82 protein-coding genes and 3 pseudogenes (1 of these 85 running past the window's edge) are annotated in these 115343 nt (G+C 67.4%); 51 read left to right on the top strand and 34 right to left on the bottom strand.

Annotation, left to right across the window (positions count from 1 at the left end; all coding sequences use genetic code 11):
* Positions 1–135: 135 nt before the first annotated feature.
* The 3 genes and pseudogenes from SYV04_RS31365 to SYV04_RS31375 all read left to right on the top strand — a co-directional run.
* A pseudogene (locus SYV04_RS31365) lies at positions 136–2952 on the top strand (CHAT domain-containing tetratricopeptide repeat protein); the annotation flags it as partial.
* Between the two features lie 634 nt (positions 2953–3586).
* Positions 3587–4165, top strand: coding sequence for a DUF6310 domain-containing protein (locus SYV04_RS31370; RefSeq protein WP_321549646.1), 579 nt, complete (start codon positions 3587–3589; stop codon positions 4163–4165).
* A gap of 31 nt (positions 4166–4196) precedes the next feature.
* Positions 4197–4928 carry a DUF5953 family protein gene (locus SYV04_RS31375; protein ID WP_321549647.1) on the top strand — a complete coding sequence of 244 codons (732 nt, stop codon included), beginning with the start codon at positions 4197–4199 and terminating at the stop codon, positions 4926–4928.
* Positions 4929–5009: 81 nt separating this feature from the next.
* Here the strand turns inward: SYV04_RS31375 and SYV04_RS31380 are convergent, their stop codons facing one another.
* From SYV04_RS31380 to SYV04_RS43890, 3 genes and pseudogenes are all read right to left on the bottom strand, one after another.
* Positions 5010–5894 (bottom strand): hypothetical protein, encoded by an 885-nt coding sequence (locus tag SYV04_RS31380; protein ID WP_321549648.1) that lies wholly within the window; start codon positions 5892–5894, stop codon positions 5010–5012.
* 353 nt (positions 5895–6247) lie between these two features.
* Positions 6248–6418: pseudogene (locus tag SYV04_RS31385) on the bottom strand (SMI1/KNR4 family protein); the annotation flags it as partial.
* Between the two features lie 118 nt (positions 6419–6536).
* Positions 6537–7106, bottom strand: coding sequence for a PPC domain-containing protein (locus tag SYV04_RS43890; protein WP_479691451.1), 570 nt, complete (start codon positions 7104–7106; stop codon positions 6537–6539).
* A 140-nt stretch (positions 7107–7246) separates the two neighbouring features.
* Between SYV04_RS43890 and SYV04_RS43810 the strand changes: the two genes are divergently transcribed.
* Together SYV04_RS43810 and SYV04_RS31390 are read left to right on the top strand one after the other, a co-directional pair.
* Complete coding sequence (locus SYV04_RS43810) at positions 7247–7417, top strand: FAD-binding protein (RefSeq protein ID WP_422723991.1); 171 nt, start codon at positions 7247–7249, stop codon at positions 7415–7417.
* Between the two features lie 946 nt (positions 7418–8363).
* A complete protein-coding gene (locus SYV04_RS31390; RefSeq protein ID WP_321549649.1) occupies positions 8364–8780 on the top strand; it encodes a hypothetical protein in 417 nt (138 codons plus the stop codon).
* A gap of 315 nt (positions 8781–9095) precedes the next feature.
* Here the strand turns inward: SYV04_RS31390 and SYV04_RS31395 are convergent, their stop codons facing one another.
* Together SYV04_RS31395 and SYV04_RS31400 are read right to left on the bottom strand one after the other, a co-directional pair.
* Entirely contained in the window at positions 9096–10550 is a 1455-nt protein-coding gene (locus SYV04_RS31395) for a serine/threonine protein kinase (RefSeq protein WP_321549650.1), read from the bottom strand.
* 103 nt (positions 10551–10653) lie between these two features.
* Complete coding sequence (locus SYV04_RS31400) at positions 10654–11043, bottom strand: hypothetical protein (RefSeq protein WP_321549651.1); 390 nt, start codon at positions 11041–11043, stop codon at positions 10654–10656.
* Positions 11044–11296: 253 nt separating this feature from the next.
* Between SYV04_RS31400 and SYV04_RS31405 the strand changes: the two genes are divergently transcribed.
* The 16 genes from SYV04_RS31405 to SYV04_RS31480 all read left to right on the top strand — a co-directional run bounded on the left by SYV04_RS31405 (position 11297) and on the right by SYV04_RS31480 (position 33079).
* Complete coding sequence (locus SYV04_RS31405) at positions 11297–12439, top strand: S8 family serine peptidase (RefSeq protein WP_321549652.1); 1143 nt, start codon at positions 11297–11299, stop codon at positions 12437–12439.
* 206 nt (positions 12440–12645) lie between these two features.
* Entirely contained in the window at positions 12646–13215 is a 570-nt protein-coding gene (gene tssJ, locus SYV04_RS31410) for a type VI secretion system lipoprotein TssJ (protein WP_321549653.1), read from the top strand.
* Positions 13212–14594 carry a type VI secretion system baseplate subunit TssK gene (gene tssK / locus SYV04_RS31415; protein WP_321549654.1) on the top strand — a complete coding sequence of 461 codons (1383 nt, stop codon included), beginning with the start codon at positions 13212–13214 and terminating at the stop codon, positions 14592–14594. Before tssJ ends, tssK begins: the two co-directional genes overlap by 4 nt.
* 21 nt (positions 14595–14615) lie before the next feature.
* The gene (gene icmH / locus SYV04_RS31420; protein WP_321549655.1) at positions 14616–15314 is read left to right on the top strand and encodes a type IVB secretion system protein IcmH/DotU; all 699 of its coding nucleotides are present in this window, start codon (positions 14616–14618) and stop codon (positions 15312–15314) included.
* A gap of 13 nt (positions 15315–15327) precedes the next feature.
* The gene (gene tssM / locus SYV04_RS31425; protein ID WP_321549656.1) at positions 15328–18963 is read left to right on the top strand and encodes a type VI secretion system membrane subunit TssM; all 3636 of its coding nucleotides are present in this window, start codon (positions 15328–15330) and stop codon (positions 18961–18963) included.
* Positions 18960–19892 (top strand): type VI secretion system-associated protein TagF, encoded by a 933-nt coding sequence (tagF, locus tag SYV04_RS31430; protein WP_321549657.1) that lies wholly within the window; start codon positions 18960–18962, stop codon positions 19890–19892. The genes tssM and tagF overlap by 4 nt, the downstream gene beginning before the upstream one ends.
* Positions 19893–19910: 18 nt before the next feature.
* Positions 19911–21530 carry a type VI secretion system protein TssA gene (gene tssA / locus SYV04_RS31435; protein ID WP_321549658.1) on the top strand — a complete coding sequence of 540 codons (1620 nt, stop codon included), beginning with the start codon at positions 19911–19913 and terminating at the stop codon, positions 21528–21530.
* 62 nt (positions 21531–21592) lie between these two features.
* Positions 21593–22096, top strand: coding sequence for a type VI secretion system contractile sheath small subunit (gene tssB / locus SYV04_RS31440; RefSeq protein ID WP_321549659.1), 504 nt, complete (start codon positions 21593–21595; stop codon positions 22094–22096).
* 38 nt (positions 22097–22134) lie between these two features.
* Complete coding sequence (gene tssC, locus SYV04_RS31445) at positions 22135–23616, top strand: type VI secretion system contractile sheath large subunit (RefSeq protein ID WP_321549660.1); 1482 nt, start codon at positions 22135–22137, stop codon at positions 23614–23616.
* A gap of 163 nt (positions 23617–23779) precedes the next feature.
* The gene (tssD, locus tag SYV04_RS31450) at positions 23780–24271 is read left to right on the top strand and encodes a type VI secretion system tube protein TssD (RefSeq protein WP_321549661.1); all 492 of its coding nucleotides are present in this window, start codon (positions 23780–23782) and stop codon (positions 24269–24271) included.
* A gap of 69 nt (positions 24272–24340) precedes the next feature.
* A complete protein-coding gene (tssE, locus tag SYV04_RS31455) occupies positions 24341–24733 on the top strand; it encodes a type VI secretion system baseplate subunit TssE (RefSeq protein WP_321549662.1) in 393 nt (130 codons plus the stop codon).
* A 29-nt stretch (positions 24734–24762) separates the two neighbouring features.
* Entirely contained in the window at positions 24763–26505 is a 1743-nt protein-coding gene (gene tssF, locus SYV04_RS31460; RefSeq protein ID WP_321549663.1) for a type VI secretion system baseplate subunit TssF, read from the top strand.
* A 5-nt stretch (positions 26506–26510) separates the two neighbouring features.
* A complete protein-coding gene (tssG, locus tag SYV04_RS31465) occupies positions 26511–27704 on the top strand; it encodes a type VI secretion system baseplate subunit TssG (protein WP_321549897.1) in 1194 nt (397 codons plus the stop codon).
* A gap of 43 nt (positions 27705–27747) precedes the next feature.
* Positions 27748–30375 carry a type VI secretion system ATPase TssH gene (gene tssH, locus SYV04_RS31470; RefSeq protein WP_321549664.1) on the top strand — a complete coding sequence of 876 codons (2628 nt, stop codon included), beginning with the start codon at positions 27748–27750 and terminating at the stop codon, positions 30373–30375.
* A gap of 134 nt (positions 30376–30509) precedes the next feature.
* Positions 30510–32105, top strand: coding sequence for a type VI secretion system-associated FHA domain protein (locus SYV04_RS31475; RefSeq protein ID WP_321549665.1), 1596 nt, complete (start codon positions 30510–30512; stop codon positions 32103–32105).
* Positions 32102–33079, top strand: coding sequence for a hypothetical protein (locus SYV04_RS31480; RefSeq protein WP_321549666.1), 978 nt, complete (start codon positions 32102–32104; stop codon positions 33077–33079). Before SYV04_RS31475 ends, SYV04_RS31480 begins: the two co-directional genes overlap by 4 nt.
* A gap of 4 nt (positions 33080–33083) precedes the next feature.
* Here the strand turns inward: SYV04_RS31480 and SYV04_RS31485 are convergent, their stop codons facing one another.
* From SYV04_RS31485 to SYV04_RS31500, 4 genes are all read right to left on the bottom strand, one after another.
* Positions 33084–34586 (bottom strand): ATP-binding cassette domain-containing protein, encoded by a 1503-nt coding sequence (locus SYV04_RS31485; RefSeq protein ID WP_321549667.1) that lies wholly within the window; start codon positions 34584–34586, stop codon positions 33084–33086.
* Between the two features lie 168 nt (positions 34587–34754).
* Positions 34755–35933 (bottom strand): PDDEXK nuclease domain-containing protein, encoded by a 1179-nt coding sequence (locus SYV04_RS31490; RefSeq protein WP_321549668.1) that lies wholly within the window; start codon positions 35931–35933, stop codon positions 34755–34757.
* 283 nt (positions 35934–36216) lie between these two features.
* Positions 36217–37302: an SPFH domain-containing protein gene (locus SYV04_RS31495; protein WP_321549898.1), complete on the bottom strand. Its 1086-nt coding sequence runs from the start codon at positions 37300–37302 to the stop codon at positions 36217–36219.
* Complete coding sequence (locus SYV04_RS31500; protein WP_321549669.1) at positions 37302–37784, bottom strand: NfeD family protein; 483 nt, start codon at positions 37782–37784, stop codon at positions 37302–37304. Before SYV04_RS31500 ends, SYV04_RS31495 begins: the two co-directional genes overlap by 1 nt.
* A gap of 132 nt (positions 37785–37916) precedes the next feature.
* Here SYV04_RS31500 and SYV04_RS31505 point away from each other — a divergent pair, with 132 nt between their 5' ends.
* From SYV04_RS31505 to SYV04_RS31520, 4 genes are all read left to right on the top strand, one after another.
* Complete coding sequence (locus SYV04_RS31505; protein WP_321549670.1) at positions 37917–40946, top strand: error-prone DNA polymerase; 3030 nt, start codon at positions 37917–37919, stop codon at positions 40944–40946.
* A gap of 147 nt (positions 40947–41093) precedes the next feature.
* A complete protein-coding gene (locus SYV04_RS31510) occupies positions 41094–42167 on the top strand; it encodes an SGNH/GDSL hydrolase family protein (protein ID WP_321549671.1) in 1074 nt (357 codons plus the stop codon).
* A 143-nt stretch (positions 42168–42310) separates the two neighbouring features.
* Positions 42311–43486, top strand: a complete 1176-nt coding sequence (locus tag SYV04_RS31515; protein WP_321549672.1) for a C39 family peptidase — start codon at positions 42311–42313, stop codon at positions 43484–43486.
* A 32-nt stretch (positions 43487–43518) separates the two neighbouring features.
* Positions 43519–46323, top strand: coding sequence for a serine/threonine-protein kinase (locus tag SYV04_RS31520; RefSeq protein WP_321549673.1), 2805 nt, complete (start codon positions 43519–43521; stop codon positions 46321–46323).
* A 67-nt stretch (positions 46324–46390) separates the two neighbouring features.
* Here the strand turns inward: SYV04_RS31520 and SYV04_RS31525 are convergent, their stop codons facing one another.
* Entirely contained in the window at positions 46391–47275 is an 885-nt protein-coding gene (locus SYV04_RS31525) for a LysR substrate-binding domain-containing protein (protein WP_321549674.1), read from the bottom strand.
* 139 nt (positions 47276–47414) lie between these two features.
* Between SYV04_RS31525 and SYV04_RS31530 the strand changes: the two genes are divergently transcribed.
* Positions 47415–48314: a DMT family transporter gene (locus SYV04_RS31530; RefSeq protein WP_321549675.1), complete on the top strand. Its 900-nt coding sequence runs from the start codon at positions 47415–47417 to the stop codon at positions 48312–48314.
* Positions 48315–48460: 146 nt separating this feature from the next.
* Here SYV04_RS31530 and SYV04_RS31535 read toward each other — a convergent pair whose 3' ends face one another.
* The 3 genes from SYV04_RS31535 to SYV04_RS31545 form a co-directional block, all read right to left on the bottom strand.
* Entirely contained in the window at positions 48461–49393 is a 933-nt protein-coding gene (locus SYV04_RS31535) for an alpha/beta fold hydrolase (RefSeq protein WP_321549676.1), read from the bottom strand.
* Between the two features lie 110 nt (positions 49394–49503).
* The gene (locus tag SYV04_RS31540; RefSeq protein ID WP_321549677.1) at positions 49504–49836 is read right to left on the bottom strand and encodes a cupin domain-containing protein; all 333 of its coding nucleotides are present in this window, start codon (positions 49834–49836) and stop codon (positions 49504–49506) included.
* Positions 49837–49936: 100 nt separating this feature from the next.
* Positions 49937–51493 carry a hypothetical protein gene (locus tag SYV04_RS31545; RefSeq protein ID WP_321549678.1) on the bottom strand — a complete coding sequence of 519 codons (1557 nt, stop codon included), beginning with the start codon at positions 51491–51493 and terminating at the stop codon, positions 49937–49939.
* Positions 51494–52443: 950 nt separating this feature from the next.
* Here SYV04_RS31545 and SYV04_RS31550 point away from each other — a divergent pair.
* A complete protein-coding gene (locus tag SYV04_RS31550; RefSeq protein ID WP_321549679.1) occupies positions 52444–52947 on the top strand; it encodes a hypothetical protein in 504 nt (167 codons plus the stop codon).
* On the opposite strand, the gene SYV04_RS31555 is transcribed toward SYV04_RS31550, so the two are convergent.
* Positions 52902–53804 carry a hypothetical protein gene (locus SYV04_RS31555; RefSeq protein WP_321549680.1) on the bottom strand — a complete coding sequence of 301 codons (903 nt, stop codon included), beginning with the start codon at positions 53802–53804 and terminating at the stop codon, positions 52902–52904. The genes SYV04_RS31550 and SYV04_RS31555 overlap by 46 nt on opposite strands.
* Before the next feature lie 92 nt (positions 53805–53896).
* Here SYV04_RS31555 and SYV04_RS31560 point away from each other — a divergent pair, with 92 nt between their 5' ends.
* The gene (locus SYV04_RS31560) at positions 53897–54562 is read left to right on the top strand and encodes a hypothetical protein (RefSeq protein WP_321549681.1); all 666 of its coding nucleotides are present in this window, start codon (positions 53897–53899) and stop codon (positions 54560–54562) included.
* The gene (lnt, locus tag SYV04_RS31565; protein WP_321549682.1) at positions 54559–56217 is read left to right on the top strand and encodes an apolipoprotein N-acyltransferase; all 1659 of its coding nucleotides are present in this window, start codon (positions 54559–54561) and stop codon (positions 56215–56217) included. The genes SYV04_RS31560 and lnt overlap by 4 nt, the downstream gene beginning before the upstream one ends.
* 410 nt (positions 56218–56627) lie before the next feature.
* Here lnt and SYV04_RS31570 read toward each other — a convergent pair whose 3' ends face one another.
* Positions 56628–58286 carry an acyl-CoA dehydrogenase family protein gene (locus SYV04_RS31570; RefSeq protein WP_321549683.1) on the bottom strand — a complete coding sequence of 553 codons (1659 nt, stop codon included), beginning with the start codon at positions 58284–58286 and terminating at the stop codon, positions 56628–56630.
* Positions 58287–58503: 217 nt separating this feature from the next.
* Here SYV04_RS31570 and SYV04_RS31575 point away from each other — a divergent pair, with 217 nt between their 5' ends.
* From SYV04_RS31575 to SYV04_RS31585, 3 genes are all read left to right on the top strand, one after another.
* Complete coding sequence (locus SYV04_RS31575) at positions 58504–59796, top strand: DUF5011 domain-containing protein (RefSeq protein WP_321549684.1); 1293 nt, start codon at positions 58504–58506, stop codon at positions 59794–59796.
* Positions 59797–60008: 212 nt separating this feature from the next.
* Entirely contained in the window at positions 60009–62669 is a 2661-nt protein-coding gene (locus tag SYV04_RS31580) for a DUF7948 domain-containing protein (protein WP_321549685.1), read from the top strand.
* A gap of 125 nt (positions 62670–62794) precedes the next feature.
* Positions 62795–64534 carry an ATP-binding protein gene (locus SYV04_RS31585; RefSeq protein ID WP_321549686.1) on the top strand — a complete coding sequence of 580 codons (1740 nt, stop codon included), beginning with the start codon at positions 62795–62797 and terminating at the stop codon, positions 64532–64534.
* 15 nt (positions 64535–64549) lie between these two features.
* Here the strand turns inward: SYV04_RS31585 and SYV04_RS31590 are convergent.
* Positions 64550–64666 (bottom strand): annotated as a pseudogene (locus SYV04_RS31590) (WbqC family protein); the annotation flags it as partial.
* 474 nt (positions 64667–65140) lie between these two features.
* On the opposite strand from SYV04_RS31590, the gene SYV04_RS31595 reads away from it, so the two are divergent.
* Positions 65141–71539 (top strand): serine/threonine-protein kinase, encoded by a 6399-nt coding sequence (locus tag SYV04_RS31595; RefSeq protein ID WP_321549687.1) that lies wholly within the window; start codon positions 65141–65143, stop codon positions 71537–71539.
* 465 nt (positions 71540–72004) lie between these two features.
* Here the strand turns inward: SYV04_RS31595 and SYV04_RS31600 are convergent, their stop codons facing one another.
* A complete protein-coding gene (locus SYV04_RS31600) occupies positions 72005–72784 on the bottom strand; it encodes a WbqC family protein (protein ID WP_321549688.1) in 780 nt (259 codons plus the stop codon).
* A gap of 121 nt (positions 72785–72905) precedes the next feature.
* On the opposite strand from SYV04_RS31600, the gene SYV04_RS31605 reads away from it, so the two are divergent.
* Entirely contained in the window at positions 72906–75389 is a 2484-nt protein-coding gene (locus tag SYV04_RS31605; protein ID WP_321549689.1) for an ATP-binding protein, read from the top strand.
* Here SYV04_RS31605 and SYV04_RS31610 read toward each other — a convergent pair.
* On the bottom strand, positions 75340–76149 hold the full coding sequence (locus tag SYV04_RS31610) for a phytanoyl-CoA dioxygenase family protein (protein WP_321549690.1): 810 nt from the start codon (positions 76147–76149) through the stop codon (positions 75340–75342). The two genes, SYV04_RS31605 and SYV04_RS31610, sit on opposite strands and share 50 nt — an antisense overlap.
* Positions 76150–76151: 2 nt before the next feature.
* Positions 76152–77144, bottom strand: coding sequence for an aldo/keto reductase (locus SYV04_RS31615; protein WP_321549691.1), 993 nt, complete (start codon positions 77142–77144; stop codon positions 76152–76154).
* Between the two features lie 109 nt (positions 77145–77253).
* Between SYV04_RS31615 and SYV04_RS31620 the strand changes: the two genes are divergently transcribed.
* The 4 genes from SYV04_RS31620 to SYV04_RS31635 are packed head-to-tail and all read left to right on the top strand — an operon-like array spanning position 77254 to position 80957.
* Positions 77254–78198, top strand: coding sequence for an alpha/beta fold hydrolase (locus SYV04_RS31620; RefSeq protein ID WP_321549692.1), 945 nt, complete (start codon positions 77254–77256; stop codon positions 78196–78198).
* A gap of 43 nt (positions 78199–78241) precedes the next feature.
* Entirely contained in the window at positions 78242–79027 is a 786-nt protein-coding gene (locus SYV04_RS31625; RefSeq protein ID WP_321549693.1) for an exodeoxyribonuclease III, read from the top strand.
* Between the two features lie 19 nt (positions 79028–79046).
* Positions 79047–79820 (top strand): lysophospholipid acyltransferase family protein, encoded by a 774-nt coding sequence (locus SYV04_RS31630; RefSeq protein WP_321549694.1) that lies wholly within the window; start codon positions 79047–79049, stop codon positions 79818–79820.
* 21 nt (positions 79821–79841) lie between these two features.
* Positions 79842–80957 carry a ferredoxin--NADP reductase gene (locus SYV04_RS31635; protein WP_321549695.1) on the top strand — a complete coding sequence of 372 codons (1116 nt, stop codon included), beginning with the start codon at positions 79842–79844 and terminating at the stop codon, positions 80955–80957.
* Between the two features lie 10 nt (positions 80958–80967).
* Here the strand turns inward: SYV04_RS31635 and SYV04_RS31640 are convergent, their stop codons facing one another.
* Entirely contained in the window at positions 80968–81432 is a 465-nt protein-coding gene (locus SYV04_RS31640; protein ID WP_321549696.1) for a universal stress protein, read from the bottom strand.
* A gap of 157 nt (positions 81433–81589) precedes the next feature.
* Here SYV04_RS31640 and SYV04_RS31645 point away from each other — a divergent pair, with 157 nt between their 5' ends.
* Positions 81590–82444, top strand: coding sequence for an SDR family NAD(P)-dependent oxidoreductase (locus tag SYV04_RS31645; protein WP_321549697.1), 855 nt, complete (start codon positions 81590–81592; stop codon positions 82442–82444).
* Positions 82445–82545: 101 nt separating this feature from the next.
* Positions 82546–84195 (top strand): mechanosensitive ion channel family protein, encoded by a 1650-nt coding sequence (locus tag SYV04_RS31650; protein WP_321549698.1) that lies wholly within the window; start codon positions 82546–82548, stop codon positions 84193–84195.
* 3 nt (positions 84196–84198) lie between these two features.
* On the opposite strand, the gene SYV04_RS31655 is transcribed toward SYV04_RS31650, so the two are convergent.
* Positions 84199–85686 (bottom strand): FAD-dependent oxidoreductase, encoded by a 1488-nt coding sequence (locus SYV04_RS31655; protein ID WP_321549699.1) that lies wholly within the window; start codon positions 85684–85686, stop codon positions 84199–84201.
* Positions 85683–87029, bottom strand: coding sequence for a 2Fe-2S iron-sulfur cluster-binding protein (locus tag SYV04_RS31660; RefSeq protein ID WP_321549700.1), 1347 nt, complete (start codon positions 87027–87029; stop codon positions 85683–85685). Before SYV04_RS31660 ends, SYV04_RS31655 begins: the two co-directional genes overlap by 4 nt.
* Between SYV04_RS31660 and SYV04_RS31665 the strand changes: the two genes are divergently transcribed.
* Positions 87028–87201, top strand: a complete 174-nt coding sequence (locus tag SYV04_RS31665; protein ID WP_321549701.1) for a hypothetical protein — start codon at positions 87028–87030, stop codon at positions 87199–87201. The genes SYV04_RS31660 and SYV04_RS31665 overlap by 2 nt on opposite strands.
* 60 nt (positions 87202–87261) lie before the next feature.
* Here the strand turns inward: SYV04_RS31665 and SYV04_RS31670 are convergent, their stop codons facing one another.
* The 4 genes from SYV04_RS31670 to truD all read right to left on the bottom strand — a co-directional run bounded on the left by SYV04_RS31670 (position 87262) and on the right by truD (position 91413).
* On the bottom strand, positions 87262–88737 hold the full coding sequence (locus SYV04_RS31670; protein ID WP_321549702.1) for a DUF8173 domain-containing protein: 1476 nt from the start codon (positions 88735–88737) through the stop codon (positions 87262–87264).
* A 7-nt stretch (positions 88738–88744) separates the two neighbouring features.
* Positions 88745–89248: an anti-sigma factor gene (locus SYV04_RS31675; RefSeq protein WP_321549703.1), complete on the bottom strand. Its 504-nt coding sequence runs from the start codon at positions 89246–89248 to the stop codon at positions 88745–88747.
* Positions 89245–89811, bottom strand: coding sequence for an RNA polymerase sigma factor (locus SYV04_RS31680; RefSeq protein ID WP_321549899.1), 567 nt, complete (start codon positions 89809–89811; stop codon positions 89245–89247). Before SYV04_RS31680 ends, SYV04_RS31675 begins: the two co-directional genes overlap by 4 nt.
* Before the next feature lie 117 nt (positions 89812–89928).
* Positions 89929–91413, bottom strand: a complete 1485-nt coding sequence (gene truD / locus SYV04_RS31685; protein ID WP_422723992.1) for a tRNA pseudouridine(13) synthase TruD — start codon at positions 91411–91413, stop codon at positions 89929–89931.
* Between the two features lie 92 nt (positions 91414–91505).
* Between truD and SYV04_RS31690 the strand changes: the two genes are divergently transcribed.
* The 5 genes from SYV04_RS31690 (at position 91506) to SYV04_RS31710 (ending at position 98692) form a co-directional block, all read left to right on the top strand.
* Positions 91506–92420 carry a hypothetical protein gene (locus tag SYV04_RS31690; RefSeq protein WP_321549704.1) on the top strand — a complete coding sequence of 305 codons (915 nt, stop codon included), beginning with the start codon at positions 91506–91508 and terminating at the stop codon, positions 92418–92420.
* 156 nt (positions 92421–92576) lie between these two features.
* Complete coding sequence (locus SYV04_RS31695; RefSeq protein WP_422723993.1) at positions 92577–94223, top strand: adenylate/guanylate cyclase domain-containing protein; 1647 nt, start codon at positions 92577–92579, stop codon at positions 94221–94223.
* Positions 94220–96400: a serine/threonine-protein kinase gene (locus SYV04_RS31700; protein WP_321549705.1), complete on the top strand. Its 2181-nt coding sequence runs from the start codon at positions 94220–94222 to the stop codon at positions 96398–96400. The genes SYV04_RS31695 and SYV04_RS31700 overlap by 4 nt, the downstream gene beginning before the upstream one ends.
* 147 nt (positions 96401–96547) lie before the next feature.
* On the top strand, positions 96548–97450 hold the full coding sequence (locus tag SYV04_RS31705; RefSeq protein ID WP_321549706.1) for a hypothetical protein: 903 nt from the start codon (positions 96548–96550) through the stop codon (positions 97448–97450).
* An 81-nt stretch (positions 97451–97531) separates the two neighbouring features.
* A complete protein-coding gene (locus SYV04_RS31710; RefSeq protein WP_321549707.1) occupies positions 97532–98692 on the top strand; it encodes an ATP-grasp domain-containing protein in 1161 nt (386 codons plus the stop codon).
* 43 nt (positions 98693–98735) lie between these two features.
* Here the strand turns inward: SYV04_RS31710 and SYV04_RS31715 are convergent, their stop codons facing one another.
* Positions 98736–100373, bottom strand: a complete 1638-nt coding sequence (locus SYV04_RS31715) for a vWA domain-containing protein (RefSeq protein WP_422723994.1) — start codon at positions 100371–100373, stop codon at positions 98736–98738.
* A 300-nt stretch (positions 100374–100673) separates the two neighbouring features.
* Between SYV04_RS31715 and SYV04_RS31720 the strand changes: the two genes are divergently transcribed.
* The gene (locus tag SYV04_RS31720; protein WP_321549709.1) at positions 100674–101882 is read left to right on the top strand and encodes a hypothetical protein; all 1209 of its coding nucleotides are present in this window, start codon (positions 100674–100676) and stop codon (positions 101880–101882) included.
* Between the two features lie 1029 nt (positions 101883–102911).
* On the opposite strand, the gene SYV04_RS31725 is transcribed toward SYV04_RS31720, so the two are convergent.
* Positions 102912–103451: an AAA-type ATPase lid domain-containing protein gene (locus tag SYV04_RS31725; RefSeq protein ID WP_321549710.1), complete on the bottom strand. Its 540-nt coding sequence runs from the start codon at positions 103449–103451 to the stop codon at positions 102912–102914.
* 154 nt (positions 103452–103605) lie between these two features.
* Here SYV04_RS31725 and SYV04_RS31730 point away from each other — a divergent pair, with 154 nt between their 5' ends.
* From SYV04_RS31730 to SYV04_RS31740, 3 genes are all read left to right on the top strand, one after another.
* Positions 103606–104970 (top strand): AHH domain-containing protein, encoded by a 1365-nt coding sequence (locus tag SYV04_RS31730; RefSeq protein ID WP_479691452.1) that lies wholly within the window; start codon positions 103606–103608, stop codon positions 104968–104970.
* A gap of 9 nt (positions 104971–104979) precedes the next feature.
* A complete protein-coding gene (locus tag SYV04_RS31735; protein WP_321549712.1) occupies positions 104980–105543 on the top strand; it encodes an imm11 family protein in 564 nt (187 codons plus the stop codon).
* A 171-nt stretch (positions 105544–105714) separates the two neighbouring features.
* Positions 105715–108108 (top strand): PAS domain-containing protein, encoded by a 2394-nt coding sequence (locus tag SYV04_RS31740; protein WP_321549713.1) that lies wholly within the window; start codon positions 105715–105717, stop codon positions 108106–108108.
* Between the two features lie 19 nt (positions 108109–108127).
* Here the strand turns inward: SYV04_RS31740 and SYV04_RS31745 are convergent, their stop codons facing one another.
* The 3 genes from SYV04_RS31745 to SYV04_RS31755 are packed head-to-tail and all read right to left on the bottom strand — an operon-like array spanning position 108128 to position 110792.
* The gene (locus tag SYV04_RS31745) at positions 108128–108904 is read right to left on the bottom strand and encodes an alpha/beta hydrolase (RefSeq protein WP_321549714.1); all 777 of its coding nucleotides are present in this window, start codon (positions 108902–108904) and stop codon (positions 108128–108130) included.
* 23 nt (positions 108905–108927) lie between these two features.
* Positions 108928–109293: a response regulator gene (locus tag SYV04_RS31750; protein ID WP_321549715.1), complete on the bottom strand. Its 366-nt coding sequence runs from the start codon at positions 109291–109293 to the stop codon at positions 108928–108930.
* Between the two features lie 2 nt (positions 109294–109295).
* Positions 109296–110792, bottom strand: coding sequence for an ATPase domain-containing protein (locus SYV04_RS31755; RefSeq protein WP_321549716.1), 1497 nt, complete (start codon positions 110790–110792; stop codon positions 109296–109298).
* Positions 110793–110887: 95 nt separating this feature from the next.
* Here SYV04_RS31755 and SYV04_RS31760 point away from each other — a divergent pair, with 95 nt between their 5' ends.
* Positions 110888–112234 carry a M28 family metallopeptidase gene (locus SYV04_RS31760; RefSeq protein WP_422723995.1) on the top strand — a complete coding sequence of 449 codons (1347 nt, stop codon included), beginning with the start codon at positions 110888–110890 and terminating at the stop codon, positions 112232–112234.
* On the opposite strand, the gene SYV04_RS31765 is transcribed toward SYV04_RS31760, so the two are convergent.
* The 3 genes in view from SYV04_RS31765 to SYV04_RS31775 are tightly spaced (at most 56 nt apart) and all read right to left on the bottom strand, a layout consistent with a single transcriptional unit that may run on beyond the window.
* Positions 112231–113916 carry an asparagine synthetase B family protein gene (locus tag SYV04_RS31765; RefSeq protein WP_321549718.1) on the bottom strand — a complete coding sequence of 562 codons (1686 nt, stop codon included), beginning with the start codon at positions 113914–113916 and terminating at the stop codon, positions 112231–112233. The two genes, SYV04_RS31760 and SYV04_RS31765, sit on opposite strands and share 4 nt — an antisense overlap.
* A 56-nt stretch (positions 113917–113972) precedes the next feature.
* Positions 113973–115205 carry a toprim domain-containing protein gene (locus tag SYV04_RS31770; RefSeq protein ID WP_321549719.1) on the bottom strand — a complete coding sequence of 411 codons (1233 nt, stop codon included), beginning with the start codon at positions 115203–115205 and terminating at the stop codon, positions 113973–113975.
* Positions 115202–115343, bottom strand: the 3' portion of a protein-coding gene (locus SYV04_RS31775) for an asparagine synthetase B family protein (protein ID WP_321549720.1). Its footprint extends 1613 nt past the window's final position; only the last 142 of its 1755 coding nucleotides appear in the window; its start codon lies off the right edge, out of view; the stop codon is at positions 115202–115204. The genes SYV04_RS31770 and SYV04_RS31775 overlap by 4 nt, the downstream gene beginning before the upstream one ends.

Genomic DNA, 115343 nt, shown 5'->3' on the forward strand with positions numbered 1-115343 from the left:
GCTGCGCTTCCTGACGGAACTGCTCCAATTCCTTCTCCAACTCCATGGACCACCTCCCTGGCGTGTGGCCAAGGGAGGTCTCATGAGAGGCCGGAGCCCGTCACGACGGGGCACGGCGAGGTCTTACACTTTGACCGGGCCGAGCCATTGATCCAACGCGGGCTCGCCATTCGGGAGGCGGCCCTGGGCCCGAACCATCCCGATGTCGCCCAGTCCCTCAACAACTTCGCTCTCCTTTACGCGTACCAGGGGATGTATGAACGGGCTGAGCCGCTCCATCTGCGCGCGCTCGCCATTCGGGAGGCGGCCCTGGGCCCGAACCATCCCGACGTTGCCCAGTCCCTCAACAACCTCGCTCTTCTTTACGAGGACCAGGGATTGGACAGCCAGGTCAAGCCGCTCTACGAGCGCGCGCTCGCCATTCGGGAGGCGGCCTTGGGCAAGCACCATCCCTTGGTCGCCGCCTCGCTCAACAACCTTGCCGCTCTGTACCAGAAGCAGGGGTTGTACGGGCAGGCCGAGCCGCTCTACGAGCGCGCGCTCACCATCAATGAAACGGTTTTCGGCAAGGACCACCCCAGCATCGCCACCTTGGTGAACAACCTGGCCCTCATCTACGTGGAGCAGGGGATGTATGAGCGGGCCCAACCGCTCTACGAGCGCGCGCTCGCCATTCGGGAAGCAGCCCTGGGCCCGAACCATCCCGAAGTCGCCGCCTTGCTCAACAACCTCGCGATCCTCTACTGGACGCAGGGGATGTACGGCCAGGCCGAGCCGCTCTACCAGCGCGCACTCGCCATTCGGGAAGCAGCCTTGGGCAAGAACCATCCCGACGTCGCCCAATCGCTTAACAACCTCGCCATCGTCTACGCGGATCAGGGGATGTACGCGCGGGCCCAGCCGCTCTACGAGCGCGCTCTCGCCATCAAGGAAACAGCCCTGGGCAAGCACCACCCCACCGTTGCTACCTCGCTCAACAGCCTCGCCCTCCTCTACGGGGTGCAGGGGATGTACGAGCGGGCCGCGCCGCTCCATCTGCGCGCGCTCGCCATTCGGGAGGCGACCCTGGGCCCGAACCATCCCGAGGTTGCCAAGGCGCTCAACAACCTCGCCATACACAAGCTGGCCCAGCATCGCCTCGGCGAGGCCATTCCGCTGTTGACGCGTGCCTTCGCCATCTCCGAGCAGCGCCTACGCCAGGAGGCGCTCGACTTCTCAGAGGAGCGCCTGGCCAGCTTTCTCCACCTTGTGCGCACCGACGAGGAGCGCCTCTATGCGCTGGTGCGGGCTCACCCCGACAACACCCGTGTGAGGCGGCTGGCCCTGAGCGCCGCCCTGCTGCTCAAAGGCCGCTCCCTGGAGGAGACGACCGACATCTCCCGTGCTGTCTACCGGAGCCTGGGCCCTGAGGAGCGCGAGACCTTCGAGCGGTTGCGCGGGCTGCGCACCCAACGGGCCAAGCTGTCGCTTCAGGGCCCTGGTGCGCTCTCATCGGCTGCCTACCAACGGCAGCTCAAGGAACTCGCCAAGCAGGGTGACGCCCTCGAAGCGGGCCTGGCCAGACGCTCCGCACCTCTGCGCGCGCTGTCCGCGCTGCCGCCTCCAGCCGAGATTGTCGAGCGTGTCGCCAAGGCCCTGCCCAGGGATGGCGCCCTCATTGAGTTCATCGCCTATGAGGACCGCCCGCTGGAGCCCAAACCCGGCACACCCGAGTCACAGTTCGGGGGACAGCTGCGCTACCTGGCGCTGGTGCTCCTGCCTGACGCGACCATCCGTGTCCGAGATCTGGGCCCTGCCGAGCCGATGGACGTGGCCGCCACTCGGCTGCGAGACGCGCTGGCCAACCAGGACTTCGCCTTCCAACCCCACGCTCAGGCGCTTTACCAGCTGGCGTTCCAACCCCTGCTTCCGTTGTTGGGAACGACTCGCCGCCTCTTTCTCTCGGCGGATGGGCAGCTGGCACTGGTGCCCTTCGCGGCCCTGCACGACGGCCGCCAATTCCTCGTGGAGACCTTTGACTTCAGCTACCTCACCTCCGGCAAGGACCTGCTGCCTCGCCCCCAGGAGACGGTCCCCGCGGCCTCCGTGGTCGTCCTGGCCGACCCGGACTTCAGCGGTCCGCTTCAGGCACCCGCTCCCCCCCAGCAAGAGCCCTCAACGCGTGCCGAGCGCTCCGCCTCGGTCGAGCGCTTCTTCTCCACGCTGAGCGAGGCCCCAGCGCAGCGAGCCTGGGCCACGGCTTCATTGCCCGGCACGCGCCAGGAGGCCGAGGCCATCCAGCGCCTGCTGCCACAGGCCCAGCTCTTCCTGGGCCCAGAGGCCACCAAGGAGCGGCTGTTGAGCCTGCCATCCCCCGGCATCTTGCACCTGGCCACCCATGGCTTCTTCTTGAAGGACGCCTCGGCTGCGCCTCGCAAGCGTGGCGTCGGCCACTTCGGTGCGCTGGGAGAGGACCCTCTGGCCTCGAGCCCGCCGGACCCGCTGCTGCGCTCGGGCTTGCTCTTCGCTGGGGCAGGTGCGCGGCCGCCCGCCGCCTCCAACGCCGCCCAGCTTCCGCCGGAGAGTGCGCTGGCGACGGCGCTGGAGCTGGCGGGCCTGAACCTGTGGGGAACCCAGCTGGTGGTCCTGTCGGCCTGTGACACCGGGCGAGGCGAGGTGAACCTGGGCCAGGGAGTGTACGGGCTGCGCCGAGCCTTCGTGGTGGCCGGAGCGGAGACGGTGGTGATGAGCCTGTGGAAGGTGGACGACAAGACGACGAGCACGTTGATGGAGGCCTACTACCGCAATCTGCTGGAGGGGCAGGGGCGAGCCAGCGCTCTGCGCGAGGCAATGCGCTGGCAGCGTGGCACCAGGCCCCATCCGCACTACTGGGCACCCTTCATCGCACTGGGCCGGGACGCTCCGCTGCGCGCGCTGGGGCCTGGCCCGACGAGCCAACGAAGAGGCAAATGATGCGGAAAAATTCTCTCTCGCTAAGATTGATTCTGGCTTTGGGGCACTCGTTACCCATGGCCAGAACGATTGAGGGGATATGCACCGGTTGATGAAGGCATGGATTGTCACTTCAGCTCTCGCGAGCGCTTTCATTCTGGCTGGATGTGGAGGAGGTGGAGACATGGAGAATGTCCCGGCTGCTCCTCCAGTGGAGGACACGGTGCGAGAGGCCTTCGCCAATTGCGGTACCCAGACCTGTAGCGGCAGTCAGAACCTGTGCTGCGAGAACGCGTCGGGGAATTTCCAATGTACAGGCTCGCCCTATAGCTGCACCACGACCGCGGACTGCGTTGCGCACAGCGCGACGATGTTTTGCACCACGGCGCACTTCTGCGTCCATAGTCCCCAGTGGGTCGACTGTACTACCCCCTTGTAGTTCCCACTGCCCGGGACGTGCGTGGTGAGCGAGGCCTCCAATGAATGGCCTGTCCTGGCGGAGAGGTGCTTTCACGCGCTCGATCGCAACAGAGTCAGGTTTCGCGATGTGACCGGAAGATGCGCAGTTGCCTCTGCGCCTGCGGTTGCCGCGACTCTGGGGGGCGTCGGGCTCTGCCTTTTTGCGTCGCCGGTCGTCGTCACTGGGGCAGTGATTGTGATTGGGACCGTGGTGGTGGCGGTTGTCATCAAGGAGGGCCTGGATGCCTATGAACGGAGCGCATCCCGTGAGCGTGCGAAGCCCGAGACTCAGGCGCGGCCATCCAATGCGGAGGAACCCGTGGCGAACGGCGAGCCCATGCCGAGAGGCTTGGGCCGGGATTGGGTTCCCCCAGATCCGTCAGACCTGGAGCCGCGCGAACGCCGCCCCGAATGCACGCCCAAGCGGGTTCCTCCCAAGGGTGGAAATAACACGCATAACAGGTGCGCTGACAGAATCCCCTTCAATGCCGTCCCTGGCGCTAATGCGCTTGTCAATGGTAAGGCATTCGACGGGTGGCAAGTCGTCGCGGGCGTGCTTTGGAAAGTCAAGACAGACAACTTCGACTCGTACCCACAAGAGCTTCAAGACATCGTGATCAGAAAGAATGTGCGTGACTTCTTGACCGAGCTAGAGCTTGCGAGGGCATGCGGATTCAACTTCCGGGTTGGCGTGCGAAGCGCCACGCATAAAGCCATGCTGGAAACCGCCGAACGGCGACTCCAGGGCCTTATCGTCCTCATGGATTGGTGCTGAAATGCCTGCCACGCAGAGGAACCAAATCGGTATGATCGTCTATGCGCCCGCGCTCGTGGGGGATGATAGCCGCACCTTGGCTGTAGTTCGTGGGATGGAGCGCGCACGGCCTGGCTTGCGCATCGGGTTGATGATTTCCGATGAGGGGCAACTTATCCGGTTGCCGGATCGCGATGCCTTCGTCGCCCGAGAGGGCCGTCGTGGGGAAATGCCGCCGCTGCGCAGTACCGATGATAACTTCCGAGTGAGCGTAACGGGATGGGGAATTCCGGCGGGGCTTTGCCCTGGCGGCCGGGCTCAGTTTGAATTCCATGTGGCGCTGCCGCTGTCCGCTGAAGGCAGCGCTGCCGCGGAGGTTTTGCTGGAAGCCGTAGGGGAGAATGGAAGCGCGTTCTGGGGGCACGCGACGCCGGTCAGCGCGGCTGTGGACATCGCACGCCAGACGAAGAATCTACCGGACGATTTAGAGCCGCCTCCCCGCAGGCTGCCTGTAATCAAGTCCCCGAGTGCCATGCGTTCGCCGGAGATTCCCTATTACCTTGGGTGGCTGAACTACTGGTCTGCCGCTGCCGCACGAGCCATCGGGTTCCCGGATCCTGCTCGCGACGCTGAGCTGCTCTCGCGGGCGCGGCGCACGGAATCGGGCGGGTGGGTGGTGCAGCTCACCGATGCGCCGCTCGACCTCGACAACCCCGCCCACCTGGACGCGCTGAAGCGGACCTACGAGCGCTTCCCGGAGATCGGCGGGCGCGCGGTACGGTAACAGCTCGCCGTGCCCGCGTTCCTCAAGCCAGGGACGCGGGGCTTTTCATGGGGTGCCTGTCGAGCGCGCTGCGACGGCACGCTAGTACGTGCAGCGCAGGACCTGGCGGTAGGTGCCGCAGTGGCCGAAGTCCGTCGTGCCCGCGGGCTGCGAGTGGTAGCAGCTGTAGACGGTGGGGTCGCAGTCGGGGCTGGGCCAGACGTCGTAGGCGTCGCCATCGGTGACCGCGAACTCCGTCACGCGAGCGACGAGGCGCGCTGTCTTCTGCATGGCCACGCCGTCATCGGCGCCCGCGCTGAAGGTGAGCGGGACGGTGTGCGGGTCGATGGCCTGGTACAGCCCCGAGTACGACCAGTCGAGGCGGTAGCTGGGCCGGCCGTAGACCTGCGGGATGTCGTCGGGCGCCGTGACGGAGAGCCAGTCCACGTACCCGGACACCGAGGCGTGGCCGCGATAGAGCAGGTTCGTGTTGCCCTGAACGACGTAGCGGGGGTTCACCGCCTCGTCGATCCAGATGCCGCTGTCGCCGCGGAAGTCGAAGAACCGCGGGGCAATCACGATGCGCGCGGTGTACGAGCGCGGCGTGCCCGTGAAGGTGTCGACGCGGACGAAGAGCGGCAGGCCGGAGAGCACGGTGTTGAGCTCGTGGCCCTCGTGGAGGACGATCTCGAACCGGCGCTCGCTGATGATGTGCGCGTCCCCGAAGGCGTCGTCGGGGACGAAGCTCAAGACGCCCGAGAGGAAGCGGTTCGCGGTGGCGCGGATGATGAGGGCGCGGCCACCCTCACGTTCCTCGAAAGTACCGAGCGTCTCGAAGCTGAGCTCGTTGTCGCCCACCGAGGCGTAGAGGCGGGTGGCCGTCACCGCAGCGGTGCTGACGCCGGTCTCCTCCTCGGTTTCGGGAATCTCGTTGGTACAGGCCGAAAGCGCGGCGAGGCTCGCGAGGGCGAGGGTACGTAGTTGCATGGGGCGGTCTCCAAGTGAGGCCCCCGAGTACCACACGCCTGTGACATGCCGCGGGGGGACTGTGTGGGGACGCATAGATGGGATGAAGCGGCCGAACGCATAGGAGGGACAGGGGCACTGTGTACCGGGGCAGGCCACGCCCCACTTCGCTAGCCTCCGCCAGCGGCGGGTTCGATTCCCGCCGCCTCCATGCAGCACGAAACCCCGTGGCGCCAGCAAGGTGCCACGGGGTTTTCTTTTCATCCGAGACCGCCTCTCGCCGCGTGTCGGGGCTGAGGTGGGCGTAGCGCTCGGTGGCGTGCCCCAGCGCTCACCGCTTGAGCCAGTAGGAAGGACGACGGGTGAGCAAGGCCGCCATTGCAGTGCAGATAGAAAGCCCGCAGATCGGGATCCAGTCGCCAGCCCACGCGTTGCTCGAACTCAGCGATCTCGGCAGCCGTTGCGGGCGGATACGGGAAGTGCTCGCGTGAAACTTCCTCAAGCAGTTGGGACTCCGGGGCAGAGCTTTCCCAAGGAGAAGGCAGACGTTTATGACACAGTAGTAGTAGTAGAAGCTTGTCGGAGAATCGGCCAGGAGTATCTTCCTTGTACAGGTAGCCCGAGTCCGCGCTCAGCTGCTCGGGCAATACTGTACACAAGAGACTACCGACTGATGGTAGCGCCCACCGTGCCTCCACACTCCGCAGAGGTGTAGCAGCCAGCATGCAGTTTGTACGTCCCGGCCGCGGGGGCCCTGTAGGCAATCTTCGAGCCATAGCCGCCGCAGGCGTCATCGCTGTATGCCACCCGCAGGCCACTTGGGCCATAGAGTCGCAAGAAAGTGTCATCATAAGGGGATCTCCTGGTTGAGGCCCCCGACACGCCGCAAGTGCCCACCGTAAGAAGCTGACCGGCTTGGAGGGAGAAGGACCAATTCTTCGTGTTCTGCAACGCATTGTTGGTGTTAGTGGTAGTGTAGCTGTACACGGCGGAGAGGGGCCTGACGTCACTGGCATGGAGCATATCCCCCAGGTCGATCACCTCCTCGTCCGGAGTGGGCGACACGGACTCAATCGGCAGAGCCTCTCCCGTATCCTGCGGCTTGGCCTCCCTCGCGTCTGGATCGGTGGTCTCAGGCGCCTCGGGCTTCATGTCTTCTGGGGCAGGGCCGCACCCAGCGACAAGGATGACTCCGAGGACGAACAAGCACGCGCGGTTGAGTCCAGTTTTCATGAATGTTTCCTTTGAGAGAGGGGCGTGAACTGGTGTTGGGGTTGTTGTCCAGTTCGTAGCGGAATCTCGTACCCGGTCCGCACACCAGCCAGCCGCCCAGAAAGGCAGTCTTTTGTGTTATACTGGGCTTTCCTGAATGCTTGATCGATGATGGCATCGTTCTCGACATGCGCCCCATGAAGGGCGCCCGGGTCGATCCCGTCTGCCGCGTGGTGCGCGCCCAGGCCGGTCTCACCTGGGGTGAGTTGGCGGAGAGGGTGGAGAAGCCATTGACCGGACTTCCGAGGCGTATAGACAGGATAGGAGTATAGGCAGGATAGAGGCGATGTGGAGGGTGAGGGCAGGAGCGGAGGTGACGTGAAGGGCCGCTGACTGGGGTCGCCCGAGCAGTGAGCCAAGCGGGTTGACAGGCCGCGCAGCCCCTTGGAGTACACGCCGGCCCTGGCTGCCCTCCTATGAGGTGCGCGGCAGGGGCTTGGCTCTCCTGGCCCTGGCAGCTTGAGCCTCAACAGCACGCGGCCTGAGGGGGCCCGCGCGCCGGGGCTCGCCTCGCACCTGCCGTGGGCAAGCCCAAGTGCTCCAGTATCGCTCGCACTCCCCTGCCTGCCTTCACGTACGCCAAGACCCGCCGCCTGCCTCCACACCTCACGCAGGCGAACACGTCGGCGGAATTGGCAGCGCGGCGCCATCGTTGCGGCTCCAGCTCAGCCCCGGGGGCACACCAGGACAGCAGCCATCGCCGCGCTCAGCTCGGGCAGCGCTTTTCAGAACGGCGCTTTCAGAACGGCGGCGGAATTGGCAGCGCGGCGCCTTTCAGAACGGCGCCGCGAATGGCGGCGCGGCGCCATGGTTGGCGCTCCGGCCCGGCCCGGTGGCGCTCCGGGGCAGCGGCCATCGCTGCGCCCAGCTCGCGGGAAGGCCGGAAGGCCGTACGCCGATGATGAACGGGCAGAGGAGGTCGGACAGGCTCGTAGTACCGACGAAGCTGCCGAACAAGGCCAGCGGTACGGCTGCGGAGGTGGTGGAGGGAAGGAGCCTGGCCAAAGAGAAGGTGGGAGAGCAAAACACGCCCCGGACCCAGCACCGGACACAGCGTGCCCAGTGCGCTCGCCTGCCTACGCGACGCAGCAGTGCGCTTTGACGTCAGCATCCGAGGCAAGAGCCCAGTGCGGTAACTCTGCTCGCTGGGATCTGTGCGGGGGGCGGCCCGAGCCTGTACGGCGAAGGGCCGTCCCTACCGCGACCGAGGAAACAGGGATGAACACGCCCGCGCACCAAGACGCCCCCACGATGTTCTACCCGCTGAACCCCTGCGGCCATCTTCGCGGCCCCGAGGGCGGCTGCATCGGCTTTCCAGAGTGCAAGCGCGAGCCTGTGAGCGCCGACAAGATGGGGCCGCTCGTGCAGCGAGCTGGCGAACTCCGCGCGCGGCTCTTGGACCATCCTTCCCTGGCGTTCACGCGAGAGGGCCGCGCCGCCGTTGCGGACAAGCTGGGAGCGGCGGTGACTGTGGCCGAGTGCCTTAACGTGGTGCTGATCAGCCAGCTCGACGACAGGGCCGCCATGACGACGGAGGAACAAGCGACGCTGGCCACCATCGGCGCGAACGTGGAGATGCGGGTGCGGGATCTCCGCGAACTCTTCACGGCATGGACTGCAGCGGGCCAATCCTGAAGCCCGGGGGAGCACCCGCTGTGCGGTCGGGTCCTCCGTCATGTTGCACGTATGTCGCAGGAACGTGCGGAATGGGCTGGAACAGGACGGGACGAGACGGGACGCGGCGGGATATCGACTCCCAAGCATGCTGGGCGGTTACGAGGTAAGGACGCGATTCTGCTAGGAGTTTCGCACCGCCCGGCGCGGGTTCGATTCCCGCCGCCTCCACAGAGCAGCGAGAGTTGTAGCAATGCTCTGGCCGCCATCAGGCGAGCCGGGGTTTTCTTTTTCCCCTGAAGCCGCCAGAGGCAGCCAGGCGGATGAGACCGGGACTCAGCGGAAGTCCGGCGGGCTCGATGTGGGCGGAGGCTTGCTGGGCGGAGTGAGGGCAGGGGCGTAGCACCGGCCTTGGCTGTACACCCAGCCGTTCTCCGCGCACTCCTCGGCAGTCATCGGGAGGGTCTCCCCCCAGCAGGCTCCGTTGATGGCCACCTGCTTGCGGCCTGGGCAGTGGCCCTTCTCGTCGGGTCGGGTCTGCCCGGGAAGAGGCTTGGGAGGCATGTCCCGGGCCATGGCCTCCGTCTTGGAGGGGAGATGGATGGAGGCCAGGGGAGCGGTTGGCGCGGAGTCCCCCACGGCGGCAGTGCCCGCATCGGGCACCTCGGAAGCAGAGGACTGCTGCCCGCGCACGGCCAGCCGCTCGAGTCGTGCATGCACTGCCTGCAAGGCCCCCACGAGGATCCCGAGCATCCCCAGCGTGGCCAGGGCCAGCCAGGGTCTCCACGCCAGGACTCGCGTCGGGGTTGGTGCGGGGGCAAGGGGTTGCTCACGGGGCAAGGGCGAAGGCTGCGGTGCCTGCTCGGTGCGCAGAGGGAGATCGGCCTCCGGGCCCGCTTGCTCCACGGCGGCTTCCAGAGCGTCGGCGAACTCCGCCGCCGTGCCACGGGCCTCGGGAGACTCCGAGAGGAGGCGGAGGATCCCCTCCCGCAGCCGTGGGTGTACTTGGGGAGTGCGCTCCAGGAAGGGCCGCGGATCCGGGCACAGCAGGTGCCAGGACTCCGCCTCATCCTGATAGGGCGCCATGTCCGGGAGGTACTCGCCCGTGACGAGGCGGAAGGCCGTGACGCCCAGGGAGAACAAGTCATCGGCCGGAGTGGCCGGGTAGTAGGAATCGCGGGCACGAACGGAGGCCAGCAGGAACAGGCTGGCCTGGGGAGAGCGGTAGGCGACAGTGCCCGGAGGCAGGGATTGCCACGTGAGGCGGTGGGCTTCCTGGAAGTGGCCCGCGCCGAAGTCGATGAGCACTGCCCGGCCGTCCGAGCGACGCACCAAGACGTTGGCGCCCTTGACGTCGCGGTGGACGGCATTGGCGGCATGGGTGGCGGCAAGCGCGCGAGCCACCTGGGCCAGCAGTCGGAGCACCTGCCTGCAGGAGGCGGAATGCTGCTCGGCCCAGGTGTAGAGCGGAGTGCCCTCCACCCACTCCATGACGAAGAAAGGGTGCTCCGCTCCGGAGGCGTGGCGCCAGAGCCCTTGGCCCAGCAAGCGCGGGACGCTCGGGTGGCGGGTACGAGCGAGCAGTCCCACCTCCCGCGCGAAGCGAGGATCCCCCGGGTACACAGCCAGCTTGAGGGCCACAGGGCCTGAGTCTTCCAGGCCCACCCGGACGGCGCGGTAGACGACGCCGTAAGAGCCCTGGCCCTGTCGAGCCTCCACGCGCCAGTCGCCCACTTGAGTTCCCGGGAGGAGGAGAAGGGAAGGGTCCTCGGAGACGGACTTGGGGCGCATGAAGGGACCTCTCGATGGAGGAGGAAACACCGCTCTCCTCTCCGAGGATCCTATGTTGTACGTAGGCAGCCGTCAGCAGACTTTAGCAGTCGTGCTCTGGCGTTCACACGTCCTTGGGCGCGGTGGCCTTCATGGCCTCCTTCACCTTCTGACGCAGGGCCTGCTTGCGCTGCTTGAACTGCTGCCGCTGCTCCTCGGACAGCTGGCCGCCGCTGGCCTGGCGCTGGGCCTGGACCTCCTGACGCAGCTGCTGGGCCTCGGCCTTGAACTGATCCGCCTGGGCCTGGGTGAGGCGGCCATTCTCCACCGCGCGCGAGAGCTTGTGCTCCATGCGGCCCATGCCGCCGTGGCGCCTCCCGCCTTTCTTGCCCTCATGGCACTCGCCCTGAGTCTGGGGCTGGCCCTCCGTGGGGGCGACGGGCGCGGCGAACGCAACGGTGGACAGCAGCAGCGAGGAGAGGGCAGCGGACAGCACGGCGATCTTGAGGCGCATGGGGAGGGCTCCTGGGGTCGATCCGACAAGAGCCCCGGCGGCTCCAGCGGTGTCTGGTCAGAGAACCCCCCAGCCCCGCCGAGGTTAATTCGCCCTCCGCGCGGTGGCCTCCAACGTGCCGGGGCGAGGGCGATTCACCCGACTTGCTGGGTACTCAAACGATGATGGCTAAATTAGAAAAGTCAATATTGAATGTAAAATCGCCTATTCTTAATATTCGCGAATCCCCCGTAGTCCATCGAGGTGGTACTCAATGAAGAAGCTGATCGTGAACCTGGCGGCCCTCAACCTGATCGCGTGCGGCGGTGCGCAGTTCGAGGGTGAGGAGGAGCAGGTTCAGGAGTTCGACGTCACCCAGCTGGCGCTGAAGGCGGACGCGAACGGCAAGATCCCGGGCTACTACGTGGTCCGGATGAAGGAGGGCGTGGACGCGGCGACGGTCGCCAAGGGCCACGGCGTATCGACCAACTTCATCTACAAGTCCGCGCTCAAGGGCTTCGCGGGTCCGCTGACCGAGGCCCAGGTGCGCAAGCTGCAGCAGGACGAGATGGTGGCCTCCGTGGAGCTGGACGGCCTGGTCGAGGTCAACGCGCAGACCATCCCGTACGGCATCAGCAACATCGGCGCGACCACCAACTCCACGTTGGCGGGTAACGGCTCGGGCGCCGTCACCGGCGCGACGGTGTTCGTCATCGACACCGGTATCGCCAGCCACGCGGACCTGAACCTGGTCGGCCACGTGAACTACGCGGGCGGCAAGAACACCGACTGCCACGGCCACGGCACGCACGTCGCGGGCACCGTGGGCGCCAAGGACGACGCCAACTACGTGGTCGGCGTAGCCCCCGGCATCCCCGTGTTCGGCGTGAAGGTGCTCAACTGCCAGGGCTCCGGCACCAACTCGGGCGTGATCGCCGGCATGGACTACGTGGCCGCCAGCACCGTGGCCCGCAAGGTCGCCAACATGTCGCTGGGTGGCGGCTTCGCCCAGGACGTGAACAACGCCGCGGCGAACATGGTGAACAACAACGTGGCGGTGGCCGTGGCCGCCGGCAACGACGGCGCGAACGCCTCCACCAAGTCGCCCGCCAGCGAGCCCTCGGTGCTCACCGTGGCGGCGCACGACTCCAACAACGTCAACGCCTCGTGGAGCAACTTCGGCACCGTGGTCGACCTGTCGGCCCCGGGCGTGAGCGTGCTGTCGCTGTCGCGCACCGGCGGTACCGCCACCATGAGCGGCACCTCGATGGCCTCGCCGCACGTGGCGGGCGCGCTGGCGCTCTACCGCGCGCAGAACCAGTCGGCCACGGGTGCTCAGGCCATGAGCGCGGTGAAGGCCAACACCTCGGGCACCAGCTCGGGCGGCTTCGGCCGCCTGTACGTCGGCAACTGGTAGTCGCCCCCCCGGCCTTGCCGGGCTGACAGTCCCCGCGACACCTCGGCGCCTCCTCTCACCCTCGGGTGGGAGGGGGCGTCGTGCTTGGCGCGCCTACCCGACGCAGGGCGTCGGGGCGCGCCTCACGAACCTGGGAGCTGCCTTGAACTGAACGATTCGGTGTGGCAGCGTGCAACCCCATTTCTCGTGCTCAAACAGGGGTTTGCATGCTGGCCTGGGGGTGGCAGCAGGTGTCGGACAGCCAGGGTGAGCGCGGACGCCGGTTGGCGATCGCGCTGGGTCTCATGGTGCTGATGGGAGCGTGTGCGCACTCGGCGCCGCCCCCGGAGCCCTGCAAGGAGCCTCCTCCGTTCTCCGTGCTCCTCGAGGCCAGCGAGCGCCTCAACCCGGACGACAAGGGCAACTCCCTGGCGACGATCGTCCAGGTGCTCCAGCTCAAGGACATCCGCCGTCTGGAGGCCTCCGAGTTCCAAGACGTGTGGCAGAAGCCCAAGGAGGTGCTCGAGGAGGATCTGCTCGCCACGGATGAGCTGACCCTGGAGCCGGGCCAGGAGCTGACGCGGCAGCTGTCGCGCGATCCGAAGGCGAACTTCATCGTGGTGTTCGGCGTGTTCCGTCGGCCGGCGGGGCAGGTGTGGCGCTCCATCCAGCGGCTGCCCGAGGTGACGCCCGAGCTGTGCGCGGCGGCGAAGAAGCCGGGGCAGCCGGTGGCGCCGATGCACTTCTACATCGAGGACTACCGAGTCGAGGCCCGGGGCAGGGCGGGGGGGCGATGATGAAGATTCCGCAGCGTGTCGTGTGGTCCGAGGGGATGTTCATGAATCCCCAGCACCTGCAGCAGGCGGACGTGTACCACGAGTCCCTGCTGGCGGCCCGGTTGGGGGCGATGACGCCCTACGACTGGGGCGTGGTGGAGATGGAGGTGGATGAGAAGGCGCTGTCGGCGGGCCAGTTCCAGTTGCTGCGCTTCTTCGGAATCCTCCCGGACGGGCTGCCGGTGCGCTTCGAGCGCGGCCAGCAGGAGGAGCCGCAGGCCCGGCCCATCGAGGAGCACTTCGGCGCGGCGAAGAAGTCGCTGGACGTGTTTCTGGGCGTGGCGCGCGAGCGTGACGGCGTGGCCAGCTACGGCAACCCGGACGAGTCCGCCACCTCGCCGCGCTTCAGCGTGGTGAGCCGCTCGGTGCCGGACCTCATCACCACCGAGTCGGTGGTGCCGGTGGCCTTCGCCCAGCGCAACATCCGCTTCCTGTTCGGCACCGAGCCGCGCGAGGACTACGAGGTCATCAAGATCGCCGAGCTGATGCGGGACAAGACGGGCGCGGTGGCGCTGTCGCCCACGTACATCCCGCCGAGTACGCGCATCTCCGCCTCGCCGTACGTGCTGGCGAGCCTGCGGCAGCTGCTCAAGTCCATGTACGGCAAGCAGCGCGAGCTGTCGGACACGCGGCGCCACCGGGACGAGGCCTCGCTGGAGTTCACCGCCGCGGACGTGACGAAGTTCCTGCAGCTCAGCGCGCTCAACGGGCTCATCCCCCAGGTGGCCCACGGGGTGGAGGCCGCGGACATGTCGCCGCAGCTGCTCTACCTGCTCTTGTGCCAGGCGGCGGGGCAGCTCTCCACGTTCTCGGCGGACGGGGACCCGTCCAACCTGCCGAAGTTCCAGTACACCAACCTGCGCGTCACCTTCGAGGGCCTGTTCCAGCGGCTGGAGACGCTGCTGCGCTCGGTGGCGACGGAGCAGGGCGTGGCGATCGCATTGGAGTCGCGCAAGGACGGCATGCACCTGGGCCGCCTGGAGGACGAGCGGCTGCAGCGCTGCACGCAGTTCATCCTCGCGGTGCGCAGCGAGCTGCCGGAGAAGCAGGTGGCCGACGAGCTGCCGAACCTCTCGAAGATCGCCAGCTGGGATGAGATCCACAACATCATCCAGGCGGCCACGCCGGGCGTGCCGCTGAACGTGACGTTCCGGCCTCCGCCCGAGGTGCCGGTCAAGCCGAAGGTCGTCTACTTCTCGCTCGATATCACCGATCGTTACTGGAAGGACGCGGTCAAGGATCAGACGCTGGCCATCTACCTGCCGCCTCCCTTCGAGCCCGCGCGCACCAAGCTGGAGCTGACAGGTGTGCCGGGTAAGAAAGACACGAAGGGGCGCTGACGCCTCGACTTTGGGGGACGGATGGATCGGCTGAACATCATCACCAAGGACTGCTTCGGCGCGCTGCTGCAGATCCGCCAGGCAGAGCCCAACAGCCTGCCCGCGCCCGAGCAGGTGCAGCAGCGCCTGCGCAAGTTCATCAACGACATGATGCGCAAGGGCTCGAACGAGGGCCTGAGCCGGCAGGACGTGGATGACATCGCCTACGCGCTGGTGGCGCTGGCCGATGAGCTGGCCGTGAACAAGTCCGACGAGTTCCGGGAGTACTGGCTCGCCAACCTGCTGCAGTTCCAGTTCTTCAAGGAGAACCGCGCGGGCGAGGGCTTCTTCAACAAGCTCCAGGAGGTGCGCAAGGATCCGCAGCGCCTGGAGACGCTGCGCGCCTACTACCTGTGCCTCATCTTCGGCTTCCAGGGGCGCTACCGGGTGCGTGGCGGCGAGCTGGAGCTGATGAAGCTGATCGAGGAGCTGCAGCGAGAGCTCGCCCACTCCTACAAGTTCGACACGGAGACGCTGTCGCCCAGCGGCGAGCGGCCCGCGAGCAACCTCAAGGCGACCAAGCGCACGCTGCCGCTGGTGGCCATCTCCGCGGGCGTCGTCGTCTTCTCGCTGCTCGTCTACGGCGGCCTGCGTCTCGGCCTGAGCAGCAGCGTCTCCTCGCTCGTCGAGGAGATCGAGGCGTCCTCGGCCACTTCTCCCACCCCCGCCGCGAAGCCCTGACGGAGCCCCGCGCATGATCAAGTACATCCTCGGCGCGCTGGTGGCAGCGGTCCTCTGGGCGGTCGTCATCGTGTTCCAGTTGCCGATCTGGATCGGCATCGCCGCCACCACGCTCATCATCCTGGTGTTGATCGCGATCGTCGCGGTCCGCCACCTCAAGGCCGCCAAGGCCGCTGGCGACATCGAGAAGGCGCTGGCGGCTCAGGCCAGCGCGGAGGCCCAAGGCGCCCGGCCCGACCTGCAGGAAGAAGTGCAGGCGATGCAGGCCGAGTTCACCAAGGCCATCGCCGCGCTGAAGACCTCGAAGCTGGCGCGGGGCCGGGGCGGCAAGGAGGCTCTCTCGGTCCTGCCCTGGTACATGATCATCGGCCCGCCGGGCTCCGGGAAGAGCACGGCGCTGCGCAACTCGGGCATCAAGTTCCCGTACCTCTCCTCGCGCGGCGGCGGCGTGAAGGGCGTGGGCGGTACGCGCAACTGCGAGTGGTGGCTCACCAACGAGGCCGTCATCCTCGACACCGCCGGTCGCTACACCACCGAGGATGAGGACCGGGACGAGTGGTTCAGCTTCCTGGACATGCTCAAGCGCAACCGCGCGAAGAAGCCGGTCAACGGCCTCATCGTCGCGGTGAGCGTGGGCGACATCATCGGCATCGACGAGGAGGAGACGGTCCAACTGGCGCAGCGGCTGCGCGAGCGCGTGGACGAGGTGATGGAGCGATTGAAGATGATCGTTCCGGTCTACCTCATGTTCACCAAGTGCGACCTGCTGGCCGGCTTCGTGGACATCTTCGGAGACCTCGCCAAGAGCGAGCGCGGGCAGATCTGGGGCTTCACCGTTCCGGTGATGGAGAAGGGTGAGGACCTGGGCGAGGTGTTCCGGGAGAAGTTCGACGAGATGGCGGAGGTGGTGGAGCAGCGCTCCATCCAGCGCGTGGGCGACGAGCGTCACCCGGAGACGCGCGAGCGCATCTACCGCTTCCCGCAGCAGTTCGAGGGGCTCAAGGACAACATCGCGGCGATGGTGCAGGCGCTGTTCGCCGAGAACGTGTACCAGGACACCCCGGTGATGCGCGGGGTGTACTTCACCAGCGGCACGCAGGAGGGCAGCCCGATCGATCGCGTGATGAACGCGATGGCGGACGCCTTCGGCATCCGGCGCTCGCTGCCGTCCAACTCCAAGCCCGCGGTGGAGGCGCGCAGCTACTTCCTGCGCGACGTGTTCGGCAACGTCATCTTCCCGGATCAGGATCTCGCCGTGGTGAGCACGGCCGAGAACCAGCGCCTGAAGCAGATGCAGTACGCGTACGCGGGCGGAGCCCTGCTGGTGGCGGTGCTCATCCTGCTGTTCCCGACGATCGCCTTCTTCAAGAACCGGGCGCTCATCCAGGACACGCGCGACATCTTCCAGGCACAGCTGAACAGCGCGGAGAACACCTCCACGGCCTCTATCGCGGTGGAGGACCTCCGGGTCCTGCGCTCGCGCATCGACGAGCTGCGCAAGAACGAGGAGGACGGGCCTCCCACGGGCATGCGCTTCGGCATGTACCGGGGTGGGGTGCTCTTCGAGCCGCTGAGCAAGTTCTACGGCGCCGCCGTCCGGCGCACCTTCGTCGAGCCGGTGCTGCAGCAGGACTTCAAGGACCTGTCGGCCTTTGGCAGGAAGTACGAGGGCGATGAATCCGAGAAGCCCGACGAGCGCGAGTACGCGCGCTACTTCAGCCTGCTCAAGCTGAACCTGTTCCTGACGGGACCGCGCACGGAGGCAGAGCCGGCGATTGGCGAGGCGGAGCGTGCCTGGATCGTCGCCAACGTCGTGTCCCGCTGGGCCAACCGCTCTGGGTTCGCCGAGAGCGCCGAGCGCCAGCGTCTGCTCGGCGAGCACCTGGATCTGTACGTGAACCTGCTGGCGCAGAACCCCTCGCTGGCCTTCACGCGCAACGACAAGGTCATCAGCGATGCGCGGGTCGCGCTGTCGCGGCTGCCGTTCGACCAGCTGCTGCTCAACCAGATCATCGCGGACGTGGGCGGCGACTTCAATTTGAAGCTCTCCAGCATGCTGGGAGGCACCACCTCCAACATCAAGTCGAAGGGACTGATCCGGGGCGCCTTCACCCGCAAGGGCTGGGACGCGCTGGTTCGCGATCGGCTGGAGTCTCCGCTGCAGAACGCGGACCTGTGGGTGCTCGGCAAGGACACCAAGAACTCGACCGACGCGGAGATCGACAAGCTGCTCAATTCGCTCGAGTCGCGCTACTTCGAGCAGTACATCACCGAGTGGCAGACCTTCCTGGACTCGATCGACGTGGCGCGGCCGGGCTCGAGCGCCGAGGTGCTCGCGGCGCTGGAGGAGCTCACGCGCGGCAAGCCGCCTCCGCTGGCGCGCCTGTTCCAGGCGGTCGGCTACAACAGCAAGTTGCCGACGAAGAAGTCCACGGATGACGTAGGCGAGGACCTGATCAAGACGCTCAAGGACAAGATCCAGAAGAGCTCCAACCGGAACCGCCAGATCGTGGATGTCGGCAGCAAGTTCCTGCCCGCGCCCGAGGAGAGTGGGGAGATCCAGTACACGGCGCTGCACGTGCAGGCCGCGTTCGACACGCTGGTGAAGTTCGGCGTGCCTCCGCCGCCTCCCTCGCCCGAGTCGCCGCCCGAGTCCGTGCAGCTCGACCTGTACCAGGAGCAACTGGTGTTCGTGCGCGACGCGCTCCGCCAGTTCCTGGAGAACCCCTCGGAGGGCAAGGCGTTGAACTCCCGGCTGGCCACGGCTCGCGTCCAGGTCCAGGCGCTCGTCAACGGTCAGGAGGACCCCAACATCCGGCCCGTGCTCGGCAAGCTGCTGATGCCGCCGCTGGAGGCCTCCTCCTCGCTCGCCAACCGCGAGGCGGGAACGGCGATCAACCAGAGCTGGTGCAGCGAGATCGTCGACGCGTTCAAGCGCAACCTGGCCAACCGCTACCCGTTCAACCGCAACGGGCATGACGCGTCGCTGGCCGACGTGGGTGAGTTCTACCGCCCCACCAGCGGCACGGTCTGGGGCTTCTTCGATACCTCGCTCAAGGAGGATGTGCGGCGGGCGGGCGACAAGTTCCAGTTCATCAAGAAGCTGGGCAGCACTCCGCTCCAGCCGAGCCTGCTCACTTTCCTGAAGCGCTCGTACGACATCTCCACCTCCATGTTCGTGCCCAATGGCTCCGAACCGGTGATGAAGTTCTCGATCAGCATCCGGCCCTCGCCGGCGCTGTCCTCCATCACCTTCTCGGTGGATGGCCAGGAGGTCGTCTACAAGAACGAGCCCGAGCGCTGGACGAAGTTCTCCTGGCCGGGCGACGGCAAGAAGTCCGGCGCCCAGATCAAGGTGCGCAACCCGCGCGGCCAGCTCGAGGAGCTCGAGCGCGATGGCGAGTGGGGCCTCTTCCGGCTCATGGAGGAGGGCGCGGCGCAGATGGACAAGGGCGCGCGGGTGTTCTCCATGAAGTGGAAGATGCCCAGCACCAACGCCGAGGTGGTGATCGACTTCAAGCCCGAGCGCACCGCCACTCCGTTCTTCGGCACCTCTCCGTCGCCGGGCACGGGGATGCTGCAGCCGTTCCGCGTGGCGGGCGTGGCGCCTCCGAAGACCATTGGAAAGGGTTCAGGATGCTCGGAGTGAACCGAGGCAACCCGGTGGCCTTGTTGGGCAAGGCTCCCTGCCAGGGAGACTTCATCCGCTGGAACGCGAGCGATCCTGTCTCGCAGCAGTTCCACCGGTGGCTGGAGGAGGGGCACGAGGCCGTCCGCCGAGGCAACGTCCTGCTGCCCGCCGAGCCCATCCACTTCCTCTTCACCATGGCGGGTGGCCGCCAGGGGCTCATGGGGATGATGGCGCCCAGCAGCGACAAGGTGGGCCGCATCTTCCCGCTCGCCGTCTATGTGCCGGCGGACCTCGCCTCGCTGGCGGGCCACACGGCTCCGCTGCTGCCCGGCTCGCACCAGGCCTTCTTCGCGGCGGCCCGGCAGCTGCTCGCTGACGCGGCTACGCTGTCGGCGGACGAGCTGAACAAGCGGGTGGAGGCGCTTGGGGCCCATGCGGAAGGGGACTCGGGTGACGCGGAAGACTACCGGCGCAAGGCGCAGCTGGCGCCCGCCTCCAGCCTGGTGAAGCAGTTCACCTCGGATGGGGCAGCGCCGGGCGCGCAGTACTACGCCTTCCGCACCTTCATGACGGCGTGCTCGGCCGAGAAGGGCAAGGAGCCCTCCAAGCCGGGTGTGACGCTGGACTGTCCCTTCTCGGAGGAGACGGGGCCCTACCCGTGGGTGGAGCTGGCGCGCCGGCTGCTGCAGTGGCGCTCCACGCCGCCGAGCCTCTTCTGGCACTACGGGCCGAGCCCGAGGCTGTTGCTGTCGCTGGGGCCGCCGGCCTCCTCGGCGCTGATGCACCTGGCCAAGCTCGATCACTCCAGCAGGAACCTGTGGCCGCTGCGCACGAAGCAACCCAACGCCATCGAGTCCGCGAAACAGGCGCTGTCCGCTTCACAGCGGCGCGCAATCGAGGATGATGGTGTCACGACGGAGGCCCTGCTCAGCGCATTCGGCGGCTGAGCGGGCTGGGGGGAGCACATGGCAGTCTCGATCGAACAACTCCGGGAGAAGGCGAAGAACTGGATCGAGCCCGTCTCGGCGGCGGCTCCGGCCGGTGCCGCGGCGAAGACGAACCCTCAGTACGAGGCCGTCATCGCGGAGATGGCCAAGCTGGAATCGGTGACCGGCGGCGCGGTGGACTGGAACCTGGTGCTCGACTCGGGCGGCAAGGTGCTCCAGTCCGTCTCCAAGGATCTGCGCATCGCCACGTACCTGGCCTTTGGCCTGTACCAGACGCAGGGCCTCGATGGGCTCGCCACCGGGCTGGTGGTCATCTCCGAGATCATGGACCGGTTCTGGCCCGGTCTCTTCCCGGAGCTGGCGCGCCTGCGTGGCCGCGCCAACGCGCTCGGCTGGCTCATCGAGCGGGCCTCCAGCACGCTGCCCGACATGCAGGTGGACGCCAACGCACGCGACCGGGTCGAGGCCCTGGACGTGGCCGCCGCGCGGCTGGCCGAGGTGGCGCGCCAGAAGTTCGAGGCCAACGGGCCCGCCGTCCGGCCGCTGCTGGAGAGCGTGCAGCGCCTCAAGGCCTCGCTGCCCGCCGATGCTCCGCCGCCCCCGCCTCCGCCTCCGCCCGAGGTGAAGCCCGTCACGCCTCCGCCTCCGGCGATCGCCCCGGTGGCCGCGCCCCCGCCCGTCGCCAGCGCCATGCCCGCGGTGGGCGGGATGGCCAGCGTCGAGGCCGCCACGGACTTCCTGCGCCAGACGGGCTCGGCGCTGATCAACGCGGCGGGCACGCTGCGCCGAGCCTCCGCCCTGGATCCCCAGCCGTACCGGCTGCTGCGCGTGGGCCTGTACCTGCACCTGGTCACCCCGCCGCCCTCGGATGCTAGCGGCAAGACGAGCATCCCCGCGCCGCCGCCCGCGCTGCGCCAGCAGTTGGAGCGCATGGCCGCCAACGGCAAGTGGGCCGAGGTGCTGGAGGAGGCCGAGTCCGCCCTCACGCAGCACCGCTTCTGGGTGGATCTGCACTTCCTCAGCGCCCGCGCGCTGGGAGAGCTGGGGCCCACCTACCAGCCCGCCCGGCAGTCACTGCTCACGGAGCTGGCCGCGTGGCTCAAGCGCATGCCCGCGGTGCCCAAGTTCCTGTTCGGCGATGGCTCGCCGGCGGCCAGCGGAGAGACGCGCGCGTGGCTGGAGTCGGAGCTGGCGCCGCCCGCGGCCTCCGGTGGAAGCCCCGCCGCGGGCAAGGCGGACGGGGAGGGCGGCGATGACGAGGCCGAGGTGCTCACCGAGGCGCGCAAGCTGCTCGGTGGCGGCAAGGCGCCCGAGGCGATCGCCATGCTCCACAAGCGCGTGGAGGAGGCGACTTCCAGCCGCAAGCGCTTCCGTGCCCGTCTGGCGCTCGCGAAAATTTGCGCTGCCAGCAGCCAGCCCAACATGGCGCGAGCCCTCTATGAGGCGCTCGACAAGGAGTCGGTCGAGCGGGGGCTGGATGTGTGGGAACCCGCGCTCGCGGGCGAGTGCCTGGAGGGCCTGCTCGCCGTGTCCCGCCCGCCGCCCAAAGCTCCAGAGGGTCTGGTGTCGGAATTCAACGCCCGATATCATCGCCTCTGCCTGATCGATCCCAGCGCTGCCCTGAGGGTGTCTCTGTGAGAGGGGGGCCTCTTACGGTGAGTCCGCGCGGGATAACGTCGTCCCCAACCAGGAGGTCATAGGTGAGCAAGGAAGGATCTGTCGCGCCGAAAGAGCGCGTCAACATCGTCTACAAGTCCGAGACCGGAGGCGCGCAGGCCGAAGTCGAGCTGCCGCTGAAGATCCTCATGGTGGGCGACTACACCGGCCGCAAGGACGACCGTCCCGTCGAGGAGCGCGCGCCGATCAACATCGACAAGAGCAACTTCAACGAGGTGATGTCCAAGCAGAACCTCGGCCTGGACATCAACGTCGCCGACAAGCTCTCCAACGAGAAGGGCGCGGAGATGTCGGTGGGCCTGAAGTTCTCGACGCTGGCCGACTTCACCCCCGAGGGCATCGTCAACCAGGTGCCCCAGCTCAAGCAGCTGCTCGAGCTGCGCGCGGCGCTCAACGCCCTCAAGGGGCCTCTGGGCAACGTGCCGGCCTTCCGCAAGAAGATCCAGGCGCTGCTCGGGGACACCGAGGGTCGCCAGAAGCTGATGTCCGAACTGGGCCTGGGCGCGGACGGCAAGAAGTCCGAGTAGCCCCCAGCCGCGCAATCCCAAGAGAGGCGTGACGACAGATGAGCACTGAAAAGGCGGCAAGCGCCGCAGCGACAACGGTCGAGGGGCAGGCCTCCCTGCTCGATGAGATCCTCGCCGAGACGAAGATGAAGCCCAGCGACGACGGCTATGACGTCGCGCGCAAGGGCGTGCAGGCCTTCATCGCCGAGATGCTGGCCCCGGGCCGCTCCGCCGAGCGCATCGACAAGGCGCTGGTGGACGCGATGATCGCCGAGGTGGATCAGCGCCTCAGCGCCCAGGTCAACGAGATCCTCCACCACCCCAAGCTCCAGGCGCTCGAGTCGGCCTGGCGCGGGCTGAAGTTCCTGATCGATCGCACGGACTTCCGCGAGAACATCAAGGTGGAGATGATGAATGCCACCAAGGAGGACCTGCTCACCGACTTCGAGGACGCTCCCGAGACGGTGAAGTCGGGCCTCTACCGCCTGGTGTACTCCAACGAGTACGGCGTGTTCGGTGGCAAGCCCTACGGCATGATCTGCGCGAACTATGACTTCGGGCCTGGTCCCGAGGACATCGCGCTGCTGCAGAAGTGCGCCTCCGTGGCGGCCATGGCGCATACGCCGTTCATGGCCAACGCCTCGCCCGAGTTCTTCGGGGAGAGCTCCTTCCTGAAGCTGCCGGCGCTCAAGGACCTCAAGTCCCTGTTCGAGGGCCCGCAGTACGCCCGGTGGCACTCGTTCCGCGAGAGCGAGGACGCGCGCTACGTGGGCCTGTGCATGCCGCGCTTCCTGCTGCGGCTGCCCTACGGCGAGAAGACGATCTCGGTGAAGAGCTTCAACTTCAACGAGGACGTCGTCGGCCACCACGAGCGCTACCTGTGGGGCCATGCCTCCGTGGCGATGGCCAGCCGCGTGGCCGACTCGTTCGCCAAGTACCGCTGGTGCCCGAACATCATCGGCCCGCAGTCGGGTGGCGCGGTGGAGAGCCTGCCGCTGCACCAGTACGAGGCGATGGGCGAGGTGCAGACGAAGATCCCCACCGAGGTGCTGCTCACCGAGCGCCGCGAGTACGAGCTGTCCGAGGAGGGCTTCATCGGCATGGTGTTCCGCAAGGACGCCGACAACGCCGCCTTCTTCTCGGCCAACTCCGTGCAGAAGCCGAAGTTCTTCGGCAACAGCCCCGAGGGCAAGGCGGCCGAGACGAACTACCGCCTCAGCACGCAGCTGCCGTACATGTTCATCATGTCGCGCCTCTCGCACTACCTGAAGGTGCTGCAGCGCGAGCAGATCGGCAGCTGGAAGGAGCGCGCGGATCTCGAGCGTGAGCTCAACCAGTGGATCGGCCAGTACGTGGCCGACATGGATGATCCGGCCCCGTCGGTGCGCTCCAAGCGCCCGCTGCGCTCGGCCCGCATCAAGGTCGAGGACGTGGAGGGCCAGCCGGGCTGGTACCGCTGCAACCTGCAGGTGCGCCCGCACTTCAAGTACATGGGCGCCTCGTTCACGCTCTCCCTGGTCGGCAAGCTCGACAAGGAGTGATGAAGGATTGGGGGTTTACCCCCAGTGCGTCCGTGGCAGCCACCGGTGTCGGGGTTGGCTGCTACACTCGCGGTCTCCGGGCTCTCCAGGGAGGGGGGCCTGAAGTAGCTTCAAAGCAGCTCGCAGTCAGCCACGCAGGAAAAGCCGGAGAAGGAGAAGCGCCATGGCCGAGACAGTACACCTGTACCTCAAGGCGAACGGGAACGAGATCAAGGGAGAGAGCACCCAGGTGAGCCTGGGGCGTGAGGGCTCCATCGAGTGTACCTACTACTCGCAGGAGGTCATCACCGCGCGTGAGGCGGGCTCTGGCATGGCCACGGGCCGTCGCCAGTACCAGCCGCTGCAGATCCGCAAGCGCATCGACAAGTCCTCGCCGCTGCTGATGAAGGCGCTGTGCGAGAACCAGGTCATCGAGGCCACCTTCAAGTTCTTCCGCCCGAACCCCACCGGCGACGGCACCACCGAGCAGTTCTACTCGGTGAGCTTCAAGCAGGGCCGCATCGCCAGCATGCGCCAGTTCCTGCCGGACACCTTCATCCCGGCCACCTCCACCGAGCCGCCGATGGAGGAGCTCACCTTCGTGTTCCACACCATCGGGTGGACGTTCACCCAGGGTGGCGTGACGCACGAGGACTCCTGGAGCCAGCAGCGCTAGTCGTCTTCCGCGCGCCGTGCGCCTGCCTGAAGCGGGCGCACGGCCGTGGAGCCGGCGGAGGAAACGACGGTGGCGGGCCGCGGCCTTCTGTCACGCATCGAGTCGGAGCAGGGCACCTCCTCGCGAGACGCGGATGTGGCCAGCTCCATCGTCGAGCACTTGCGGGTGTTGCTCAACACGCGCCGGGGTGACTCGGTGACGGTGCCGGGCTTCGGAGTGGTGGACTTCACGGACCTCGTCCACTCCTTTCCGTCCTCCATCCAAACGCTGCAGGCGGCCATCCGCGCGACGATCCTCGAGTTCGAGCCGCGGGTGCGCAATGTCAGCGTGCGCCACGTGCCGGACGAGGATCCATTGATGTTGAAGTTCGAGATCACCGCGCAGCCGGCGGATCGCGGCGCCCGGGGTGTGCTGCGTTTCCGGACGCAGATGACACCGGGAGGGAAGATCGAGGTCTGGTGAGCGTGCCGGTGTGACAGGCGGGAGCCACGGTGTTCAGCAAGTACTACCAGAGCGAGCTCACATACCTGAGGGAGATGGGCAAGGCGTTCGGCAGCGCCAACCCCGCGCTGGCCGGCATGCTGGTGGAGCGCGGCGGAGACCCCGACGTCGAGCGTCTGCTGGAGGGCTTCGCGTTCCTCACGGCGCGCATCCGCGAGCGCATCGACGACGCGGTGCCCGAGGTGGTCCACGGCCTGGTGGATCTGCTCCTGCCGCACTACCTGCGCGTGCTGCCCTCGTGCTCGGTGGTGGAGTTCACCCCGCATGCGCGCCTGCTGCGCGGCCGCTCGCGGATCCCCGCGGGGGCGGAGGTGGGCTCCAAGCCGGTGGATGGCACCACGTGCGTGTTCCGCACGACGCGGCCGGTGGATCTGCTGCCGCTCACGTTGCTGGAGACGACGCTGGATCAGTCGTCGCAGAACAACCCCTCGCTGCGGGTGCAGTTCCAGGTGGCCGAGCAGGGGCGCAGTGAGATCTTCCAGGAGGAGGGGCTGAGCCTCTTCCTCAACGGCGAGCTGGCCATCAGCGGCACGTTGCTGGTGTGGCTGCTGCGGCACTGCAAGGGCATCCAGGTGCGCGGCGGGCCGGGCACCGAGCCGGTGCGGCTGCCGGTGAAGAACCTGAGCGCCACGGGCTTCTCGCCCGAGGATCAGCTGCTGCCGTGGCCGGCGCGCGCCCCCGAGGGCTTCCGCATGCTGCAGGAGTACTTCACCCTGCCGCAGAAGTTCCTCTTCCTCGAGATTCGGGGGCTGCAGGCGGCCGCGGCGCTCACGGGGCAGAAGCTGGAGCTGGTGTTCGAGTTCGAGCGCCCGCCGCCGCTGCCCGGGCGCGTGCCCAAGGACATCTTCAAGCTGCACTGCGCGCCGGTGGTGAACCTGTTCACCACGTCCGCGGATCCGGTGCGGGTGGGCACGCTGGGCCACGAGCACCTGCTGCGCGCCTCCGGCCTGGATCCGGAGCACATGGAGGTCTACTCGGTGGACACCGTGACGGGCCTGCAGGCCGGTCGCAACGAGCGGTTGGACTACCGGCCCTTCTTCGACTTCGCGCACACCACCAACGCCGAGTCGCGCTTCTACCGCCTGCGCCGGGGGCATTCGCCCATCAACGACGGCATGGACACGTTCCTGGCGCTGGGCAGCCCGCGGGACGTGGCGCCGTCGACGGTGGAGGAGACGCTCTCCATCGATCTCACGTGTACCAACCGCTCGCTGCCGGCCCGGCTGCAGGTGGGGGACTTGAGCGTGCCGACGCCCGCCTCGCCCACCACGGCGAAGTTCCGCAACATCATCGCGGTGACCAAGCCGGTGCGGCCGCCGCTGGGCTCGGAGCTGCACTGGCGCCTGCTGTCGCACCTGGCGCTCAATCAGCGATCGTTGATGGACCCGGGGGCGATGAAGTCGGTGCTCGAGCTCTACAACTTCCAGACGACGGCGGACCAGCCGGCGGCGCGGGCCAACCAGCTTCGCGTCGAGTCGCTGCGGGGCGTGACGGGCAAGCCGGTGACGCGCTTCCTGCAAGGCGCGCCGGTGCGGGGCGCCCAGGTGATCATCGATGTGGAGGAGTCGGGCTTCAACGGGCTGGGAGATGCCTTCCTCTTTGGCAGCGTGCTGGATGAGCTGCTGGCCTCGTACGTGAGCCTCAACGCTTTCAGCGAGATGGTGCTGCGCGTTCAACCCTCTCAGGTGGAGTACCGGTGGTCCCCTCGCAACGGTCGTCAGCCGATCGCTTGAGCACCGTGGAGGAGCCAGGCGAGGAGGGCGGCGAGCTGGAGACCCTGTCCCTGGCCTCGCGGCTGGAGCGGCTCACCTCGGGCGCCATGCAGGTGCAGGCCCAGGGCGGGGCAGGGGACGCGACCATGCGCTTCCGGCTGGACGCGGCGCTCCAGTTCATCGCCGGGGACGTGCGCTTCGTACCACTGGTGGGCCTGCTGGAGCGGCTCACCGCGGGCTCGGTGCGCGTGGGCGGCGATGGGCCTCCCACCGAGGAGGCCATCCGCTTCCGGCATGATCCGGCGCTCATCTTCAGCGCCGGAGACGTGAGCCAGGTCAAGCTGGTGCCGCGCGTGACGGAGTGGGGCGAGCAGCAGCACGGCCCTCGGCATGTCTTCGAGGTGGTCACCACCTTCCTGGGGCTCACCGGCGCGTCCTCGCCGCTGCCCGGCTATCTCGTGGAGGAGATCGCCCAGGAGGATCCGGATCGACCGCTCAAGCGCGAGTTCCTGGACCTGTTCCACCACCGGCTCGTGTCGCTGCTGTACCGGGCGCTGTCGCGCTACCTGCTCGAGGGCGAGGCGACGCGCGCTGGCGATGACGTGTGGAGCCGGCGCGTGCTGGCGCTGGCGGGCCTGGACACGTACGAGCGTGGCCCGCAGGTGGGCCTGTCGGTGGCCCAGCTGCTGCGGCTGGCGCCGCTGCTGGCGACGCGGGCGCGGACAGGCCGGACGCTGGAGCTGGCGCTCACGGACGTGCTGCGCAACGAGCTGGGTGAGGCCCGCGTCACCGTGCGCCAGTTCGCCGGCAGCTGGGTGGACGTGGAGCCCGAGCAGCGGATGATGCTGGGCAAGCTCAACTCGCACCTGGGACGTTCATCGATGCTGGGCGGTCGGCTGTTCGATCGGGCCGGCAAGTTCATCATCGGCATCTCGCCGCTGGATGGGCCCACCTACCACCGCTTGCTGCCCGAGGGGGACTTGAGTCCCCTGGTGCGCGAGGTGGTGACGCTGGTGGTGCGCGATCCGCTCGAGTGCGCGATGGAGCTGGGCGTGCGCGAGGACGTGCTCGGCGCCTTTCAGATCACCCAGAAGAATACCGCCCGCCTTGGGCGCAACACCTACCTGGGGGGCCGACGTGGGGCCGTTCCCCGATTGAGGACACGGGTCGTGACCCTTCCTCAGCCGGCGGGGAATGGGTCCACCTCCGCCAGCCCCTGAACCGCGGCACCCTGTGTCATTCACTTTTTAGAGGAGTCATTCGATGCGCGTTGAACCGAAAACCCTCGTCCGGCGTTTGACCTCCACTGCCACGCGCAGCCTGGAGGCCGCTGTCGCCCGTGCGAGCAGCGCCCGTAGCTATGAAATCACCCCGGAGCACATGCTCCGCCAGCTCCTGGAGGACGAGGAGGGCGAGGCTTCGCTGCTGCTGCGCCACTTCCAGGTAGATCGCACCAAGGTGCTCGCCCGCGTCGAGGAGACGCTGCGGGGCCTGCGCAACGGCAACGCCGGGCGGCCGGTGTTCTCCGAGAGCCTGTTCCAGTGGTTCGAGGATGCGTGGGTGCTCACCTCGCTGGAGCACGGCGCGCAGCGGCTGCGCTCCGGCGCGTTGATGGCGCAGTGGATCGTCCGCTCCAGTCGCTACTCGGCCGAGTCGTACCCGGAACTGGATGCCGTCTCCTCCGAGGCTCTCAAGAAGGGCTTCGAGGAGGCTGTCAGCTCCTCCAAGGAGGCGGCGGAGATCGCCGCGGCGGGCACGGCGGCGGCACCGGCGGGCGGGGCTCCCGCGCCTCGGGGCGAGGAGGCGCTCTCGCGCTTCACCACCTCGTTCACGGGCAAGGCCCGCGAGGGGAAGATCGATCCGATCTTCGGCCGTGATCGCGAGATCCGTCAGATGATCGACGTGCTCTCTCGGCGCCGGAAGAACAACCCCATCATCGTGGGCGAGCCCGGAGTGGGTAAGACGGCGCTCGTAGAGGGCCTGGCGCGCGCCATCGTCACCGGCGATGTGCCCGACTCCCTGAAGAACTTCGAGCTGCTGGGGCTGGACCTGGGCCTGCTGCAGGCGGGCGCCGGTGTGAAGGGCGAGTTCGAGAACCGGCTCAAGGCGGTCATCTCCGAGGTGAAGGCCTCGCCCAAGCCGATCATCCTCTTCATCGACGAGGCGCACACGATCATCGGCGCCGGTGGTCCGCAGGGCGGCGGCGACGCGGCCAACCTGCTCAAGCCGGAGCTGGCGCGCGGCGAGCTGCGCACCGTTGCCGCCACCACCTGGTCCGAGTACAAGAAGTACTTCGAGAAGGACCCGGCGCTCGAGCGGCGCTTCCAGCCGGTGAAGGTGGACGAGCCCTCGGAGGCGGACGCGGTGCTGATGATCCGCGGCCTGCGGCCCACGTACGAGAAGGCCCACAACGTCACCATCCGCGAGGAGGCGGTGACGGCGGCGGTGGCGCTCTCGCACCGCTACATCTCCGGCCGGCAGCTGCCGGACAAGGCGGTGGACCTGCTGGACACGGCGGCGGCCCGCGTGAAGCTCGAGCAGAGCGCCCGGCCGGACGAGCTGGTGGAGCTGGAGGCGAAGCTGGCCGCGCTGGAGAGCGAGAAGGCGGCGCGCGAGCGCGAGCTGGCCACGGGCCAGACGCCGCCGCACGAGGATGGCACTCCGGTGGAGGAGCGGCTGGCGGCTGTGAAGGATCAGGTCGCCACCCTGCGCGCCCGCTGGGAGGAGCAGCGGGCCGCCGTGGACGGGCTGAAGAAGGCCCAGGCGGAGCTGGACGCGGCCAAGGAGGCCTCCGAGAAGGAGAAGCTCAAGGCCAAGGTGACCGAGCTGCGCGACGCCCTCAAGAAGATGCAGGGCGAGTCGCCCATGGTCCACGTGGACGTGGACGCGGACGTGGTGGCCCGGGTGGTGGCCGGGTGGACCGGCGTGCCGGTGGGCAAGATGCGCAGCAGCACGCTGACCGCGGTGCTCCAGTTGGAGGACACGCTGCGGGCGCGCGTGCGCGGCCAGGACATGGCGCTGCGCACGGTGGCGGAGACGATCCGCGCCTCCACCGCCGGCATCCGCAACCCGACGACGCCGATCGGCGTGCTGCTCTTCGTGGGCACCAGCGGCGTGGGCAAGACGGAGACGGCGCTGGCGCTGGCCGACTCGCTCTACGGCGGTGAGCGCTTCCTGACGACGATCAACATGTCGGAGTTCCAGGAGAAGCACACCGTGTCGCGCCTGATCGGCTCGCCCCCGGGCTACGTGGGCTACGGCGAGGGCGGCATGCTCACCGAGGCGGTGCGCCAGCGCCCGTACTCGGTGGTGCTGCTGGACGAGTGCGAGAAGGCCGACCCCGAGGTGCTCAACCTCTTCTACCAAGTCTTCGACAAGGGCGTGCTCAACGACGGCGAGGGCCGCACGGTGGACTTCAAGAACACCGTCGTCATCCTCACCAGCAACCTGGGCACCGATGTCATCATGCAGCTGTTCCAGCAGCCGGAGCCGCCGAGCATCGATGCGGTGCGCGAGGCCCTCAAGCCGGTGCTCACCAAGCACTTCAAGCCGGCGCTGCTGGCCCGCATGTCCATCGTCCCCTACGTCCCCATCCAGAAGGACATCCTCAAGGACATCGCGGCGATGAAGCTCAACTCCCTGGCCGGGCGGCTGCACACCTCGCACCGGATCAAGACGGAGTTCGCCCCCGAGGTCTTCGAGGAGTTCGCCCGGCGGTGTACGGACATGGACGCGGGCGCTCGTAACGTGGACCACGTGCTGCGCGCCTCGCTCATGCCCCAGCTGTCGCGGGAGCTGCTGGAGCACATGGCCAGCGGGGCCACGCCCACCCACTTGCGGGTGGGTCTCACTCTCGGTGGAGAGTGGGATCTGGCGTTCTCCCAGGCGTAAAGGGGGGGACAGCGCCTTGCGCGCCGCGTAAAAGGGGGGCTCCGGGGCAGCCGGGAGCCCCCCCTGGCGTCCCGGTGTCATCGTTCTGAGGCACCCTCTTGGCTGCCTCGGCTGTTCGGCATAGGAGAAGGCCAATGCTTCCCCTCGTGATCCGCATCAAGGACGCCGACTCCCAGCCGCCGATGGAGAAGCAGTACGTCTTCAAGCAGTCTCCGGTTCGCATCGGACGCAACCAGCTCAACGACATCCCCATCAACCGGCCCTTCGTGTCGTTGTTCCACGCCCTGGTGCGCTTCGATCAGGCCTCCATCTACATGGTGGATCTCGGGTCCACCAACGGCGTCAATGTCGGTGGCCAGCGGATCGAAAAGAACGTCCCGGTGCGCATCAAGCCCGGCATGGACGTGACGATCGGCTCGGTGCAGTTCCACTTCTCGCGCGACTCCAAGGCGGTGCGCGACACCTCGTCCCGGCTGACGCAGTTCCGGGCGCTGTCGGAGATCCAGAGCGAGGCGCTGAGCTTCAAGCCGACGCCCGTCCAGGATCGCAAGGCGGAGGTGCGCACCTCGCTTCTGCCGAGCCTCGACTCGCTGCTGGCGCAGGAGCAGGACGAGGTCACCGGCAAGAGCCCCCGGACCCTCATCGCCCCGGCGCTGCAGGTGACGGACTCGAGCGAGGAGTCCACCTCGCTGGAGATCCGCACGGTGGTCGGACCGCCTCCCGAGCTGGAGGCGCCGCAGCCGAAGCGGCAGCCTCCCGTGCTTACGCCTACGCCTCCGGGCGGGAAGAAGAAGACGGGCAACAGCCAGGTCGGGGTGATTCCGCGAGCGCCGGGCGGGGCCGCGGCGCTGCAGGACACCATCCAACAGCTGGTGCCGCTCTACAACGCCTACCGCACCGCCTGGAAGATGCTGCACCAGGGGTTGTCCCGAGGGGTGGATTCGCTGCCCGAGCAGGACCGGGAGCAGCTCATCACCCAGCTCTTGCGGCGCATGCCCGATATGGCGCAGGAGCCCGCGTTCCAGGAGATCGCCAAGAACGTGGGGCGCCCGGTCGACGTGGAGCCCGCCACCGTCCCCATGCCGGCGGTACACTCGGGCGCGGCCAACCGCATGGAGGTGGTGTCGCGGGAGTTGCTCAACCAGTTCGTCCGCTCGTACCTGCCCGACACCAAGGGGCTGCAATCCGAGCAGGACATCCAAGGCTTCCTGGAGCACCTGGCGGAGCTGCTGGAGACGTTCGGGCGCGCCTTCGTGGAGCTGCGCCAAGGCAACGATCAGTTCGGCCAGCAGATGGCGGTGCCCGTCACCAACGAGGACAACCCGCTCAGCCGCATGAAGAGCCCGCGCGAGGTGCTGCGCTACCTGCTGGACTTCAAGGTGTCGGAAGCCAGCCACCGGGTGCAGGAGCTCATGGGCGGCTTCGGCGACATGATGATCCACCAGATCGCGGTGCTCAGCGGCCTGCGCGAGGGCGTGAAGGACGTGCTCGATCGGCTGAGCCCGGAGCGGCTGGAGGTGGAGGTGAGCGGCGTGTGGCCGTTCGGCCTCTCCAAGCGGTGGGCGAAGTACTCGGAGCGGCACCGGGCCTTCGTGGAGGAGGAGCGGGAGCTGACGGCGGTGCTCTTCGGGCCGGAGTTCGCCAAGGCGTACCTGGCCATCGTCGGTGAGTCGGCGAACAAGGGCGGCGTGGGAGACGAGGACGCGGATCGGGAGATGGAGGAGTCATGATGTGGAAGGGGATTCGTGGGGGTGGGGCGCTGCGGTGGTGGGTGGTAGCGCTGGTGGTGGCGGGCGCGGGGTGCGCGAAGAAGCAGGTACAGGTGCGCGAGTCGGCGGTGCGGGCGCTGTGCTTCTCGGAGCTGCCCTCGGACATGCGAGTGGTGTCGCCGGCGGTCTGGCGCCCCGAGGCGCTCTTCCAGTTGCTCATCAACGGCTATGACAAGTCGACGGGGCGGGTGCCGCTGCCGCCCACCGACTGCATGGGCACGCCCATCCTCTGGCAGGACCCGGCGCCGGGCGAGTGTGGGGAGACGGCCCCGGACGCCACGCCGCTGCCCATTCAGCCGCTCACGGTGGAAGAGATGATCGTGACGGAGATGCGGCTGGACCTGAAGCTGGTGTGGGCCGTCGTGCGTCGGTACTCGAACGGGGAGGCGATCGGGCCGGTGGCGCTGGTGGAGGCCACGCCGCGCGGGTTGGCGGTGCGGGCGCTGGGGACGCTGAAGGCGATGCCCAAGAGCGCGCGGCTGCGCCTGGAGCGGATTGGCGGCATCGAAGTGCTGCTGGTGGATGGGGAGCGCTGCTGGGGGCCGGAGGAGGGCAAGACGTGCCAGCGGATGGTGCGCATCATGCCGCTGCGCGGAAACCGCTTCGTGGCCGAGCCGCTGGTGGGTCAGGACGGCAAGTGCATGCAGCCGGCGAACATCGCCCTGAGCCGCGCGGGCAGCCAGATGCTGCCCAGCAAGTGGCTGCGCAAGTACGAGTACACGGCGGCGCTGAGCGTGGCGCCGGACGGCATCCGTGTGGCGGAGCAGGTGACGGCCAAGGACAGCGATCCGAAGCAGCCCTCCTCGCCGCCGCGCCTGTTCCGCAAGGCGCAGGGCGATCGGCTCATCCAGGTGAACCAGAGCCGGATGGCGGTGGACCGCACCTCGGTGTGGAACCAGCTGCTGGAGCCGGGCGCGACCGAGGCGCTGCCGTAGTCGCTCAGTCGGAGGTGCTGGTGACAGTGCCTCCCGAGACGAGCCACCGCTCCGTGGTGCACCTGCGCGCGAAGTGCGTGTCGTGGGTCACCAAGAGCAGGGCGCCTGGGTACTCGCGCAGGGCTGCCTCCAGTCGCTCGATGGAGGGGAGGTCCAGGTGGTTGGTGGGCTCGTCCAGCACCAGCGCCCAGGCGTGCTGTCCCAGTCCCTGGGCGATCAGCAGCTTGCGCACCTCTCCGGGCGAGGGCTGCTCCGAGGCCAGCAGGCGCTCGGGGTCGACTCCCAGCGCCGCCACCAGTGACAGCACCCGGCCCTTCTGCTCGGGAGGCAACTCCTGCACCGCCTCCAGGGCCGCCGTGGCCTCTTCGGTGCTCAGGTCCTGGGGCAGGTAGAGCACCCGGTCCAGGGGGATCCGGGAGTGCTCCAGGAGCGCTCGGAGCAGCGTCGTCTTCCCGGCGCCATTGGGGCCTTCGATGCGGATGCGGCTCTCTCGGCCGACGGCGAGCGTCACCGGCCCGAGCAGTTCCACGTCCCCGGCACGCAGGGAGTGGTTCTCGAGGGTGAAGAGCCACGGGTTGGGAGAGCGCACGTAGTCCACGAAGACCGAGCGCCCCACCGTCTTGTCCGCCTGGAACTCGCCGATGGCCTCGGCGGCCCGCTCCGTCTCGCGTCGGAGCACGCCGACCTGTCGGCCGATGCGAGCCTCTGCCCAGCCAGCGACGACCTTGGCGCCCATGGAGCGCGCGTCATTGTCGTACTTGTCCTTGATGCGCCGGCCCGCATTGCGCGCGAGGGAGGCGGACTGTTGCTCACGACGGGCTTGATCGAGCTGTCGCGCCACGCGCCGATGGACCTCCTGGGCCTGTTGTCGGGCGGCGATCTGTCCCTCGCGTTCGGCCTCCCAGTACTGCTGGGCGTCGGAGTAGGCGCCGGGCCACAGTCGTGCCTCGCCCGCGTGGACACGCAGGGTGGAGGTGGTCAGCTCCTCGAGCACCGTCCGATCGTGGGAGACGACGACCCCGACGCCACGGAAGCGGCGCAGCGCGGAGAGGAGCCACGTACGTGCCTCGGCGTCGAGGTGGTTGGTGGGCTCATCGAGCAGCAGCACGTCTGGCTCCGCCGCCAGTGCCGCGCCAATCTGCCAGCGCTTGCGCTCCCCGGGGGACAGGGTGGGCCAGCGCTCCAGCGCGCCGGGCTCCAGGCCTAATTGTCCGAGGACCCGCCGCGCCACCGAGTCCCAGGACTCGGCGAAGGCGGAGATCTCCGGCGTGAGGGCCTCGACGCTCTGGGGACAGAGGCGGATGAGGGGGGAGGGGGGCTCGTACTGGAGATGGCCCTCGGTGGGTTCCAGCTCTCCGGCGATCAGCCGCAGGAGGGTGGACTTGCCAGCGCCGTTGGCACCAACGAGGCCCGTCCAGCCAGGCGGGAGGTGGAACTCAACGTCGCTGAGGAGGGGAACAGCATCCAAAAAGGCGAAGGACACGCCATGCGCGCGAAGGGACGACATAAAGGAACTCCTGAATCCGGTCGAGCAGGGCTCGACGTGTGGGAAGGCACTAGGCCGCGGATTTCAGGCGTTCAGCTTCAATGGCGTTTCCGACCTCGCGTGAGGGTGCAGGTGGCAAAGGTATAGGCGCGTCCCGATTTTCGCGCAACCCCCGCGTGGTCTTTGGAGTCAGGGCGCCGGTTCTGGGGCCTCATCGTCAAGGCCGCGCGCCTCGATGAGCCGACGCTCGCGCTCCAACTCACGCTGCAGCTCTTCCTCGGTCGGCAGGTAGGTCAGGTAGCGGGCGGCGAAGAGCTGGCGACTCTCGTGGAGGACCGAGTACCTGGCGACCGCTTCGTTCTTCTTGGAGCACAGGATCAGACCGATGGTTGGGTTGTCGCCGGGCAGCTTCTCATGCGCCTCGAACATGCGGACGTAGCTGTCCATCTGACCGATGTCCTGGTGGGTCAGCTTGCCGACCTTCAGATCGATGAGGACGAAGCATTTCAGCAGGTAGTTGTAGAAGACGAGGTCCACATAGAAGTCTTCGTCTTCGAGGCGCATCCGCTTCTGGCGAGCGACGAAGGAGAAGCCCTTGCCGAGCTCCAAGAGAAAGCTCTGCAGGTTGGCGATGATGGTGGCCTCGAGCTTCGATTCATGCAGCGCGGGCGCGTCCGGCAGGTCGAGGAACTCCAAGACGTACGGGTCCTTCAGCGCATCCATCGGATGTAGGCCGCCCTGGGGCTGACGCTCTTGTTTGAGCATCTTCTTCTTGTCTCGGCTCATCAGCAGTCGCTCGTAGTGGAGCGTCTCGATCTGGCGCTCCAGCTGGGCTTTGCTCCAGCCACAGGCCACTGCCTCTTGCTCGTAGAAGCCCCGTGCCTCGGGCTTCTCGACCCGCATCAGTGCCCGATAGTGAGACCAACTCAACGCAGCGTGGAAGCCATCCGTCGTGGCCTCCAATTGGCTACCCGGCGGGTAGCTTTTTTCGGTCCCCGGCGATTCGCTCCCCGACGGGTAGCCAATCAGTGGTCGGCGAGCCGAGTAGGCGAGGTAGAACTGCCGGAAGTTCTTCAGGTTCGGCAGAGAAAAGCCCTTGCCGTAGCGCTCCGTGAGCTGTCGGGAGAGCCCTTCGAGCACGCGTGCTCCGTACTCCGCGCGTCGATCTCCGCCCTGCAGCGCCTCGACGATCTCTTTGCCAATGAGCCAATACGCCGTCACGGTCTGCGTATTGACCGCGCGAACCACCTGGCCTCGTGCTTCCTCCAGGATGGAGACGATTCGGTCGAAGAGCCCTTTGGGCCCCGCCAGCTTTCTGGGCAGCCGCTTCTTCGATGAGCCGCGTGGGCGTTTGCTCGGCGGCGTCACCGCACGGGCTCCCCATGTTTCCCGAGCATCCGATTCATGGAATGGATGGGCAGGATGCCGGAACCCAATGCGGCCAACAAGCACCAGCGCGGGGCGAACAGAGGCAGGGTGCGCCTACCGGGCGGGAGCCGGCTCGATCTGGCGGGCCAGCCGCCACGCGCCCACCGAGGCGAAGAGGGCGGCGAGCATTCTCAGGAGCAGCGACAGCACGATGAGGTGTTCGGTCGCTCAGACACCGGCCGCCGGGTGGGGTTCCCGGCGGCCTTCATTTCTCCGGGTCTCGCTACTCGTCCTGCTGCGGCAGCGCCGGAGGGCCGCGACGCACCGGCACCGGCTGCGGCTGTGCCACGTTGCGCGCCAGCGCCTGTGCGCTCAGGGCCGCGGCGGACGGCGCCAGCCGGCTGCCGGCCGTGGGCGTCGCGTCGCCTTCTTTGTTGAACAGCTCCTTCAGCATGCCCAGGCTGCCCAGCGCCGCGCTGGCCTCGTACGGCACGAACACCTTGTTGCCGCCCTTGCCCAGCTCCTGCAGCGTCTCCAGGTAGCGCAGCGCCAGCACCTCCGGCGTCGCTCCGCCCGCGTGTACCGCCTCGAACACCAGCCGCGTGGCCTCCGCCTTCGCCTCCGCCTCCAGCACCACCGCGCGCTTGTGGCCCTCGGCCCGAGCTACCTCCGCGTCGCGCTCGGCCTCGGCGCGCAGAATGCGCGAGATCTTCTCGCCCTCCGCCTGGAGGATCGCCGCCGCCTTGTCGCCCTCCGCCTTCGTCACCTCCGCGCGCCGCTCACGCTCGGCCGTCATCTGCTTGGCCATCGCCTCCTTGATGGCTCCCGGCGGCTCGATCTCGCGCAGTTCCACGCGCGTCACCTTCACGCCCCACTTCTCCGTGGCCTCGTCCAGCACCATGCGCAGCTTGGTGTTCACCGTCTCGCGGCTGGTGAGCGTCTGATCCAGCGTCAGCCCGCCCATGATGTTGCGCAGGTTCGTCATCGTCAGCTGCTCGATGGCCAGCGCCAGGTTCTCCACCGCGTAGAGCGCCTTGGCCGGATCGATCACCTGGTAGTAGATGACCGAGCCCACCTCCATGTTCACGTTGTCATGGGTGATGACCTGCACGGTCTCGAAGCCCATGACCTGCTCGCGCAAGTCCACCATGGTGCTGCGCAGGAAGCGGTTGCCCGTGCGCATCTCGAACGCACGCGGGGTGTCCATGACAGGGATCAAGATGTTGAGGCCGCTGTGTGCCACGTGGTGGAACTTCCCCAGCCGCTCCACCACCATCACCTTGGCCTGCGGGACGATGCGGATGCCGGTAATGAGCCCGAAGCCCACCACCAGCATCGCGATGATGATCACCACCGTCATGAAGGTCATCACGCTCTCTCTTTCTTCTGCATAGGAACTTCGAGCGACGCGGAGGGGCGTCGCACCCAAAGCTTCAAGCCATCCACCTGCTCGACGGTCACGCGTTCGCCCTCGGCCACCGGGCCCGACAGGGAACGCGCCATCCACAGCTCGCCGTTGATACGCACGGTACCGCCATGCGGTTCCGCCAGGGACTCGGTCACCACGGCCTCCTGGCCGACCATGGCCTCCACCCCTGTCTTCATGGGGCTGGCCGAGCGCATGAACGCTCGCTTGAAGATCGTCCGAGAAGCGGCGAACAGGGCGGCGGAGACCAGGGTAAACAGCAAGAGCTGCCCGTCGATCCCCACGCCCACCGCCGCCGCGAGCGCGGAGGCCAGCGCACCCACCGCGAACCACAGCGTGACGAACCCCGAGAGCTTGATCTCCAAGGCGCCGAGGACGAGTGCCGCGACGATCCACAGCTGCCAGGCGGTAGGAGTCAGGTCCATGGCCTACCTGTTTGGCAGCGGGCTCGGCATCCTGTCAAACAGCACCGGGTTGCATCCAAGGCCCTGAATCTCCAAGGGATCCGATACTTCCGATCATTCTCGCTTTCGTCTGAACACCCGTCCAGTATCTTCATGTCCGTGTACGCCGAGCTGGTCTGCCGCTCCAACTTCTCGTTCCTTCGGGGCGCCTCGCACCCCGAGGAGCTGATCGCCACGGCCGCGCGGCTCGGACTGCCCGCGCTGGCCCTGACGGATGGGGATGGGCTGTACGGGCTGGTGAAGGCGCACCTGGCCGCCAAGGAGCACCGGCTCAAGCTGCTGATCGCCACCGAGCTGAAGCTGACCGATGGCCCGCCGGTGATCGTCTACGCCATGGACGCGGGTGGCTACGCGAACGTGTGCCGGCTGGTGTCGGCCAGCCGCATGTCGCACCCCAAGGGAGAGTCGGGGTTGCCCTGGCGCGAGGTGGCCGAGCGCTCCGAGGGGTTGATCGCGCTGCTGCCGAACCCCGCTCCCGCCGAGCAGGTGGCGCCCCTGGCCGAGGCCTTCCCCGGGCGCTTCTACGTGGGCCTGTGCCGCAGCCTGTCCGCCGGAGACGCGGCGCGGGAGGCGCGGGCCGATGCCCTGGCCCGCTCGCTCGGGGTACCTCTGTGCGCGCACAACGACGTGCATACCCATCACCGGCGCCGCCAGCCGCTCCAGGACGTGCTGACGGCCATCCGCCACAAGACGACGGTGGACAAGTCGGGCGTCCGGTTGCAGCCCAACGCCGAGCGCACCCTGAAGTCCCCAGCGGAGATGGCGCGGCTGTTCAAGGACCGGCCCGAGGTGCTGGAGCGCACGCTGGAGATCGCCGGCCGCTGCAACGCCACGCTGGACGATCTGCGCTACCACTTCTCCGAGGAGGACCTGCCGCCAGGGCGCACGGCCATGGATCACCTGCGGGTGCTCACCGAGGAAGGGTTGGCGGTGCGCTACCCGACCGGAGTTCCGCCCGCGGTGCGCAAGCAGATCGATCACGAGATGCACCTCATCGAGGCGCTGGACTTCCCCGGCTACTTCCTGGCGCTGTGGGACATCGTCCACTTCGCGCGCTCGCGGGGCATCCTCTGTCAGGGGCGCGGCAGCGCGGCGAACTCGGCGGTCTGCTACGCGCTGCAGATCACCGCCATCGACCCGGTGCGCATGGGGCTGCTCTTCGAGCGCTTCCTGAGCATGGAGCGCCGCGAGCCGCCCGACATCGACGTGGACTTCGAGCACGAGCGGCGCGAGGAGGTGCTTCAGTACGTCTACGAGAAGCACGGCCGGCACCGGGCCGGCATGGTCTGCGAGTTCATCTGCTACCGGGGTCGCCTCGCCCTGCGCGAGGTGGGCAAGGCGCTCGGGCTCTCACTGGACCAGGTGGACCGGCTCTCCAAGGTAGCGGCCGCGTACGGCTTCGACGTCACCCCGGAGGTGCTGGCCGAGGCGGGGCTGTCCGCCTTCGACAGCCGCGTGCGGCAGACGCTCACGCTGGCGCAGGAGATCGAAGGCTTCCCGCGCCACGTCTCCATCCACGTGGGGGGCTTCGTCATCACCCGCGAGCCGCTGGTGGACATCATCCCGGTGGAGAACGCGGCTATGAAGGGCCGCACCGTCATCCAGTGGGAGAAGGACGACACCAACGCGCTGGGCGTGCTCAAGGTGGACCTGCTGGCCCTGGGCATGCTCACGGCGGTGGCCAAGTGTCTGGCGCTCATCCGCCAGCACTTCGGGCGCGAGCTGTCGCTGGCGACGATTCCTCCGGAGGACCCCAAGGTCTACGACATGCTGTGCGAGGCGGACACGGTGGGCGTGTTCCAGATCGAGAGCCGCGCGCAGATGAGCATGCTGCCGCGCCTCAAGCCTCGCACCTTCTATGACCTGGTGATCGAGATCGCCCTCATCCGCCCGGGGCCCATCGTCGGCAACATGGTGCATCCGTACCTGCGCCGGCGCGATGGCAAGGAGATCCCTCAGTACCCCACGCCCGATGTGCGAGCGATCCTCGAGAAGACGCTGGGGGTGCCGCTCTTCCAGGAGCAGGCGATGAAGCTGGCCATGGTGGCGGCGGGCTTCACCGCGGGCGAGGCGGACGGGCTGCGCCGGGCCCTGGGGCACAAGCGGGCCGAGCAGCTCCTGGAGCCCTACCGCATGCGCTTCGTGGAGGGCGGTACGAAGCGGGGCTACACGCGCGAGTACATGGAGGAGCTCTTCGAGCAGTTCCGCGGCTTCGCGCACTACGGGTTCCCCGAGTCGCACTCGGCCTCGTTCGCGCTCATCGCCTACGCCTCCTCGTGGCTCAAGTTCCACTACCCGCAGGCCTTCACCGCGGCGCTGCTCAACTCGCAGCCCATGGGCTTCTACGCGCCTCACACGCTGGTGGCGGATGCCAAGCGCCACGGGGTGGTGGTGCGGCCGGTGGACGTATGTCGCTCGGACTGGGACTGCACGCTGGAGGAGGGTGGGGTGCTGCGGCTGGGGCTGCGCATGGTGCGCGGCCTGAACGAGGCGGCGGGGCGGCGCGTGGCCTCGGCGCGACGCGAGGGCTACGCGAGCGTGGGCGAGCTGGCGCGGCGGGCCCGAATCCCCCGCCACGAGCTGACGCGGCTGGCGCTGGCCGGGGCGCTCGCCTCGCTGAGCGGCGCGCGGCGCCAGGCCCTGTGGGAGATCCAGGCCCTGGGGCCGCTGGACTCCGATGACTTGTTCTTCGGTATGCCCATGGATGGCACGCAGGTGGAGTTGCCCCCCATGAGCGTGGCCGAGCGAGTGTCGGCCGACTACGAGACGGTGGGCGTGTCGCTGGAGAAGCACCCGCTGGAGCTCTTGCGCCCGGCGCTGCGAAAGATGGGCGCGGTGACCGCCGAGGGGCTCAAGAAGGTGTCCTCCGGGCGGCGCGTGGCCGTGGGCGGCATGTTGATCACCCGCCAGCGGCCTCCCACCGCCAAGGGCATGTGCTTCATCTCCCTCGAGGACGAGACGGGCATCGCCAACCTCGTGGTGCCGCCGGATGTGTATGAACGTTGTCGACGTGACATTCACGCCGCCCTCTTCATCGTGGGAGAGGGCGTGCTGGAGCGCTCGGGCAACGTGCTCAACGTGAAGACCCAGCGCGTGGTGGCGCTCGAAGGACTGTTGGGCTGACGCGCTCTCACGCAATGCGTTATCAAAGCTTTCACGCAATGCGTTATTGAGAGATTGGTGAGAGTAGTATGTTTTTCCTGGAATGGCAGTGAAGTTCACCATTACCCTGCGCGCCTCCCAATCCCCCGGGAGCCTAGGAGGCAGTCCATGTCCCTTCGTTTCAATCTGCGCGGCGCGTCCGCCGCCTGCGCGCTGGCGGCCACTGTGGTGAGCGGCTCGGCCGCTGCCAGCACCATCAACCAGAACACTTCCTGGACCATCACCCGCACCGGTGCCACGAGCACCTACCGCGTGGTGGCCTACGGCGACTCGATCTTCGCCGGCTACAACGGCAGCCTCTTCAGCGTGGCGCGTCGCGCGGCCCCCTACGCCAGCGGCGAGTACCTGGGCAACCAGTGGAACGCCAACATCGAGGTGGTGCGCCGCACCAAGTCGGGCGCCAAGGCGGACGACATCTACAACAACAAGATCGTCGCCGAGCGCTCGTACATGCAGGACGCGAAGACGCGCGTCGTGGTGTTCGAGATGTGCGGCAACGACTACCTGCAGGCGCGCACCGCGTTCAAGGACCAGACGGGCACCTGTAACTACGCCCCCCTGGACACGGCGTTGGCCAACTGCACCACGTATATGGAGCGTGGCATGCAGACCATCAACCAGTACGCGACCTCGGCCAAGGCCAAGGTCATCATGAACATCTACTACCCCGGCTACAACGCGGACAACGTACAGACCGCGTGTACGGACTCGTCCACGGGCACCAAGGTGAACCGCCGCGACAAGTTCCTGCCGTACCTGGCCAAGAGCAACTGGCGCGCCTGCAACCTGGCGGCGACGTACGGCTTCAAGTGCGCCGACGCGTTCGCCGAGAGCATGGCGAGCGACTACGACTCCAACGGCGACGGGCAGAACGACGTGGACGCCATCCGCTTCCGCGCGGGTGAGTCCGAGGCGGCCTATGTCGCTCGCATCGTCTCGCTGAAGGCGACCCTGCGCGACTCCAACACCAAGTACGTCAACGCCAGCACCAGCTTCGACTACCTCCAGTCGGACGACACCCACCAGACCTACTACAAGTCCACCATCGGCACGGGCTCGGGCTCGGCGGCGCCGGACTTCACCGCCGCGCAGATCGTCGGCGGCAAGAACCCCGAGTGGAACAAGTGGGGCCACGAGCGCACGGGCTGGTCCATCTCCACGTACAACCCGGCCGCTCCGTAGTTTCGTAGCCCGGGATTGAAGTCATGCTCGGCCGTGCCTTTCAGGGCGCGGCCGAGTTTTTTTGGCGCGGGGAGGAAACTTTTCGGCGCTGGGTTCGATAATGCGGGCGGCCGGTCCGACCCTTTTAGAAGAGCCAGCGCCCTATGAGTGTTCGTCTCCCCCCCGCGAAAGAGTCGTCGAGGAGCGCCGCCGTTGGGACTTCCCAGCCTTCCTCCGGGACGGGGTGGCAGGCGATCCCCCACATCAACCAGCTCCGCCCCAAGGGCGCCAACAAGGACTATGCCAACGGCGCCTACAACTGTGCGCCCGCCGTGGTGGCCATGGTGGCGCGGGGCTGGGGGCGGATGGGCCACCTGAATGACGCCGAGCTCATCCAGAAGCTCGGCAAGGGAATCGTCACCGACAAGGGGACGGATGCCGACGGGTTGACGCGGATGCTGGCGCGCGTGGACGTGCCTCCCGCGGGCGAGGCGCTGGGCGCCAACTACTCGGACAAGGCGCTGCGCGAGCACCTCAGCCAGGGCCACAAGCTCATCGCTCAGGTGCAATCGTTCGATCCGAAGACACGGCAGGGCAGCGCCCACTATGTCCTCGTGCAGCGGGTGAACTCCCAGGGCAACTACGTCATCTCGGATCCGCTGAGCAACAAGACCTCCGTGGTCACCCCCCGTCAGCTCCAGGAGGCGGTTCGCAAGGCCCCTCCGGATGGCGGCATGCTGATCCCCATCGCCAGTCCGAACGAGGGCAAGCAGGCGGCCGCCGCGCCCGCCAAGGCTCAGCCCGTGGCAGCGCCTGCTCCGCGCACTCCTCCCGCTGTCCCCGCCGCGCCGGCCCCGAAGTCGCCTCCGGCGACCCCGGACGCTTTCGAGCCCGCCAAGCCCTCCCTGGCCACGCTGGCGAAGGCCCTGAGTGGCCTGACGGCCGCCCCGCTGGCGCCCGATCCGAACGCCTTCACGGCGACCGATGAGGTCTTCGATGGCGTCGATACCTCCTACCGCGAGCAGGCCCCCGAGGTGGACGACCCGCTCATGCGCACCAACGAGGAGCACAACCAGTTCAAGCTGGATGTCTCCTATCGCGGCGCGGATGGGGCGGAGGCGACGCAGGACCAGCCCGTCACCCCGGAGTCGCTGAGCGCCGAGGAGTTCGCCCAGCAGCTCTTGAGCCTCAAGGAGAGCGGCGACGAGCAGGCGTACCAGACGCTCGCTCAGCTGGAGAAGAGCTCCTTCGACAAGGATGCCGCGGTGCTGGAGCACGTGAAGCGGACCGACAAGAAGCAGCCAGGCATCGGCAAGAAGACGACGGGAGTCGCCTTCTAGGCTGCTCCGGCGTGCCCTAGGATGCGGGGGCCATGGAGGAGTCCAAGACCCGAACCCTCGACGCGCCTGGGGAGTCCGACCGCGACGCGGTCACGCGCCCGGAGCGCGCCGGCGCCACCCGCCCGCACACGGGCTCGGACGCGCCCCTCCAGTCCCAGCTCTCCAGTGAGGGAGACGAGGGGGGCCACGAGCTGGAGCAGGGCACGCGCGTGCAGCGCTACATCCTGCTCAAGCCCCTGGGCAAGGGCGGCATGGGCGTGGTGTACGTCGCCTATGATCCGGATCTGGACCGCAAGGTGGCCCTCAAGCTGCTGCGCCCGGACCGCGAGGCGCCCGAGGGCCACACGGGGCGCGCCTGGATGCTCCGGGAGGCGCAGGCCATGGCCCGCGTCTCTCACCCGAATGTGATCTCCGTCTACGACGTGGGCACCTTCGGCGAGCAGGTCTTCCTGGCCATGGAGCTGCTGCCCGGTCGCAACCTCAGCGATCGGATCCGCCAGGAGAAATACACGTGGCGGGAGATCCTCCGCATCTTCCTGGAGGCGGGGCAGGGGCTCAGGGCCGCGCACCGGGCGGGGCTGGTACACCGGGACTTCAAGCCCGCCAATGTGCTCGTGGGTGAGGACGGGCGGGTGTGCGTGCTGGACTTTGGCCTGGCGCGACTGGCCGAGGTGTCCGAGGCGGAGGAGGAGGCCCGCGCAGGCGAGGCGGGGCGGCGAGAGCCGCGCACGGGCGATCCGCTCGCGCTGGCGCTGCCGGAGAGCAACCTCATGCTGGGCACGCCCCAGTACATGCCTCCGGAGCAGTACCTGGGGACCGGGGTGGACGCGCGCGCCGATCAGTTCAGCTTCTGCGCCTCGCTGTACTGGGCGCTCTACCGCCAGCGTCCCTTCGAGCCTCGCAAGGTGGCGCAGACGGCGGCGGAGAGCTCCCGGGGCGCGCCGAACACCGGAGACTCCTGGCGACGGTTGCCCCATGTCACCGCGGCCCAGGAGCCACCCGCTGACTCGCCCGTGCCGAGCTGGGTTCGCCGCGCGGTGATGCGGGGACTGTCGCTGCACCCGGAGGCCCGCTTCCCCTCCATGGATGCGCTGCTGGAGGCGCTCTCGCAGGAGCAGCGCCGCGTGCAGCGACGTGGAGCTTGGGCGGCGATGGGCACGCTGGCGCTGGCTGCCGCGGGAGGGGGCATGTACCTCTTCCACCAGAGCCGGCTGTGCGCGGGGGCCGAGCCCCTGGTGGCCTCTGTGTGGGGACCGGAGACTCGGCGCCAGGTGGAGGCTGCCTTCACGGCCACGGGCCAGCCCTTCGCGGCGGAGACAGCCCTCAAGGTAGGCCGCATCCTGGATGGGTACGCGGGCGACTGGGCGCGTGTACACACCGAGGCATGCGAGGCCACACGCGTGCGCGGCGAGCAGACGGAGGAGCTGCTGTCGATGCGCATGGTGTGCCTGGAGCGGCGCCGCAAGGATCTGGGGGCGCTCACGGGTGTGCTGTCCGAGGCGGATGCCCAGGTGGTGGAGCGGGCGGTGGAAGCCGTCTCGGCCCTGCCGTCGCTGCAGCCTTGCCAGGACATCGCTTCCTTGGCGGAGCAGCCTCCGCTGCCCGCGGATCCGGCGGTGCGTGCCAGCATCGAGAAGCTCGGGGAGCGCATCGCCCAGGTGAAGGCGCTCCAGGACGCGGGCCGGTACAAGGCGGGGGTGGAGTTGGCGCGGCAGTTGGAGCCCGAGGTGGTCGCCACCGCCTATCTGCCGCTCCAGGCCGAGCTGCGCTTCCACCTGGGCTGGCTGCTGCAGCAGGAGGGCGAGGTGGAGGAGGGCATCCGCCAGCTCGAGCGGGCCTTCGACACGGCGGAGTCGGGCCGCTCGGATCGCACGCGGCTGGAGGTGCTCACCAAGCTCATCTACACGTTCGCCAGCAACGGCCACCCGGAGGAGGCGGAGCGGTGGGGCAGGGTGGCGGTGGCGATCCTGAACCGGATGGGCGGAGAGCCGCCGCTGGCGCTCGATCTGAATGGGAACCTGGGCTACGTGGCGCTGCTGCGAGGGCACTACCAGGACGCGTGGGACTCCTTCGAGAGGGCGCGAGCGCTGGCGGAGACGACGCTGGGGCCCGAGGACCCGAAGCGGGCGAAGGTGAGCCACGGCCTGGGGCTGGCGGCGCTGCGCCTGGGGCAGTACCCGAAGGCCATCGAGTTGCTCGGCGCGTCGTTGCGGCAGACCGAGGCGGCCAAGGGCCCACAGCATCCGGAGGTTGCCACGCGGCACACCATGCTCGCCACGGCCTATCGGGAGAGCGGGGATCTGGAGAATGCGCTGACGCATGTGCGGCAGGCGCTCGAGGTGCGCAAAGCCACGCAGGGGCCGGAGCACCTGGACGTGGCGGACACGATGGATGAGCTGGGCATGAGCCTCATCGCGCTGAAGCGCCATGACGAGGCAGTGCAGACGTTCCGTGAGGCATTGGCGATCAAGCGCAAGGTGCTAGGCGATCAGCACCCGGACCTGTCCTATTCGTATGACGGCATCGGTCAGGCGCTCCTGGCGCAGGGCCGGCCGGTGGAGGCCATCGAGCCGCTGCGGCAAGCGCTCTCCTACGAGGAGACGGAGCCCGAGGGGCTGGCGCAGACGGGCTTCGCCCTGGCCAAGGCGCTCTGGGAGGTAGGCCCGGAGAGGGAGCAGGCGCGCGGGGAAGCGGGGCGGGCCCGTGAGCGGTACGCGAAGCTGGAGAAGCCCGAGCAGGTGGCGGAGATCGACACCTGGCTGGCCTCGCACCCGGAAGAGGCACCTCGCGCCGAGCCCCCGCAGAAGGTGCGCGCCCCGAAGAGACGCACACGTTAGGAAGGAACACACCCGGGGTGCCCCATGGAGTCTGGGATGCCCCTCTACCGGGTGTTCTGTATCCCGCTCAGGCAGAAGGCAGCGCCAGCAGCCAGTCCACGAACACTCGCGCCGAGGCCCGCAGGCGTCGATGCGAGGGATACACCACGTAGTAGCTGAAGCGCGCCTTCAGCGACGGCCCCGGCAGCTGCACCAGCCTCCCCTCGGACAGATACGGCGCCGCGATGTGCTCGCGGGCCAGCGCCGCTCCCATTCCAAAGGCGGCCGCGTTCAATGCATCCGTCGTGTCGCTGAAGGTGTAGCGCTCGTCGAGCCTGGCGCCGTGAACGCCGGCCGCGCGGAACCAGTCGTGCCAGCCCTGCCGCGAGAGATCGGAGATCAACGGCAGCCGCGCGACCTGGGCGGGCTCCGTGAGGGTGGCCAGTCCCGGCAGCTTCGGCGACGCGACAGGGAACAAGGCCTCGTCCATGAGGTGCTGCGCCGTCAGCCCCGGCCAATGCCCGGGGCCATAGCGGATGCCCAGATCCGGTCCGCTCTCGTCGAAGCGCGTCAGCGCCGCCTCTGTGTCCACGGTGAGCCGGATCTGCGGATGCGCGGCCGTGAACGCCGGCAACCGCGGTAGCAGCCAGGTGTAGGTCAGCGAGTGCAGCGTGGTGATGCGCACACGCTCCTGCTCCTCGCGCGCCGAGCGAAGGCCGCGCAGCACGCTGTCCACGTCGGCCAGGGCGGTGCTGGCGGCGTCGGCCAATTGGCGACCCTCGGCGGTCAAGGACACGCCACGCGCATGGCGCTGGAACAGCGCCACGTCCAGATCTGCCTCCAGCTTGCGCACGTGGTGGCTGACCGCGCTCGCGGTGAGGTGCAGCTCGTCGGCGGCATGGGTGAAGTTCTGGTGGCGAGCAGCGGCCTCGAACGCCGCCAGCGCCGACAGCCAGTCGGGACGCAGGGCCATGGTGAGCCTCAAATCTGGTTTGTGTCTGACCTCAATACGATGCGCTTGTGCCAGGGGACCCCGGTAGCTAAGCAAAGGCAGTCTAGCCACAAAGCGGATGGTTGCCGCAGCCTTCCCTCAGCCCACGAGAGTCCTTTCCATGCGCTCGATCGATGCTGTCCCGGTCCCCCTGGACGCCCCCAACACCCAGGCCTGGCGGACGCCGCTGGAGCTGGCCCTGCTCGGCGCCATCTGGGGCGCTTCCTTCATGTTCATGCGCGTGGCCGCCAAGGACTTCGGTGCCGTGCCGCTGGTCGAAATCCGGCTGGGGCTGGGCGCGCTGGTGCTGCTGCCGTTCCTGTGGCGCGCGCGTGCGTCGTTCCCTCTGAAGCGGTGGCCCATGCTCGTGCTGGTGGGCGTGATCAACTCGGCCATCCCCTTCCTGCTGTTCGCCTGGGCCGCTCAGCGCGCGCCGGCCGGCATCGGCGCGATCGCCAACTCGATGGCGGTGCTGTTCACCGCGCTGGTGGGCGCCCTCTTCTTCGGAGAGAAGATCGGCGCGCGCCGCGCAATCGCGCTGGTGGTCGGCTTCGTCGGCGTGGTGGTGCTCGCCAGCGGCAAGACGGCGGGCGCGAGCATCGGCTGGGCGGTGGCCGCGGGCTCGACCGCAGCCTTCTTGTACGGCATCGGCGGGAACCTGGTGCGCAGGCACCTGACCGGTCTTCCGCCCGCCGCGGTTGCCGCCGCCACGCTCGGCACCGCGGCCCTGATGGCGCTGCCATTCGCGATCGCGCAATGGCCGCAGCAGGAGATCCCGGCCCGGTCGTGGTTCTCCGTGGCGATGATCGGCGTGCTCTGCACGGGCATCGCCTACACCATCTTCTACCGCCTGATTCAGCGCATTGGCGCCGGCCGAGCGGCGACCGTGACCTACCTCGTCCCGCTGTTCGGCGTGACGTGGGCGTGGCTGCTGCTCGACGAGGCACTGACGTTGACCATGGGCATCGCCGGCATGCTCATCCTCGGCAGCGTGGCACTGAGCCAGCGCGCCTCGCGCTGACCCGCCCGATCACCAGCGCCTTGGTCGCGGCCACCCAGGCCGGTCCACAAGCCCCACCGCACCCTTCGCCGCTGCCAGTACCCTTTTGGAGTGGAGGCGGCGGGAATCGGACCCGCGGCGAGGGGCGAGGCGGCAACCTGCTCGCGTCAGGTGCTCGCGAGCGCCCCCTCGATTGCCTCGAAGACGAGTGTCGGCGCATCGATCCAGGGCGCGTGCCCGGCATCTGGAATCCGTACCATGCGCACCCGGGGGTTACTGGCCGCGACCGCCTCGCCCTCTTCGGGCGCTCCCCACGCGTCCTTCTCGCCCCACACGAAGGTCGTCGGCACCGACAGGTCCTTCCAGCGCGCAGAGAGCAGCAACTCCTTCTTCATCCCGAACACGTCGAAGGCCCGGTCGATCAGCGTGAACCAGCTCGCGGCATTGCGGAGCTGGCTCGCGGTCAGGGCATCGAGGAACTCGTCCTCCAGCCGTTCCGGATGCGCCACGAGGAGTTGCTTCCAGAAGGCACGGCTGCTGTCGCGCGTGGGCCGCCGCATCATCGAGCGCACGAGCGCCTTGAGCCCCGGCAGCGTGCCCAGCCGCATCTGCAAGGGTAGGGCGCGCGTGATCCCTGCTGGAGCCGCGACGAGCACCAGCCGAATCATCCGTTCCGGATGAGTCAGCGCGAAGTCGACAGCCCAGAGACCTCCCATGGAGCACGCCACGATCGGCACGCTCGGGAGGCCCTCGGCGTCGAGGATGTCGCCGAGGAAGCGCCGCGAGTGCGCCAGCAGATCCACGCCGCGATAGTCGAATGGATCCGCCAGGCCGTGTCCGGGCCTGTCCACCGCCATCACGCGGTACTTCCGCGCGAGCGATGGCAGGAGGGGGCCCCACTGGAGCGCCTCACCCAGGCCGCCGTGGAGCAGTAGCAGCGGGGGGCCATCACCCAGCTCGATCGCCTGCGTCGAGCCTCCTGACCAGCGCACCCGGCGCGTGCGGTGTCCCGGGGCGCAGCGGTTGAGATAGGCAGCCTGGGCGGACTCGAGAGCACGGTCGAGTCCGCCAGCAGAATCGAGGAGGGGCGTGTTCTCCATCCTGGGAGCTTACCGTCTTGAATGGAGGCAGCGGGAATCGAAGCCGCAGCTCGGCGAGAGCAAAACCCCAAGCAGGTCGCGCTGTTACCGGCTAACGCGACGAATTGGGGCTAGCGCACATCACCTGGGGGATGCTCCTTGAACCACTGGGCAATGCCCTCCATCTCGGGCTCGAAGACGCCCGGGGTGAAGTTGAGCATCCCTGCGCGCTGCTGGCTCCGGTTCTGGAAATCGTGGGTCACCCCTCCTGGCACGAGCACGAATGAGCCGGGGGACGCATCGATCCACTTCTTTCCGACCAGGATGCTCATCGTGCCTGCGATGATGAAGAACACATCATCCTCCGGGTGCGAGTGCGCACCAGGGCCCCTGGTGTTCGGCTCAAGCCACCATTCGGAGATGGAGTAGGCCCGCGCCGTCTCGTCGCAGTCAGCCTTGAACACGGCGTTGATCCTTCCCATCGGATACTGACGCCCCCCACCAGGGGTGAGAACGGGCTCAATCCTTCTGACGCCGGCTCCACACCCTCCTGTGAGAGTTGAACTACGCGGCGGCGTCCAGTTCCTCGAAGACGGAGAGGATCTCACGAGAGATGCCCCCGTCATCCATCTGCTGCTCCGCGTCTAGCCCATAGCGCCGCGCGAGGTACTCCGTATAAGCGCAGGCGAAGAACTCATCCTCGTTCTGCTTCTGGTACTCGGAGCCGATATAGCCGGCGAGTGACGCACGTCGGAGCAGCGTCTGGATGCGGGCTCGGAGTGGGGCGGGCCCGGAGAAGTACACCAGATGGGCAAATTCGTGGGCGAGCACCCACCCGTGCGCCCCTGGCGCGAGGCTCAGCAGTCCCTCGATCTTCGCGATGGCCATGCTTCCCACGGCCACACCGTGAAGGGCCTCGAAGGCTCGGTGATCGTCTTCCGCGCGCTCGTCTCGCCACTCCGCGAGCTCGGGCAGGTCCGAGGCGCGTACATCCAGTGGGAGGATCCGGACGTGATAGCCCGCTTGGGCCAGATGCGGGAGGAACTGGCGCAGCGGGAACGCCGATGCATGCACAACGCGGCGCTCGCGATCCGTCAGTGCCGACCAGTCCGGGAATACGCGTTCGAGCCCCTCCAGAGGACTCACTTCCGGTAAGCGCTTCAATGCCCCGAGGACATCCTGCTGCTCGAGCTCTAGCGCCGCCCCTTTTCCCAGCAGTGGCGCGAAGTCCTCCGGAGATAGCTCGTTTGCACGTTCGAAGTGCTTCAAGGCATTCCGAAATCGGCCCTCGCGCAGGGCGATCACGCCTTGCTGGACGTGGCCGATGCTGTCCGAGGTGTCGCTCCGCAGTCGCTCATCCGCGAGCTTCCGCAGTGCCTGCAGGGGGCGCAGCGCGAGGCTTGGAGCACGACACGGTGCCCCCAGCATCTGGTGTGCCGCGAGCAGCGTGAAGTTCACGCCTGCGCGTGTGTCCAGCTTCCGCCGTCGGGCCGCATCTACCACCACCGCTTCATGGCCATGCATGGTGGCAAGGACTTCCGTATGGAGCGCCTCGAGTTCCGCGTACTCATCGCCCGACGGGCCGGAGGCGAAGGGGTCGCTGCGTGAGAGCTGTTCGTAGAGAGCCATGGCGCGTTCCAGTGGCGACAGCGCCTCCTGCATACGTCCCTGGGCGAAGCGGGCTTTTCCGAGTAGACACAGGAGACGCGGCTCTGCTGACTGCTCCGCGGGAGCGAGGAGCGTCTCCGCCTCTGCGGCAGAGTCGACCTCGATGAGCTGATCGGCCAGGGCCGCGATCACATCAATGCGGCGTGGGTAGCGAGCGTACAGCGCTCGCAACCGCTCAATCGAGGAGTGCGGTCGGCCAGCGCGGGTGTCCAGCCAAGCCAGCATCCATGTCGCGTCGTCATGCTGGGGTGAGCGCGCCAGGGCCTGCTCGAGCAGCTCGCGTGCGATGGCTGGCTGGTCCTCGGCACAGGACTGAGCGAGGTCGACCAGGGCGTTGACCCGGAGTTGCTCGCCCGAGTTGGCGACCAGCGCGAGCACCTCGTTCAGCTTCCCTGCGCTCAGCAGCCGCCGCACCTTGCGCGCGAGGCGCCAGGAGTGCAGCGAATCACCCAATCCCATGGGGAGGTATTTCTCATTGAAGGATACGCTCTTTCAAGGAGGGTTCTGATCGACACTTCTCTGAAGGCTCGGGCGGGCGAGAGGGGAACTCGATGCACAGCCGCGCGCCCCCTTCGGGCCGGTTTCCTGCGGTGATCTTCCCGCCGAATGACCCAGGGGAACGCCCGTGGCACCTGCGTCCCTGGCCCCTCTTCGGTCGAGGGCAGCTTCTGCAGGGCGAGAGAAAGCGAAGGAAGAGCCATCTTTCAATCCAGGCGGCCACGAGGCGCACGCTCTTCGAAGCTACCACAAGCGTCGGTATACCCATACCTCAAGTTGAATCGAGAGCGCACCGCGTGAGGAGAGCTGGCACCCGCGAAGCGCTTGGATAGCTCCGCATGACTTTCCTGGTGGGCTAAGTTAGTTTTGGGTAGCACTGTCCAGGAGGAACCTATGCAGCGAACGGGTTCAGCACAGCCACCGTCTGTCCTGAGTGCTCTTTTGTTCGCTACGGGTTTGCTGGGACTTAGTGGTTGCAGCTCGGTACAGGTTGTCCATGGCACAGGTGGTTCGGGAAACTGGACCACTATCGCGCAAGGAGTTCCAGGAGGGGACTGCAACCAGACAGACAGCACCGTCTCGTGCTGTCTCAAGAAGAACCCTGGCCAGTATGAGCGCTGCGGGGTCACGCCTCCCAAGGAAGCGCCTAAGACATCTCCTCGCTTGCCGCCTACAGCGCTCACCAACAAGCAGCGCATACAGAGAAAGGAGTACTGTCAGGAATTCTATGAGCGGTGCATCGCCGCCGGAGGGGAGGACCTGGAGGGGTTCACCTACGGGAAGACTCACTGCAAATCCTGCTATGATGAATGTTTCAAGACAGGAGAATGGCCCGCAGAGTTCGACGGTGAAGTTTGCCCCGGAGGAGCACGGTGAATCGCCCTCGAAGGGAGTGGTGGCGTACCGTGGCTCAGGAGAAGGATTATCTCATTCTGCTGCTGGGCTATTCCAAGGCACCTTTCGAGGTGATTGTGCTCGCGCTCAAGGATTTCGAGCGCCGGTTCTTGCGCGAGGCGCGCACGCCCGCCGAGCGGTTGCACCTTCAGCAACTGACGGCCAGTGACATGCTTGTTGAAGCCTATGGGGAGGCTCGGCCGTGGAAAGACTTTGGTCCACCGCTGCGACGCATCAAACAGCTTGGCTTTCCTGACCTCCGCACTCACATCTTGATCGCCTGTCTCTATGTTCAGTCGCTGTCCTTGTTTCCGGAAAGGGCACGTGATGCCTTCGCGATGCTGGACGAAGCGGAACGGCGTGTGAGGCGGATGCGAGGGAATCCCGATGTCCGGCAGAAACGCCTCGAAGGGATTGAGCAGGCACGGCGCACGGCGGAAGCGCAGGGCATTTCGCCTCCGGCTGTTGCTCAGCCCAGGAAGCGCCAGGCCATGAGGGCAGGGAAGCCGACGTAGTACACGAGCCGGCACAGCCACTCCGCGGCGCGTCGCACACCCCGCGCATAGGAGGGCAGCAGCCAGGTCATGGGGAACGCCAGCACCTCGGCGAGGATCCGCCAGAAGCCAGCGAACAGCAGCAGGCCCAGGGTGAAGGAGAGCCAGTAGCCGGCGAATGTCTTCAGGTACGCCGCGAGCCCGAACGCGTCGTACTCGCCGAAGGGCCCGCCGAAGGTGATGTACTGGTGCGCCCGGAACATGATTCCCGCGGGCAGCAGCGGGAACAGGCCGAACTTGAAGGCCGGCGCGTCCAAGAACCAACGCCGCCGGTCATGCCGGGCCTGCCCGAAGCGGGCGCTGGGGTGCTGGGCCGCCGCGGCGGCCGTGGGCAGCGTGTCGCCCAGCGCGGTCAGCAGCGGAGCGAGGGTGGAAGCCTGGAGGTGGTAGTCGAAGCGCCTCCCCGACTTCATCCGCAGCGCCAGACCGGTCCCCGGGAGCGGGAGTCTCCAGGGCTCGACGCGGGTGATGGACTCCCGAGGGATCTCGAACCGCACGCCGCGAAGCTGCAACACGAGGCGCGTCGGCTCCGCGTGGAGGCTTGCCGCTGTGAAGCGCCTCAGGAGCCACACCAACACCAGCGGCAGGAGGGAGAAGCCCAGCAGCCGGAGCGCCGTCCCCAGTGGGGAGATATCGTCATAGCCCTCGAGGACTCCGAGCAGGGAGAGCGCCACGAGGTAGAGCAGGTTCGCCGCGCTCAGCACCTGGGCCGCGGCGGCAAGCACCCGGAGGGCGGGCGACCAGGCATGGACGGAGAGGCGAGCCGCGGTGTCATCGCCTGCGCTGGGGGGCGGGACGGGCTCGGCGTCGGCGTGCATGGGGGGCGGTAAGGGTAAGGGCCCAGTGTGGGCTTGGTTGGCCTGGGCGGAAGGGGCCGGTACTATACGCAGCCCGGAGGTCCTGAGCGAGCATGCCGGAGTCCCCGCCGGCCCAAGAGCGGCGCGTCGACAGCGATGGTGTCGTGAGGGTCGAGCAACGGCGCGCGAGCGGTATCGCGTGGGTGCTCGGCCTGGGCATCGCCATTACCTGCGTGTGCCTGGCCCTGAGCGCGTGGATGTTCTTCGATACGCCCGAGGTAGAACTGCCGGTGTTCGCCGAGAGCGAGCCACCGCCCGTGGCGACGCCTCCTCCCGCGACGGCCCCGGTGGTGCGTCCAGCGCCCGCGCGTCCGGTCACGAAGCCGGCCTTGCCCCAGCACCTGCAGAAGCAGGTGGCCGCCGTGCCCGAAGAGGTGCTGGAGCAACTGCCCGAGGGACTCTACGAGATGCCCAAGCCTGGGGATGAACCTTCGGGGATGATGTTGTTCCCGGCGCCGGGGACCGATCCCATCAAGAAGGGAATCCTGGTGCCCGAGGACTTCGAGCTGCCGCCGGGCTACGTGCGCCACTACCAGGCCACGGATGACGGTGAGCGTCTGCCCGCCATCCTGATGTTCAACCCGGAGAAGCCTCCGCTGGACGCGAACGGCCAGCCGATGAAGGTGCCCGAGAATGGCATCGTCCCACCGGAGCTGGCGCCGCCGGGGCTGCCCATCCAGATGCTGAAGGATCCGAACGAGGGCGGGGCAGGGCCATGAGCGCGGAGCTGTCCACGGGGCGGCGGTACGGGGAGTTCCTCCTCGGTGCCGTGGCGACCACCTTTCTGGTGTCGCTGTTCGGGAGCATCGAGGCCACCTGGTGCTGGGTGGTCTGGGTGGCGATGGTGCCGTGGCTGGCCGTGCTCGACCGGGTCCGAACGGCGCGACAGGCGCTGATGGCCGGGTTGGTGCAGAGCCTCGTCTTCACCGTCGGCATCTTCGGGTGGTTCGCGGAGGCGTTGCGGGAGTACGCACAGTCCTCGGCCTCGTGGGCCTTCTGGCTCGTGCTGCTGGTGTTCGCGCCGCTGCTCCAGCCTCAGTTCATCACCGCTTCGCTGGCGCGGCACCTGGCCCGGCGGGTGGCTCCGGAGGGCGCGTTCCTGCGCGCGGGGCTGGTGGGAGCGCTGGTGTACGCAGGCACGGAGTGGGCGGTGCCCAAGCTCTTCGCGGACACGGTCGGCCATGGCTTCTACAGCTCCGTCTGGTGGAGACAGGGCGCGGACCTCGCCGGGGCGCATGGGCTCACGGTGGTGATGCTGCTCGTCAATGAATGCGTGCTCGCGGCGGTGCGGGCGTTCGCGGCGCGCGGCTGGAAGTGGCCGGGAGCCAGGGCGTTGCGCATACCCGCGGTGGGAGCGGTGGCACTGGTGGGGGCGCTCACGGTGTATGGGGCTCTGCGGCACCGGCAGGTGAGCGAGCGCACCGCATCGGGACCCGGGCTCACGGTGGGGGTGGTGCAGGCGAACATCACCAACTATGGCCAGCTCCTGCAGCAGATGGGCGCGTACGACGCGCTTCGGATGATCCTGGACACGCACTACCGCCTGTCCGACGAGCTGATGAAGGACACGAAGCCGGATCTGATCGTGTGGCCAGAGACGGTGTACCCCACGACGTTCGGCTCACCGAAGAGCGAGGAAGGAGCGGAGTTCGATCAGGAGCTCAGCGCCTTCGTGGGCGAGCGTCAGATGCCGCTCATCTTCGGCGCGTATGACTTGGAGCAGGATCGCGAGTTCAACGCGGCGATGTTCCTGGGGCCCGTGGGCCAGCCGGAAGAGCGGCGGCTGGAACTGGGGGTCTACCGCAAGACGATGTTGTTCCCGCTGACGGAGTGGGTGCCCGAAGTGATGGACACGCCCTGGGTGCGTGGGGTGCTGCCGTGGCTGGGGACGTGGAAGCGGGGGCCGGGGCCGCAACTGCTGGACTTCCCGCTGCGCGGGGGGCGGGTGCTGAAGGTGGCGCCGCTCATCTGTTACGAGGCCATCTTCCCGGGCTACGTGGCGGAGGCGGTGGGCAAGGGCGCCGAGCTCATCGTGACGATTTCCAACGACTCATGGTTCGGCACGTCGGCGGGGCCGAAGCTGCACCTGACGCTGGCGGCGTTCCGGAGCATCGAGACGCGGCTGCCACAGGTGCGAGCGACGAACTCGGGCATCTCGGCCCTCATCACGCCGACAGGGGAGCTCGTCCGCGAGGTGCAGACCGGTCAGCGCGCGGGCGTGCTGATGACGGTGCCGCCGGCGGTACACATGGGCACGCTGATGGTGGCTTGGGGAGACTGGTTCGGACCCACGGCGCTGGTGACGGGGTTGGTGTTGCTCCTGGCACAAGCGCTGCTGGCGCGGCGGCGGAAGCTGGCGCGGGAGCAGGCGTGAGGAGGTGCCTCCTCTTGGCATGGCTTGCCAGCTTCACCTGTGTCTTCATGGTGATGTGGCTCAGCAGCTACCACTTCTATACCTCCGTGGGGATCGACACGGAGGAGGCGCGAGGCGCCCAGATTCGCTGCAAGTACTATCGATTCCGGTGGCCAGGGGATGGCTCGTTCAGGATCGGCACCGTTGTGTTGCTCGAATCGAATTCCGGCCGCCCCCTGGATACGTTCGATCTAGGGGGACGCTTCTTCCAGCCCGGTCGCCCGTCGGTCCCTCAGTCCCTCTGGAACCGCCTGGGTTTCTGGTGGATTGACGCACAATCCACCGAGGAGTCCTGGGTGGGGATGCCGAGCTGGCTCCCCCCATTACTCAGCGGCACGACCGCTGTCTGGATCGTCAGGACGAACAGGCGCTCACGCCAGCAGCCGTGAGTCATCCAGATCCATATCGGTAATCAGGTTCACGCCGTGACGCGTGAACCGCCGGGCCGCCGCCATCACCTTCGGCCCGTGCCCGTGGTCCAGGCACCACTGCGCGTGCTCCACCAGCAACGCCAACTCCATCGTTCGGCCCAGCGTCAGCGCGAAGCGTCTCGCCCCTGCCTCCAGCCCCACCGGGTTCGCCAGTGTCCCTGTCACCCAGCCCCGCGCCTGCTCCACCGCTTCCTGCGCCGCTTTCACGCACGGTTTCAGCCCCGAGTCCTTCGCCGCCTCCAGCCGCTTCTCCACGTCCGCGTGGAACACGTCCAGCGTCCCTTCCTTCGCCAGCGCCCGCAGCGCGTCCAGCGAGAGCACGTTCGTCGTGCCCTCCCAGATGCTCAGCACCTGCGAGTCCGCCAGCAGCCTCGGCAGCCCCGTGTCCTCCACGTAGCCCGCACCCCCGAAGCCCTCCACCGCCTCCGAGCTCACCGCCACCACCTGCCGCCCCGTCGTCAGCTTCGCCAGCGGCGTCACCAGCCGCTGCAGCAACAGCTCCTCCTCGGTCGCCACCTTCGCCTCCATCCGCCCCAGCAGCTCCGCCGCCCGGAACGCCATCAGGAAGCCCGCCTCCACCTCCGCCTCCATCCCCGCCAGCGTGTCCACGTGCAGCGGCTTCTCCGCCAGCTTCGCCCCGAACTGCACCCGCCGCGCCGCGTAGTCCCTCGCCAGCGCCATCGCCCGCCGCAGCCCCCACGCCGCTCCCATCGCGTTCCACGTCCGCGTCACGTTCAGCATCCACGACATGTTCCGGATGCCGTCCGTCAGCCCCACCACCGGCACCGCCAACGCCCCATCCAGCGTCAGCTCCGCCGTCGGCACCTTGCGCGTCCCCAGCTTGTCCTTCAGCCGGTTGATCTGGATGCCGTTCAGGAACCCGTCCGTCCCTCGCGTCTCCACGTAGAACAACGCCAGCCCCTTACCGCCCGGGCCGTTGCCCTCCGGCCGCGCCAGCGTCAGCGCCATTTGCGACGTCGTCGCCGAGGTGAACCACTTCGTCCCGTACAGCCGCCAGCCCTCCGGCGTCTTCCGCGCCACCGTCTGCGTCAGCCCTACGTCCGAGCCGCCCGTGCGCTCCGTCATCCACTGGCCCGATGTCCAGAACGTCGCCGGATCCCTCGAAGTCAGGTGGGGCAGGGCGCGCGAGATCAGCTCCTGATTCCCCAGCGACACGAGCGTCCGCGCCGCGCCGTCCGTCATCGCCAGCGGGCACGAGTACACGTCCAGCGAAGGCTGCACCACGTAGTTCAGCGCGAACTGGTGCAGCCGGCTGTACTCGCCGCTCTTCTGCTCGTACGCCACCGCCACCAGGCCCCGCTTCGCCGCCAGCACCTCCGCCTCGCGCCACAGCGGTGACACCTCGATGCGGTCCACCCGCCGGCCCCACGCATCCCACTGCGTCAGCTCCGGCTCGTTCAGCCGATCCCTCAGCTGGAACTCATAGAAGTACTTGCCCCCCAGCTCGCCCAGCTCCCGGAGCTCCTCCGTGATGGAGCGCCGCAGCTCCTCCGGGAGCCGGCGGGCGAGGTAGGACTGCAAGAGCGCGTCGTCGTCGTACTGGTTTCCGAGGCGAGGGGGATCCTGGAAGAAGCTCATGCCTTCAGGCTAGCACCCGCCTCCAGAGCGCGCCGCTGCTGTAAGCACTGGCAAACCCAGGCCCCAGGCCCTCCACCCACCGCCTCAAGGCCCTCGATTCTTGGTTTCTTGAAAACAGGAAAACAAGGATAGTGCGATCTAGCCCTTGAAGATCAGGCTGCTTGCCCGGTACAGTAAAAACCACTTTTAACGCTGTCGCTGTATCGGGGAGCCCACGATGATGAACAAGTTCTTCGGCGCAGTCGGAGCCCTCGCGGTGCTGAGCGCACTGCCTGCCGCGGCCCAGAGCCGCACGCCGTGGCAGATGCACAACGGCAACGAGGTGACCGCCTCCAACCCTCGCGGCCTGGTGCAGTTCAACTGTGCCCCGTCGCGCCACGGCGACATCTGTGAGTACAACGTCTCCAGCATCCCGGCCGCCTCGGATCCGGACTGGGCCGCGGCTCCCAACGGCGAGACCATCGCCTTCGACATCCCCTCGCGGGTATGTCAGGCGCCGGTCAGCTGTATGGCCTACGGCGACTTCACCTACTTCCAGAGCTTCGTGAGCGTTCCGTCGAACGTGCAGGTGACCACCTTCACCATCGCCTTCAACGGCATGGACGATGGTTCGCGCGTGACGATCTTCAACTCGCACCACCCCGGCGGGCTCGTCATCCCCGGCAGCTACGTGTACCTGGGCGGCTCCGGCACCGCCAACCTCGCCTCGTACGTGGTCCCCGGTGAGATCAACCGCGTGGTCATCACCCAGGTGGATGACTGCTGCTCCGAGAACCGCCTGCACAGCGCCGCGGTGGTGCTCAACGGCGAGGTGGTGGACTCCGCCTGCCAGACCCCGGCCGACTGCGACGACGGCAACTCCTGCACCACGGATGTCTGCAACACGGACGGCACCTGCACCAGCGCCTTGCTCGCCTGCGTGGGCGGCGAGGAGTGCAACGGCAACCCGAACGTCACCAGCGGCAGCAACGACATGAGCACCAGCGCCTGCACCCCGGGTTCGGGCGGGCCCACGCTGGTGGTCAACGGCGACCTGAACATGACGCTGGAGTGCGGTGAGACGACGTGGACGGATCCGGACGCCCAGGCGTACGACGCCGACTGCTCGTCCATCCCGGTCCACCACTACAACTCGGGCCACGACGCGTACGGCCCCGGGCCGGCCACCTGCGCCGAGGGCCTGTACCACGTGCAGTACATCGCCTGGAACGCGATGGGCCAGACGGTGAGCGCCGTCCGCGCGGTGACGGTGAACGACACCAAGCCCCCGCGCTTCGCGCTCAAGGGCCCCACGCACATGGTTCACCAGTGCGGCAGCCAGTGGGCGGAGCCGGGTTGGACGGCCTTCGACACCTGCTACGGCGACATCACCCCCGAGGTGCAGTGGACGGGCTTCCCGAACGGCTGGGTCGAGGGCGTCTACACGGTGAACTACACGCTCACCGACAGTGGGGGTAACAGCGCCCCGTCGCTGACCCGCACGGTGGAAGTCGTCAACTGCCCCTGGTAGCCACTGGCTCCCAGCAGGACTGAAATGAGGAGCCGGGGAGCCGCCAGTGCTCTCCGGCTCTATTTCGTTGTCGTGGCCCCAACCGGGTGGCCGACGTACCCCAGGCTCCAGTGGCGCGAGGCGCTTGCTTCGCGTATCCAGGGCCGCGTGGCCAGGGGGGAGTCGGTCCGGCCCGGAGGGAGTCGTTCGTGTTTTCTGGCGCACTCGGCGGTATGGCCTCTGGCCTCCTGGTCCTGACGCTCGCCGCTTCGAAGCCACCGCAGCCCCCGGTGCCTCCTGCCCCCCCGGGGCCTCCGCGTCCGGCCAGCGAGCGGGTCGTCATCGCCCCCGCGCCCGCGCGTACACCGGGCCGCTACTTCCAGCACCAGCCCGGCGCCAACGCGTTCTTCTCGGACACGGGCCTGACGGTGCGGCTGTCGCCCGCCGAACGCCCCGCGCGGGAACTGCGCTGGGGCCTGGTGGGTGCCCAAGCCGTGGTGCCTCAGCCGCTCCAGCCGCGCGGGGCCCAGTTGAACCAGCTCGTAGGGCCCCCCGAGGACTGGAGGCAGGGGCTGCCCACCTGGGGCGCCTTGTACTACCCGGCGGCGGCCCAGGGTGTGGACCTGTGGCTCGAGTCTCGCGAGGGAGGCGTCGGCTACAGCCTGCGCGCCGCCCGGGGCGAGCACTTGCGCCAGGTGCGGCTCGAGTGGCGGGGTGCCCAGGCGCTGCGGGTGGCCGACGGCGGTCGCGCGCTGGAGGTGGACCTGGCCGATGGGCACCTCCGAGAGGAAGGGCTGCTGTGCGGGCAGGAGCGCGCGGATGGCACCTCCTATGAGGTGCCCTGCCGCTACCGCGAGGTGCGCGCCACGGAGCGGGGGAGCTGGGAGTACGTCATCGAGGTGGACGTGAAGGAGCCCGGTCGCCCGGCGTGGGTGGACCCGGTCATCCAGTGGAGCTCCTTCATCGGCTCGCTGTCCGATGACGTGCTCCATGGCGTGGCCGTCATTCCCAGTGGCGTCACGGCCGGGGAGTTCTTCGTCGTCGGCTCGAGTGGCGACCTGGACTACGATCCTCTCGATCCCGTCCCATCGGATCAGTTCTTCGGCGAAGGAGGGCTCTCGGAGATCGTCGTCAGTCGCTTCACCTTCAAGGGGAACCTGATCTGGACGACGGTGATTGGCGGCACCGGGGCGGATGTCGGCAGATCCGTCGTCATCGGCGCGGGCGGGTTCATCTACGTCGCGGGCACCACGGGCTCTCCGGAGTTCCGGGTGGGGACGGGGTCGACGCACCAGGGAACCACGGATGGCTTCGTTGCCCGCCTCAAGGCCGATGATGGCAGGGTGCTGTCCTGGTTCCAGCACGTGGGAGGCACGGGTGCCGAGGACATCCACGGCCTGACGCTCGGAGCGGATGGGAAGCTGTATGCGGTGGGCTCGACGTCCTCGGCCGACATGCCTGGCTCGGGGGGCGTGGGCGCCGATGGGGGCATGGACCTCTTCGTCAGTCGGCTCGATGGCACGACAGGCGCCATCGAGCGGACACTGCTGCGTGGCGGCATCGTCGAAGATGTCGGTCGGGCCATCACTTCAGGAACGTTGGCCGACGGTGGCACGGGCATCTACGCCACGGGCTATACCGACTCGCCCAACTTCCCGGGCACGGGGCAGGGGCCCTCGGCGGCGGGGCGGCAGGCCGTTGTCCTCGCGCTCACCCCCGGGCTCAACTCGCCGTCGTGGATAACCTTCCTGGGTGGGACCGCGGCAGAGGAGGGCTATGGCGTGCTGCTCACGCCGGGCACGCCCCCGGGCCGCCTCCTGGTCGTGGGCACGACCACGTCCACCAACTTTCCGCTCTCCCCGGCGGGGATGATTCCAGGCGGCAGCAACGCGTTCCTGACCAGCTTGGATCTCGGCACTGGCCAGCCAGGGTTCTCCGCCGTCATTGGAGGCTCTGGGGATGACGACGGGTGGGCCATCGCTCCGGGGCCGCGAGGGAACGTCTTCATTGGTGGCAAGACCACCTCGCCGACGCTCCCCATTGGGGGCGGTTTCGACATGACGCCCGAGGGTGCTTCCGAGGGGTACGTCATCCAGCTGGTGCCCAATGGCCCGAACTACGTCCCGGACTGGGGCACCTTCGTGGGCGGCCGGCTGGAGGATGAAGTGCGAGCGCTGGGCTTCGGCCCGCAAGCCAATGACCTGATCATCGGCGGCTCGACGACCTCCTCGGACATCCTGAAGGGGGACGCGGGATACGACCCCACCTTCTCGAACCGCAAGGACATGTTCCTCTTCTCGCTCGGGGCCATGGATCTCACCCCTCCCGTGGTCGCCCGGGTCCTGGATGGCGTGGGCGCGGATCGGGACACCCAGACGAGCACCGAGGAGCTGCTGGGGAGCTGGGACTTCACGGATCCCGATACCTCCATCACGGGGTATGAAGTCGGAGCGGGGACCGCGCCCGGCTGCACGAACATCGCGCCTTTCGCCACCAACGACACCCGGACGTCGGTCACGCTGTCGACCTCGGGCGGGCGCATGCAACGCCTCACTCCCGGCACCTGGTACTACGTCACGGTTCGAGCCAAGAACCAGGTGGGGCTGCAGACGACGGCCTCTTCCGATGGTGTCTTCGTCCTGCTCCCGGATGGCGGGCCCGATCCGATTCCCCCTCCAGGCGGCTCCTGTCCCGTCGTGGAACCGCCCGACGCGGGCATGCCGGATGCCGGAACGCCCGACGCGGGCGGGCCTTCGCCAGGGCCGGGCGACGGCGGGACAGTGGAGCGCAGGTCCGCCGTGGGCTGGTCCTGCGGTACGCCGGGCGGGCCCGCGGGCCTCGTGCTGCTGATGTTGCTGGCGCTCGGACTTCGGGGCGCCCGTCGCCGGAGCTAGCCGCCGCGTTCGCGGGGTTGCCCGCCGAGCCAGGGGGCAGGGGAGTTCAGCGCCAGGGCGTGCCGATGGCCGCGCTACCCGACGGGTAGCAGAGAAATCCGGGGGAGTGGGGTAGGCTTGCGCCCATGCCTGAGATCAAGAGGCCCGGGTCCCCCCCGGGTTTCGACCGCCCCGATGTCAGCACCGATGTGAATCGCCATGTGACGCCGCTCGAATCCGAGATGGCGGCCCCCGTGGAGCAGCCTCCCCCGGGCCCCGTGCTGGCCACGCCGCCCCGGCCGAAGATGGCAACGGGCGCCTCTCAGTCCCTGCCTCCGGCCCATGCGCCGCGCATGGGCACCGGCCATTCCCAGTCCCTGCCTCCGGCCTCGCCTCCTCCGGGGGAAGCGCCTCCGGATCGCCGCTCCATGACCCAAGCGGGCATCCCCGGCCAGGATCGCCGCGCCGGCGGTGGCGCCGCGCAGTACGCCGGCCCCGAGCGGAGGACCGTCGCCGTGTCCCCGGGCCAGGATCGCCGCCCGCAGGCCACCATGCAGCGCCGCGCCCTGGGAGAGGGCGCTCCGCCGCCCACCAACCGCTTCTGGCCCGCGCCTCCGCGCACCATCGAGGAGGCGGGCCTCACCGTCTCCATGGTGGAGGAGCTCATCCTCAAGGCGATCTTCTTCGCTGGAGAGATGCGCGGCATCGACATCGCCAGCCGACTCAAGCTGCCCTCCGCCATCATCGATGAGGTGATCGAGGGACTGCGCCGCCAGAAGTACATCGACATCCGCGGCGGTGGCGGCTCGGGCGTGGGCAAGTCGACGATGATCTACCAGCTGACCTCCTTCGCCACGGAGATCATGCGGCAGATCCTCGATCGCAACCGCTACAACGGCCCGGCGCCCGTCACCATCCAGGAGTGGACCCAGGCGGTGAAGAAGCAGACGGTGCGCGGCAACCGCATCACCCGCGCGAAGATGGAGGACAAGTTCGGCGACCTCATCATCCGCGACTACATCTTCGACGGCATCGGTCCGGCGATGAACTCCGGGCGCGCCATCTTCTTCTACGGCCCGCCCGGCAACGGCAAGACGGCCATCTGCCAGTGCATGGTCAACTGCTTCGAGGGGGACATCTTCATCCCCTACGCCATCATGATCGACGACTTCATCGTCCGGATCTTCGATGGCATTCTCCACAAGCCCGTCGAGGACGAGCCCGGAAGCCCCTCGTATGATCGTCGCTGGGTGCGCTGCCGGCGGCCCATGGTGGTGGTGGGCGGCGAGCTGACGCTGGAGATGCTCGATCTCGTCTACTCGCCCGAGGTGAAGTACTACGAGGCGCCCTTCCAGATGAAGGCCACCAACGGGATGCTGCTGATCGACGACTTCGGTCGACAGAAGGTCTCCCCGGTGGACCTGCTCAACCGGTGGATCGTCCCGCTCGAGAGCGACGTGGACAACATCACCCTGCACACCGGCAAGAAGGTGCAGGTGCCCTTCGATGTGTTCGCTGCCTTCTCCACCAACCTGGACCCGTCCGACCTGGTGGACGACGCGTTCCTGCGTCGCGTGCGCTACAAGCTCGAGGTGATGCGCCCGGACGAGGAGCAGTACTTCGAGATCTTCGAGGCCATCTGCCACAAGCGCGGTGTGCCGTACGATCCGAACATGGTGGAGTACCTGCTCGAGAAGCACTACCGCGCCACCGGCCGGCCCTTCGCCGCCTGCCAGCCGCGAGACCTGATCGATCAGGTGATCGACATGGCCAACTACCTGGGCATCCCGCCGCAGCTCAACCCGGTGCTGCTGGACCGGGCGGTGCGCAGCTACTTCGTGCGCTTCGACAAGGGCGGTGGAGCGCTGCCTCCGGGTACTCCGTAGCTGGGCCGCGCCGCCTCAGCCGGAAGGGGGCGCGAACGGCCCCCAGGGCGAGGGTTGGAGCCACTGGCGCACCTCGTCCAGGGGCACGTTGGAGAGTACGTCCACGATCGACAGGCCGTAGACGAAGCCTTCTTTCCTCGCGGTGGCGCAGAGAAGGCGCACAGAATGCAGCAGGCAGTCACGCTTCGTAAGCATGGCGCTTATACGCTGGGCTTCGACAACTGGGCGGCTTACCAACTCGCTACATTGCGAAAGCGCGCCGAGTTCGCGATGCAGTTCGTCGCGTGGGACTACGCGTGCTACTAGGAGCGGCTGGACTAGACGCGCCACGCTGCCATGAGTCGGAGATGCCGACAGTACCTATGCTCAGCGCTGCATTTTTGGCCTGCTCATCTTAGCTCATCTATTCCCAATGGATGATGAGTGCGAGTCCTACCTGATAACGGCAGCAAGGATGCCCGCCTTTGCGTTGAGTAGGGAGGGTCTTGAGGGAAGTTCCTGAACTGAGTATCAGGTTTTTGGGGAAATAACGGATTTCGGACTCCTTCCCAACGCGGATGCGATGTGATGCACTACGTGCTCCACGGAACCTCAAGAGGAGTCTCAATGCGGACTGGGGAAAAACAGCTGAGTGCGAACTCAGAGTCGGTGAAATTATCCGATCTCCTGTCCAAAACGCTCGTGAGCGAACTCATCGAAGCTTTGGCGATGCGCAGGACCAAGGTGTCGAAGGCTGTGCAGAAACATGCACACGAGTTGCTGGAGTCGCTGCTTCTCCAGAGACGAGTAGATCTAGGCGGTGCGCGATCACCAGCCACGATACATCCGATTGCGCTAAGGAAATCGGAACTGCTCAAGAAAGTCCTGAAAGAAGGACGGTGGCAGAGCCATGTTCCCTGTATGGTTTGGGTGCAGTCCCATCCGGAACTTGAAAAAGCTGCGAGGACTATTGCCCACTCACAGGGTCTTGCCACGACCAACTTTGCGCTGGATCACATTCATCCAATTAAATGGGACCGGGCAGTCCTTGAGCGGCTGAGTGCGGAGTTGGTAAGGGCTATGCCCTCGGTGCGGAAGGAGCAGGCTGCCTTGATGTTGTATGTGCTTTGCGAGGACGTAAAACTGTCCTCCTGCTCAGCTCATTCTGCCGAGGTGGGGAACTCACCTGTGGCGGCACATGAAACAAGTGCTCCTAGCAACCACACAGAAGTTACTGACTCGGTGACGAATTCGCCGGTTGCGCCTGAGAATGCGGCGCCCACCGAGTCTAGCCCCTCTATTCAATCCGGCTCTCAGTTGAACCAAATCTCCACAGAAACGGCGCTGCCGCTTACTGTTCCAAACTCGCTTTTGCCGAGTGCGGCTCAACCCATGGAAGCAGGAGCGGGTGCAGAGATACCGCGATACCAATCACCTCGAGAAGGAGGCAATTCGATGCCTTCAGCGCCCCAAGACAAGTCCCAGCAGGCCTATTCCTCGTCAGCATTCGAACGAAAGCTTAGTTCACGGCAACGAGCTACGCTTCGTGATTCATTGCGACTGCTTAACGCGCAACTGGGTATTGGGCCGCTTCGCGAAGCAGCAAAGGACACCGGCCTTCTTGGAAGGGACGCGAAACGGCTTGAGCCCCCCGCGCTCAAGAAACTCGTCGCCGACCCTGACCAACTCGCGAGGTTGGTGGGAGATGCGCTGGAAGATAGAGCGCGCCAAGCGAGCGGCGCTCGGACACTTCAACGCATTGCCCAACGGGCGGAGCAGGATCCAACGCTCGACTTCCGGGCACACAATCATTTTCAGAAGGCCCGAAAGGCGTTAGAGGCTCAAGATTGGGGGCAACTCAATCGATCTTTTGAGTCACTTCGGAAGATTTATTCGGAAAGTCCACATGCACTGCTTGGATCGGCCAACCTCCTCGTTCTCTTTTCATCGGGAGAGTTGTCTCGTATTCTGTTTGCCCTCGAATCACCTGAATCTTTTCCCATTGTGCAAGGACAGGTGCAGAAGCAGTCCAAGCAGCCTCAGGAGCGACCTGCGTCACAGAAAGAAGGGATGGGTCGCGTTGACGTGGGGGGGGCTAACAGGATCCGCACCCTCCTCGATGAGTATGCTCGCAGAATCAACGATGGGTTGCTGCGTGCCCGTGCTGTGGTTGAAGCCGGTCTTCCACTTGCAGAGTTTGCGAACGCTCAGACTGCTTTTCAGGTAGCAGTCGCTGCGTTACAGGCGATCGGTATTACCGAACCCTCCAGTTCGGCCGAGTTCGCAACACGACTTCGCGCTGGGGTTGAAGACGCATCAACTGCGGCCGCCCGTCTCGCGGCAGCAGCCCGAGATTGTGAGTTGGCTGCGTCGGCGATGGTGCATTCCGTTACAAATCAGATCGGATCGAAACTTACGGTTTCGTTCGCATTCGATCAGTTACAGCGAGTTCCTAAAGAGCTTGTTCACTTAATTGCGGGCACGGAGATAGAGGCGCGAGGGGCATTAGAGGCAATTTCAAGCGCGCCTTTTGACGTTGACGTCGAGCTAGAAGCAGCACTCAGCCCGGATTGCGATGTCCTGACCGCGATTGCCCGAGTCAAGGCCCTAAACGACGCTTTGCGGAACGCGAGGGCGGAGGCAGACAGAGTCTCAAATCAAAAGAAATTGGAGGTAACTGAAGTTACCCCTCGCACTCCCCCAATTTCCGCTGCGTCAACCCATTTAAGGTTCAAGAGTACAGCCTCTGTCGACGGAATTCTTACGTCGGGCCTTGTGGGCAGGCTTCGTGAGGCTGCCCCTCGAGAGCCACGTCTAGGCCCAATTGATTTCCTCCCGGTTCCGCTGGGCGAGAAAGTCGTATTGATGGAGGCGACTCCGGGCTCGGGTGCTGCGGATGCTGTTAATATCACAGCCGCGAACCTTCTCATCTTATGGGCACAAGAGTTGCGTTCATCTGTGAGACCTCTCGCGCAGTACCTCGAATTCGTCATCGAAGCAGCAAGATTAAGAAATTGTGTGTTGAAGGACTCGGCCGTCACGGATTTTGAGAAGGTTGTTTCCGCACTGGCTCTTCACTGTGCTTGCGAAGACCGCGCCAAAGCCCGGGGGCAACGTCGTCTGGCCGAGTTGCTGGCCTCGAAGTCACCAGAGGCTATTGAGGGCGCGCTGGCTGCGTGTGCACAAGCCGCTAGCGCATCACCTGCCTTGGCTAGAATCTGCGCGGAACTTGTCGATCACGGCTTCGGCCGCACATTGGCGCGCAGCATCTCTGGCGTAGCGCTGAAGATGCCTGCGGAGGGTCGAAGACTTCTCGATGCTCTGGCGATCGCCGTTGCGCTCTGCAATCGCGACGCGGTCCGTTCTTGCCGAAACGCGGTTCTCGAAGACCTGGGGGCCGACGCCGCCGATATGGAGTCGATCGAAGACTTTCTAGCAGACGCCGAAGCGCAATCCCGTCGATCTGCTAGGCCCGATGTTCCGCGCCTGAAGTCGGCTCAGCCGCTGGTCACTGATTTCGTGGCATCGCTCGCGCATCGTTTTTGGGAGCGCGGTCGATCTGGGGCACCACACGCCAGGGTTACAGTTAGTATTCCGAAAGCTGCTCTGAAGGGTGTTTTCATTGCGCCTGGCACTCGTAATGTTGATGTTCCCATCTTGGTGCGAAATGGTGGAGACATCGCCGTTGCAGGGATAAGCATCTTGATAGGTCGCCCTGCCAAAGGTGATTCACCCTTGAGGACTACGAGCACCGAACTGCATGTCCCTTGGCTCAGCGACCAGAATCTCGAAGACACTGCTGCTGTGGTAGTTGCGTGCACCCTGGAACTCGATCCCGAGCGAGCTGAACTTCCAAAGGAACTGCGACTGTCCGTCCGAACCTCTTGGTTCGGAGGAAAGGGGGAAGAAACATACATTATCCCGCTTCGTTTCGACCAACCTGACTTAGTTGACGCTCGCATGAGCGGGTACGATGGCCGTCCAGTTGACCTCAACGTGGACCAGACGCTTAGACTTTCGTCCACCTCCGTTCAGAAATGCTTCAGTAAGCTCAGAGATGATCTAGGCGAAGGCAAGCCGTTGCGTGCATACATCTACGGGCGTCGGCGCCGTGGCAAGAGTTCTATCTGTGCGTCTCTAAGGGACAACCGTGCCGTCCAGCAACATTTTGCCGTCCAAGATAGAGTGTGGAACGGCGCGCGGATGACCACCGTTGAGACAGCTTTTTCCACCTTGGCAGAGACTCTTTTGAGTGCTCTTGCGAAGACAGGAGTTAGCGCTGGCAAGCTTGACGTATCGCATCTCTCTCGTGCCGACGAGATTTCCGAGAAATTTCTGTTTTGGTTCGACAGGCTCTCTGACTCGCTGCCAGAAAAGAAAAGGGTTTTCCTTATTCTTGATGAGTTTCAGAAGTGGCTCGCGGGACTAGGCTCACCTCAGGAGCGTATTGCGCTGCTTTCAGCGCTACGACACTTCAACGACCGGCCTAGCAAACTTGAGGTGTCATTTGTGCTTAGCGGGCTGCAAAATTTGAAGACCCTTATTCAGGAATCGAACGACCTTGCGAATGCGCTTGAGGCGTTCGAGATTCGAGCGCTTACTAATGAGGAGGCCGATCGTTACCTGCGAGAACGCCTCCCACTTGACCTCGATGGTCGTACACGTCGGCGGTTGGTCAGCCTCAGCGGTGGCAATCCTTATGTGCTCAATCGCTTGGGGGGCAACTTACTTGAGGCACTAAAAGAGAAGAGACGGCGGTGGTGTACAGCAGCCGACGTTGACGCGCTACTGGCTGATGATGACGCGCAGACAGGGCGCCTCAATGAGTTCGTAAAGTACATGCTGCATGAAGATGAGGACGATGGTGCAGCCACGTTGCGTCAACTCACTGTTCTCCGCGCTTCCGCTTCCATTCTCAAGGAGCGGGGGGATTTTGACGGGTATGTGCGAGTAACTGATGTCGAGGGGTGGCTGGCTCGAAACGCTATTGAGTTTGAAGCTGGGCTGGTTGATAGGCAGCTTGAGGAATTGTCACAACTAGACTTGCTCCAGATCCGCCCTGGTGGTCGGTACTATCTTCGTGGTGAGTGGCTGTGCCGGGCATTGGCTGCGCTGGACCCCGCAGTTGTTAAGCTACAAGCCGTAACAACTCGTGGAGATCCAGAACTCATTCTCGGGCGATTTAAGCGAAAGCAATTGCTGGGTCGCGGAGGAGAGGCAGAGGTTTGGTTGGCCGAGAACGTGCTGGAAGGTGGACGGGATGTTGTTCTGCGGATCTACCCATTGAGCACTGTAGGGCTGCGACAGAGAGTCGAGCGCGAGAAGGAGATACTTGAGCGTGTTCGCCACCCTAACGTCGTCGCGTTCAACGGGGCCAGCATCGACGAACGTCATGGTGGAATTGTCGTTCTCGATTTCATTGCAGGATACACGCTCGATGAGCTGTTGAAGAACAAGCTGCCTGCCGCCCAGTCGATTCTGCCAGGTGGTGACCTAGAAAAACAGGTCGAGTTCCTGAAGAAGCTTGCCAGTGCTGTTCATGCTTGCCACGTTGTCGGTGTAGTTCATAAAGACTTGTCGCCGCGAAATGTGATGTTGGCGCTACACATGGGCATCTGGGAGCCCAAGGTCATCGATTTCGGAATTGCTGGATTCGACACGCAGCCTGTCGAGGGAAACCCAACCACAGTCATGGGTACGCCAGGCTATGTTGCGCCCGAAAAACTCAAGCTTCGTTTGGCTAGGCGTACACCTGCGGCCGATGTGTTCTCGTTGGGGGCGCTATTCATCAAAGTTCTTACGGGGATCGAGCCAGGATACCTTGCCGACTTTGGGCAGGCTCTTCAGAGCGCTTTCACTGAAGCTAAGGTGCCAGGCCGAGTATTTGATCTGGTCCAGCGGATGTTATCTGAACAGCCCGAGACTCGGCCGAGTGCTGACGAGGTCCAGAATGGGCTTGAGACTGTCCTAGAGCCCCTCACCTGGCGCGAGCTGCATGTACACGCACAAACAGCCTTTCTAGAGGATCGAAGCGCCGATGCAGTGAGGATGTTCGGCCAAGCTCTGGCTGCCGTCCCTGCAGTGGATCGTGTCGGCGACGATTACGAACTCTTGCTGGATGAAGCGCTCGACATGCTTCAGCAGCCTGGAGAGGCCAGCATTCCCTGGGACGTTCAGTGGCTCTCCCAATGGTTGATGCGTTCTCGTCAAACCGATAAACATCGACCAGACGGACGCCGAGTTCTGACTGTGCTCTTGCAGTACCGGATGCGAATCAGAGAGGCTGGGACAAATCTGCTTCGAGAACTCGTCACTCGACTAGCAGAGCCACCGACTAGTTCCTTCTTAGGGCCGTTCGTGGCCTCCTTGGGGCGCCACGAGGAACTGCGCGAGTCGGCGGTTGTAGACCGGACGTTTGACGCTCTCGCGACCTACTGCGCGGAGCAGCACGTCGCGACGAGTGTAGTTGAGGACTTCTGTGTAGCTTGCGCCCGTAGCGCTCGTGTGAAGTATCAGTCGTTACTTGGTGCCGAACTTTGGCTTCAAAGAGCGAGAAGACTAGGTGGAGCGCCACGCGGTGATTACGATGCTGAAGTCCGAGCACTTGAGGACTCGCGGCGCAAAACGGGGAAACTTCAGACGCTTCCACGGGAACCAGACCAACAAGAGTCATTCAAGATCGGTGATGGAGAGCGAGGACACCTCCTCGTTGATCGGCTCGAACGTTTCGATGAGAGCGTAAGACGGCGCTTTCCTTTTATCTATCGGTTGGAACGGATCCGAAAAGACCGTGGACTTCAAATCGCGCGTCCGACCCTGTTGCGCTTGGACAATGTTGGCAGTCATGTTCCTCAGGGCAGTGGAGACCCAGGCAACATTATTCCAATGGCCTTCGACCCTTCTTTCACGGGTGATATAGCCTTGAGAGTCAACATCGTGCTTGTATCGGGGACGAGTTCTTCGCAGCGTGAAGCGGCCTACAATGTTCTCAAGGCGGAAACAGATCTCTTCGACTGCCTTGAATAGAAAGAATGTTGAACTCTTGTTGCGTGGCAGGCTCAATGGCTAAGCCGGTCTCTCTTGTATAGATGGAAAGTGAGTTGCCCAAACTCCGATTAACAAGGCACAAGCCCAGTTCGATTGACTGGTGATCCTTCGTCGGCGCTCATTCTGCGTAGGCGGCTTCAGGTATCTGCATTGCATTGGGACGGAGTGGCGGAGCAATCGGGGTAGCCTGTCCGTTGAGGAGTTTTACCTAACCGTGAGAGTTGCATGCCAAGCGGCTAGGAGCCCTGAATTCATTCCCAACTGCTTCCGCATTCGGTAGCGATGTGGGCCATGAGCTAGGGAGCGGATATGGCCAACTACCTGGGCATCCCGCCGCAGCTCAACCCGGTGCTGCTGGACCGGGCGGTGCGCAGCTACTTCGTGCGCTTCGACAAGGGCGGTGGAGCGCTGCCTCCGGGTACTCCGTAGCTGGGCCGCGCCGCCTCAGCCGGAAGGGGGCGCGAACGGCCCCCAGGGCGAGGGTTGGAGCCACTGGCGCACCTCGTCCAGGGGCACGTTGGACAGCACATCCACGATGGACAGTCCGTACACGAAGCGGCCCTCACGCCCCTGGGGATACTGGGGATAGCGGAAGCGCTGCCACAGCAGGCGCACCCCCACGTCCCGGAAGATCCCCGGCTGGATGTAGAGCGAGCCCGTGCCCGAGTAGTACGTGTCCGCCCCCAGCTGCGTGCAGTACGAGGCCAGCCGCCCCGTCTTGTCCGGGTGCGAGCGCTCCAGCTTCGAGGCCAGCTCCACGCGCGGCGAGAGCCCCAGCGGCTCGTAGAACACCGCCATGCTCTCCAGCAGCGTGGTGAGCAGCGAGCCCGGCCCCCGGGCCTCGGCCGCCCGGGCGAAGAAGGGCTCCACTCGTGGAAGGACCTGGCTCTTGAAGTAGGGGCGCCCGCCGTACAGGGTGGTAAGCGTCTGCAGGTGCTTGCGCGCCCACGGCTGGCTCGCGTCCACCGCCAGCTCCGAGATGAGGCTGTCGCGGTGCGCTCCCTCCAGGGGAATGCTCAGCCACTGGTAGCCCGGCTCGCTGGGCGGTGGGGTGGGCATGTGGTGCGCCAGCGCCACCCGCGTGCGCCGCTGCCACCCGCGCCTCAGCCACTGCACATTGTCCAGGATGAGCAGCACGCCCGAGCGCGCCACCTGCTCATAGAAGTCCAGCCAGGGCAGGTAGTGGGGCTGCTCGGCCACCAGGACGACCGGAGTGCCAGACACGCCTCCGACTATAGCCCTCGCCCTGGGAGTGGATGAAAAAGTCCGCATCGTTGCTGGACTTTTCCAGTGTGAGCCGAAATGATAACTAGAAAACAGTTGGGTTCCAAGGTTCCAAGAAAGAATGCGGCTTCTCCTCGTCACGGCTGACCCATGCACGGAGCTCCTGGAGGAGCTGCGGCGGCAGGGGCATGTCGCCACGCGCGAGGCCGAGCCCGCGACCGCTGAGAGGCTGCTGGCCTACGAGACGGTGGATGTGGTGGGGGTGGAAGGCGCACGGTTGGAGGCGGGGGCGGGGTGGTTGGAGTCGCTGCGCGCGAGCGCCCCTCCGGGCGTGCTGGTGCTGGGCCTGGCCGCCTCCTCGGCGGAGGTGCATCTGGAGCCGCTGCTGGCGGCCGGCGTGGACGAGTACCTGGTGGCTCCCTTCTCGCCCGGCGAGGTGCGAGGCCGCTTGAGGCTCCTGGCGAATCGACGCGCCGCGTTCCAGCAGCAGCAGGCGCAGCGGCGCGGCAACCAGGGCGAGCTGGCGCGGCTGGCGGACATCCTCCAACTTCAGAGCGACATCATGCAGGCGGGGTTGGATCTGCAGCGGGTGATGACGCGTACCTGCGAGCAGGCCCGCGCGCTATGCCGGGCCGAGGGCGCGGCGGTGGGGATGGTGGACGGAGACGAGCTGGTCTACCGAGTCGCGGTGGGCAGCGTGGAGCACTTCACCAACTTCCGGCTCAAGGTGGCGAAGAGCCTCACGGGTTCCACCGTGCTGGGCGGCGGGGTGTTGAGCACGGGCGACACCGAGACGGACCCCCGGGTGAACCGACAGGCCACGCAGCAGATTGGCATCCGCTCGATGATCACCGTGCCGCTGCGGCACAAGGAGCGGGTGATCGGCGTGCTCAACATCCTCTCGCCGCGGCTGGATGCCTTCGGGGAGCAGGACCAGCGGACCATGGAGCTGCTGGCGGTGATGCTCGGCGTGGCGATGACGAATGCCGCCGAGTACGAGGCCAAGCAGACCCTGGTGGCCGAGCGCACCGCGGCGCTCGCCGCGCTCCAGGAGTCGCAGGAGCTGTTCTCCTCCTTCATGAACAACGGCCCTGGGTTGGCCTATATGAGGGACGTCGAGGGCCGTCGCGTCTGGGTCAACGAGCCCTACCGGCGCTTCTTCCGGCGGGAGATGTCCCAGGTGCTGGGCGCGCGGGATGAGGATCTGCTGCCGCCGGCGGTCGCGGCGCTGGTCCGCCAGCAGGATCGCCTGGTCTTCGAGTCCGGGCAGCCCGCCTCCGGCGAGGTGATGGTCCCCGCGCCGGACGGCACCGAGCACTATTGGCTCACCTACCGCTTCGTCGTGAAGGATGGCTCGGGGCGGCGCCTGATGGGCGGGGTGTCGCTGGACATCACCGAGAGCAAGCGGGCGGATGCGGCGCTGCGGCGCTCGGAGGAGAGCTTCCGCTCGCTGATCGAGGGCTCACCCGAGGCGATCTTCGTCCACCGGGGTGGGCCGCTCATCTACGTCAACCCGTCGGCGCTGAGCTTCCTGGCGCTGCCGGCCTCGCGCGTGGTGGGCACCTCGTTGCTCCAGTTCCTGTACCCCGAGGATCGAGAGCTGGCCTCGGGGCTTCTGGACGCGGCGCCCGCCGAGGTGCGCACCGGGGCCTGTGAGCTGCGCTTCGTGCGGCCCAACGGCCGGGTGCTGACGGCCGAGGTGAGCTGCATGACCGTCGTCTTCAACGGCGAGCCCGCCACCATGGTCAGCGTGCGCGATCTCACCGAGCGCAAGCAGATCCAGGCACGGCTGGTGCTGTCGGATCGGCTGGTGGCCATGGGCACGCTGGCGGCCGGGGTGGCGCACGAGATCAACAACCCGCTGACGTTCGTCATCTCCAACCTGGAGTTCCTGTCCACGGAGCTGAGCGCGGTGGCCTCCGAGCTGCCCGAGGGGCGGCTGAAGGAGGTGGAGGATGTGGTGCGCGAGGCGGCCATGGGGGCCAACCGCGTGCGGCAGATCGTCGGCGATCTGAAGTCGCTCTCGCGCGCGGACGACGAGGTGCCCACGGCCGTCAACCTGCAGAACGTCATCGAGTCGGCGCTCACCATCGCTCGGGCGGAGCTGCGCCCGCGCGCCAAGGTGGTGCGCGACTTCGTCGAGGTGCCCCCGGTGGAGGGCAGCGAGGGGCGCTTCGGGCAGGTGTTCCTCAACCTGCTGATCAACGCCGCGCATGCCATTCCTCCGGGAGATCCGGAGCGCAACGAGATCCGCGTCCGGATGCGCGCGGTGGAGGACCACGTCATCGTCGAGGTAAAGGACACGGGCCTGGGCATTTCCCCGGAGATGCGCGCGCGCATCTTCGATCCGTTCTTCACCACCAAGCCCGTGGGCGAGGGCACCGGTCTCGGGCTCTTCGTGTGCCAGGGCATCATCACCCGCTTCGGCGGGGAGATCTCCGTGGAGAGCCAGGTGGGCAAGGGCACGACGTTCCGTGTCATCTTCCCCACGGCCCCCGGCTTCCGGGGGCGCCCCGCCTCCGAGCAGGCGCCCACCGAGTCGCGGGTGCTGCTGTCTACTCCGCCGCCCCTGAACCCGGCGGGCTCTGGCGGAAGACAGGAGTGAAGACGCGCGGGGCCTTCTTCTTGCGCACGCAGCGCACCCGCTCGCTCATGTAACAGACGGAGAAGGCGCGGCGCCGCTGGCCCGTGCGGCTGGGACCGGAGCGGTGCCAGAGGTGGTTGTGGACGAGCATCACCTCGCCAGCCCGGGCAGGCAGCATCACCCGGCGGGCCTCGGCCTCGGCGGCGGCCACGCGGTCCGGGGGGATGACGCCTCCCAGCGGGGTGACGAGTCCTCCGCGATGGCTGCCGGGCACCACCTCCAGGCAGCCGCCGTCCTCGGGCGCGTCGTCCAGCGCGGTCCAGAGTTGCAGCTCGGGCTCCTCGGTGAGCCCCCAGAGCCGGCCTCCGTCCTGGTGCCAGGGCAGGTTGCTGCCACCCGCCTGTCCCTTGTGGAAGAGGATGGCGCGGTAGATGACGATGTCCCCGGGGATGCGGGCGCGGACGACGCGCTCGAAGAGGGGGTTCTCCAACCAGGCGCGGAAGCGCGGGTCCAGCTCCAGCTTCTCCAGCTTGCGGTAGTTGAGCGAGGGGCCCTGCCAGCCGAGCCCCAGGGGCGCGTCCTCGTAGCGGCCGCTGGGGGCGTCGAGCTGGAAGAAGAGGCCTGGGTACGCCACGCGCCCGAGCATCAGATCGTCCGCGCGCTCGCGCAGGGCCTCCAGGCCCGCGTCATCCATCAGTACGCCGAGGCGCGCGTAGCCGTGCTCGGCATAGTGGGCGAGCGCCGAGTCCACATCGAAGCGTTGCGGGTCCACGCGCAGCACTTTCACCTCGCGTAGCGCGCGTCCGTGCCGAGGTGCGCCCGGTGGAGCTCGTCGATGCGCGCCAGGCCGTCCGGAGACAGGTTGCGCTCACAGGCCTCCAGCGCGGCGTCCAGGTGCTCGACGGAGCCGGGCCCCACGAGCAGGGAGTCCACGCCGGGCCGGCCCGCGAGCCACGCGTAGGCCAGCGTTACCAACTCCATGCGCTCGGCCTGGGCCACCTCGCGCAAGGCCTCCACCTGTTCCATGACGCGGTCCGAGCCATAGCGGCCCTGGTACATCCGGTTGGTGCCCAGCCGGGAGCCGGAGGGCGGCGGAGCGCCTCGGGTGTAGCGGCCGGTGAGCACGCCTCCGGCGAGCGGGTTGTAGACGGTGGTATGCACGGGGTAGCGGCGGGTGAAGGGCAGGTACTCCAGCTCGATCTGCCGCACCAGCACGTTGTAGAGCACCTGGGAGACCGCTGGGCGCGGCAGGCCTCGCGCGTCACAGAGCGTGTTCAGCTCCAGCACCTGCCACGCCGCGAAGTTGGACACGCCCCAGTGGCGCGCCTTGCCCGCCCGCAGCACGCGGCCCACGGCCTCCAGCGTCTCCTCGATGGGCGTGGCCGGATCCGGCTGGTGCAGGTAGTAGAGGTCCACGAAGTCCGTGCCCAGGCGCTCGAGGCTCTCGTCCAGGGCTCGCTCCACACGCGCGGCGGACAGCCCCTCGGGTCGACCCTGGACGCGCAGGAGGCCCACCTTGGTCGCCAGCCCCACCTCCGCGCGCCGGCCTCGGAGCGCTTGCCCGAGGATGCGCTCCGACTCGCCGTTGCCGTAGACGTTGGCCGTGTCGAAGAAGCGCACGCCGCGCTCCATCGCCCGGTCGACAATCCGGCGGGCCTCGGGGGCAGGGGTGCGCGCCCCGAAGTTCATCGTACCCAGGGACAGGACGGGCCGGCCGGTGGCGTCTCGCGGGCGGGGCCGCAGCCACGGCGTGAGCGGGGAGTCGGGAGGGCTCATGGGTACACTCTCGGTGCCCGGAGCCGCGCCGTCCAGCGGCCGTGCGCGGGGGCTCCACCGAAAGGGAGCTTGCACGGGCAGGGTGTACTCCCCATGTATTTCCTGGCCCATGTCCTATCGACGCGTCACCCGCTTCGTCACCACTCCGAATGGGACTCGGATCGCGTACCACACGCACAGCGGGAACCTGCCGGAGGATCGCGCGGAGCAGGAGATGGCCTCTCGCCCGGCGGTGCTGCTGACCAACGGCATCGGCACCTCGGAGAACTTCTGGCGCTACATCGTCGCCAACCTGGAGCAGGACCACCGCGTGGTGCATTGGAACTACCGGGGCCACGGGCACAGCGACGAGGCGCGCGATGGGGACTACTCCGTCCAGGCGCACATGGAGGACCTGGAGCGCGTCACCGAGGCGATGATGGCGCTGGGCAATGGCCGGCCGCCCCACCACATCGCCTTCTCCATGGGCGTGCGCGTGGTGCTGGAGCTGTACCGCCGGCGCCCGGACTTGGTGGCGGCGCTGACGCTCATCGCCGGGCCGCCCAGCGCTCCGGGGGCGTGGAGGCAGGGGCTCGGGATGCAGCTCTGGCTGCGGACGATGAAGCGGGCCATGCATGCGGCCGGGCCCCTGCTGCCTTGGGTGACGCCCATGGTGCGCGCCTTCCTGGCCAGCCCGCTCGCCTACCCAGCAGGCCGGTTCACGGGCGCGCTGCGCCCCCGGGCCCCTCGCGCGGATCTCGATGAGTTCTTCGCCGCGCTGCGGCAGATGAGCCCCGAGGCCTACTGGAAGACGCTCGAGGGGTTGATGGTGGGCAGCTCCTGGGACGTGATGGCGCGCGTCCAGGTGCCCACGCAGATCATCGCGGCGGCCCATGATCAGCTGGTGCCGCTGAGCGACATGGAGCGCATGCGCGAGGTGCTGCCCCACGCGCGTTTCCTGCTGGTGGAGGATGCGGGGCACGCGGGGCTGGTGGAGGCGGGCAGCGAGATCGCCGACGCGGTGCGGATCTTCCTCGTGGAACAGGGAGTCGAGCCAGCGGCCATGGCGCCGTGATTTGGACTGGACCGACGCGGAGCCCCTACGTCATAAGTAGTGCGTGCGAGTCGTCTCCTGGAACGTCAATGGGCTGAGGTCGGTCCACAAGAAGGGCTTCGAGCGCTGGCTGGCGGGAGCACGGGCCAACGTGGTGGCGGTGCAGGAGGTGCGCGCCCAGGCCGAGCAGCTCCCCGAGGAGCTGCGCAAGCCGAAGCGGTGGCGCACGCACTTCGCCTCCGCGGTGCGGCCGGGCTACAGCGGCGTGGGCCTGTTCTCACGCAACGCGCCGGACGACGTGGAGACGACGCTGGGCGTCAAGGAGATGGACGCCGAGGGCCGGCTGCAGGTGGCGCGCTTCGGGCGGCTGACGATCGTCAACGGCTACTTCCCCAACGGCAATGGGAAGAACCGGGACAACAGCCGCATCCCCTTCAAGCTGGACTTCTACCGACGCCTCTTCGAGCGGCTGGAGAAGGCGCGCCGGGACGGGGAGCGGCTGCTGGTGCTGGGGGACTTCAACACAGCGCATCAAGACATCGACCTCGCACGGCCCAAGGACAACCGGGAGACGAGCGGCTTCCGCCCCGAGGAGCGCGAGGAGTTCGATCGGTGGATCCGCGCCGGCTGGGTGGACACGTTCCGGCACTTTCACCCCGAGGGCGGCGGGCACTACTCCTGGTGGACGCAGCGCGTAGACGCGCGGGCGCGAAACATTGGCTGGAGGTTGGACTACGTGCTCGCCTCGCATGGGGCGATGCCCTTCGTGAAGCGCGCCTCCATCCACTCCGAAGTGTTTGGCTCTGACCACTGTCCGGTGAGTGTGGACCTGGATCCGAAGATCCTGTGAAGTGCCGTTCACGACACTCATGAACGCTCTTCTCTCGATCTGGACGTGGTTCGAAATCGGCCTGGTGGCGCTGCTGGGCTTCTTCGTGCAGCTGGTGCTCGCGGTATTCACCTGGCCCTTCGACCGGCGCAAGGTGGTGACCGGCCGCTGCTTCCGGCTGATCGGCGTGACGGCGGCGAAGCTGACCCCGTTCTGGCACTTCCGGATCCACGGAGAGCTGCCCCAGTTCTCGCCGCGCACGATCTTCGTGAGCAACCACGAGTCCAACGCGGACCCCTTCATCATCTCCCTGCTGCCCTGGGAGATGAAGTGGCTGGGCAAGGCGAGCCTCTTCAAGATCCCCGCGGTGGGCTGGAGCATGTGGCTGGCCGGCGACATCCCCGTCACCCGAGGGGACCAGGGCTCGGCCAAGGGCGCCATGGCGCAGTGCGCCCGGTGGCTCGACAAGGGCATGCCGGTGATGATCTTCCCCGAGGGCACGCGCTCGAAGACGGACGAGCTGCTGCCGTTCAAGGATGGGGCGTTCCGGTTGGCCATCGAGACGGGCGCGGACGTGATTCCGATGGCGGTGAGCGGCACGCGACGGGCGCTGCCCAAGCACTCGTGGCGCTTTGCCCACGCCAAGGCGCTGGTGACGGTAGGCACGCCCATCTCCACCAAGGGGATGACGCTGGCGGATCTCGAGCGGCTCAAGGGGATGGCCCGGGAGCAGATCCTGGCGATGCGCGCTGCCCTGATGCCACTGACGAGCGTGGTCACCGAGCCGGCCCGGGAGGGCGCCAGCGCCGCCTGACGGGGGGCTGTCCGTGTCCGCGTGAGCGCCTCGCTTCGAACCGGCAATCTCCCCGCGGGGGCGGGGAGCGCGGGCAACGCGGTCATTCCTGCGCGGCCCATGCGGGTGGCGCGCGTGGTGCGCGAGACACCCGATGCGGTGACGCTGGTGCTCGAGGATCCCACCGGAGCGCCGGTCACCTTCCTGCCCGGGCAGTTCTTCACGGTGCTCGCCACGGTGGAGGGCGTACCCCTGCGCCGCGCCTACTCCGCCTCCTCCGCGCCGGGGGCCGAGGGCGCCTCGCGCGTGAGCCTCACCATCAAGCGCGTTCCCGGCGGGAAGGTGTCCAACTTCCTGAACGATCGGATCCAACCTGGCATGGCGCTGGAGGTGCTCGGGCCCTCGGGCCACTTCACGCCAGATCCATCCACCGGAGGGGCTCGGCACCTCGTGCTGCTGGCGGGAGGCAGTGGAATCACGCCGCTCATGTCCATCGCCCGCGCCGCGCTCGCCACGGAGCCGGCCACGAGCGTCTCGCTCATCTACGGCAACCGCCGCGAGCAGGACATCCTCTTCCGGGAGGCGCTGGCGGAGCTCGCGCGGGGGTACGCGGGGCGCTTCCGGCTGCGCTACGTGCTCTCCGAGCCTCCGGAGGAATGGCAGGGCGGGGTGGGGATGCTCAACCGGTACGTGCTGGAGGACGAGCTCTCGGTGCTGCCGGGGCTGGATGCGGGCCCCGCGGCCTGGTTCCTCTGTGGCCCCGAGCCGATGATGGTAGAGGCCCGCGCCGCCCTGCGCTCCTGGGGCGCGAAGCCCGAGCGCATCCACGAGGAGCGCTTCTCCCAGCCGCACCTGCGCTCCAGTGCGTCCGCGCGAAGCGCTTCGCCGCCGCAGCCCGTGGAGTTCCGCACGCGGACCCGGGTCCAGAGCGTCACGGTGGCCGAGGGCATGTCGATCCTGGAGGCCGGGCTCTCGGCGGGAGTGCCGCTGCGCTACTCCTGCACGATGGGGGGCTGCGGCTCCTGCCGGGTGAAGCTGATCGAGGGCCAGGTCCTCATGGAAGAGCCCAACTGCCTGCTGCCGGAGGAGCGGGCGCAGGGGCAGGTGCTCGTGTGCATCGGTCGGCCGGTGACGCCGGTCGTCCTGGACGTGCCCTGAGCAGGCGTCGTTACTTCGCCTGCTCGTAGAGGTGCAGGGTCAGGACGGGGCAGTTGGAGCGGGCGACGATCTTCTGGGCCACGCTCCCCATCAGCAGGCGCGGAAGGCCCCGCCGTCCGTGGGTGCCCATGACGATGAGGTCGTGCTTGCCCTCCTCGGCGGCGCGCAGGACGGTGGAGGCCGCCTCGCCGACGATCACCCGGTGCTTGATGGGAACGGGCGGGCTCGGGATCTTCGCCACCAGCTCATTGAGCTCCTTGGAGGCGGCATCCACGGCCACCTTCTCGAGCGACTGGGAGTTCCAGCCCGGCGCGGCCACGAGCAGATCGGGCGCCACGTACTGGGGAGGCTCCCAGGCGTGGATGACCTCGAGGGAGGCATTGAAGGGCTTCGCGAACTGGATGGCGTAGTCGATGAGCGCCTGGGCTCCTTCCGACAAGTCCACAGGGACCAGGATGCGCGACGGTGCGGGCATGAGACAGTTCCTCCTTTACCTGCGGTGAAGCTGGGCATTCGGAGCCCGGAAGTCGCCTGATTTTTCAGGGCAGGCGAGGGAGCGTGCAGAACCTGCGCTCTTCCTTAGTTTCTTTCTCCAGAAGGCTGTCACGGGCCGAATCCCCCAGGAGAGCTGCATGCCGACCCCCATCGACTTCGGCACCGTCCTCATCACCGGCGCCTGCTCAGGTGTGGGTCGGGAGGTCGCTCGCCAGCTCGCTCACCGGGTGAGGACGCTGGTGCTCGTCGCGTCGGAGGTCCGGCAACTGGAGGCGCTGCGCGAGGCGCTCGAGGGGGACTACCCCACGCTGGGGGTGCTCCTGCTGCCGTGTGATCTCTCCCAGCCGGACCAGGTGGACGGGGTTCTCGAAGAGCTGGCGAGGCACCTCATTCACGTGGACGTGCTGGTGAATGCCGTGGCGGCCGGGCAGCGAGGGCCCTACGCGGAGCAGCGGTGGGCGGACATCGACCGGATGCTCCAGACGAACGTGGTGGTGCCGCTGATGCTCACCCATCGGCTGCTGGGGCCGATGCTGGCGCGGGGGAGGGGCGGCATCCTCCACCTGGGCTCGGGAGTGGGCCGGCTCTTCCTCCCCGGCTTCGTCACGCCCGCGGCCACGCACCGTTTTCTGGATGGCTTCCTCGAGTCCCTGCGCCTGGAGGTGGAGGGCTCGGGCGTCGTCATCACCCAGGCGGTGGTGGGCCCACTGGAGGAGGCCGAGTCCTCACCAGAGCCCCAACCCTTCTTCCAGATCTCCGCGGCGCGGTGTGTGCGCGAGGCGGTGGCGGGTTTCGATCATGGAGCCCAGCTCGTGTACCCCGGCTGGGGGCACCGCTGGGCGATGACGCTGCTGCCCCTGCTGCCACGCCCGGTGCGGCGTGCGCTCGGGAGGTGGGCGGCTCGCGGGCCAGGCGTGCCAGCGGGAGCCGCGCAGCCGGAGCTTCCCGCGAGCGCGGGTGCGCTCTTGCGCGGCGCGCCCGTGCGGACCTGACAGGCAAGCTCCGAGGCGGCGGCGAGGAGGGCTGGACCCGAGAGGTACTTGAGTCTATATGGTTTGAACTCAAACTATTCGCGCCTTGGGAACCCGAGAGAATGCGTCGATCCATCACGCTCGCGCTGTTGCTGTTTTCTTTGCCTGCCCTGGCGCTCAACGAGGGCCTGGGGGCCGCGCCCATCGAGGTGGAGCGCCGCACGCCGGTCTCCACGGTCGAGGGCTTCCTCGCGGCGGCGCACGCGCGCGATGACGGTCGTGCGCCGCACTACCTCTACCTCTCGCATCTTCCCGCCGAGCGGCAGGCGGCCGAGGGCGCGCGGCTCGCGCGCAGGTTGATGTTCGTCCTGGACCGGGCGTTGTGGTTGGACCTCTCGCGCATCTCCTCGCAGCCCGAGGGAGACCCCTCCGACCCGCGCTACGACACCCTGGGGCAGGTGACGCTGAAGCAGGGGAGCCGCTCCATTCGGCTCCAGCGGGTGGACGCGCCCGAGGGCGCCGTGTGGGTCTTCAGCGAGGACACGGTGCGTGCCATCGACTCGCTCTTCGACGCGCACGGCTCGCCCCTGCTGGAGGTATTGCCTCCGTTCCTCTTCGCCCGTCCGTTCTGGGTGTTGGAGTTGTGGCAGTGGATCGGGCTGGCCCTGGCCCTGGGGATCGGTGCGCTGGCCGCGCGCTCCCTGGAGAGGCTCGCGCTGCGCATGGGAGGGCGCGCCACGGAGCTGACGAAGCTGGGCTGGGATGATCAGCTCGTGGCGGCGGGGCGGGGGCCGTTGCGCTACCTGGTCTTCGTGCTGCTGGTGGCCGCGGGTGGCCGGTTGTTGCTGCTGCCTCCTCCGGCCCAGCACGCGGTGGACGTGGGGGCGCGCTCGGTGGTGATCACCACGCTGGCATGGTTCCTCCTGCGCTTCGTGAGGCTGGCCGCGCACTTCGTGGAGCAGAAGGTGGCCAGCGCGGCGAGCGGCGAGGAGGTGGGCCGGGCCCGGGGGATCCGCACCCAGCTGGCGGTGCTCCGGCGCGTCACGGAGGTCGCGGTGGTGCTGGTGGCCGCCTCGCTGCTGCTGCTCCAGTTCGAGGTGGTGCGCAACGTGGGCGTGTCGCTGCTGGCGTCGGCGGGGATCGCGGGCCTGGTCATCGGCCTGGCGGCGCAGAAGTCCATCTCCACGCTGCTGGCGGGCATCCAGCTGTCCATCACCCAGCCGGTGCGCATCGGCGACACGGTGATCGTCGAGAACGAGTGGGGGTGGATCGAGGAGATCACCCTGACCTATGTGGTGGTGAAGGTGTGGGACTTGCGGCGGCTGGTGGTGCCGATGAGCCACTTCCTGGACAAGCCCTTCCAGAACTGGAGCAAGGTGTCGCCGGAGATCCTGGGCACGGCGGAGCTGTACGTGGACTTCCGCACGGACGTGGCCGCGGTGCGCGCCGAGCTCAAGCGCATCCTGGAGCAGGAGGCCCAGGGGCTCTGGGATGGCAAGGTCCAGGGGCTCCAGGTGACGGGCTGCACCGAGCGCACGCTGTTGCTTCGTGCGCTGGTGAGCGCCCCGGATGCGGGCAAGGCGTTCGACCTGCGGTGCCTGGTGCGTGAGAAGCTCATCGCCTGGCTGCAGCGCCAGCCGCATGGGCTGCCGATGATGCGCGCCGAGGCGAGCCACACCCTGCCCGGAGAGCCCTCGCTGCTGCTGGGAGTGCCCGCGACGGCGGGCGGCCCGCCGGGTGCCAACGTCCTGGTCACCCGGCCCCGGGAGTGAAGCTCAGCCGATGATCATGTCCTCGCGCTCGAGCCGGCCGGTGGAGAAGCGGCGCAGGTTGAAGCGTTGGAAGAGCTCGTCCGGCTCTCCCGTGGTCATCCACTGGGCCATTCGCTCGGCGACCGCGGGGGCCATCATGAAGCCGTGGCCCACGAAGCCGGACATCTGCAGCAGGTTGTCCACGCCCGGGGTGCGGCCGAGCACGGGGTTGTTGTCCGGTGTCACGTCGTAGCAGCCGGCCCACTGGCGCAGCACCTTCACATGGCCGACCTTGGGCAGTTGCTCCATGAGGGCCTGGGAGAAGCGGGCCACGAAGCGCAGGGTGGAGCCCATGTTGAGGCCGGGGGGCTCCTTTGGATCGCCCATGCCGCCGACGATCTCTCCGCGCATGGACTGGCTGAAGTACAGGCCCGAGTCGAGCACGGACACCAGCGGCCCCAGAAACGGCTTGAGGGGCTCGGTGCTGAGGATCTCGTGGCGGTGCGGCTCGTTGGGCAGCTTCACGCCCGCGAGCTGGGCGATCTCGGGGCTCCAGGCGCCCGAGGCGAGCACCACCGTGTCACAGGCGATGTCCCCGCGGTCCGTCTTCACCTTGCGCACCTGGCCGGCGGAGATGTCGAAGCCGGTGACGTTCGTGAAGGTCTCGACCTTGATGCCCTTCTTGATGCAGTGCTGGGCGTAACCCCAGAGGAAGGGCCAGGGGAAGATGACGCCGTCCTCTGGGTTGAACGAGGCGGTGACCACGCCCTTGAGCGTCAGGCCCGGGACGATGTCGCGCGCGGCGTCGGGGGTGATGATGCGGGTGGGCACGCCGTGCTTGTTGTGGAGCGCGGCGTTCTTCTCCAGGCGCTTGGCGACGCCCTCGGTCTTGGCGAGGAAGAGGTAGCCGCCCTGGCGCAGCCACACGTTGATGCCGAGATCCCGGGCGAACTGCTTCATCAGATCGATGGAGCGCCGGGCCAGCTCGATGTTGGCGGAGGTGCCCCACTGCATGCGCACGCCGCCGCCGTTGCGACCGGAGGCGCCCGCGCACAGGTAGCCGCGCTCCAGCACCACCACGTCCGTTTCGCCGCGCAGGCTGAGGTTGTAGGCGAGCGCCAGCCCCATCACGCCGCCGCCGATGATGACGACCTTGGCCTTCTGGGGCAGCGGCGCCGTCGGGCGCAGCGCGGGAGGGAAGTTGCCCAGCTCCTCGGGGACGCCGCCCACGGGCGCTCGGGACTCGTCCACGGGCGAGCTGGCGAAGAGGGACAGCTCGGTGGGGAAGAGCGGAGGGCGGGGCGTGAAGGGCAGGATGCCCTGGGGCTTGAGCGGCCCTTCCTTGGCGAGCAGCGCCGCCACGGCGGCCTGGCAGCTCTTGCCCTGGCAGATGCCGGTGCCGAAGCCGGTGAAGCGCTTGACCGACTCCATGTCGCAGTAGCCCTTGGAGATCGCGTGCCGGACATCGTCGGCGGTGACGTCCTCACAGGGGCAGATCAGCGCCTTGCTCATGACAGGCCTCCGATGAGTGCCTCGGCCGCGCGGGCTCCGGCGGTGGCTGCCGCCTTCGCGTTGCCGCCGCCGGTGATGTCGCCAGCGACGAAGAGATCCGGAGCGGCGGTGCTCCCGTCGGCCTCCGCCTCCACGACGAAGAGGCCGCGCTCCTCGTCGAAGCGCACGGCGGCGCCACCCTGGCGGGCCAGCTCGAAGCTGGGACTGGTGGGCGTGGAGATGATCACCGCGTCGCAATCCACCTTCTGGCGCTTTCCGTTCTCGCGCTTGAAGCTGAAGGCGCCCACCTTCTTGAGGCCGTGGGCCTTGGGCTCGCTGCCGACGGAGGCCTTGGCGTGTACACCGGTGGGCACGGGGCCGCGGAGATCCACCACCGCCTGGACCTTCGTGCCATGGGCTTCCAGGAGCTGGGCCAGGGCGTAGAGCTCCGCGCCCCAGCCCACCAGCGCCGCCGTTTCCGGAGCGACGCCGTGCTCGCGCAGCAGCAGGCTGGCGGCGCGGCCCGCGTAGACGCCGGGCAGGTCGTTGTTCTCGAAGGGGATGAGGGCCGGGTGGCCGCCGGGCGTGAGCAGGAAGCGGTCGGCGTAGACCTTGAGGAGCCGTAGGCCCTCGGGCTCCGTGGCCCCGACGGCGAGGAAGCGCCCGCCCTCGTCGTCATAGAGGCCGAGCACGGCGGCGCGGGTGATGATGCTGCCCTTGGGGAACGCGGCCGCGTCGATCACGGCGGGATCGTCTGGTTGGGGAGCGCCCCGGGTCAGCCGGCCGCCCACGCGCTCATCGCGCTCGAAGAGGAGGAAGGGGACGCCGCGATCGGCCAGGACCCGGGCAGCCGCGAGCCCCGCGGCGCCACCGCCGACCACCGCGACGCGGGTGTTCACGTTGCGGGCGGGGAGGCGGGGAGGGGCCTCATTCTCGGGGAGGAGGCCGAGTCCGGCGAGCTGCCGGGCGACCTTGGCCATGACCTGCTCGGCGACGGGGACGCCGGCGAACATCTCGTGGTGGTCGAGGCCTCGAGGGAAGAACCAGTCGATGGTGCCGAAGACGTCGATCTTGGCGGAGGGGAAGGCGTTCTGGCGCTCCAGGCGCATGCCGGAGCGCGCGGGGACGCGGCAGGTATAGACGTTGGGCATGCCGTCCACGCGCATGAGGCAGTGGGAGCATGCGGCGGCGAAGCAGTAGGCGCCGCGGGGGCGGTGGTACTTGATGGAGCGGGCGAAGACGGCCTCGCCGGCGGCGAGGAGGGAGCACGCCACCGGCTCGCCTTCGACGGCGGGAACGGCTTCGCCGTCGAGGTCCACGGTGATGGCCCTACCACGGGGGGAGGCATCAGGGAGGCGTCGCATGGGTGCGCGCAAAATCGCCTACCGGCCGGGGGCAGTCAAAGGGCGCGAAGAAGAGTACCCACCGACGAACACCAGCCAGGGTGATGGCGGCCATACGGCGGCTTCGGTGGGCGATGGCACGGCGCGTCAGCGCTGGTGTACCAACGATCTCACTCGGCTGCCCCTGCGCTGAAAACACGAAGGGGGCCGACCCGGGACTCGGGCCGACCCCCATGAGATGAGGCGCGGTGCCTCAGACGCCCAGGGGGGACGAGGTCGACAGCGGCTCCGGGATGCCCTTGGGCCGGTTGCCGAACCGGGTGCGGATGGCCGCCCCGAAGCCCACCATCGTGGCCGCCATCATCACCAGCGCACCCAGCACCGGGATGGAGCCCACGCCCAACAGCACCAGCAACCCCAGCGCCAGCACCACCGCCTGCGTCTTCTTCCCACGAAGCACGGGCACCTTGAGGCCGATCTCACTGGCCGTCGCCGCCAGGCCCAGCGCCATCAACAGCATGGCCACCAGCAACAGCGCGGCCGCCACCGGGATGCCCACCAAGGTGATCGTCAGCACCACGGAGATCGGCACCAACGCGACCATCCCCAGCAGGCCCGTCAGCCCGCTCTTGACCGGCTGGCGCTTGATCTCCGCCGACAGCTCCTTCATCCGCGTTGGGAAGAAGAGCTGCCCCAGGAACCCCAGCCCGAACAGCGCCGCGAACTTGAGGAGGAAGCCCGGGAAGCCGCCGCCCGAGTCGCTCCCGTGGTCCTCATCCTCCTCTCTCGCCTTGTTCCGGAACTCCTTCTTGAGGCTGTCCTTCACCTCTCCGGCCACCAGGGTGCCGATGTTCCCGCCGCCGAAGGACTCGGTGCTGCCCTCCACATGGGCGCCGTCCTCGCGCATGACCGTGCCGCCGATGGACGAGACATCTCCCTGCACGCTCGCGCCCTCGTGCAGGACGACGTTGCCGCCGAACGCGTGCGCGTCTCCCTCCACCACGCCGTAGATGTCCAGGTTGCCACCGAAGGCCACCGCGTCCTCTTCCACGTGGCCCTTCACCACCAGGTGGCCGCCGTAGACGACGGCGTTGTCCACGCTGTCGCCCTCCTTCACCTCCAGCGAGTGGCCACGCGCCACCACATCCCGCTCACCCTTGCTCCGACGCTGCGCCTTGCGCACCTCCTTGCGCACGCGCTCCTGGATCTCGCGCGGATCGAGGTCGTCCGCCGAGATCTGCGCCGGTGCCGAAGGCATCGGGGGCATGGCCGGCATCGGAGGCATGGCCGGCATCTCTGGCAGGTCCGGCATCTCCGGCAGCGAAGGCATGGACAGGGTCGGGGAAGCACTCGCCCCGGAAGGAGGCGCGCTCGCCGCCTTCTCCGCCGACTCCTTCTCCGCCGCCGTCATGGGCCGCAGCGTGAAGATGGAGCCGTCCTGGTCCATGCGCAGCGAATAGGTGCGCGCGATGGTGCGCAGGGCCTGCGCGGCGGTGACTCCCTTGAGGTGTACCTCGACGGAGGTGTCCAGCTCGCCGGTAGCCACCACGTTGAGGCCGCCGTCCTCGGCGATGCGCTTGAGCGCATCCTTGAGCGTGCCCCGGAAGCTCACGTCGATGGTCTTCGCGGCCGGGGCCTCGGCGGGTGCCTCGGCGGGCTTCTCCTGCGAGAGCGCGACCGGAGCGCCGAGCAGCAGGGTGGGAAGGAGGATTCGGGCGGCGATCTTCATGGGAGACTCACGCTTCGGAGAGGTTGGGGCCGTTGCCGGCGAGCCGCTTGAGGCCGAACAGGGATGCGAGGAGCAGGAAGACGAGGAGTGCGGTGACGGGCCCGGCCGCGGTGTGCCACAGCGCGTTGGCGCCGCTGGCGAGCCCCTGGAAGAGCGCCTTGCTATCCATCACCCACGACGCCAGCGCCGTTCCCAGCCGGGACAGCGCCGTGTCGTTGCTGATCAGCAGCGCCAGCCCCACGCCCAGGGAGGCCACCAGGATGGTCAGCCCGGACCACAGCTCGCGCCGCAGGGGAGGGGGCTCGGTGGCCACCCGCGCCATCACGCTGGCCACCAGCGTGGGCGGCGGAAGCGGATCGGCCAGCCGGTACAGATCCTTCTCCAGCTGGCGGTGCTCCTCCAGCATGGCGCTGCACAGCGGGCAGCTGGCGGCGTGCTCGAGCGCGGGGCCCGTGCCTTCCTCCAGCTCGGTGAAAAGCACTTCGAGATCAGGACACTCGGTGGGAGTCATGTGGGCTCCTCCGTGGACATCTTCTTGCGGAGCTTTTCCCGCGCCCGGAACAGACGCGCCATGATGGTACCCGGCGCGCAGCCCAGGAGCTGGGCGATCTCCTTCGTGGTGCGCTTCTGGACGTAGTAGAGCGCCAGCACCTCCCGGTCCTCCACGGACAGGGTGGCCATCGCTTCCTCGAGCGACTGGCGCTCCTGGCGCGCGATGGCGCCTTCCTCCAGCGAGACCTCGCCGCTGGGGAGCACCTCCTTCATGGGCTCCAGCTCCTCGGTGCGCACCTTGGTGCGACGGCGGAGCAGATCCAGGCAGAGGTTGCGGGTGATCGCCATCACCCACAGATCGAACGGCCGCGCGTCGTCGTAGCGGTGCAGGTTCTGGTAGGCGCGCAGGAAGGCCTCCTGGGACACCTCGGCGGCCTCGGCCTCGCTGTTGAGCAGCCGCAGCGCCAGGCCGTACACCTGACGCTGGACGCTGCGCACCAGCGCCTCGAACGCCGAAGGGTCTCCCTTGCGGGCGGCCTGGACGTCCGCCTTCCAGGGAAGCGCGGGGGTCTCCTCAGCCATCAGCGATCCGATGGCCTGGGCGATACCCCCGAAGGGGCTGAGAGCGAGAGCGGTCACGCTCTTTCCTACGCGGCATGGGTCCCCTCGATTGCGCCCGTGCGCCTTTCTCCCGCGTTTCTACTTTTTCTTCCCTGATTTCGCGGGTTTGGCCGCCATCTCCGCCCGAGCCTTGGCTTTGTTCTCCTTCTTCAGGCGCTGCTGCTCGCGGAAGCCCGGCGCGGGCTCCGGGGCGGCGGGCCGGGCCTTGGCCGGAGCCTCGGAGGGCTCGCGGGGGGCAGGGGCCCGCTCGGTCCCACGGGAGCGCGCGGCGGGAGCCCGCTCGGCGGGGCCACGGGAGCGCGCGACCGGAGACCGGGCCTCCTCGGCCTTCAGCGCCTCGGTGAGCCGGGGGCGCTGCGAGGCGCGGATCTCGTCGGCGGTGTCCTCCCGCCAGTTGAAGTGGAACAGGCGCTTGACGACGAGGGTGGCGTAGGCGCCCGGGGGCAGGGTGAAGGCGACGTTGATCTTCATCTCCCCCCGGTTGATGTCGTCCCGCTGTGGCCGGCCGAGCACCAACTTGTGCGGGAAGGTGAGCACCGGGCGCTCCTCGTTCTTGAAGTAGAGCATTCCGCGCGGCGACTCCTCGATGAGCAGGTCCTTCAGGGCGAGCTTCTCGCGCCCCAGCACCCACTGCACAGCCTCCTCCACCTTCGCATCCTTGAAGGTGGAGTCCGGCCCGAGCAACGGGAAGCTGGCCTCGCGCAGCGTGCGCAGCACCTCGGGGCTGGCGTCGCGGTGGAACAGCAGCGTGCCGGCCTGGTAGCGCATGGGGAAGAGGTGCTCGCGCGGCAGCAGCAGCTGGAGGTAGCGCCGCACCCCCTCGTTCCACAGGTAGCTCTGGTAGGTGAACAGCAGCATCGCGCGGTAGTCGGCGTCGATCTGCAGGAAGGCGCGCACCCAGTCGCCGGGGTGGTCTCGCAGGGAGCGGAGGATGCGGTGGTACTTCCGCGAGCCCTCGAAGGGCACGCGCGCGTCCCAGCGGCCCCAGTTCTCGCGCCAGAACTGCTTCACCTTGGCATCCTCGGTGCGGTCCAGCTCCGAGGGCTTGGCGAAGTAGTTGCGCAGCGCCGCTTCGAAGTCGCCCCGGATGAGATCCTTGGCGATGAAGCCCTGGCCGTGCTTGAGCGAGCCGAAGCGCTGGCTGTCGAAGTAGTTCACCACCCCCAGGCGGTTCACCTCGGCGGCGGCTGCGTTGAGCGGGCCCAGCGCGGACTCCTCCAGCGCTCGCACGGTCACGGCGAAGCGGTTGGAGGTGATGTTCCGAGCGGACAAGGGCTTGTCCGTCCGGCCCAGGTACTTCAGGCGCAGGTCCGCGTCCTGCACGTCCACGTCCGCGGACTCCACGGCGATCAACTGCTCGGTGCGGCCCTGCTTGTCCTTCAGGCCGCAGTAGCTGATGGCCCCCGGCTTGAGGCCGAAGGCGTCACGGATGCGGTCCACCGCCTCGAAGGTGGACAGCTTCTGCTTGTCCATGAGGTAGACGCGGTAACGGCCACTGGGCACTTCATCGAACCGGTAGGACTCCTTGACGGAGAAGTCCTCGGGCTTTTGCTTGAGTCTCACGCAGGCTCCCTTAGCAGCGCGGGCGCGCGGAAAGAAGGCGCGAGTGCAGAGCCCCTGACAGCAGTGCCCGGAAGCAAATAACCTCGCCTTCCATGAGAAACCTTCCCCTGCTGCTCGTGCTGCTCCTCGGGACGGGGTGCGCCTCCACGCTCTCCACCTTGCAGACGGCCAAACCCCTGGAGCAGGGGCAGTTCCAGGTCTCCCTGGGCGCCGGGTACTTCGTCCCGGTGGGGCAGATCGCCACCGCGGCGGAGATCGGCATCGATCAGGGCAAGAAGATCAATGACGCCGTGCAGAACGACGAGCCCGTCGAGCTGTCCGAGGAGGACCAGCGGGAGTTGTTCTCCGCGGGCATCGCCCTGGCGGTGGCGCCTCCGGGCGCGGTCAACGAGCTCATGATTCGCGCCGGGGTGGTGGACAACCTCGATGTGGGCCTGCGCTACAGCGGCATCTCCCTGCGCCTGGACGGCAAGTTCCGCTTCCTGCACCGCGCCACCCACGAGGGCAGCTCGGGCGCCGAGGTGGGCTCCTTCGACATGGCCCTGGGCGTCGGCGTGGCCCGCCACTCCTTCAAGAGCCCCGTGCTGGACCTCTTGAAGATCGTCGATATCGACGACTTCTCCCGCTACGACGTGGAGGTGCCGCTCTACATCAGCTCGGAGGCCCGGGAGATCTTCAAGCTCTACGCGGCCCCCAAGTACGTCTTCAGCCGCACGAGCCTGGATCAGCGGCTCGTCGACTTCTCCCAGCAGGGCAAGGACGTCTCCGGCTTCGACGTCTCGTTGCCATCCCGCGTCAACAGCCACTTCGTCGGCTCCACCTTCGGCGCGGCCCTGGGCTACAAATATGTCCACCTGTATGCCGAGCTGACGGGCGGCTACACCTTCTGCAAGACGCAGGTCTTCGGCCAGGAGGCCGACATTGGCGGCCCCACCTTCTACCCGGTCATCGGCATCGCCTTCCGCAACGGGGCACCTTCGGAGGAGTCCCGCCGCGCCCGGGACTGAGCCCTCGCCGATTCTGATTATCCAGGAATACCGGTGGGGTTGTCCTGTAAGCTGGGCGACCATGCAGGCATGCCAGAAAGCAGGGAGGCGGGGTCGCACCAACCGTTCCCCCGGACGGAGTGTGTCTGGTAGTGTCCGACCGGTGAGGTCTGCCGCGTGACCCAAGCTCCTGCTTCATCTTCTGCCCAGGCCAAGACGCTGCGCGGGCCCCGGCTGACCGGCATGTTCGCCGACGGCACGCTCGGGGAGTTCCCGCTCGGGCCCAAGACGACGCTGGGGCGACACCCGGCCAACACCCTGCGCCTGGTGGACCGCGAGGTCTCCAAGGAGCACGCCGTCATCGAACAGACGGGGCGCGACTTCATCCTCCGCGACCTGAACTCCTCCAATGGCACCTTCGTCAATGGGCGCCGGGTGAAGGAGATGCGGCTGCGCGACGGGGATGAGATCACCCTGGGCGGCTCCAAGTTCACCTTCCACGCGGGGGATGCGCCCTCGATTCCGTCGGCGCCCGCGGGCGTCACGGTGGTGGCCAACCCGCGCTCGGTGCCGGCCTTCCTGGCGCAGATGGACCAGGGCCCGCAGAACTTCCGCCCCGCCGACGAGCTGGGCGACATGGAGGCCCTGCGCAAGGACTACGAGAAGCTGCGCATCGCCTACGAGTTCCACCGGCAGGTGAGCCTGGCGGGCACCCAGCAGGAGCTGTTCGACCAGATCATCCGCGTGGCCTTCCAGCTGCTGCCCGCCGACAACGGCGTCATCCTCACTCCGGGTGCGGATGGCGAGTTCACGCCAGTGGCGGTCCACCACCGGCAGGGCCGCGTCATGGCGGTGGTGCTGTCGGACACGGTGCTGCGGCGCGTGGTGGAGACGGGCAAGGCGGTGCTCACCGCGGACGCCATCATCGACGAGCGCTTCTCGGCCGCCGAGAGCATCGTCGCCCAGGGCATCCGCTCGGCCATGGCGGTGCCGCTCACCGTCAACGGCTCCATCAAGGCGGTGCTCTTCCTGGATAGCCGCCAGCGCATCAACGCCTTCTCGGAGAACGATCTCACCATCCTCACGGGCATCGCCGCGCAGGCGGGCATCGCCCTGGAGAACGCGGCGCTGGCCGAGCAGATCCGCACCGAGGCCATCACCCGCGCCGAGCTCAGCCGCTTCCTGTCCAAGGCGGTGGCCGACGCGGTGATCAAGGGCAAGACGGAGGACCTGCGCAAGAGCCAGCTGGCGGAAGTCAGCTGCCTGTTCGCGGACATCCGCGGCTTCACCACGCTGGCGGAGAACGAGTCTCCGCAGGACGTGGTGGAGATGCTCAACGAGTTCTTCACCGTCATGGCCAACGTGGTGTTCCGCCACGAGGGCAACCTGGACAAGTTCATCGGCGACTGCGTGATGGCCGTGTGGGGCCCGCCGCTCAAGCACCCGGACGATCCGGCCCGGGCGCTGCAGGCGGCGCTGGAGATGCAGGACGCGGTGGATGAGCTGAACGAGAAGCGCAAGTCGCACGGCCGTCAGCCCATCGAGGTGGGCATCGGCGTGAGCACTGGCCAGTCCGTCGTGGGCTACATGGGCAGCGCCGAGCGCCACGAGTTCACCGCCATCGGCGATACGGTGAACACCGCCTCGCGCCTGTGCGGCCTGGCCAAGGGTGGCGAGGTGCTGGCCACCGAGATGACGATGCAGAAGGCGGGGCCGGGCTTCTTCGCCGAGGCGCTCCCCGTGCAGCAGGTGAAGGGCAAGGAGAAGGGTGTGCAGACGTTCCGGGTCACCGGCTCGGAGCGCACTGTCGTTCGGGACCCATGATCCGTCAGGTCTGCCCCAACTGCGAGCGCACGCACGACGTGAGCGTGTACGTGAGTGGCCAGCGTGTCCTGTGCCGCTGCGGCATCAAATTCGAGGTGCGTCGGGGCGATGTGTCCACTGTGGGCTCGCGCCCCTCGCACCACGCGGTGACGGTGGTGGGCGGCTCGAGCGCCGAGGAGGCGCAGAACGGGGTGGAGATCGTCCTCTCCCCGAGCAGCGTGGGGGACAATGCCCTGAGGACCAACGGGGTGGCTTCTGCCTCGAACGACGGGGCCTCCGCGCAGACGGCGGGGGTGGCGCCGCCGGCCCAGCCCGCGACGGTGGAGATGGTGGGCGCGGCCACGGTGCTTCGCGGCTCGCAATTGGGCGCGGAGGAGGCGCCGGGCGCCGGGCAGCATGAGGAGTCGGGGACGTTCGCCGCGGGCATGCGGGCGGCGCTGCCGGGCTTCGAGCTGCTGCGCATCCTGGGGCGGGGCGGCATGGGCGAGGTGTGGCTTGCCCGGCAGCAATCGCTGGGGCGCACGGTGGCGGTGAAGCTGTTGCCGCCACGGCTGGCCAAGGATCCCGAGTTCGTCACCCGCTTCGAGAAGGAGGCCACGGCGCTGGCGGCGCTCAGCCACCCCAACATCATCCAGATCATCGATCGGGGCGTGGCCGGGGAGCACTACTACTTCGTCATGGAGTACGTGGAGGGCCGCTCCCTCCGCGACATGATGGGGATGACTCGGTTGCCGGCGCCGCAGGGCCTGCGGCTGCTCTGCCAGGTGGCGCGCGCCATCGAGTGCGCGCACGACAAGGGCATCATCCACCGCGACCTGAAGCCGGAGAACATCCTGGTGGACGGGCGGGGGCACGTGAAGGTGGCGGACTTCGGCCTGGCGGGCATCCGTCAGCCGGACTCGCGGCTCAACCTCACGGCCACGGCGGTGGCCATGGGCACGCTCAACTACATGGCTCCGGAGCAGCGCAAGGACGCCAAGAACGTGGATGGGCGCGCCGATCTCTTCTCCTTCGGCGTCATGCTCTACGAGGTGCTCACCGGCGAGCTGCCCGTGGGGCGCTTCCGGCTGCCCTCCGAGCGCGTGCCGGGGCTGGACCCGCGCGTGGACGCGGTGGTGGCGCGGTTGCTGGAGAACGAGCCCGAGGACCGCTACGCGACGGCGAGCGAGGTGTGTACCCTGCTGGAGGCGATGGCGGGCTCCAGTCCGGGCTCGGGCCTGCAGTCGGCGGCCGGCGCGCCGGGCTCGGTGGAGGCGGCTCGCTCCTCCGTGGTGAAGCGGCTGCACTCGGGTTGGCGCAGCGTGCGCGCGGGCCTGTCCGTGGTGGGCGGCCTCATCGTCCTGGGCTACGTGGTCAAGGCGCTCATCGGGCCGGTGAACCTGCACGTGGGCGGGGGAGAGAAGGGCGGCGTCGTCATCGGCACCGAGGGCTTCGCCCTGACTCCGAGCAAGAAGCCCTGGCCGGCGAACACCGATGGAGAGCTGTTCATCGAGTCCCAGGTCATCGCGCCGGAGAAGCCCGAGAGCCCCTCGAAGATGCTGATGAAGTTCGCCCAGGGCGAGGAGGAGATGAACGTCTGGTCCGGCACCTGGCGCCTGAAGGATGGGCGGCTCGAGGTGGTCCAGGGCGGCAGCGAGATGGGCCCCAAGGGGCGCTTCCTGCCGCGCGCCTACCTGGCGCACCGCTACTTCTCCAGCGACGACTTCAACGCCGAGGTGATGATGGACGTGCGGCCGCTGGGCGCCGAGTACCCGGTCGAGCCGGATGCCCAGCACTTCGGCGAGCTGACGTTCCGCATCCGGGACCTTCAAGTCTCGGCCTTCGCCATCCCCGATGTCGGCATGCGCCTGTCGTGGCGCTACCTGCAGGAGGATGGCACGGAGGTGGTGGGCAACAGCGCCCAGGACCTGGAGAACCTCACCGCCGACGAGATGCCGGTGCCCGCCAAGGGCCCGTTCCGCGTGCGCCTGCAGATGAAGCGGCGCAAGAACGGCGTCATGGTGGAGGCCTTCGTCAACGGGGTGCGCTTCGCCTACAAGATGCTCCCGGGGCTGGAGGGGCGCGTGGGCAAGGTGGCCCTCGGCTGTCGCAACCAGGCCTGTACCTTCAGCGAGCTCACGGTGCAGGGGCACCTGATGGAGCGGCCGAAGCGGCGGGTGGCGGGCGCTCAGGAGTAAACGCTCGGCTGCTCGGTAACGGTCCAGTGCCCGACGCCCGTGAGCCCGGCGGGGGGATGGGCCCCTTGCACGCCCGTTGCACGATTCCCACCCTCGACAGGCGCGGCGTGCCGCTGGGGCCGTGCTCCATCAATCGCGGGGGAAGGGATGGACGTCCGAATGATGCTGGCGCCGCTGTATGCGGCGGGCCTGGGCGCGATCGTCGTCGCGGCGTTTGCTTTCGGACGCAAGGATGCCCGCGCGTTCATGCCGCGCTGGCCCCTGGCCTGGTTCGGCCTGCTGGCCACGATCTCGCTGATGCTGGCTTCGGACTACGTGCCCGCCTCCCTGCGCGTGTCGCTGGACACCGCGGGCCAGGGCGTGGGCTTCGGCCTGCTGGCGCTGGCGGCGGCGCTGGCGCTGTGGGGCTCCAAGGCCCGCTTGAGGGCGGACACGCTGCAGGGCTCGGCGCCCCGGAGCCTCGACGAGGCGGTGGCGGAGCTGCGCGCGGGCCGCGCTCCGGGCTGGGGGGTGTACCAGGGCCGCCTGGGGGCCAGTGAGCAGGTGACTTCGCCCAGCGGCGTGGTGTGCGCCTTCTATGACGCGGAGCTGCGCACCGTGGGTGCCCAGGGCCGCAAGGGCTCGCTGATTTCGCAGGAGAAGGCGTACGCCCTGGTCATCACCGTGCGCGGGGAGAAGACGGAGGCGGTGGTGAGCTTCACCCCGTCCGCGCTGATGGCGCCGCTGCAGGTGCGCCGCTGCCTGACGGACCCGCGGCTCGTCGAGCCCGAGGCAGGAGAGCTCGCCGAGGGCCGGCCGGTGGAGGAAGTGCTCTCCTACGAGCGGGTGGGCAAGCTCGGGGAGTCGTGCCTGGTGGTGGGCGAGCTGCACCGGGGGCCCGCGCCGGGCTCGTACGTGCTGCGTGGGCGGCAGGGCGGCCCGGCCATGCTGCTGCTGGGCAACGAGGGGCTCGGCACCGGCGGTGAGCTGGCCCGCAAGGCCTGGGGGTTCTTCTCCGCGGCCGGGGCGCTCTCGGTCGCCGCGGCGTTCGTTCTCTCGCGTACCCTTTAGGCAGCTCGACGCGGTGCGTAAAAACGTGCGTTACTTTGGGTGAACTTCGTTATCCTGAAGGCCCCGGAGGGCGCACGCGGAATGAACGTCGTCTTCATCTCTCCCCAATTTCCCCCGCACTTCGTCCACTTCGTCACCGCGCTGCGCGAGCGCGGCATCACCGTCCTGGGGATTGGCGATACGCCGTATGACTCGCTGCGGCAGGAGCTGCGGGAGGCGATGGCCGAGTACTTCTTCACGCCTCGGCTCGATGACCGCGACGCCATGCTGCGCGCGGTCGGCTACTTCACCTGGCGCCACGGCCGCATCCACCGCATCGACTCGCTCAACGAGACGTGGCTGGAGGCCGAGGCGCAGCTGCGCCAGGACTTTCACGTGCCCGGGCTGCTGCCGGCGGATCTGCGCCAGCTTCGCTCCAAGCTGGGCATGCATGATCTCTTCAAGAAGGCCGGCATTCCCCACCCGGATGCCATCGCCGTGCGCAACGCCGAGCAGGTGAAGGCCTTCGCCCAGCAGGTGAAGTATCCGATCGTGCTCAAGCCGGACGTGGGTGTGGGGGCGGCCCACACCTTCAAGGTCCGCAGCGACGCCGAGGTGGATGCCGCCTTCGCCCAGCCGCTGATTGGCTATGTGGCCCAGGCCTTCGTGAGCGGCAGCATCGTCACCTATGACGGGATGGTGGACGCGCAGGGCGAGCTCGTCTGCGCCTTCAGCCACGAGTACAGCATCGGCATCATGGAGTCGGTGAACGAGCAGCGCGATCTCGCCATCTGGAGCCTGCGGGAGCTGCCGCCCGCACTGGATGCCATGGGCCGCCGCACGGTGGCGGCGCTGGGCCTGCGGGAGCGCTGGTTCCACCTGGAGTTCTTCCGCCTCGAGGACGGCAGCTTCGTGGCGCTCGAGGCCAACCTGCGTCCGCCGGGCAGCTTCCTGACGGACATGATGAACTACGCCTGCGACATCGACGTGTACCGGCTCTGGGCGCGGCTGATCAGCGGCGCGCCGGTGAGCGACTTCAAGTACACGCGCAAGTACCACGTGTGTCACACGGCGCGGCGCGCGGGCCGCTCCTACAAGCACGCGCACGGCGAGGTGGTGTCGAAGCTCGGCGGCGCGCTCATCCAGCACCGGGAGATGCCGTCCGTCTTCCACAGCGCGCTGGGCACCGAGATGTACCTGTCGCGCCACGAGGAGTTCGAGGACATGCGCCAGGCGGTGCGCCTCATCCAGGAGACCCGCTAGGCTGGCGGGTGCCCTGGCTCGGCCGCGCTGCAAGACCGCGCAGCTACCGTTTCGACTCGGCGTGGGAGGCCGTGGCGCTCGTGAGCGCCTGGGCCTGCGTCACGAGCTTCACGAACTCGGCGCGCTCGGCCTGGCCTTCGGTGGTGCGCTCGGCCAGCTTGAGCGCGGTGGCCAGGCTCCAGCCCTGGGCCGAGGGGCTGTGGCGCAGGATGTCCGCGGTGGAGGCCACCGCCAGCGCGAAGCGGAAGTCCGGCGAGGCGCTCTCCAGTGACGAGCGCACCCGCGAGCGCTCGAAGGGGAAGGCCTGCTCGGCGGCCTCGGCCCCGTTGGGGGCCTTGGCGCGGATGCGCACCGTGGCCAGGGTCTGCTGCTCGCCCGTCAGCTCCACCTCATAGAGCGCGGTGACATTGTGGCCCGCGCCAATCTCTCCGGCGTCCACCTTGTCGTTGCGGAAGTCTCGGTCGGCCACGTCCCGGTTCTCGTACCCCACCAGCCGGTAGCGCCGCACGGCCGCCGAGTCGAACTCCACCTGGAGCTTCACGTCCTTGGCGATCACCTCGAGCGTCCCGGTGAGCTGCGTCTCGAAGACCTTGCGCGCCTCCTGGTAGGTGTCCACGTAGAAGCAGTTGCCGTTGCCCTGGTCCGCCAGCTTCTCCATCAGGTCGTCCCGGTAGTTGCCCATGCCGAAGCCCACGGTCGTCAGGGTGACGCCCTCGGACACGGAGCCGCGCACGCTCTCCAGGATGGACTCGGGCGAGAGGTGGGGCCCGATGTTGGTATCCCCATCCGTGAGGACGATGACGCGGGAGACGACGTTGCCGGAGGCCTTCTTCATCGCGTGCCGGTAGGCCAGCTGCATGCCCGAGCCCATGGCCGTGCCACCTCCGGACCGCAGCGAGTCGATGGCCGCATAAATCCGCTCCTGCTCGGTGGCGGGGGTGGGCGGCAGCACGTCCTGCGTGGAGCCCGCGTAGGTGACGATGGCCACCGTGTCGCTCTCATTGAGATTCTTCACGGCAAGCTTCATCGCCTCCTTGGCCAGCGGCAGCTTGTCCCCGGACTGCATGGAGCCACTGGTGTCCACCAGGAAGACCAGGTGCGCGCGCTTGCGCTGCGAGCGGGAGACCTGCTTGCCCTGAATGCCCACGCGCAGGAAGTAGCGGCCCTTGCCGAAGGGAGAGGGCGCACCCTCGAGGTTCACGCTGAAGGAGTCCTTCTCGGGCACGGAGTAGCGGTACTTGAAGTAATTGACGAACTCCTCGACGCGCACGGACTCGGGCGGGGGCAGGCTGCCCTGTTTCAGGTAGCGCCGCGCCAGCGAGTAAGAGGCGGTGTCCACATCCACGGCGAAAGTGGACAGGGGATCGGCCCGGGTGTCGGTGAAGGCGTTGGGGGTATGGGCCTCGAAGGAGTTGCCCGAGGTGGCTTGGGGCTGGTGCTTCGGCATGGAGGAGGGCGCGGCGCGAAAGGCCAGCACCTCCTCCCCGCTGGATCCGCCCACCGTACCGCCGAGCACTCCGCCGAGCACTCCGCCGACGACCCCGCCAACCACTTCGCCCTCGACTCCACCCTCGACAGCCTCGGAATCCTCCGCGGCGGGCTGCTCCTCGGCTTCCGCTGGCGGCGGGAGTTCCTCGCGGGACGGGCTCACCTCGGCTGGCGGCGCGGCGGGGACCTTCATCACAAGCTCGGCCTCTGGCGGAGGATTCCGGCTTGTGCATCCGGCGGAGAGGCCCAGGGCCAGCACGGTGCTGGCCCAGAGAGAAAGGCGGTGTGGCAGGGAACGGGACATGAGGGCTCCGGGGTCAGGAGGAAAGACTCGGTGGGCTGCTCTTCCTCGCGCACCCAAGATAGAAACCTCTGGAGGAGCGATGGCCGTCGCATGGCCATGATTGCGTCATGGTTTCGTCAGGCCCCCCTCGCCCTGGCTCGGACAAGAGGGGCTGAGCCTCCGCCGCGGGCTTGAGGGACAATGGCGGACATGACGGCTCGCCTCGCTTCCTTCTTCTGCCTCCTCGTCGCCGTACCCGCCGCCGCCAACGTGGCCGCGTCCACGCGCATGCCGGCGGCTTTCACCCTGTCTCCGGGGACCGCGCGCACGCGCTCGGAGGTGCTCGGGGAGGAGCTGTCCTTCGACTGCTCGGGGGCGGAGCGCGAGGAGGCCTGCCGCTTCGAGGCGCGCTACCGGCTGCGCAACGGCACCTCCGAGGCGGAGGTCATCGACGCGGCCTTTCTGGGTATCCGTGTGAGCGAGGTGCGCGTGGCGTTCGACGGGGAGCCGCTCCCGGTGGCGGAGGGACAGGCAGACCCACCCGAGTCCGTCCTGGACACCGGCGATGCCGCACAGGCCCCACTCGCACATGAGGAGGCGCTCGAGCGGCTCGCGAGCACTTCGGTGGAGCGTTTCGGTTTCACCCTCACGCTGCCTCCAGCGAGGGGAGGGGAGCTGGTGGTGCGCGGCGTGGTGCGGCTCGAGAGGCGCTTCCTGCCCTCGGGGTATGAGTGGCCCGCGGTGCAGTCGCGCCACGTGCTGCTGTCCTCCGAAGCGTGGCGAGCCACGCACTGGGACATCGATTACCTGCTGGGGCCCATTCGCACGTGGGCGGGCAACCCTGAACTCCACGTCACGGTGCGCTTCCCCTCGGCGTGGGAGGTGGGCAGCAGCCCGGACGCATCCGCGCGCACCCAGCCGGAGGCGACGGGTTGGCAGGTCCGGCGCGAGGGCGCGCACGCGGTGGCGGAGCGGCGCTTCGAGGCAGCGAGCGCGCCGGAGTGGTTCAACATCGCGCTCACGCAGCGCAAGTCGTGGTGGATTCCGGGCGGCGTACAGCTCGGCGTGGGCGCTCAGCTCGGGGAGGGTTCCCGCTTCATGGCGCGGCTCGGCTACCAGCTCGCCGCGCCCAAGTCCTTCCTGCACTCGCTCTCCGTGGAGACGGACTTTCGCGAGCAGCTCGTCCTCGCGCCGCTCACACAGTACGCAACGCCGCAGATCCTCATCATCCCGAGTCTCGGCCTCGGGGTGGGCGTGCCGGTGCAGGTACTTCCCGAAGCCAGGCCGGGTTTGCGGTTGCTCGTAGACCTGCACTTCGGCCCGGTGGGAGCCGCGCTCAGCTGGGACCACTATCCCCGGCTGCGGGAAGGCGCGGACACCTTCTCGCGGCTCGCCCTCTTGCTCCAAGTAGGGCTGTAACTCCACGGGTCGGCAGCGTCGAGGTCGCAATCGAGTGCGTACTCCTTAAGCGGTACAGCCGGCTTCCCTTCCTCTGCATAGGGTTTCCCCTAAATCCTGGCTTCAGGACTCTTGATGAGCCGCGATGAGGGAGACAATGCATGTACCTGGGACGCGGCGTGTTGTGTGTGGTGTTGTCCATGGCAGTAGGGTGCGGTTCTGGTTCGCCCCCTGCTAGTCCCCAACTGCCAACGCCAGGAGATTCCCAGGGCCCCGTGGGGCCCCAAGGTCCTCAAGGTGAACAGGGCCCTATGGGACCTCAAGGTCCGCAGGGCGAGCAAGGCATGCAGGGCGAGCAAGGTCCCCAAGGGCTCGCGGGAGCGCCCGGGGATCTAGGGCCCAAAGGAGACAAGGGAGACCCGGGGAATACCGGCTCACAAGGGCTCATGGGACTGCAAGGACTTCAGGGACCCGCGGGTGAGGGAGGGCCACAGGGGCCTGCGGGGGCTCAAGGCGAGACAGGGCCTGCGGGGGCTCAAGGTGAGACAGGGCCGCAGGGGATCGCAGGGGCTCAAGGTGAGCGAGGGCTGCAAGGGCTCACGGGGCCGCAAGGACTCACGGGGCCACAAGGGCCCACTGGCGAAGTGACGGGACCAGTGGATGGAAGTCTGTTGGTGGATGGCTCGGTGGTGCGAGGAAAACTCGCGCGTGAGAGCGTCCTCCCAGAGAACGAGGGGCGTGGAAACTCTATCAGGTCGCTTTTCGCATCCAACATCTACACCATCGCTATCCCCCTCTACGTTGTTCCAGCGGGTAAGACTTTCATTGTGACTGATATTGTTGCTGTTGGAAGAGACAATGGAACGATCCTCAGCCTCGGAATAATGAATGGCGAACATATCTTGCCCGTGAGAGCAATGGTCCCTGTCTTCGGGCCTGGGCTTGGGTATACGCAACCTTCCCATACCACCCAATTCCAAGCAGGAGTCCGGTTTGACTCTGGAGAAGTCGTGGGCGTCTCCGCAAGCAGCGGCAGCTACCCAAGCTTTGTCACCGTGAGTGGTTACGAGTTCTAATCCCTCCAGCGCCGCCCCCCAAACCCGCTCGCCGGGGCTCCTCAGCCATAGCCTGAGGAGCCCCCCTCGCCACCCTCCTCCCCATCGAAGAGATCCACCGTCGCGGTGAGCTGGTACGTCGCCTCGTTGGCCGAGGTGTCCGAGGCGGTATGCAGCAGCTCAACGAGCAGTGGCGAAAGCCGTGTGCAAATAGGGCACATACTACCGGTGGCGTGACTCCCTCAGGCAGCTCCAGTGCAGGAGCCGCCGTGTCCTCAGGCGCGCGGATGTTCCCAGGCCAGGAGTGCTGCTCGAGTCGGGCGAGGGCGGCCGGAGTGAACTTCACCGCCTGCGCTCGCGGAGCGTGGGCTCGCACGAAGTGCTCCGCCAGCAGCCGGGGGGCTCTGGGCCGGTTGCACAGCGGCAGCACCAGCGGCATGACGCCCAGCCGGTAGTACAGGCCCTCGCGGAACTTTCCCTGGCGGGCGTGGAGCAGCAGCTCTCGGTTAGTGGCCGCCACCACGCGCACGTTCACCTGGAAGGGGCGGTCGGCCCCATGGGTTTGATTTCTCCGCTTTCATCCCCTGCAGGGAAGTGAAGGGGGAAGGATGGACGCCACCCAGCGGCTCCTCCTCTTCCCTGTGGCGGACTTCTAACGTCTCCTCTTTCTTGCAAAAAGGGGGTGACCCATGGTTCTGCGGCGGATTCTGTTGAGGACCCACGCTCTGCTCCTCGCGTTCCTCGTGGGGTGCAGCGGCATCCCGAGGGTCGCCCGCGTAGAGGACACAGGCCAGGGGACAGCCGTCGTCCACCTTCCCCGCAGGGCGGAACTGCAACCCATCGTGCTGGAGCAAGAGGAGGTTCAGCGGGCCATCAGGCAACTGGCGCGCGAGGTGCGGCTGTCAGGCATGCCGCGCCAGACGGTGGAGCGAATGTTTCAGATGGACTCGCAGTTCGGAAACTATCTCTACCTGCCCAGGGACAAGAAGTTGGTGCCGACGGGTGGAGGTGAGTCCCTAGAAGGGACGTTGACGAAAGAAGACCTGGAGACGGCGGAACGCTACCGGGTCTGGTGCCAGCGCGTGCATAACCTCTACGGCGACTGTCTCGGGGGCGCGCTGGTGGGTGGGCGCTATCTGGACATGAACGGCCGCTACATCTGGGCGCTGGCTCTGAGCAAGAGCCCGGTGCTGGACGAGATGAACAAGGCGCTGGGTGAGATGGTGGAGGTGCGGGCGCTCATCAGCGCGGCCCTGTGGACGTTGGGTTCCATGCTGCTGATCATGGCACTCAATCCCGTGGCTCCGGCGCTGGTGGCGGTGCTGGGCGTCGGGCTGATTCTGTATGTGGGCTATGACACGCTCTACAACCTGGTAACGGGCTGGCTCCAGCTGATGGAGGAGGTAAAGAGAGCCACCTCCTTCGAGCAGATCCGCGAGGCGGGCGAGCGCTTCGGAAAGATCATCGCTCGCCAGTCCGCGCGCGCGTTGGCCATGTTGCTGGTGGCGGCCATTGGTCGGACGGCGCACGAGTTCGCGGCGAAGGTGCCGACGCTGCCCGGCTCGGCGCAGGTGGCTGTGCAGGCCGAAGGCAAGGCCGGAATCTGGCTGCCTGCCTTGGGGGTGGTGGAGGAGATTGCGCTCAGTGCCGAGGGTGTCAGCGTCACGATGCCCGTGAACGCGGTGGCTATGGCGGCGCGGGGCGGTGGTGGCAAGGGGCCCTGCGTCGAGATGCACCACATCGCCACCAACTGCAACGACACGTCTACCCTTCGCGGTGGCCAGTGGACCCCAAGGTTCCGGGAGATCTTCGCCAAAGCAGGGATGACGCTGGATGACCCGGCGAACAAGATGCCCCTGGCAGGGCATTACGGACCGCACCCCGAGCGGTATCATCAGATTGTTTTCAAGGAACTGCGCGGTGCAACATTGACCTGTCGCAGCATTGCGGAGTGCCGGGAGAGATTGAAGGAGGCCCTCAAGGAACTGTCGAAGGAAATCGCCACCCCGGGAACAGAGCTGAACCAACTCGTCACCCGGCAGACACCGCGATAGATGGAGCCCATGCCCAAGCGTTTCTTCGAGCTCGCGGACGATGTGAACGTTCCGCACCGCTGGCACCTGGCGATGCCCAGGGACCGCCACGGCCTCAAAGTGGATGACGGGCAGTTCATGCGCGGGACGCCCGTCGACATCAAGGATCGTTTGAGCGTCCCCATCGAGATCGAGGGCAAGCCGCTGGACTTCACGGAAGCGGGAATCAGCATCCCGGTAGTTCATGTCCGGGTCGCGTCCATGTTCGCGGAACTGGCGCCTGACAACGTGCAACTGCTCCCTGTGGAGGTGGAGGGCCATCCGGATCAGTACCTTATCCTCGTGGCCACCCGCCTCATCCGCTGTATCGACGAGAAAGCTTCCCGAGTTCGGCTCTGGACTCACGAGAACGGGATTCCGGAGATGGTCGGTCAGTACGCCTCCGTGCGGGACATGCGCATCGAGAAGGCCAAGGTGGGAAGCGCCCAGGTGTTTCGTTGTGAGGGGTGGATGGGCCCGCTGATCGTCTCCGAGGAAATTAAGGACGCTTTGGAGCACATGGGTGCCACAGGCATGTGGTTCGAGGAGGTCTAGCGGTTCGCACGCAAGGTTGGAGGTGCGCTCCAGCGCTAGCGCGGAGAGCAGGCTGGCATGCGGCCTTACGGTTCCCAGAACGACCCAGGGAGCCCACATTCCATCTGGGGAGGTAAGGGCAGCCAGGCAACCAGGCTGACGAGCCAGCGCTGGCTTCCCCGAGGATGGGTGATGCCACAGGGAACTTTCGAGTCCACGCCCGAGTCGCTCGACGGTTACACCGTGGCCCAGCGGCTCCGTGAGCGGAAGGCGGAGATCATCGAGGCCTATGTCTCGGCCGCTCGCTCGGAGCTGGAGGCGGCCCGCACGCTCGATTGGGATGGCCTCGTGGACAGCCTTCCCGAACTGATCGACAACCTGGCGGATGCGCTCCAGCAGGGCGAGAGCGTCGCGAATCTCCAGGAGAGCGCTCGGATTGGGATGAAGCACGGCCAGATACGGGCGCACCAGAACGCGTACTCGCTGAACGCTGTCCTGATCGAGTACCGCCTCCTCAGCCGGGTCATCTTCACCGTCCTCCGCCAAGGCGGCCGCCTGGAGTTCCAGACCGAGGACATCATCCATGACGCCCTTCACCGCGGAGTCGCGAACTCCGCGAGTGAGTTCACCCGGATTCGCTCCAAGGTGGAACAGGAGTACCAGGCGGAGCGTGAACGGGTCCTACAGGAACTCCAGACCGCGAGATCGCTTCTCGAAGCCGTCATTCGCCACCTCCCGGTAGGCGTTTCAGTCACGGACGCTCGGACCGAGAGCGCGCTGGTTCGCAACGAAGAGGTCGAACGGCTCATCGAGCGCCCGGTCTCTGAGCGCAAGACCGCGGAGGAATTCGCTCTGTACGGAGCGATCCACGCCGATGGCAGTCCCTATGCGGTGGGCGAATACCCCACGGTTCGGGCCATCCGAAAGGGAGAGACCGTTCGCGACGAGGAGATGCTGTACCGTCGGCTGGATGGGACCGTCTCCACGCTCGTCGTGAATTCGACCCCGATCCGTGATGGTCACGGCAACATCACCGTCGCCGTGACGACGGTCTACGACTTGACGGAGCGGAGGAGGCTCGAGATCGAGCTCCAGAATAGCCGCCAGGAGCTGCGCGATTTCTTCATGCAGGCCCCCGTGGCCCTGTGCATCCTCAGCGGGCCGGAGCACGTCTTCACCCTGGCGAATCCGCTGTATCTCCAGATGGTGGGCCGCGATCCCATCGGCAAGAAGGTCCGCGAGGCCTTCACCGAGGAGGAGGCGGGAAAGTTCTTCAAGATTCTCGATGAGGTCTACCGAACGGGAATCCCTTACATCGGCAAGGAGCAGCCCTTCCCGCGACAGAAGGAGAGAGGGGAGGCTGCCCGGTTCTCCCTCACCCTGGGTTATCACCCCTTCCGAGGAGGCGATGGACGTATCAAGGGCATCCTCGCGATCATCCAGGATGTCACCGAGCAGGTCCGCGCTCGTCAGCAGGTGGAGGAGAGCGAGGCGGCGCTTCGACAGGCGATGGAGCAACTGCGGATCGTCGCGGATTCAGTCCCCATTCACCTGTGTCACCTCGATCGCGACGAGCGCTTCCTGTTCATGAACAAAGCCGCGGCGGAGATGTGGCACCTGCCCCCGGAGCAGTTCGTCGGGAAGACGATTCGACAGGTCGCGGGAGACGAAACGCAGCGAGCCCTTCATCCGTACACACTCCAGGTGCTGCAAGGCGAGATCGTGTCCTACGAGAGCCCGTTCCATGCGCCCGATGGATCGGTCCGCACCTTCTTGAATACCTACACGCCGCAGTTCGCGCCGGACGGAACGGTTCGAGGGTTCCTGGTGGCCGGCACCGACATCACGGATCGAAAAAAATCGGAAGAGGCACTTCGAAAGAGCCTCGTGAGCTTGCAGGAAGAGCGTGAGCTGCGTGAACGGTTCGTCTCCACGCTCGCCCACGATCTTCGCACCCCGCTGACGGCCGCCAAGATGAGTTCCCACCTGCTCAGCCGCGGCGCGGACGATCCCGCGCGTCTCCAGAAGCTGGCGAGCCGTATCGCCGATAACATCGATAGGGCAGACCAGCTGATCCGCGACATGCTCGACACGAGTCGACTCAAGGCCGGAGAGAAGCTCCCGCTCGAGCTGGAGCGCTGTTGCTTGAATGAGGTTGCGAAGCAGGTGCTCGAGGAGCTGAGCACGATCCACGGGGACCGGTTCGTTCTCCGAGCCGCGTCCACCATCGAGGGCTTCTGGAGCTGCGGCGCGATTCGCCGGATCCTCGAGAACCTGTGCGGCAACGGAGTGAAGTATGGAGCGCCCCATCGCCCTGTGACGGTGTCATTGAAGGAGGAAGGAGGCGCGGCAAGGCTTCAGGTCCACAACGAGGGTATGCCCATTCCAGAGACGGAGCTGCCGAACCTCTTCGAGCCGTTTCACCGCTCGAGTACCGCCCGCGCGAGCGGAGAGCGTGGCTGGGGGCTTGGGCTGAGCCTTGTCAAAGGCTTGGCGGAAGCCCACGGTGGCACCGTCAGCGTCAGCAGCTCGGAGGAGCAGGGGACCGTCTTCACGGTGGTACTGCCCATCAGCCAGCCGGGTTAACTCTCGCCATGGGCCCGGCTCAGCGCAGCAGCCAGCGCAGCGCCTCGGGCAGGCGGCGCTGCCAGTCCCGCTCGTTGTGGCCGCCCTCGGGGTCCAGCACCAGGTGCAGCTCGTGGTCGCCGTACCCCAGGTTCTTGAGGTGGAAGTAGAAGTCGCGCGTGGCCTGGCCGTAGAACATCCAGTAGCCCACCGGATCGATGTTCTCGTGGACGCCCGCGTCCAGGTAGATGCGCGTCCAGCGGTGCGTATGCGACGTCCACTCGTGGAAGAGGCGGCCGTAGCTCCACATCACCGAGGGAGACAGCCCACCGATGCGGCCGAACAGCTCCGGGTACCTCCAGCCCAGGTAGAGCGAGATCAGCCCTCCCATCGATGAGCCCATGACGCCCGTCCATGCCGGGCCCTGGCGCGTGAGCCAGTGGCTGTCGATGAAGGGCTTGAGCGTGTCCACGAAGAAGCGGACGTAGGGCTCGCCCCGCGCCAGCACGTGGCTGCGGGGCTCGTCCCATGGGGAGTACTCGGACAGGCGGTTGTCCCGCGAGTCCACGGCGACGACGATCCACGGCTCCAGCTGGCCCTCGCGCACCAGACTGTCGAGCGCGTGGTTGGCGCACCAGGTGTCGTAGAGGGCCGACTCCGGGTGGGCGAAGACGTTCTGCCCGTCGTGCAGATAGAGGACGGGGTAGCGCCGATCTGAGGCCGCCGGGTCGTACCCGTCCGGCGTGTAGATGCGCAGGGTGCGGGAGAAGCCCTCCTGGGGAGAGGCGAAGTCGCGGATGATCTGGATGGAGCTCATGTGAAGAAAGACGGGCGGCGTGTCTATCGCGCGGGAGGGTGGCCGAGGTTGCGTCGCACCAGCTCCAGGAACTGGTCCAGGCCGAACGGTTTGTGCAGGAAGTCGGTCGCGGGCAGATCGCGCCACACCTTCGGAGGGCTGGCGCTCATGAGCACCACGGGGACGTCCCGCAGGTTCGGGTCGCTCTTCATCGCCTCCAGGACGGCCGGGCCATTCATCACCGGCATCATGTAGTCCAGGAAGACCAGGGAGGGGGACGCCTTGGCCATCTGCTCCATGGCCAGGCGGCCGTTGAGCGCGAAGGCGGACGGGTAGCCCTCGTCCTCGAGGAACCCTGTCAGGGCCTCGGCGATGCCGAACTCGTCATCGACGATGAGGATGGGCCCCATACCTACTTGCCCCGCAGTTTGAAGCGGCGCTTGCGAGACGCGCCCTGGGTGGGGGAGATCTGGGCCAGGCCCGACATCAACAGCTGCGCATTGCTGATGGGGTCTCCGACGGAGAGCCCCTTTCGGCTGATCTGGAACTCGCGCAGGGCGGGATCATGCTCGCTGGTGCGCAGCTTCAGCACGGAGATGAAGCGCCGCAGCTCCGAGCCCACCTCGGTGCAGCGCAGGAAGAGGATGTTCTCGGTGATCATCGAGATTCCCCGAACGGGGAACTTGAGCTGGGGCCCGAAGGCGAACTCCGTCTCGACCGAGAAGAGCAGCGTCACGCCGCGCGAGCGGCACTCGTTGACGAGCGCGGCCATGAAGCGCGCGATGCGGGGCTTGTGGACCACCGTCCGCTGCAAGGCCTCGAAGCCGTCGACGAAGAGCCTGCGGATCCCCTTCTCCCGGATCAAGTGCAGCAGCTGGGTCCCGAGCTCATCGAGCAGGTTCTCCAGGGGAGGACGGAAGCTCAGCTCGAGCGTCCCCTTCTCCATGAGCGGCTCCAGGGCAAGCCCCACGCTGGTGGCCTGATCGCGCACCCGCTGGGGAGCGTCGTAGAAGGCGAAGTAGTGTCCGCGCTCGCCCTTACGGGCGCCTTCGGCGAGGAAGTGCAGCCCCAGCAGGGTCTTCCCGCTGCCGGGGGTTCCGAAGAGCATCAGGGTGGAGCCCACGAAGATGCCGCCGTGGAGCATGGCGTCCAGCCCCTTGATGCCAAAGGCCATCCGCTCCTTCGCGGAGCTGGCGGGGACTTCGGTCTCCACCACCGTTTCGAGCCGGGGGAAGACGGTGATGCCGCGATCGCTGATGTCGAAGCTGTGGGGGCCGCGCAGGTGGCCGCTGCCTCGGAACTTGCGGACGGTCAGCTCGCGCACCGCCCGCACGCCGAAGGTGCGCTCGCGCAGGATGAGCATGCCGTCCACCATGGTGTGCTCGGCCTTGAGGCCGCTGCCCCCTCCGGTGGTGAGCAGCAGCGAGGTGCAGCCCATCAGCCCCGTCGTCACCTGGATGCCGTGGATGAACTTCTTGAAGTCGCGCTCGGTGGGGGCGATCTCCTCGGCCGCGACCAGCCCATCGAGGATGAGCAGGGTGGCCCGGTGGGACTTGATCTCCTTGCGGATGAGCTCCAGCAGCGCGTCCAGCCCGCCCTCCTCGAGCACGGAGTAGGCGCTCAGGTAGGCCAGGGAGTCCGGGATGCGCGACAGCTCGAAGAACTTCATCGAGCGCAGGTTGCTGATCATCCGGGTGTGCGTCTCGGCCAGCAGGGTGACGTAGAGGGCCCGGCCCCCCGTGGACGTATGGTGGAAGCAGACCTGGTTGCCGAGGATCGTCTTCCCGGCGCCAGGCATGCCCAGCACCATATAGACGCCCCCTTTGATGAAGCCCCCGCGCATCAGGGTGTCGAGCCCCGGGACGCCCGTGGGGAGTCGCTCGGCCTGGGAGGGTCCGTTCTCAGCCATCGTGTCTACCGTGGAACAATCGTGTCATCCCGCGCAACTTACATTCGCCTACTTACGACAACCACAGCGTACAGGTTCGCACACCGAGGTTCGCTATGGCCCCGAGAATCCCCGAGAGTTCACGCGCTGTCACTTCCTTAAGAGAGCCAGTGTCGTCTGCGCGGAGCAACGGGGTGAGGGACGCGACAGTCCGGCGGATGGGGGCGGAGGCGCGGGTCTCGCCGGCGGCGTCCGATTCCTTCGAGGGGGCTGGGGGCGCGCGGCCGCGCGTGGCGCTCGATGGGGCGCCGCAGTCGACGCCGGCTCCGGTGGATGACGCGGATCCGATGAAGCACATCGCCTATCTGTCCTCGGATGAGCTGAAGGGCCGCGACAGCCCCTCGCAGGAGCTGAGCGCCGCCTCCGCGTACGTGGCGCAGTACGCCCAGAAGTACGGCCTGCAGGGTCCCAACACGCTGAACCCGAGCGACCCGTACCACCAGAGCTTCGAGGTGTTCTCCTTCGCGGGCCCGGCGCGAGAGGCCGCCGCGGGCTCGGAGCATGGCCACGGGGTACACAAGGAGTTCGGGCACGAGGTGTTCCAGGAGGGGTTCTACCTCGACGAGAACATGCCCCCGGAGACGCGGGCGCTGCTCAGCAGCAAGTACGCGGAGACGCTGAAGGCGGCGGGCAGGCCGCTGGCGGAGCGTTCGGGCGAGCCGATGAGCGTGGAGCAACTGCGGGAAGTGGCACAGTTCGACGGCATGACCCAGAACACCCTGGCCATGCTGCCGGGCACCGGCCCCCACAAGGACGAGGTGATCGTCGTGATGGCCCACCTGGACCACATCGGCACGGGCCGCAATGGGACCGTCTACAACGGCGCGGACGACAACGCCTCGGGCAGCGCGGTGCTGATGGCCGCCATTCCAGAGCTCGTCGAGGCGCAGAAGCGCGGCGAGCTGGACCGCTCGGTGCTGTTCCTGTGGACGGGGGCCGAGGAGAAGGGGCTGGTGGGCTCGCAGTACTTCGTGGACCACCCGATTCCCGGGCTGGGGCTGGAGAACATCTCCGGCGTCATCAACATGGACATGGTCGGCCGGTGGGATGACCAGCGGCTGTCGGTCATCGACACGAACTCGCGGGGTAAGGCCAACTACTTCCGGGAAATCGTCGGCGAGGCGAACCAGGAGCTGGCCGATCCGTTCGATCGGCTCAACCAGGACATCAACGTGTACCGGGACCGGCAGGATGGCGCTGTCTTCTCGCGCAAGGGCGAGGACGTGCTCTTCCTGTTCGAGGGGCTCTCCAACCCCAACGGCGGTGGCGAGCTGATGCCCGACTACCATGGGCCGGGTGACGACATCGACAAGATCATCCGCGACAACGGGGGCAACAAGCCTCGGCGGGTGAAGGACCTGATGGTTAACGTCATCGAGAAAGCGGCCAACCGTTCCGCTTAAGGCGCGAGGACCTTGCGCAGCCAGGCCTCCAGGGTGATCAGCAGCCAGATCTTCACGCCGTGACGCGGGCGCAGCCCGCCCAGCTTGCCGGACAGGAGGCGCTCCAGCCACCTGCGGTCGAACAACTCCCAGCGCTGGAGCCCGTCGAGGAGGCGTGAGCGGGCTTCCGGCAGCAGCGGCCCCTGGAACCAGCCCTCCACCGGCACCAGCATGCCGCTCTTGGGGCGGTCGATGATCGCGCGCGGCAGGATGTCCTCCACGGCGCGCTTGAGCAGGTACTTCTCCACCGAGCCCTTCAGCTTGAACTGAGGCGGAAGCTGGAAGGCCAGCTCCACCACGCCGCGGTCGAACAGGGGCGCGCGCGGGAGCACCCCGAACGGAGCGCTCACCTCGTCCACCTTGTGGAGGATGTGGTGGGCGCCCTTGAGCGTCAGGTTCAGGGCCTGCAGCTTGCCCACGAAGGTCTTCCAGCGCGGGTCGGCGAAGAGGGGCGCCAGGGACTCCTCGAGCGGCCGGGCCTCGAGCGCCTGCCTCAGCTTCGGGGAGAGCGCCTGATCGAAGTCATCGAAGCACTTCTGGTGGGCCCGGAGGTAGCTGCGCTCGCGCGCCAGGGGCTCCTCGTCGCGGATGGACATGTCCCCGTAGAGCTCCGCCAGCAGCATGGGCAGGTTCTTCGGTCCGCCGAAGCAGGGGTCGCCGCCCTCGCCATTGAGCACCACGCCCACCTGGGTCTCCGCCTCGCGGAAGAGCAGGGCGTTGGGCACGGTGAGCGGATCGCCGATCGGATCCGAGTGCAGCGCGATCGTCTCGTCCAGGTGGCGGAGGATGACGTTGGGCGCCAGCTCCACGATGTGGTGCTGGGTGCCGCAGTGCTCGGCCACGAGCGAGCTGAACGGCAGCTCGTTGCGGTACTCCGGGCCGAAGGAGACCGACCAGGTCACCACCTCGTGGTCATGGAGTCGCTTCGCCAGGGCCACCACGAGGCTGGAGTCGAGCCCCCCGGAGAGGAACGCGCCCACCTTCTCTCCTGGCGGCAGCCTGCGAGAGACGGCGCCCTCCAGCTCGGCGCGCAGTTGCTGGCGCAGCTCCTCTTCGCGTTCGAGGGCGCGGGCTCCCTCCGCGGCGTCCAGCTCGGGCGGCAAGGACCAGAACCGCTCCTTGCGCACCGTCCCGCCGCCCAGCGGCAGGCGCACCTCTTCACCGGCCAGCACCTCTCGGACGCCCTCGACCAGCGTCTCCTCGCCCGGGCTGTACGCATAGCTGAGGTACGCCGCGATGCCGCGCGGATCGAGCTGTCGCGGGACGAGGCCACTGGCGAGCAGCGCATGGATCGTCGAGGCGAAGATCCATCCCCCCGGAACCTTCGCGTAGTACAGCGTCCGCTCGCCGATGGCGTCGCGGGTGAGCCGGACCTCACCCTCCACGCGCCGGGCGAGGACGAAGGCGCCATTCACCTCTCCGAGGCGCCCGGAGGCCGCGAGGCTGCTCCACTGGGAGAGCTCCTCGATCCGCTTGCCCTCCCACCAGCACGCGTCCCAGTCCACGACGAGCGGCGCTCCCGCGTCTGGGTCGAGCAGCCGCGCCCCTGGCCCCAAGGCGCGCAGGAGCCCTTCGGAGGCGCTCCGGGCCGGGGAGGGGTGTACCAGGCCTCCGATGCGCCCGGACGGGCGACGGCGGGTCACCCCGGTTCCCAGCGGTGGCCCTGCCACGGGTCTGATCGTCGGTGGCGCCGCCATGGCTACCCGAAGCTGTCCGCGCCGCCGTCCGAGGCATCCGCGTCGGAGGAGAAGGAGTCGAAGTCCAGCTCGAAGCCCCAACCCTCATCATGACCGCTGGTGTCGTTGGTCGCGGCGGCCTTCTTCTGCTGCCGCGCCAGCTCTTCTTGCTCCGCCATGGCCATGGCGGGCGTGATGGCGGCGGCCCCGGCGACGGCGGCGGTTCCCCCGGTGGCGCCCGCGCGCAGCCGGGCTTGCGGGTCCCTCCCTGGCAGCGGAGCGGTGCTGGCCTCCGTGGCCATGACGCGGTTCATGGCGCGAAAGAGCCGCTTGACGATCTGCTCGGGGCGGATGACGGCGATCTCGAGCGTGTGGCGCGAGAGCCAGCGGGCCTCTTCGGCGGAGATGCCACCGCCAGGGCCCACCGCTCCGCGCTCGCTCGGCTGGAGCAGCGCCTTGAAAGGTCCGGCATGCGCGGGCCGCAGCCCCACGTCCACGATGCGGGCCGCCGTTCCTTTGAACCACTCGGGATCGTTGGCGAGGCGGTGCGCCAGCCGGCACCCCTCGGGGGTGATGTCATGGAGCACGAACACCTCGAGCCGAGGGTTGCGCCGGAGCATGCGGCGCACCGTCTCGAAGGCCTGCTGCGGATAGCCGCCGCTGGACAGGACCGCGCAGTTGTTCTCGAAGTGGAAGTTGTTGGCCAGCAGCAGGTCCACCGTGCGGGCGCGATCGCAGATGACCGCCCGGTCGAAGGAGTAGTCCCCGATATCGGACTCGGGGGTGCGCGCCGGCCGGGTCTCTTGGGGCTTGCGGATGATGACGCCCTTGGGCTTGCCGTGGACCTGTCCCCAGCGATCCCACATCTTCTCGAACTGTCCCCGAGGGAGCAGGGAGGGCCCAATGCTGCGCACGACGAAGGAGATCACCACCACCGCGGTGGGGATGCTGACCAGGAGTGAGGGCGGAAAGATGACGCCAGAGCTGACGACGAGGATGAACAGGAAGAAGAGCGCCAGGGCCTTGCCCGTCGTGCTCTTGTTCCGGCGAGAGAGCTCGAAGTAGAGGTGCTCCACCCCCCACTTCACCTGGCCCTCCGCGGAGACGAGATCGATCGCCCGCTGGAAGGCCTTGTCGGTCATCTTGTCGCCCGTGCGTGGCTCGAAGGCGAACGGCTTGTCGCAGCCCGGACAGCGACCGCCGGCGGCCTGTCGCTCGGGGTACTTCGAGTCTTTCTGGCAGCGGATGCAGATCATGTCGTGCCTCCCTGGCGGCGTCCGCGACCGTCGACGAATACCCGCATCCAGGCCTCCAGCATGGCGAGCGCCCACAGCTTCTCACCGATGCGCCGGCGTCGGGTCTCATCCGGCTGCCCCTGACCCTGGAGCAGGCGG

It is taken from the genome of Hyalangium ruber (assembly GCF_034259325.1).
GTDB lineage: Bacteria > Myxococcota > Myxococcia > Myxococcales > Myxococcaceae > Hyalangium_A > Hyalangium_A rubrum.

What these genes read in the sequence shown, in the direction of transcription:
- SYV04_RS31755 (WP_321549716.1), bottom strand. Translation starts at nt 110,792, where the DNA reads ATGGCTGAGAACGGACCCTCCCAGGCCGAGCGACTCCCCACGGGCGTC.
- SYV04_RS43890 (WP_479691451.1), bottom strand. Translation starts at nt 7,106, where the DNA reads ATGAAAACTGGACTCAACCGCGCGTGCTTGTTCGTCCTCGGAGTCATC.
- SYV04_RS31655 (WP_321549699.1), bottom strand. Translation starts at nt 85,686, where the DNA reads ATGAGCAAGGCGCTGATCTGCCCCTGTGAGGACGTCACCGCCGACGAT.
- SYV04_RS31620 (WP_321549692.1), top strand. Translation starts at nt 77,254, where the DNA reads ATGTCCTATCGACGCGTCACCCGCTTCGTCACCACTCCGAATGGGACT.
- SYV04_RS31390 (WP_321549649.1), top strand. Translation starts at nt 8,364, where the DNA reads ATGAACACGCCCGCGCACCAAGACGCCCCCACGATGTTCTACCCGCTG.
- lnt (WP_321549682.1), top strand. Translation starts at nt 54,559, where the DNA reads ATGAGCGCGGAGCTGTCCACGGGGCGGCGGTACGGGGAGTTCCTCCTC.
- tssA (WP_321549658.1), top strand. Translation starts at nt 19,911, where the DNA reads ATGGCAGTCTCGATCGAACAACTCCGGGAGAAGGCGAAGAACTGGATC.
- SYV04_RS31675 (WP_321549703.1), bottom strand. Translation starts at nt 89,248, where the DNA reads ATGACTCCCACCGAGTGTCCTGATCTCGAAGTGCTTTTCACCGAGCTG.
- SYV04_RS31630 (WP_321549694.1), top strand. Translation starts at nt 79,047, where the DNA reads ATGAACGCTCTTCTCTCGATCTGGACGTGGTTCGAAATCGGCCTGGTG.
- SYV04_RS31720 (WP_321549709.1), top strand. Translation starts at nt 100,674, where the DNA reads ATGACGGCTCGCCTCGCTTCCTTCTTCTGCCTCCTCGTCGCCGTACCC.
- tssM (WP_321549656.1), top strand. Translation starts at nt 15,328, where the DNA reads ATGATCAAGTACATCCTCGGCGCGCTGGTGGCAGCGGTCCTCTGGGCG.
- SYV04_RS31730 (WP_479691452.1), top strand. Translation starts at nt 103,606, where the DNA reads ATGGTTCTGCGGCGGATTCTGTTGAGGACCCACGCTCTGCTCCTCGCG.
- SYV04_RS31645 (WP_321549697.1), top strand. Translation starts at nt 81,590, where the DNA reads ATGCCGACCCCCATCGACTTCGGCACCGTCCTCATCACCGGCGCCTGC.
- SYV04_RS31760 (WP_422723995.1), top strand. Translation starts at nt 110,888, where the DNA reads ATGGCCCCGAGAATCCCCGAGAGTTCACGCGCTGTCACTTCCTTAAGA.
- SYV04_RS31710 (WP_321549707.1), top strand. Translation starts at nt 97,532, where the DNA reads ATGAACGTCGTCTTCATCTCTCCCCAATTTCCCCCGCACTTCGTCCAC.
- SYV04_RS31510 (WP_321549671.1), top strand. Translation starts at nt 41,094, where the DNA reads ATGTCCCTTCGTTTCAATCTGCGCGGCGCGTCCGCCGCCTGCGCGCTG.
- SYV04_RS31735 (WP_321549712.1), top strand. Translation starts at nt 104,980, where the DNA reads ATGCCCAAGCGTTTCTTCGAGCTCGCGGACGATGTGAACGTTCCGCAC.
- icmH (WP_321549655.1), top strand. Translation starts at nt 14,616, where the DNA reads ATGGATCGGCTGAACATCATCACCAAGGACTGCTTCGGCGCGCTGCTG.
- SYV04_RS31500 (WP_321549669.1), bottom strand. Translation starts at nt 37,784, where the DNA reads ATGGACCTGACTCCTACCGCCTGGCAGCTGTGGATCGTCGCGGCACTC.
- SYV04_RS31555 (WP_321549680.1), bottom strand. Translation starts at nt 53,804, where the DNA reads ATGCACGCCGACGCCGAGCCCGTCCCGCCCCCCAGCGCAGGCGATGAC.
- SYV04_RS31535 (WP_321549676.1), bottom strand. Translation starts at nt 49,393, where the DNA reads ATGGAGAACACGCCCCTCCTCGATTCTGCTGGCGGACTCGACCGTGCT.
- SYV04_RS31740 (WP_321549713.1), top strand. Translation starts at nt 105,715, where the DNA reads ATGCCACAGGGAACTTTCGAGTCCACGCCCGAGTCGCTCGACGGTTAC.
- SYV04_RS31560 (WP_321549681.1), top strand. Translation starts at nt 53,897, where the DNA reads ATGCCGGAGTCCCCGCCGGCCCAAGAGCGGCGCGTCGACAGCGATGGT.
- tssH (WP_321549664.1), top strand. Translation starts at nt 27,748, where the DNA reads ATGCGCGTTGAACCGAAAACCCTCGTCCGGCGTTTGACCTCCACTGCC.
- SYV04_RS31670 (WP_321549702.1), bottom strand. Translation starts at nt 88,737, where the DNA reads ATGAAGATCGCCGCCCGAATCCTCCTTCCCACCCTGCTGCTCGGCGCT.
- SYV04_RS31400 (WP_321549651.1), bottom strand. Translation starts at nt 11,043, where the DNA reads ATGCGCCTCAAGATCGCCGTGCTGTCCGCTGCCCTCTCCTCGCTGCTG.
- SYV04_RS31595 (WP_321549687.1), top strand. Translation starts at nt 65,141, where the DNA reads ATGCGGACTGGGGAAAAACAGCTGAGTGCGAACTCAGAGTCGGTGAAA.
- SYV04_RS31605 (WP_321549689.1), top strand. Translation starts at nt 72,906, where the DNA reads ATGCGGCTTCTCCTCGTCACGGCTGACCCATGCACGGAGCTCCTGGAG.
- SYV04_RS31530 (WP_321549675.1), top strand. Translation starts at nt 47,415, where the DNA reads ATGCGCTCGATCGATGCTGTCCCGGTCCCCCTGGACGCCCCCAACACC.
- SYV04_RS31690 (WP_321549704.1), top strand. Translation starts at nt 91,506, where the DNA reads ATGAGAAACCTTCCCCTGCTGCTCGTGCTGCTCCTCGGGACGGGGTGC.
- SYV04_RS31505 (WP_321549670.1), top strand. Translation starts at nt 37,917, where the DNA reads ATGTCCGTGTACGCCGAGCTGGTCTGCCGCTCCAACTTCTCGTTCCTT.
- SYV04_RS31585 (WP_321549686.1), top strand. Translation starts at nt 62,795, where the DNA reads ATGCCTGAGATCAAGAGGCCCGGGTCCCCCCCGGGTTTCGACCGCCCC.
- SYV04_RS31495 (WP_321549898.1), bottom strand. Translation starts at nt 37,302, where the DNA reads ATGACCTTCATGACGGTGGTGATCATCATCGCGATGCTGGTGGTGGGC.
- SYV04_RS31580 (WP_321549685.1), top strand. Translation starts at nt 60,009, where the DNA reads ATGGCCTCTGGCCTCCTGGTCCTGACGCTCGCCGCTTCGAAGCCACCG.
- SYV04_RS31395 (WP_321549650.1), bottom strand. Translation starts at nt 10,550, where the DNA reads ATGCGCCCCAAGTCCGTCTCCGAGGACCCTTCCCTTCTCCTCCTCCCG.
- SYV04_RS31475 (WP_321549665.1), top strand. Translation starts at nt 30,510, where the DNA reads ATGCTTCCCCTCGTGATCCGCATCAAGGACGCCGACTCCCAGCCGCCG.
- SYV04_RS31515 (WP_321549672.1), top strand. Translation starts at nt 42,311, where the DNA reads ATGAGTGTTCGTCTCCCCCCCGCGAAAGAGTCGTCGAGGAGCGCCGCC.
- SYV04_RS31640 (WP_321549696.1), bottom strand. Translation starts at nt 81,432, where the DNA reads ATGCCCGCACCGTCGCGCATCCTGGTCCCTGTGGACTTGTCGGAAGGA.
- SYV04_RS31700 (WP_321549705.1), top strand. Translation starts at nt 94,220, where the DNA reads ATGATCCGTCAGGTCTGCCCCAACTGCGAGCGCACGCACGACGTGAGC.
- tssC (WP_321549660.1), top strand. Translation starts at nt 22,135, where the DNA reads ATGAGCACTGAAAAGGCGGCAAGCGCCGCAGCGACAACGGTCGAGGGG.
- SYV04_RS31525 (WP_321549674.1), bottom strand. Translation starts at nt 47,275, where the DNA reads ATGGCCCTGCGTCCCGACTGGCTGTCGGCGCTGGCGGCGTTCGAGGCC.
- tssK (WP_321549654.1), top strand. Translation starts at nt 13,212, where the DNA reads ATGATGAAGATTCCGCAGCGTGTCGTGTGGTCCGAGGGGATGTTCATG.
- SYV04_RS31480 (WP_321549666.1), top strand. Translation starts at nt 32,102, where the DNA reads ATGATGTGGAAGGGGATTCGTGGGGGTGGGGCGCTGCGGTGGTGGGTG.
- tssD (WP_321549661.1), top strand. Translation starts at nt 23,780, where the DNA reads ATGGCCGAGACAGTACACCTGTACCTCAAGGCGAACGGGAACGAGATC.
- SYV04_RS31745 (WP_321549714.1), bottom strand. Translation starts at nt 108,904, where the DNA reads ATGAGCTCCATCCAGATCATCCGCGACTTCGCCTCTCCCCAGGAGGGC.
- SYV04_RS31570 (WP_321549683.1), bottom strand. Translation starts at nt 58,286, where the DNA reads ATGAGCTTCTTCCAGGATCCCCCTCGCCTCGGAAACCAGTACGACGAC.
- SYV04_RS31705 (WP_321549706.1), top strand. Translation starts at nt 96,548, where the DNA reads ATGGACGTCCGAATGATGCTGGCGCCGCTGTATGCGGCGGGCCTGGGC.
- SYV04_RS31665 (WP_321549701.1), top strand. Translation starts at nt 87,028, where the DNA reads ATGGGTGCGCGCAAAATCGCCTACCGGCCGGGGGCAGTCAAAGGGCGC.
- tssJ (WP_321549653.1), top strand. Translation starts at nt 12,646, where the DNA reads ATGCTGGCCTGGGGGTGGCAGCAGGTGTCGGACAGCCAGGGTGAGCGC.
- SYV04_RS31715 (WP_422723994.1), bottom strand. Translation starts at nt 100,373, where the DNA reads ATGAAGGTCCCCGCCGCGCCGCCAGCCGAGGTGAGCCCGTCCCGCGAG.
- SYV04_RS31575 (WP_321549684.1), top strand. Translation starts at nt 58,504, where the DNA reads ATGATGAACAAGTTCTTCGGCGCAGTCGGAGCCCTCGCGGTGCTGAGC.
- SYV04_RS31770 (WP_321549719.1), bottom strand. Translation starts at nt 115,205, where the DNA reads ATGATCTGCATCCGCTGCCAGAAAGACTCGAAGTACCCCGAGCGACAG.
- SYV04_RS31680 (WP_321549899.1), bottom strand. Translation starts at nt 89,811, where the DNA reads ATGGCTGAGGAGACCCCCGCGCTTCCCTGGAAGGCGGACGTCCAGGCC.
- SYV04_RS31615 (WP_321549691.1), bottom strand. Translation starts at nt 77,144, where the DNA reads ATGAGCCCTCCCGACTCCCCGCTCACGCCGTGGCTGCGGCCCCGCCCG.
- SYV04_RS31650 (WP_321549698.1), top strand. Translation starts at nt 82,546, where the DNA reads ATGCGTCGATCCATCACGCTCGCGCTGTTGCTGTTTTCTTTGCCTGCC.
- SYV04_RS31660 (WP_321549700.1), bottom strand. Translation starts at nt 87,029, where the DNA reads ATGCGACGCCTCCCTGATGCCTCCCCCCGTGGTAGGGCCATCACCGTG.
- SYV04_RS31750 (WP_321549715.1), bottom strand. Translation starts at nt 109,293, where the DNA reads ATGGGGCCCATCCTCATCGTCGATGACGAGTTCGGCATCGCCGAGGCC.
- SYV04_RS31485 (WP_321549667.1), bottom strand. Translation starts at nt 34,586, where the DNA reads ATGTCGTCCCTTCGCGCGCATGGCGTGTCCTTCGCCTTTTTGGATGCT.
- SYV04_RS31405 (WP_321549652.1), top strand. Translation starts at nt 11,297, where the DNA reads ATGAAGAAGCTGATCGTGAACCTGGCGGCCCTCAACCTGATCGCGTGC.
- SYV04_RS31375 (WP_321549647.1), top strand. Translation starts at nt 4,197, where the DNA reads ATGATCGTCTATGCGCCCGCGCTCGTGGGGGATGATAGCCGCACCTTG.
- SYV04_RS31520 (WP_321549673.1), top strand. Translation starts at nt 43,519, where the DNA reads ATGGAGGAGTCCAAGACCCGAACCCTCGACGCGCCTGGGGAGTCCGAC.
- SYV04_RS31380 (WP_321549648.1), bottom strand. Translation starts at nt 5,894, where the DNA reads ATGCAACTACGTACCCTCGCCCTCGCGAGCCTCGCCGCGCTTTCGGCC.